The sequence below is a fragment of the Spiroplasma endosymbiont of Panorpa germanica genome (assembly GCF_964019765.1).
In the GTDB taxonomy this organism is placed as follows: domain Bacteria; phylum Bacillota_I; class Bacilli_A; order Mycoplasmatales; family Mycoplasmataceae; genus Spiroplasma_B.
The window spans coordinates 288,357-403,699 of sequence record NZ_OZ026461.1; the positions used below are offsets into that span (position 1 = coordinate 288,357).

The window sequence follows — 115,343 nt, forward strand, 5'->3', positions numbered from 1 at the left end:
GAAATAGATGTTAATGAGACTATCTCTTCGGGATGAAATGACTTAAATACTAATCGTGGAAGTAGATTTGTTGCCAATCTTAGTCAATGAGCAAATAATATTACTGAGTTTATTCAAAGATTTCCTACATTTAGTTACATAGACCAAGCGGCTTTTGGAAATGTATTAGGACAAGACCGATTTGTGCATCCCGCAAATGACCAAAGATTTTCAACTATTGACTTATTGAACAACTTTAGACCTACACCAACTTTAGATATTACTGAAAGAAACGGTCTGGCGTGACAACAAATTGGTGCAAGAGCAATGTTTGAACTATTTGATATGAATTTCAGCATAGGTTGAGATTTGTGATCTGGTAGCCAAGCGGCGTATAGTCGTCCTTGAATTAGATACGAAATAAAAGATATTTGATTCTATCAAGCTAGCTAAAAACTTTAAAAATAAATAAAAACTACTTAATTTAAAAAACAAAATTAAGTAGTTTTTATTTTGGAGTAATAATTGACTTCTTATAAACTATATTATAATAAGATATTTTTCTAAGTTATTAATTAATAATTGGAATATTATTCTAAATATATTAAATAAAATTACAATAATTTGCAAATAAACTAAAATAAAAAAGATAGGAGATAATTATTTTGAAAAAATGAAAAATATATTTAGTGCCACACACGCACTGGGATAAGGAATGGTATTTCACCAAAGAAGTTAGTGATGCTTATTTGGTTGATAATATGAAGCAAATTATTGAAGCCAATGATAAAAACGAAAATGAAGCCCCGTTTGTCTTTGATGCTCAATATTCAGTAGTTGATGATTTTTTAAACTTGTTTCCTCATAAAATAGGAAAAGTTAAAAAAATTATTAAAGATAAAAAGTTGGTTGTGGGTCCTTGATACACCCAAACTGATATGTTTAATGCCACCGGGGAGTCAATTGTTAGAAATCTACTAATTGGAACAAAGTTAAGTCAGAAACTTGGTAACTCAATGAAGGTTGGTTATCTACCTGATACTTTTGGATTTAATTCAAATTTACCTCAAATAATTGCCAAAACTGCAAATAAAGGAATTATTAATTGAAGAGGGGCTGATGATGAATTGTTGCAAAATAACCTTTTCAATATTTGAGAAGCAGATGATGGAACTCGTCTACCAGTTTACTCATTTTATAAACACGGTTATTTCACAGGAGTTGGTGGTTTGTTGCAACAATACAACAAAAAATGGTCTAAAGCTGAAAACTGAAAAGAGTGAGATCCAGTAACTAGAGCTAAAGAACATGCTGCTTACTATATAAAATTTGCTGATTCAGAATTGGATTTTTTAAAGACAAAAGCCAGGTCTTCAAATAATAGAATATTAATGCCCGTTGGATCGGATCAAATGCCAATGGTTTCGGGTTGAACCCAAATTGTGGAGGAAATGAATAAACTAGATCCTATTCACGAATGAATTCTTGGGGACTTTGAAAACTTCATGGATGACTTAATCAGCGATCCTGTAGTAATGAATGATGCTAACGTAATTAAGGGTGAGTTCAGAAATGGAAGATTTGCTCGAGCTCATAAAACTATTACATCATCACGATATGATATAAAACGCTTATCAAAAAAAGTTGAATACCAAATTTATAATGAATTAGAACCGATGTCAGTAATTTTTAGTCGACTTAATGGTGAATATCCATTTGAAATACTACTTGAGGCTAGTAAAAAATTAGTTTCCTCTCATGCTCACGATAGTCTTGGAGGATGTAATACTGATGAAACTAATCGCAGTATTTTAAATCGTTTAGAAGCGGCTAGTGCTATTGTAGAATCTCAAACCACACTAATCAAAAAAAGAATTTGTGATGCTTTGGGATTAGGAAATGGTAATTTGATTATTTTTAACACCGCTCCTTATTCTAGAAAAATTGAGAATACTTTTGAAATTCACACAAAAGAACAATTTTTTGAAATCTTTGAAGAAAATGGACGTCCAGTGGAATTTAGTGTTGTGAGTCAGAAGTTCTTTAACAATGATGAATTCTCAATTCGCGAAGATAGTCATATTTATGGTAATGGGTTTCAAGAAAATCAAGGTCAAGTTGATGACGGACCGATTAATGCGACAAATATTTTGTTAGAAGAAAATATTAAGGGTAAATACACTACAATTATTAAATTTAATCAACAAGTTTCAGGATTAGGGTATAAAATATTAAATGTTTTAGAGTCAAAAACCAATACTTTCAAACTTAAATTTACTAAGCAGGGAAATACAATTGAAAATGATTTATTCAATATTAGTGTCGATGGGGACATGAATTTTAAATTAATTGATAAAGTTAATAATCAAAATATAAATAAAGCGTTTAAACTAGAAGCTAGCTTTGATGCTGGAGATACTTATGATTTTTCTCCTTCACATTTTAATCAAAAACAAATTCAGAAATTGACAGATTTTAAAACTTATACAGAAGATAATGGTCAAATTAAAATTATGACAATTGAAGCTAACTATCAAGTGCCCAAAGTTTTGGATTCATCTGATTTAATTGATCAAACAATTAAAATACAAATCATTTTAGAAAATGATTTAATCAATTTCAAAATAAATATGATAAATCAAGCCGCAGATATTCGTTGAAGATTTATAAGCAATACTGCTGTTTTAGACACTCAGCACTCGTTTGCAGATCAAAGTTTTGCGATGGTAAAAAGATTAATAGATAATCCAGTACACAAAAAATCAATTGAAGAAAATTGAGTAGATGTAGCTGTGGAAATTGAAGCGATGGAATCAATGGTAGCTTTGAAAAACAATGATTTCTCTCACGCTATTTTCACCAAGGGAACTAACGAATACCAAATAATCGGTGATGATAAAAATCAGATTGCTTTAACTCTATTCAGGGCGGTATCTTATATTGGAAGAAGACATTTAATTTATCGAAAAGGTCGAGCTTCAGGGGTAGACGATTACCCACATGCAACTCCAGAAAGTAATTTAAATATTCCATTAGAATTTGAATTTGCTATAAATATCTCAAAAAATTTAGACACGCAAAATAAAAAATCAAAAGAGTGATGTTGACCAGATACTTACTATCAAACTCAAACTTCGAATGTCTTCCATTGAAAAGGGGATACTTTTGTTATGACTCAAAGAAAAATCCCAGCAATCGGGGAAAGAGAATTGTCATTAGTTGACATAAAAGATATTAATAATTTAGTTGTCACAACAGTTAAAAAATCTTGAAATCAAAAATTTGATATTGTCAGACTTTACAATCCTACTAGACAAAGTATTTCAATTGATACTTCCATTTTTAAAGGTGAGGTTGATCTACTTGATAACAAAATAAAAAATTTCAATTCTGAAATTAAACCAAATGAAATAAAAAGCTATATCCTGAAATAAGAAAGGGGATAATTACTTTGAAAAAACTATTAAGTATAATAGCTTCAGCATCATTAACAACCTCATCAGCAATGGCTGTAGTTGCTTGTGGTGGAGTAAATAACAGTACAACCATTTACTATTCATATGTTGATAACAGGACTGATAAAAATACTTTGAAATTATACACAGATGCAGCTGAAGAATATGCCAGAATTTATGGCGATGATTATAAATTTAAAGGTATCAGATATGATGATAACAACCAACTATCAACTGAAATGCAAACCATAGGTAACTCTGGTCGAAATATGCCCGATATATTTATTGCTTCTGTTGATAATGCCACTAAGTTAGCAACTTTAGGATATATATTACCTTTAGATGGGGCAGATGCAATTCCTGAAGCAGGAGAAATTTTAACTAATTTAAACTATACAAGAGAAAAAGCAGACAAAGCCATTGGTAAATGAAATGATCAAAGTGCCACACAAACTGATTTGTGATCGAACTTTATGCCTTTCGCAATTCAATCTTCAAAAATAAAAAGTAATAACCCTAAAGCTAAAGAAAAAAACCCAGCTCAATATGGAATAACAACTTACTTGGGTGTTGGTGGAGGAAGTGCTTTAGTTTCTAATAGCGATGACTCTATGAGTAACTTTAAAAAATTAGGCTTAGTTAATTCAGGTTCTGAATTTAATGATGAAGGTGAAATTAATTGAGTTGATAACGCAAATGTATCAGTTGATAAATTAGCAGAAGTTTCTGCGCAAACTGGAAATAAAATGATAACATCTTTATTTGATAGAGGAATGTGATGAATGTATCCAGTTTATTCAAATATCATGAGTGATCCAATTAATGGAAAAGTTTATAAAGCAGCAGATATTGGAGTAAACTGAATCAACAACGAATCTTTACCATACTATGACAGTAGTGAAGGGAAATACTCAAGTGTTTTTTCTAATAAGTACTTCACAACTAGTGCTAAAGAAGTTCTAGGTAAATGATTTGATTATTATTCACAACAAATTAAGGTGGCTAAAAATACTTTAACAGGAAAAACAGCCAACACTTCATATCTAAATATGAACCACCCAAGCTTAAATGCCGGAGTTCAAAGAAGTATGTTATCTGGGGGAGATGGAATTACCAAAGATGGTGAGGTTTCTGCCTTTGGAATAAACTACGAACCTAGCAGTTACTTTGATATGCTTGGAGGTTTTAAATCGTTTACTAAAATAGATTACATGCCTTTAGAATTTGTAAAACTATTTGATAAAAATAATGAAGCTGAACAATTTCAAAAATATGATGAACAAAATATTGGTAAATGATTGGCTCCTGCTGGAAGTGGGATGACTGTTTTCAATTCAAGATTGGGAGCAAATACAAATCGACTTAAAGCTGCACAAAGATTTGTTGAAATAATGTTTGGTGCTCACGAAGTTGAAAATGAACAAGGTGAAGTTGAAATGGTTCATGCCTCTGATGGGGGACAATGAAATTTTGAAAAATCTTTTACAAAAAGTCTTGAAGTTCCGTCAAAACTTGCTATTATTGATCCGAGACAAACTGAAAACGAAATTTTTGAAAATAAATTAAAAGAAATTGCAGACAATAAATTTGCTCGTGCAGTAGATGAAGTGGCAAACTTTGAAGGAAAAAATAATGAAGCCACTGAAAAAGAAGCAATAATTAGACTTGAAAAATATCAAATACGACTTGCTAGTGTGCTTTATGCTTCTGAGGATACCACATTATCAATGGCGCCAAATGTTTCTTCATATGATTTTGCCACAAATAATGACTGACATGGAAACAATGCAATGCTTCCTAGTTTAAATGAGGCTTTCTCAATGAATGACTTTGAAAAATACTACGGTTCTTTATCAAGTGATAGCACTGATTACAAAAAAACTACTGAGTATATTGAAAAAAAAGAAGCCTTTGCCAAAAATTTAATGAGAATTTTAAGTCAGTTAAATTATGAATTAGGTAAAAAATAAATTAGATAGGGTGATTTTAATGATAGCTCAAGCCGATAAAAGACAGTTAAAAGAAATAAAACGAAGGTCGATTAGCAATTTTGAAAGCTTCAAAAAAAATAGCAAAATCTTATTACCCAAATGACTTTTGATAGTTGCCTTGGTGTCTATATTTGTCAACATAATTTTGCTTAGTGTAATTTTATTCTCAAATATATTCATGCTGGATGGTATTATCAAAAACGATAATTCAACGGTTGAAGAGATCGCCAAAGCTCGTGAGGTCTATGCCTTCTCGATAGTTTCATATTTATTGAACTGTTTAATCGATGTAATATTTATTTTCTATATTTACCGAGCAACTAAAAAAAGTCCAATTGGAGTTATCTTCTGCTTTACATGACTTTCATTATGAATATTATTCACTGTTGGTGTTCTGTTTGTTTTTGAAGGAATATTAGCAATAAGAATTATCAATCTATTGGTTGGTTTAACAGTTGTGGGTCTAATCATCTATATGTTTTACCTACTTAATGTAAATAAAAGAATGTTAATCTATCAAAGAGAAAAAGATAAAAACTCATTATAGAAAGAGGTGCTCAATGACTTCTGCCAAAATAGAACAAATAAAAAAATTTCAAAAGTCAGACTTGCAATCGCTATCTAAAGATGCTAGTATAAAAGCTAACATAAAAGTGATTAAAGATGATTATAATGGTTTTTTAAGAAATCTAAAAGATGAAAAGAAATTTCAACTATCAGAGTTTAGTTGATCTAGAAATCTGCAAAGAAAATTCTATTATTTTTTTGATAATATGTTTCATAAAGAAAATTATGAAAAAAATAAAAGCAAAATGGATTATTACCGTACTCAAAGAGTGGAATTAAAAACCAAATTTGGGTCAAAACCTACAAAGCAAAAAATTAAATTAAAAAATGAAGAATATAAGTTAAATGTAGCTAAAATTAAAAATAAATATCGTGAAGCTAATAAAAAGAGAGTTGAAAATCAATTACTAATAGCATCAAATGGTAACTGATATGAAAACGAATACTCAAATATTCCAATTGAACAAATTAAAGTTTTTAAACAAGAATATAAATTGAAAAAAACTGAATTTAAAAACGATTTAAATAGCGAACAATTTAAATCTCTTTCAAAAATTGATAAAAAAATAAAATTGAATGAGCAAAAAATTGAGCTAAGTGAAATTCAAAAAAAATTCAGCTATGATGGATATTTAAATCAAGCATTTTCAGAAAATAAAATAGATTTTTTGAAAAATTATGAAATCAAATTAGAAAAATACAAAAATGATTTGCAAAAAAGTCAACAACATTATGAGGAATTGAAATCTACAATTGCATTAGAAAGTAAAAATTTGCAAAAAGAAAAACTTTACCTTTTGAGAAAAAAATATTGCGAAGATACTAGAGATAATTTCAAAGGTATGTTGGCAAAAAAAATTAATTACAAAGCTTATGTAACTAAAAAAAATGATTTGAAAAATCAATATGTTTCTGATAAAAAAAGTATCATATTTTCAAATAAAGTTTTATTAGCTAAGTGAGAAATTAAAAAAATTAAAAATGATTTTAAACAAGAGATTGATCATGACAAATTGATACTAATATCAAAAAATGCTGATTCTACAAGTAAAACCCCCGTACAGTCATCAAAATGAAATAAATATTTGGCTGGTTTCCTTGGTTTTATTTTACCAGGTAGTGGACAAATTTATAATGGTCAGTACATTAAAGGATGTTTAATGTTTATTATAACTGCCATTATGGGATTACTAGTAGCCTATGCTTTTGGTTTAGGTAATATCGAAGGTAATGGGATTATCGGTCTAATAACTTTAGGAAATGCTGAATATTTCTGAGCCAATGGAGATGCTCGATACTTCGTTATTGAAGGGGCGCTAGGAGTTCTTTTCCTAAGTTTCGCTATAACTTATATTTTTATTTCAGCTCGCGAAAGTTATTTAGTATCAAGAGCCAAACAAAATGGTGCTCGAGTTAAAACTTGATTGGAAACTAAAAACTACTTTAAAGATGAAGGTTATCCAATTGCAACATCGATTCCTGCATTTCTACTTGTGATGTTTATAATTTTCGTACCAATTATTACAACCATATTATTGGCCTTTACAAATTATGGACCAAACAACATTTCCAACTTTGAATGAGTTGGGTGAGAACAATTTCAAATAGTTTTCAACGGAGATTGAACCGCTACAATGGTTTCAGTTCTAGGTTGAACAGCGATTTGAACAGTTTTTAATGCAACGGCTGCCTTCTTTCTAGCTTTTATTTTAGCAAGTCTAGTTAATAATCAAAGAATTAAAGGAAAAGTTTTATTCCGATTAATTTACATTCTTCCATGAGCAATTCCAGGATTTATTTCTATTCTTTTATTCAAAGTAATGTTCATGCCAGGAAGTATTTTAAGTAATATATTTGGTAATGATGGTTTCCAAACCGATCCTTTCTATGCTAAAGTTTCGTTGCTAATGATTCAAACTTGAATGGGATATTGTGTTAACTTTGTTTTAATAACAGGAATTTTACAGTCAATTCCAAAAGATCTTTATGAAGCTGCAGAAATTGATGGAGCAAGTTCACTTAAAAAAACTTGAAAAGTAACAATCCCTCTAATAATTTTCCAAATGACACCAATCTTAATTGGGCAATTCATTGGAGCTTTCAATAACTTTAGTATTATTTATCTATATTTAGATGGAGGACCATATGATGTTAACTCTACCTTATTTGGTGGAGCTGGAACAACAGATACGGTAGCTTCATTAATATTCAAACTAATTCAAGGTGGAGAAGTTGCCAAAGCTTCAGTACTTAACATTGTGGTTTCTGGAGTAATTGTAGCAATTTCTGTTGGGGTTTTGGTCAAATCTAAATCAGTTAAAGGAGGAACAGTATAATGCAAACTTTAAATCAAAAAAATGTTACTGTACACAGCAAGAAAAAAAAGTCTGAAAAAACTATTCCCGATAACATGATTTTTAAAATGAATCAAGCGTTCAAGGAAATAAAAGGATTAAACTATTTAAATATCACTCCCAATGAAAAAATAAATTTTGATCGAGTAGATATTGCAAATGCAATTAATTGCTTTAAAAAAGAAGACTTAAATTGAAACTACAATACAATTGCTATGTTAATCCTAAAAGATCAAGTTAAAAATTATGACTGAGAAAATGATCTTAATTATCATATATCGTTAAAATTTGCAGCTCTTTCATTTACTTACGAAAAAGATAAGCCAAGTAAAACAACAAGCAAATCATTTGAATTGCTAAAAGGCCTTAGTCTAAAATACGCCTATGAATATAACAAGGAATTTTATACTAGTTTAAAAAATGCCTACGAGTTAAAAGGGGAAAAACAAGAAAATATTTTAATTTCTGAGCAATATGAAATAACTAAAAATTCAGTTAGAAGCTTTTGAGATATTACAAAAAATGTATTTGCTCTCTTTACTGAACAAATCGCAACTATTAGTGAGATTAAAAATAATTTTATTAACTATTCAAAAATAGGAGTTTTAGCTGCTGAATATACTTTATTAAAAATTGAAGCAGAGACTTTTTTGAAAAATAAAAAAAATGAGGGTCTAATCAATACGGAAAATTACAACAATTTTTCTAGCACTATGGTATTAATTTTAGATGATCTTAAAAAAACTTTGTATTTTATGAATGAACACTTGGTTGAAACAATGTTTTCTAACATCACAGAAATGAACGTGAAAGTTTATTTATCAGATTTACCACCGATGTCAGCCATAGAATGAATAGGCCTATTAATAAGATATGCTATTTTAATAATTTGAGCCGCGATAATAATTTATCCGATCGTTGTATTAATTCAACAAGGGTTCAACCTTAACAACCAAAAAGTTATTTTGGATATCCAAAATTTTGATTTTGGTTTCAACAATTATCGTCGATTATTCGAGCAAACTTTATTTTTAAAATGATTATTTAATTCAATAATTATCGGATTCTTTACAATGATTATTACGATTTTTATAATATCATTAACGGCGTATTCTTTTAGTCGCTTTAAATATAAAGGTAAAAGAAGTTTTCTAATAGCTTTACTAGTATCACAAATGGTTCCAGTTTTTACATCACTTCTTGTGTTTTATATATTCACAGAACTATTAAACAACGCCTTTAATATGCCAAGGATTGCCACATTATTACTAATATATGTTGGGGGAGGTGTTGCAAGTAACACAATAATTTTAAAAGGTTACATGGATTCTATTTCTCAAGATATAGATGATGCGGCCAGAATTGATGGATGTAGTCATTTTTGAATATTCTTAAATATTATTTTCCCACTTTGTAAACCAATGTTAGTTCTAATTGCACTAATGTCATTTATTGGACCATTTGGAGATGTAATATTACCATCACTAATTTTAAGAAATCAAGAAGACTATACCGTCGCGGTTGGGTTAAACATGTTTATCAATAGTGAACGATTAATGAATTATGGTGCTTATTTTGCAGGATCAACATTAGTTGCTGTCCCAATTGGGGTATTGTTCTTGGTACTTCAAAAATTTGTGGTTTCAGGAATGACTTCGGGTGGAGTGAAAGGATAAGAAATATGAAAGTAGAATTAAGAAATTTATCAAAAAAATATGAGGGGAATCCGCTCTACACTTTAGAAAATATTAATTTAAATATTGAAGATAAAGATTTTTGTGTAATGCTTGGACCCAGTGGTTGTGGTAAAACTACTTTATTAAGAATGATTGCTGGTTTAAATTCAATCACCAAGGGAGATTTAGTTTTCGATGAAAAAAGAGCTAACGACTTACCACCAAAAGACAGAGACATCGCCATGGTTTTCCAAAGTTATGCTCTATATCCTCATATGAACGTTTATAAAAATATGGGCTTTGGGTTGAAAATGAAAAAAGCTAAGAAAGATTTGATTGATCAAAGAGTAAAGGATGTCGCTGAAATTCTTAACATAACCCACTTGCTTTATAAAAAACCAAGTGAAATTTCGGGAGGACAAAGACAGAGGGTTGCTCTTGGTCGTGCCATCGTTCGTAAACCTAAGCTATTTTTAATGGATGAACCACTTTCGAACTTGGATGCTAAACTGAGAGAAACTATGCGTACTGAAATTGTTAAAATTCATAAGGCACTAGAGTCTACAACTATTTATGTAACCCATGATCAAGTGGAAGCGATGACCATGGCAACTAAAATAGTTTTAATGAATGATCAAAAAATTCAGCAAGTTGGAACACCAACGGATCTTTATGAAAATCCAGAGAATTTATTTGTCGCCAACTTTATTGGTAATCCAACAATTAATCAGTACAAAGGAACTTTAGACAAAGATGGCTGTTTTGTAAATGAATCTAAGAATATCAAAGTGAAATTAACAAAAGAAGAAATTGAAGCTATTAATAATTTGAAAAGTAAATGAATTTACTTTTGTGTTAGAAGTGAATCAATTAAAATAACTAAATCAAAAACTGATACAGAAGTTTTAGTGATTCACGTGGAGTCTTTAGGTAAAGAAAAGGAAATAAAGGGATTTGTTGATGATAACTCAAATATCTCAGTTACCGTTTCAAACACCACCTCAGTAGAGGCAGACCAAAAAATAAATGTTTCATTTGAAAAGTATTTCCTATTTGATGGAGAAACTCAAAAAAGAATTAAGTAAAAAAATCAGTTGTTATTTCATAACAACTGATTTTATCTTCTAATTTCTTTTCTTGAAAAAGATCAGAAAGCATTTTCAAATTACAGCAAACAATATTTTTCAGCACTCCTTTAAAATAGTGGAACTATCTATTTTGACTGAAAGCCAAAAGCAAACTTTTGAATCTTAAAATCATTTCTCATTCTTAAGTATTTTAAACGAAATGTTTACACTTCCATTTTATTATTATTTTTATTAAAGACTATGTTACTGACTAATAATAATTGCATTTGAATTTAATTCCTCAATTGTTATGTTTCTAACAAATATATCGACTTTTTTAGTATTTTTAGTTGCAACATATGTACCTAGACCTTGATTATCACCTTGAAAAATGTATTCTTTTACAATTATATCCTTGAATTTTACATCAAAATTAACCTGTTCAGGAGCTTTGGTGTAGTTTTCCACCCTAATAATCCTATTAAGAACTACTTTTTCCTCAACATCTGCCTTATTTTTATATATAATTTCGTGCCTTTGAAGGCTTTTTGGATTTGAAATTGTGTATTCTAGTTCCGGAACTGGGCCATTATTTTCGGTTTTGTAGTTATAAAACTCCATCTCATTTAAGAATTGCAGTTGCAAAGGGCGATATTTATTGGTATCGTACTTATCACTACCCATTAACTTTAAAAAATCACAAATTATGGGGCTGTAATCATAGTTATTAGATTGTGAATTATCTTTAAAATGGTATATTTGAGCTTTGTTACTCTTTTCTCAGTCTCCTGATATTTTAGTTGATAAATAAGCTAAAGCATCTTCTCCAATTGCAAAACAGCTAATTGTAGTTAAACCCGGGGCAACAGCTAAGCTAAATGCTCCCAAAATTGTAAGTAGTTTTTTCATGTGAATCTCTCCTATAGATATTTTAACATTGTGACGTAGAATAATATTCCAAAAAAATCAAAAAAAAAAATCAAAAAAATATTGATAGTAAAATATTTATGTATCAATAGTATACACGAGAGAGACCAAATGAAAGAAAATTCAAAAGAAAGTCGTTATGCCTGAAAATTAAGCAAATCAGATGAAGCGGAAATTTCTCAAAATCCTAATCTGAATTTCATGATTTATAGGAACTTCTATAAAAATCTATGATCGCTAACATTGCCAATTTATCTTCAAATGATTTCCACTGTTTTAATAGCTATGTTAAACAGCTTGCTTCTTAGATGAATTGACGGAGGTGTTTGAACCGCGGTTGTGAACAAAGCTAATTTTGCTTATAACTGAGTTATTTTTCTGCCAAGTTTTGCCTCAGCTGGGGTTTTTGTAATAATGGGAAATATGTTAGGTCAAGGCCGTGAAACAGATTTACACAAGGCAATTTTTACTGGTTGAATGTTTAATCTACTAATAACTTTTATTGTTATTTTTGGGTTGCTGGGAATGAAAAATTTTACATATAGGTGAGTTAACCTAGAAGAAGAATATTGAAAAACCGCAGACATTATTTACTACATCAATTTAGTTATTCTTTTCTTAACAAGTATTAATGTAGTTTCTCAAAGAGCAGAAATTGCCATTGGAAAAATGAAAACAATTTTTTTAGTATTAGTACTTTCAAACATAGTCAACACAATTATAGTTTGAACAGTTGCATTGACAACTCCGTATGCAGCCATTGGAACTGCGTTTGGTAGTTTCGGGTCAGCCATATTTTTAACTATATTTTTATTAGTATTAAATTTTAAGCATTTTAATATTAAGGCTATTTTTACACAGAATAAAAGTTGCTGGAACAAGTCAATTATCAAACTTATTTTAATAATTGGAGTTCCTACTGCGATTGAAGCTATGATTTTTAATTTTGCTGGGGCTTTTACCACCAAATATGTTACTTTCGCTTCAAGTGAATTTGGGCGTGATGATGCCTTGTTTAATACTCTTATTGCAGCTCAACAAATCACCAATTTTGGATTACTGCTTTCATCATCTTTGGGACAAGTTTCTTCAATTTTTGTAGCTCGGCTAATAGGTTCTAATATTCGGGGCTGGGAAATAAAGGTAGCAAATCGTTTCTGATATCTAACACTAATGATTGCCTTACCTTTTTCACTGATAACATTAATTTTGGCATATCCCTTACTAATGATTTACAATATTCCCGTTGATGTTATATTTTCGGTGGGAATATTTATGTTATTAATTATAGGATTTCAAGATTTTGGTAGAACCATGAATCAAGTTGGTTTATCCTGTCTTAGAGCAGCCAAATATACTGTTGTTCCTGTAATTTGCGCCGCTATAACTCTTTCAATATTCAATATAGGCTTTGTTATTTTAGCAAACAGCTTAATCTTTCCAAATAGTCTTGACTATTCTAATCAAGATTTGATAAATAATAGAGCCATAACTTTGATGTTAACGATTTGTTTGATTCAAGCGATTGAAGAAATAGTTAGAGGTTCGATCTACTGGATACTATGAAATAAAAAAGTTTGAATTAAATCAGCAAGAAGTAATTTAATAAATTAAGGAGACAATATGAAAAAAAATAAAATACACATAGTACCACATGCTCATTGAGATAAAGAATGGTATTTCACAAAGCAGGACTCAGATTTGCTTTTAAAAGGCAATCTTGAAAAACTAAATAATTTGGCTAAAACAAATTCGAACTTCAAAAGTTTCGCTTATGATGGCCAAAGTTCTATTATCGATGATTTTCAAATTCTAGGTGGAGATTGTGAAGAACTTAATAAAAATATAAGAAGTCAAAAAATAATCATTGGTCCGTGATATTCACAACCAGATTTATTTAATACCACATCTGAAGCGATTGTTAGAAATTTGCTTATTGGAACTAATATGGCAGAGACTTTGGGACATTCAATGAAAAATGCATATGTTCCTGATTCTTTTGGTCAAAGCAGTCAAATGCCTCAAATTTATAAGTTAGCAGAATTAGATAATATGATTTATTGAAGAGGTATTACCAAAGAAAAAATGTCTAACTCAGTTTTGCATTATTGAGAAGGTTTGGATGGAACAAAAATTAAAGCCTATAATTTACTAAAAGGTTATTGAATAATGGGAAGTTTCTTTCCTTATTTGGAACTTAATGCAAAAAATGCTGCGAGTTATGCTAAAACTTTTCTAAAAAACTTTGAAGCTACTTTGAATGAATTGAAGAAATTTAATCCAAATTCACCCGAACATTTACTTCTTCCTTTAGGTGGTGATCAAGCCCCGGTTAATGAATATATCGATGTTTTTTTAGAAGAATTAAATAAGATAGATCCCGTTAATGAATGATATTGATCTGAGTATGATGAATATTTTAAAACTATCAAAGACATAGTTGATATCCCCACATACAAGGGAGAACTAAAAAGTCCGCAAAATTCTCGTATTCATAAAACAATTGGTTCACAAAGAATGGATATTAAAATTTTGGCAAAAGAAGTTGATAATCTAATTTACGATCAACTTGAACCGCTAAGTGTTTATTTTAACTCTATTGGTGGAAGTTATCCAAGCGATCTTATTAACAAAACTATTAAACATACTCTAACTTCTCATGCTCACGATAGTCTTGGGGGATGTAACACGGATGAAACTAATCGGGATGTTATATCTAGATTACAATGAGCTAAACAATTTTCGATGTCTCAGATCACTAAAATATTTAAAGCAATTATGAGTGGCAGTGAAAACAATGAAATTCTGGTTTTTAACCCTTATCCAAAAGCTAGGGTATCTGATTTAAAAATGACAGTGTTTACAAAATCACCTTCATTTGAAATCTATGATGAAAAGGAAATGATTGAGAAAATAATTACTGATTCTAATTTTATTAATCCTAACCTGGAAATAAATTTGGGTACAAACGGAGAATCTCAAGATGCCCTTGGTGGTTATTGAAAAACAGAAATTATCTTAAAGGGTTTGAATTTTTCTGGAATGCAGGTAAAGAAATTAATTTTAAAAGAGAATAGTAAAAATATCAAAAAAATAGTTGCAAAAAAAGTAAATCAATGAGAGAATTCAAAATGGAAAATTAATGTTAACAGCGATGGGGTTTTAAATATTTTAGATAAGGAAAGAAATATTGATTTCACAAATCAATTAATCTTTGAAGCTCAAAGAGATATGGGGGACTCTTATGATTTTTCACCAGAAACAATAGACAACATAATAATCAGCAAAATAGAATCCTCTAAGACAGCTATTAAAAATTTTGATAGCCATTGTGAAATCGTGATCGAAAATATTTATTCTATTACAAAAGGAAAAAAACAAAAAATAGTTACCAAAATTTTGGTCAGCGATAAATCGCAAATAAATTTTAAAGTATCAATTGATAATAAAAATCCAAATATAAAATGGAGGGCAAATTTTAATTCTTCAATTCTAAATTCAAAATATTCATACGCTAGTCAAGCATTTGGAACTGAACAAAGACCTGTACAACTAAAGGAGAATGATTTTTGAGAAAAAGAAGGATGAAATGAAAAGCCAGTCGAAATCGAAACTAACGAAAATTTTGTTTATTTGAAAAACGATAAATACAAATTTGGATTAATCACACTTGGAACAAATGAATATCAAATTACTGGAAATAATTTTGAAAATATTTCCTTAACATTATTTAGAAGTGTTTCGTTACTTGGGAGAAATAACTTGCTTTGAAGACCGGGAAGGGCTAGTGGAACTAGTGACTACCTGATTACTACAGAAGAATCAAAACTTTTAAAAGAAATCAACGTAGAATTTGATTTGTTCATTGTTGATAGTGAAAAATCAGCTTGAAATATTGCGCAAAATACTATTTCAAAACCCATTTATTATCAAAAACAAAACCTAAATTTATACTTCAACAGGTTTGAAAGATTTCTTATAGCTGATTTAGAATATGGCTTAAAGTTAGAACTAGAAAATTTATTTACTGTGGAAAATGATAATTTAGTAATCAAAGCAATTAAAAAGCATGAGTCTAAAGACTGTTATATTTTGAGAATTTTCAATTCTTCTGATGCCAACGAAAAAATAAAAGCAACTGGAAAGTTCAAAATTATAGAAGAAGTTAATCTTCTTGAAAGAAAAAATAAAGTAGCAGAATTAAATTTCAAACCATACGAAATTAAAACATTTATTATAGATAGAGGATAAAATTATGAATAAGAAATGAAAAATACACTTTGTGCCTCATACGCACTGAGATAAAGAATGGTATTTTACCAAAGAAGTATCAACAGTATTTTTAATAGACAATATCAAAAAATTAAAAGCAATTTGCGATAATCCTGATAGTTTTAAAAACATAGTCTTTGACAGCCAATTATCAATCGTTGATGACTACTTAAATTATTTCCCCGAGGACGAAAAAATCATAAACAAATTAATTAAGGACAAGAAACTTTTAGTAGGTCCTTGGTTTACACAACCAGATATGTTCAACACAAACGGGGAATCAATTGTTAGAAATTTAGTTATTGGTAAATTGGGGGCAGAAAAAAGAGGTCACAGTATAAAAAATGCTTATACTCCAGATTCTTTTGGATTTAACTCTAATATGCCTCAAATTCTTAAATCAACTGAATGTGATACTCTAATTCAGTGAAGAGGTGTTAATGAAGACCATATTAAAAATTCGGTTTATAGTCAATGGGAGGGAATTGATGGATCTCAAGTTGATTTTTACAATATTTTTAAATATGGATACGGTCTAACTTTCTGAGCTTTTGATTCTGTCTATAAAAAATGAAATAAAAACAACATGGCCGAATTGGCAAAAGAGTACTTGGATAAATTTAGTTCAACGCATGAAGACTTAAACAATTGAAAAAAAGTAAATAAAAATACTGGAAACGTCTTATGTTTCCCATTCGGTTCAGATCAAGCTCCTGTGATTGAATGATTACCTATTTTTATCAAAGAATTGAACAAAATTGATAAAGAGCATGAATGAATTTTGAGTGACTATGACAGTTTTTGTATTGATATCAAAAACTCGACCAAAGATATTGCTAAAAATCAAATTACTGGAGAATTAAAATATGGTCAATATTCAAGAACTCATAGAACAATAGCCTCTTCTAGATATGATATAAAATTACTTTCTAAAAAAGTAGAATACCAACTTTATAATGAAGCAGAACCCATGGGGCTGATTTATAAAAAATTCACCGGTCAATATCCTGAAAGAATTTTTGAAAAAGCAAATAAACTTTTGCTAGAATGTCACGCTCATGATAGTCTTGGGGGTAGTTGTACTGATGAAACCAATCGCGAAATAATGATACGACTAAAACAAGCCCAATCAATGTTAGAATCACAAACGGTACTAATTAAGAGAAGAATTACGGAATATTTAAATTTGCAAAAAAATGATTTAATAATTTTCAATACAATGCCTTTCAAACAAGAGGTCAAAGTTTTAATGCCAATCGTTACTCGAAACAAAAAATTTTACGTTAGCAAAAACGAAGAAAATATAAAATATAAAATTATAGACCAAAAATTTTACAATCGTGACCAATTTATTATTGAAAAAGATTCGCATATAAATAAAACTTCAATTGATGAAAAAGGATTTTATGTTACAAATATTGAGTTCTTAACTAATTCAATTGATGGATTACATTTTGATATATATAAAGTTATTGATAACGAAGAAGACTTATTTAAAAAAATACTAATGAAATCGGAGGTTAAAAACAGCATTAAAAATGAAAATGTAGAAATTGAATTATTAAAAGATGGAAGCATTAAAGTTGTTCAAAATCAAAAAGAGACAATCCTTTCACTTGAAGCAATGTTTGATGCCGGAGATACTTATGACTTCTCACCTTCAAAAAATAACGGATTGAAGATTAATAAAATAATCAGTTTTCAAAGTATTGTTGTTGATGAAAATCAGCAAATGATTATCAATCAAGATTGAGAAGTGTTTAGTAGTCTTGATTCTAAGGAAAAAATTAAACAACCTATCAAAATAAATATTTGATTAAATAAAGATAACTTTGATGTAAAGATCAATTTAAAAAACGTGGCCAAAGATATCAGATGAAGAATTTTATGAGACACTAAAACAAAAAATGAATTCTCATTTGCTGATCAGTCTGGATCACTTATAAAAAGACCTGTAGTTGACAAAATTAATTCAAATCGTTGAGAAAAAGATAAGTGAAAAGATGATCCTGTATGCATTGAAACTTGTGAATCAGTTGTATTTTTAAATCCACAAAATGAATTTAAATTTTCAATATTCACTATTGGTAATAATGAATTTGAGATAATTGGTAAAGATTTTTCAACTATTGCTTTGACTCTATTTAGAGGGGTTTCACTAATTGGTAGACGCGGATTAATGTACCGACCTGGAAGAGCAAGTGGAATTAATGATTATCCTTATGAAACACCAGAAAGTAATTTATTAGAAGAAATGGAATTTAATTTAAACTTTAAAATTTCTCACGATGAAAACATTGGAGTTAGCTCGAAGATGCATTTCTTACCAAGTTCTTCATTTCAAAAACAAAATATTTCAGTTTACTTATTCAAGGGACAAACTTTTTGAATGTCAAAAGTCGATAATATCACTAAAAGTCCAGAGCCATCAAATATTTTTAAATGAAATAAAAATTTCTTTGTTGCTTGTGTAAAGCAAGGTTATAATCAAGAAGATATGGTCTTTAGATTGTACAATCCATCTCATAATCCCGTAAATATTGATGTCTTAGATTCAAATCAAAAAATAATTCAAGCTAATTCATTGGAAAGAAATGAAGAAAAATTTGATAAAATATTAGGTATCAATAAATTCAAAACTATTATTAAAAAAGGAGAAAAATAATGTCTCAGTCAAAAGTCTTTCAAAAAAAATACTTAAATATTAATGTGGAAGCAAATAATGCTGAAGAATTATTGGATAAAATAGCTCAATTATGTTATGACAACGAAATTTGTGACGACAAGAGCAAGGTTGTTGAAAAGTTAATTCAAAGAGAACAATTATCATCAACTGGTTTTGAAAATGGAGTAGCAATTCCTCACACCAGATTTAAAGAGATAAAAAAAAGCGCAGTTTTATTTATAAGATTAAAAAAAGGTATCGAATGACAGGCGATGGATGGTAATCCATCTGATAAATTCTTTTGTATTTTGGTTCCAGAAGATGAAAACGTTGGTGATGAACATTTAAGAATTCTTGGGATATTAGCCAACAAGCTACTTGATCAAGATTTTATAGACAAGATTTCAAATGAAAAAAGTGATTCAAAACTTTTTCAAGAAATAAATACAATTTTTGAAGGTGACAACAATACAAAAAATTCACAAGCGCCCCTTGATGAAGACAAAGATTTTTATGTTGCAGTTTCGGCTTGTACATTTGGTTTAGCTCACACTTATTTAGCTGAGCAAAAATTACTAAAGTATGCTCAAGAAAATAATTTTAATATTAAAATAGAAACTCACGGAGCCCGAGGAGATCAAAATATTATAACAGAAGAAGATCTTCAAAAAGCTAAAGGAGTGTTGATAGCTGTTGATAAGAATTTAGATTTAAGTCATATTAAGCATAACAATATTTATAAGGTTAGAACAATTGATGCAATTAAAAATACAGAAAAATGTTTTGATATTTTAAAGGGAAATATTAAAGTTAAAAAATCTAAACAGGTTTTAGATGATTTCTTTAAAATTAAACTACATCAAAGCGCTTCTTATTCAGTTGGAAAGACATACAATATAATTCGACTATTCGCCTTAATTACTGCTGTATTCTTTTTTGCCAGCCAAATAAAAACTGACAGTATTTTTATAAATCAGTGCTTGGAAGTGCTAAAATTCATGTCAATCCCAGCCATCCCAATTCTTGCAGCTTTGTTAACATTTAGTTTCACAAAATCAGAGGGAAGCGCTAGTGTTGTTGGAGGTTCATTGTTTATCGTAACCATTTATAAAAACTTAAAATATTTTGAAGAGAGTAAGTTTATTTCTATTGGAGTTATGGGGGCCATTATAGTTAGTTTAATTGCCATAATGTATAACAACTATGTTTATAAATTTAATTCAAAAATTTTCTCAAAGAATAAGAAATTAAATGGGGGCTTCAAATGATTTTTACAGATTCTATTAGTTTTTGTAACAGGATTTGCTAGTTTTTACTTATTCAATCCAATTTCATTTGCTAATAATTTCCTTTTTGAAAATATTATTATTCTTGATAGCAATCACTGATGATTTAGAATGATTTTTGCAACTTTATTTTTTGGTTTAATGGTAACCGATATGGGAGGGCCAATTAATAAGTGAACGATCACTTTCTCAGCTTTATTCTTTATAGATTCATTCTCGGTTTCACCACAAAACCCATGAATGACCCCATTAACTGCTCAGGTTATAGCTATTTCTACACCAGGTATTGCTGTTTGAGTCAGAGGGTTACTAATGAAAAACAAATTAAGCGAAGAAGAGATTAAACTTTCAAGTAAAGCAGGAAAACAAGGATTTAATGGAATTTCAGAAGGTGCTTTGTGAACAATTGAGAAATACAAATGAAAAGCTTACGTTGCCAATTATCTTTTAGCAATTTATTGTGGAGCTATAATCGGTGTATTTCATATTAAAACTTTTGGGGGATACAACAATATTTTGGGTGTCTTCTTTGGGTTTTCAACAGATAATTTCTTACAGCTTTGTGGTTTTGATTTACCATCATTCAATATTGGTTTTTTAATTTTAACCTTAACTTCTCCTATTTTTGGAGGTATAATTAATTGTATAATGTTTCAAAAAAACGAAAAAATTAAGGTTAAAAATGCAAAAAGAGTTCAACAAATTTAATTTAACAAATTTAAACGAAAAACAAGTTGATTTTTACAACTTTGTGATTAATAATCTAGATGATATTTTAGAATTAAGTATCAGAGAAATATCAGAAAAGTATGGATGTGGCATTAGCTTCATTTATACCTTTTTGAATAATATTGAGATAAATGGATGAAAAACCTTCATTTTTAGACTAGGAATAATTAGAGGTATTAATAACGCTATTAAAATTAGTGGGAATTCAGAATCTAAAGATGGTGAAGGTAATAAAATATCTAATTTAATTTTTGATAATAATAAAGTTAGTAATTTTAAAAATAAATTAATTTTGGACGATCAAATTAGCAAAATCGAAAATTTATGTGAGGATATTTTAAAAGCAAATAAAATTTTAGGATTTGGACAAGGTCACGGTTTGTTGGCAGTGAATGATTTATTTGGAATGTTTTCAAAAATGGAACTTAAGTGCGCCCAACTGATTAAAAATAAAAGCAATTTTAAAAATATAGTTAGCGAAATCGAAAGCCAAGATTTACTAATTATTTATTCTTTTAAAGGAGTATCAGAATTTACTATTGAATTTTGGAATATCTTGAAAGAAACTAATCCTGAATTAAAAACATGGTTAATAACTTCAAACTTAAACTGCAAAATTCCTGAAGATAAAAATAGAACTATATTTATTCATAACAATCTAATGGATATTGAATTAAAGAATGACATGATACTTTCTAGCCCTTTAAGTTCTTTTATAGTTTTTAACGACTACTTAAAAACATTCTTACTTCATAAAAATAAAAATAAATTTCTTGTGTCTAAGTCACTTATGACTGAGCTAAATTCATGAAAAGATAACAATAATGATTACTATCGAAAAGAAAATAAAAAACAGTAAAAATTTTAAACCTATTGAAAAAGCATTCCAAAATTATCTTTTATAAATTTGAAAAGGGGTGTTTTAATTGAAATTAAAAATAGAGAAATTAAATGATAAACAAAGAGATTTTTTCGATTTCTACAACAATAATTTTGAAAAATACAAAACTATGTCGATAAAAGATATTTCCAAAGAATACGGATGTGGGATAAGTTTCGTTTATAATTTTTTTGAATCGATTGGTGTCAAAGGAATTAAAGAATTCATCTGAAATATCAGTTATGATAAAGGCCAAGCGAGTTTAAACGATTTTAAAGATGGTAGTGAAAACCAAAAATTATTTAAGGAAATTTTTGATACAATTAACTTATCAAATTTGAGGAATTTAGAACTTTGCAACGAGAATAATAAAGATATTGAAGCTTTAATTACAGATATAATTAAAACTAAAAGAAGGTTTTGTTTGGGTTTTGGGTACTCAAAACTGGCAGCATTAGATTTTATAGGGCCATTTCATAAAATTGATAATTCGTTCATACTTGTTAACGATGAGAACTATGAAAATTCCAAAACAATTGAGATAATCAGGAATTAAGATATTTTGATTATTTTTTCAATGCGCGGAAAAAACAAAAGACTAGTAAGTTATTTAAAATATTTGAAAAAAAAGACTCCTGATTTGTGCATTTACCTGGTAACTTCAAAACCAGAATGCTTGGCAGTTCAATTCACTAGTAAAATTATCTTAATTGATAATATTATGAAAAGATCTGATATTTATACAACTGATATTTTTTACTCTCCGCTACAGTCCTTTCTGTTTTTTAATATGATAGTCAAAAATATGCTTTATAAAATTATTAAAAATTTAGCAAATTCTAAAGAAAAATTTGTAAACGAACAGCTAAGTTGAATAGATGAGAAAACTGATACCGAATAAAGGAATTAAATTCCATAAAAATAGCAAATGCTATTTTTTTGCCTTTTAATGGTATATTTTCTATTTAGGGAGGTATAATTATGAAAAAATTATTAGCATTATTAGCGAGTGGTGTTTTAATTTCAACAGCTGCAACTTCGGTGATTGCGTGTTCTTGAAAAACACCACCGATAAAATTTGATGAAATTTCACGAGTCATGAAAGAGATTGAAAGACAAGTCGCTGAAAATCCTAACGAAGAAACCGGCGTTGCCAATCTGAAGGCTGACGGTGAGTTTGGAGAATCCCTATTTGATATGAATTATGTCCAGAAAACAGAAAATAATTCTACAAATATTGATTTGAGAAAAAAATGAAGCGATGGTATTTTAAATCCGATCAATGATACGATCATCTCATATGTTCATGAGGGTAAAAATATTACCACCGGAGAAAAGGATGAAGGATTTCAAGACGACGAGTTAATGCAACTTGCTAGCATGATGAAAACTTATCACATAACCACAAGAGTTTCAGATGTTTATGCAGAAAATGCCTTAATGGATGAGAAAAGAGAAAGCTTTTGATTATCTGATAAGTATCAAAATCCAGTAACGGGATTTCAAAAAACAATTGATGAGGGAATAAATCCTAAGGAAGGTAATCAACCCAAAAATAAAAATAAAAATGATTTGTTAATCAATAATCAGGTTCAAGAAAAAGCGGGTGATTGAGATAAAAATTTCTTAATTTTTGATGATAATGATGTTTTCAATCTTTCAAAATCTATGCGTGCTGATTATTACGTAGTGAGAACTAATGTTTCCTTTGGTATCAATAGAAAAGATGAAAAACTGATTGATAAGAAAGTTTGTTTTTACTTGGACGTTAAATTCAATGCATAAAGGAGGTTAAATAATGGAAACAAAATTAGAGGTCCTCGAACAGACTTTGACTCTTAAAAGAATTGTTGCTGTAACGGCCTGTGCGGCTGGAATTGCCCACACATATATGGCTGCAGATGCTTTGACCAAAGAGGCTAAATCTAGAGGTTTAGAAATAAAAGTTGAAACCCAAGGTACAATTGGGGCAGAAAATGTTTTATCAGATTTAGATATCGCTAATGCTGATCTAGTAATAATTGCAGCAGATGTCAAAATAGATCTTTCAAGATTTAATGGTAAAAAAGTGTATCAAACTGGAGTAAATCCACCAATTAAAAATCCCGGAAAGTTGATTGATGATGCTTGATCTAACGGGGTTGAGTATGGAAAAAAAGGTACCAAAGCAGGCTTTGTTACTTTTGGTAAAACTAAAAGAAAAGGGGTTCTAGCCCACCTGATGACTGGAATTTCTTGAATGTTGCCTTTAACAATCGCTTCAGGTCTTTTGATGGCGATTGCTAATTTATCAGCATTTCAAACTGAATATGTCGACTCACAAGGTTGATATACTGAAAATTGAGTTTTAGGTACTAGAGTATTTCCTCAATTTTTAATGGATGTAGGTAGTTTAGGTTTCAAATTAATGATGCCTATATTTGCGGGATTCGTAGCCTATTCAATAGCTGATCGACCTGGTTTAGCTCCTGCCCTAATCGGGGGTTGAATTATTAATGACAACAAAATGTTGGGTGTTAGTGTTCAAGTTTCGGAAAATTCAGCAATTGAACCCGGAGCAGGATTCATTGGTGCTATTGTTGTAGGATTGTTGACAGGTTATTTTGTTCAGTTACTTAAACTGATAAGATTCCCTAAATTTATCCAACCAATTGTTCCAATCATGATTATCCCGATTATTTCAACCATTGCCATCGCTTCACTTGTAAAATTCGCCATTGGTGTGCCAATTGCAAGTATGGTTCTAGCGATGTTTGAGGGATTAGAAAACCTTAATAATCAATTTGCGGGAACCGGTATTATAATAGCATTGATACTATCGGTAATGATTGCCTTTGACCTAGGTGGTCCCTTCAATAAAACTGCCTTAGTTTTTGGGACAGTAATTTTCTATCAAACTTTAGCTGAGGCATTAGCTAAAGGTGGAACATTCTGAGATGCTAACTTTGTTCCAGGAACTGCAACACAGGCAGCCATTTCTGTACCACCACTAGGAATGTGATTATCAACACTACTATTTAAAGATCGTTTCACTAAAAATGAGCGAATCATGGGAACAGCAGCTTTAGGAAGTGGTGTAATGGGAATTACTGAAGGTGCCATTCCGTTTGCTGCAGCAGATCCATTTAGAGTAATATTTGCCAACGTCTGTGGAGCAGCGGTTGCTGGAGTTGGAGTTACCTTATTTAATGTTAAATTTGCCGCAGGACTAGGTTCTCCATTGGGAGCTTTCCTGGGATACATAAGAATGGATAACGCTCCATTTTATCCAATGGCTTGAATTCTACCGATTATACTAGGAATTTGTGTCACAGCACTTTTAACTGGAGTTATGAAAAAAAGAATAACTGGAGAAGAATATGATCTTTACCTAGAAGAAAGAAAATTAGTTAAAGAAAAAAGAAAAACTCGTAAGAAAAACTTCAAACTTTTATTCACAGAACCAAAATACGCATTTCAAAAATTTGGAAAACATCAAAAACAATGGTGATCAAATTTTAGTAAAAATTCAAAAGAATATTGATCTTGAATTGGTGCGGGAATCAGAGACTATTTTGTAGACTGAGGTCATGCTTTTGCTAACTTCTTTACCAGAGTTAAAAAAGCTTTCACACCAAAAACACAAGAGCAAAAAGACCACATAAAAACTTTGAAAATGGAACACAAACAAAAATTAGAAGATAACAAAATTAAACGAAAAGAAGAAAAAGAAAAAGAACGTCAGATTGAAATTGAAGAGCGCGAAGCTCGTAGAGCTCAAAAAATCTCCAAATCAAAAGATGTTTAAACTTAGAAAGAGAGACTAAAATGGATAGTAATATTTTCAACAAAAATCAAATTTACACTCAAATAGAGGCTACATCAAAAAAAGAGGCTTTTAAATTTATTGCTCAAGCTTTCGTTGATAATAACGCTTCAAGTGATTATAAAGCTTGTTTTAAAGGGTTGCTAGCAAGAGAAAAAGAGGGCAGCACAGGATTTAATGAAGGGATCGCAATTCCACATGCCAAAATCAAAGAGATAACCACCCCAAAAGTTTTTGTCATAAAATTCAAAGAAGGGGTGGAGTGAAAATCGATTGATGATTCAAAGGTCAAGATTGCTATTGCTCTAGCGATTCCATTCTCAAATTCTGAGCAACAACACCTAAAAATTCTAAGCAGTATTGCTAGAAAATTAATTGATGATGATTTCAGACAACAACTAAATAGTGCAACTAGCGCTGAAGAATTATTTAAAATAGTTTCTAGTGTAGAAGTCGTTTAAAAATATTTAAAAAAAGTTCGCCATTGGCGAACTTTTGCTATATATTAATCAAGACTATTTGTTTAGTAGTTCAAACATATTTTTAAGCATAATCCCATTTCCTCTAGTTGGGGTATGACCAGTTGCAGCAACATCTAAGTGAATTAAAGGAACTCCCTCGCTAAATTCAGCTAAGAAAGCTGCAGCATTACTACTACCACCATCAGGAACAGGGGCCATGTTGGTCAAATCAGCAATGGCGCTGCTTCTCATATATTTATAATTTTGGCTGTGAATTGGCATTCTTCAAATTTCTTCATGACCCTTTAATGATGCTTGATAAAATTCTTCATAAAACTTATCATCAGTGGCAAAAGCCCCGGTCATATAAGTTCCCAAACAGAATCGAATTGCCCCAGTTAGGGTTGCCACATCAATCATTTTTTGAGCTTTTAGATCTCTGATAGCATAAGTAATTGCATCTCCTAAAACAAGGCGACCCTCAGCATCAGTATTCAAGATTTCTACTGTTAAACCATTGTAGCTCTTAACAACGGTTTCAACCAGAGTCCCTTTTCCTCCAATACGATTCTCAGTTAAAACAGCCACAGCAGCAACGTTTGCTTTGGCCTTGGCCTTTCCTAATCCCAGAACTGTAGCACAAGTGACAGCAGCTCCGGTCATATCAAACTTCATACCCTTCATACTAGCTGATAGTTTTAAAGAATAACCCCCGGAATCAAAAGTAATCCCTTTACCAATTAAAGCAGTTTTTTCTAATTTAGCATCACTGCAGTATTCAACAATAACAACTTTAGGTTCTTCGTAGCTAGCAGCATTAACCGCTAATAGCATTCCCATTCCCAATTTTTCAATATCTTTTTTATCTAAAACCGTTACCTTAATTTTTTCAATATCTTTGGCTTTTTCCTGGATTTTTTGAGCAAAATATTGTGGTGTACAGATATTTGGGGGAGTATCTTGTAAATCTCTTGCAAAATTAACAAACTCCATTTTAATCTCTTGATTTTTAAAACGATCTTTAAAATCAATTTTTGAAATCAAATTAAAGATTCTTGAAGATTTGCTTGCTTTTGTTTTCAAGGAAAACTGTTCGTGATCTAAGAACATTAATGCTTCACAACAAGCATCAAAAACAGTGTCTTCCTCCTTGAATATTTCAATGAAAGCATCCAAATCAATATCAAAGCTAAATTTAAAATCATTGTATATTTTTTTAATAGCTGAGCTAATTTCCTCGTATAAATCATGGCTCATAGTTTTGTCCACTACCAAATAAATCGCTTCTTCTTGAGAAATAATTGAAGCCTGACCCTTAATTGGAGCGATTAATTTGTTTTTAATATCTTTTAATAGAATAGGTTTAACTATTAAACCTTGGTTTTTGTCATTTAATGTAATCATAATTACCTCCAAGATTATTATATTATTATTTTTTTATTTATTTCAACTTTTAAATTTTATCTATGTTAAAATTTTGTTTCAGAGCGATGTTATGCATTTAGATTATTTGATTACTTAATTTAAAGGAGAACGAAAGCGTGAGAAATAAGCTGATTTTATTAAATCACAACAGGTACGACTATCTTTATATAATGAAAAAAAACGAATCACCAATTTGATATTTTAGAACTATAGAAAGACAAATAACTAAAACCAATGCCAAAGTGATTTTTGATTTAAATTCCCAAAGCGATAAGTTTGATGAACGATTCTGTACTTGTGAAATAAAAAATAGTTTTTTTGATAAAGAGACTTTCGCAAAATTGAATAATGTCTCACAAGATTTACTAGAGGCCATATCTTTAATTTATGATAAAAAAGCAAATCTGAAATAATAATTAAAAGTGCTATAATCTTTTAAAGGAGATTTTATGAAAAGAACAGAAGCAAATAAAGAATATAAATGAGATTTTTCTCATTTATATAAAGATATTTCTGAATGGAAAAAACATTTAAAAGAACTTGAAAAAGATGTGGCAACTTATTCAAAATTTAAAGGGAAGTTAGGTGATGAAAAAACTTTTTTAGATTATGTTGATTTTGACACCAAAAATGACTTAGCAATGATGAAATTGGGTCAATATTTACATTTACAAGATATTGACCAAACAAATACTGAATTCCAAGAATTAGAAGGTCATATGATGAACTATTATCAAAATCTAAGAATAGCTACAAGTTTTATTGCTCCAGAATTAAAAGCTTTAGGGGAAACTAAGGTTTTAAAATGATTGGAAAATAGTGATAAGCATAATCAGTTCGTATACTCATTTCAAAAGTTTTTCAAACAAGCAAAACATGTTTTACCAGAAAAAGACGAAGAGCTATTGAGTAAGGTATCACGTTCACGTGGAGCTGTTGGTTCGCTTTATGATGTCTTGGCTTACGCAGATCGTATTGAGGAAAAATTTGTGTGAGAAGGTAAGGAACAACCTTTAACTCAAACTTTACTGACAAAAATTATGGAAGATTCTGATCCACTAAAGGATCAAAACACCAGAATGGAAGCTAGCAAAATTTTTGGTAAAAATTTTGCAGAGAAAAAACATTCATTTGCAAAGATATATGAAGGAATTCTACAGTCAGGTTATGAAAATGTTAAGATTAGAAACTATGGTTCGTCTTTACAAGCTAGCCTTTCAGGGGATAGCATCCCGACAGAAGTTTATGAATCTCTTGTCAATATTGGGGAAAAATTCATTAAACCTTTCAAAGATTACAATTTGTTAATTAAAAAACATTTTAAATTTAAGAAGTTTTATCCAACCGATCGAATGATCAAGTTAGAAAAGGAATTTAATGCTAACTTTACAGTGGATGATGCAAAATCGTTAATTAAAAAAGCTTTAAAAATTTTGGGGCCAGAATACCTAGAAAAGCTTGAAATAGCTTGATCTGCAGATAGAATTGATTATTTTGAAGACACCAATAAAAGAGATGGAGCTTATTCTTCGGGAGGAGCTGGAGTTGAACCTATTATATTAATGAATTGAGATGATAAACTTTCATCTGTGGCTACTTTGGCTCATGAAATCGGTCACAGTGTTCATACATTGTTTGCCGATGAGGCTCAGAAATATCCCTTGAGTGAATATCCTATTATATTAGCTGAAGTTGCAAGTACTTTAAACGAACATCTTTTGTTTGAGCACCTTTACAACAACGCTAAGAATAAGCACGAAAAAATCTACTTACTTCAACAAAGAATTGGTGATTTAACAGGAACGTTTTTTAGACAAATTCAATTTGCTAAATTTGAACTAGAAAGCCATAAATTAATCGAGAATGGAATTCCAATCACAGCAGAAGTTCTAGCTAAATTGTTTAAAGATTCAGAACAAAGTTTTGGATATGATGTTTTTGATAACAGCGATAAGTTGCCTTATGGATGACCTAGAATTTCACATTTCTTCCACTCGCCATTTTATGTTTATAAGTATGCAATCGATGTAACAGCTAGTTACAAATTGTACCAAGATATCAAAGATGGAAAAATTAGCCAAGCAATAGACTTTTTAAAGGCTGGTGGTCACAAAGACCCATTAGAAATTTTAAAAGACTTTGATATTGATTTCACCAAAGAAATCACCTACCAACCTTTAATAAACGCCATTGAAAATATGGTTGAAGAGTTAAGCAAGTTGCTAAAGTAGGGAGAAATTAATTTGGATGATTTTATAAGATTAATTTTTAGAATACTTTATTATATTTTCCTTTGATGAATATTAGATTGGATTTTTAATCCAGATCGTAAAAATAAAAATCGTTACAACAACTTCAATAGTAACACCGATGATTATGAAGAAAGCTCTCAAGATAACCAATTCGCTCAAATGAATCCCTCTAAATTAGAGGAGAGCTACGGGGTTTTGGGAGTAACTAGCGAAATCAGTGATAAAGAATTAAAAAAAGTTTATCTACAATTAGCCAAAAAATATCACCCAGATAGTGTTGAATCATCAGAAACAGAAGAAACCAAGATGGCTGAAATTAACTCAGCCTATCAATATATCTGCGAAGCTCGTAAAATTCGCAAATAGATAGAAATAAAAAAATTTGACATTTGTCAAATTTTTCTTTGTTTTAAAAGTTATGGTATATAATTTTGAAGCGGTTTTTAAAGACTAGCTATTAATTCCTTAATATGTTCCACGGCTTCCACGTTGCGCATTTCTTTTTTAACGTTCAATTCTTTGTCAAGAATAAAACTCGAACGAATTGCTGCGTCGTCATTATCTTGGTCCAGAACCATTAGTCCTTTATGCAAAATTTCTTCTGTGTCAGAAATGAGCGGAAATGTTAATTTGCAATTATCTACAAAATCTTGTTGATCACTTATCAAGTCTCTTGAAGCTCCAACTACGGCATAACCTTTACTTTCAATTAACTCGAGATTTTTTTCAAATTCTTTAGCTTCAAGCGTACAAAAAGTTGTGTTTGCGTGAGGATAAAAAAATAATACAATTCCTTTTTCTTTAGCCAAATTTTTTAGTGTCTCTTTTGAGCCATTGTTAAGTTTATACATTGTAGTTTTTCAGTCCATAATATATCTCCTTTTGAATCTGTTCTAGATTTCATTGTTGATAAATGCTACGGAATTCTAATTTTACGTTTAATTCTGAACTTAATAAAAAAATTGATTTTTGAATTATCGGTCTTGTATACTCAGGTGTATTTTCAAAGTATACAGCATTGAATACATTAGTTAAAGTTCCGTCAAAGTCATTAATCAAAATGACATTGCTTTCACTATTAACTAACTCCTGGTTTTCATTTCCAGGTAATGTCCGACATATTCCAATAATTTGATAGTTACAAAAATCCTTTTCTTGTAACATATTGTTAAAATTGATTATTTCCTCTAGACATTCGTCCTCTTCGGGAAAAAATCAAAAAATCAACGGATGTGATTCTATCAGTTTATTAAAAGAAATTTTTACTCCGTTTTGATGATAAATTGAATACTCTCGTAACTTTCAACTCATCTTTTCTCCTTTTATCGTGACAAAAGTGCATTTTTTATTAAGTGTGCTATTTTACACTTCTTCACCTGCAAGTAGTTTTTCCAAAAAGAAACCTACTCCACCTTGGTCGTTTGTTTCATGAGTGATGCCACTTGCAACAGCTTTTAAGTCATCGTTACCATTTTTCATAGCAACACCATAGCCAACCAACTGAATCATGTCATAATCATTCATTTGATCTCCAAACGCGATGACATCTCTAATGTCCTTATTATAATATTGAGCCAGTATATTTGAAACATAACCCTTGTTTACTAATTTATTAGTTAAAGTAATCATACTTCGATTTTCGTCATCTAAGTGACCATATACTGTTCCAGTTTGAACCTTAATGGTATTTTTGAATGCTTCTAGTCTTCTTAAAACATCATCTTTTAGTTCTGGATTTTTTAAAGTCAATACGACATTGGTGCTAGGACCCGCTCAGACCTCATATGGGTTGGCGATAAAATATTCATCATCTTCGACGTCATCTAAATGAAAAAAGTTTTCCAAAAAAGAATCTTTTTTCATAACAACCGCTCTGTTATAGTTTTCTATTAGGATATTGTCAACAGCGTCTTTAATGACGGGGTCATTGATTACGCCAATAACTGTTTCATAACTAATAGGAAGCACCATACGCTTAAACATGCGTTTCAACGGGTCGTGAATATGTGCTCCATCAAAATTAGTCAAAAGGGAAGACAAACCTAATTCTCTGTAAAATCTTATACTCGCACGATGTGGTCTACCGGTTACGATGCAAACTCGATGTCCATCTTTTTCGGCCTTCTTTAGAACCTCAATTGTTTTTGGGTGCATACTCATGCCACCTTTAACTAAAGCTGTTCCGTCTAGATCTACTAAAATTAGCCTCTTCTTATCTAAATGTTGTAATTTCATCGTTCTACTCCTTTGAAAGATTTTAACCCACATTTCTCTAAAACACAAAGAATTATTTACTATTTTTTCATTGACTTTAATGTTAAAATGTTCATAATAACATTAAAGAAGGTCAAAAAATGAGTCAAAAAATTTTAAGTGTAAAGGATTTAAAAAAAAGTTATGGTAAAAAGAATGTAATAAAAAATATCACAATTGATATTATGCAAGGTGATAGAATTGCCATTGTGGGTCCTAACGGGTCGGGGAAAACTACATTCTGTGAGTTGATTTCAGGAATCATTCAATCAAATTCTGGAACGATTGAAAAAAATAAGAATTTGGTCATTGGAATGCAATTGCAAGGTACCGAAGCTCCTAAAAAAATTAGAGTTTGGGATTTTATCCGCTATTATATTGATAGTTTTCAAATCAAATTGAATGATGTTGAACTAGATCAAATTTTCAAAAAGTTTGCAGTTAGTGAAATCATGGATAAAGATATTTCAAACCTTTCTGGGGGACAAAAACAAAAAGTTAATATTCTGCTCTCAATAATTAACGACCCAGATCTTTTGATTTTGGATGAACTAGGTAACGGTTTAGATATTGAAATTGTTGACACAATTTACAACAATTTAAATCAATTTTTAAAAGATCCTCTTAAAACTTTAATTTTGGTATCTCATAATATGGAAGAAATTCAGAATTTTTCTAAAAGAATCATCTTTATAAATGAGGGAGAAATTATTTCAATTCACGACACTAAAAATGTTATCAAGGAATATGGAAATGTTAGGGAATTTGTTAGAACTAAGTTTAAAGAATATAAAGTAGATAGCTATGATATAAGCGCACAGAAAGGGGTCGACCAAAATGCAGAATGAGTTAAAGATCGTAAAAGAGGAAAATAGTTTAGATAAAAAGATTCACCACAAACCTGGACCAGCTTACTCTAAATTTCTTATAAGAATTGCTAAACGTCAGAAATATTTTTTGATTTCAGCTTTCATAATCGGTTTGCTTTTTGGAAGTTTGTTTCCATTTTTGTATTTACCATTATTTAAGTATTTTATTGAAGATGAAAAACGTCTAGTTGAGGTTTACCGACTGGTTTTCTTGATGTTAAATATTGTAGCTTCAATTTCGTTAATTGGTACCTTTTTTCAAAAAATATTTTTTGAAAATCGCAATACAGTAGTATTCAAAAGAGTGGCTTTAACTGGAATAAGTAAAAAGAGCTTCTTGATTTTAAGTTCTTTGGTTATTTTCTTATACGCCTTTACTGCATACTTGATTTCAATAATTTCTTTTACAGTTGGAGCTGCTATTTTTATTGACAATGGACTTGCTAAAATTTATTCATCTTGAAATATTTTAAGAGATTTATTAATATATTTATTCTGTACCATTGCATTTATTGGGTTTTTGTTTGTAATTTTCTCGTTAACACATTCGGTAACAATTGCTAAAATTATGACTATCCCATTTGTGTTAATTAATTTATTTGTTTTTAGTATGGTAGTTTTAAATTTAGACATCGAAATGAAAATTATGAACTTAATAATGTGAATATATTTGCTGTTTTTAATCTGTTTAGCAATTATATTTTGATTTATTGCTTATAAAAAATTTAGATTCCATTTCTAGTCATTTAATCGTAGTTTTTTTAGTCTAATACCATTTTAAACATCTTGTGTGATAAAATAAAAATAATTATTTCTAGGAGCAAAAATTATGAAGAAACTAAGTACCAACGCCGTAAGACAAATATGAATTGACTTTTTCAAAAGTAAAGAACATCTCTTTTTACCACCAGTATCTCTTGTGCCAGTACAAGACCCAAGTTTGTTATGAATAAACTCTGGGGTAGCTACATTGAAACCTTACTTTGATGGACGTCTAACACCACCATCTCAAAGATTGACCAATTCGCAAAAATCTATTAGAACTAATGATATCGAAAATGTTGGGGTAACTGCAAGACACCATACAATGTTTGAAATGTTAGGAAATTTTTCAATTGGGGACTACTTCAAAAAAGAAGCAATCGAATTTGCCTGAGAACTATTAACTTCAAAAAAATGATTTGACATTCCGGTAGAAAAACTTTATATTACTGTTTTTGAAGATGACCAAGAAGCTTTTGATATTTGAACTAAAAATATCAAAGTTAGCCCAGATCATATTTTCAAAGGAACTAGAGAAACTAACTTCTGAGATGTTGGTCAAGGTCCATGTGGACCCAATAGTGAAATATTTTTTGATCGCGGTCCAAGCTGAGATCCAGAAAATATTGGTCCAAAATTACTAAAAGATGATATTGAAAATGATAGATATATTGAAATATGAAACATTGTATTTTCACAATTTAACAATGACGGAAATAACAACTATACAGACTTACCTAGAAAAAATATTGATACGGGAGCGGGATTAGAACGTTTAGTATCCATTTTTCAAGATGCTCCAACTAATTTTGAGACAGATTTATTTATGCCAACTATTGAGGCAATTGAAAATATAGCTGATCGTAAAAAAACTTATAATTTCAAAGCGGCAAGTGAAAATAAGGGAGTAATTAACCGCGATAACACTGCATTTAAGGTAATTGCTGACCATATTAGAGCGGTAACATTTGCTATTTCAGATGGAGTATTTCCAGGTAATAAAGATCGTGGGTACATAATTCGTCGATTAATTAGAAGAAGTAGTGTTTATGGAAGAAAATTGGGAATTGACAAACCGTTTTTATACCGACTTGTTGATATTGTTGTGGGTACAATGAAAGAATTTTACCCATATTTAATTGAGAAACGCAACCTTGTTGTGGAGAGCATTAAAACTGAAGAAGAAAAATTCTTAAAAACCTTAACTAAAGGTAGTGAAATGCTTGAAAATGTGATGGCAAAACACAAAATAATTTCAGGAAAAGATGCACTTTTATTGTTTGAATCTTTTGGTTTTCCAATTGAATTAACAATTGAGCTTGCAGGCGAGCAAAACATTAAAGTTGATCAAAAAGAATTTGAAATTCTTTTGGATTCAGCTAAAGAAATTGCTAGAAATTCGCGTAAGGATTTAAAAGCTTGAGACAAGCAAAACGAAATATTTACAAAACTAAAAGTTGAATCAAAATTTGTTGGTTGAGACACTGAGTCAAATATAGCTAAGGTGGTTTACTTATTTCAAAAAGACAAACCCCTAAATGAAGTAACCGGAGACGAAGCTTTTGTAATCCTTGATGAAACTCCTTTTTATGCTGAAAAGGGTGGACAAGCAGCTGACAGAGGAACTTTAACAATTAATGGTCAAGATTTTTTGGTTATTGATGTTCAAGAAGGTCCAGGTCACCAAAATATTCATCGTGTTATTTTAAATAATAAAAAAATTAAAATTGGAGATATTGTAGAAACTAAAGTTGATTCTGAAAAGAGATACTTCACAATGAAAAACCACTCAGGAACTCATATTCTTCATGCTGCTCTAAGAGAAGTTTTAGGAAATGATGTAATGCAGTCAGGTAGTTATAATGATGAAAATGGCTTAAGAATGGATTTCAACTTTAATAGATTAATAACATTAGAAGAAAACCACAAAATTCAAAAAGTGGTTGATCGCGAAATTGGTCTACAAGTACCTCGTGAGGTTTATTTCACAACAATGGATGAAGCTGTTAGCAAGCATAAAGCTTTGGCCTTTTTTACAGAAAAATACGAAGGAATTGTTAGAGTAGTAAAATTTGGTGATTTTTCATCGGAATTGTGTGGTGGAACACACGTTGAAAACACTAAAGTAATCGAAGACTTAGTTATTACTTCAATTGAATCTAAAAGTTCAGGGATTTATCGTATCCACGCACTAACGAGCCACCAAACTGTTAATGATTATGTTAGTGAAATTTTTAACAACGTAATTCAGGAAGCTAAAATTATCATGAGTAAGTATGAGAATAGTTCGAAAACTTTAAAGGATTCTGAGCTAATTAAGTGTTATGATAAATTATTGAAAGTGGAAAATAGTAAATTTAATATTGGTATCTTAAAACAATGTTTAGAGGAACTGAAAAACATCTTTAAGAATTATGATAAAAAAGTTCAAGACTTAGTTATTTCAGAGCAAATCTCAAAATTTAGCGATGTTAAGCCAGTTTTAAATAACGATAAAGTTAACCAAATCGAAATAAAAGCTAAGAACTTGGAAGTTAAGGCCATAAAAGCTTTAATTGACAATCTAATTAATAAACACAAAGATGTTATTGTTATAGTTACAAGTCAAATTAATGGAGAAAACGTTTTAGCGGTTGGAGTTAGTGATTCTTTGAATACTAAATTCCCTGCTATTGATATTTTCAAAAACTATAAAAATCTTAGTCCTAAGGGTGGGGGAAATAAATTTTTTGCCCAAGGTAAGTATTAGAATATCAATTTAAAACGGAGGATCTATGAGAAGTATTACTAAGAAAATTGTAACAACCATGTTCTTGCTGGTACTTTATTTTATTTACTCAGCGTTTTTAAAGGAGTTTCAAGAAAAAAATTCAGTATTGTTTTCACTTTTTGATCCCTTTAAGTTGATAATATTAGCCTTTATTTTCAGCATTATCGTCTCTACTTTCAATTCAATCTTTTTGGGATGAATTAAAAAAATCAATGCCTATCAAAAAAACCGAAATAGTTTTTTACTGATTTACTTTGATGAAACTATTGCTGGATTGAAAAAAACTCAAATTTTATTAAAGTCTAAAAATACTCAAGAGCTGAAAAGTCAATTGTCTCTTGTTAACAAATTAACATATAAACCAATTTTTATGAAAGTCTTAATTGAGGACTTAATTAATGCTATTATTTGTGAGAAGGATTTATCAGATTTTGATGCTCTAATTGAAAACTGTATCGAACAGATTGAAGGCATAAAGGTTAGTGAGCAAAACCACTTAATCACAAATAAAAGAGAAGCATTTTTTGATGTCAGAAAGTCTTACGAGTATAACTCTCAGGGATCAAAGTTTTACATTGATTATTACCAAAAGAAACAAGATATTTTATCTAAAAATAGAAGAAATGAATGAAACTTATTATCTTTACAGATGCTGAGAATTTATCCTATTATTATATATTCTGTGTTAATATCATTATTAGCATGTATATTGATAACGCCGCTGGCCGTATTTGTTATCAAAGGAAATACTTTCATAATAATCGCCGCGACTTTTGTATCTTTTAGTACATGTTTAGCAGTTATTTGACACTCTATTTACTTATTTAAAGATCCAAATAGCAGAGTATTAATTAAGAGAGCTATGTTGTTTTACCTAGTATTAATCATAATGGCCATAAATTTAATATGATGTTTTGTAAATATTCAAAACACATTAACAGTTCAAACAACTGAAAACGGGCAACAAGAGTTATTTAATTTCTTATTTGAGATATTATATTGCGTTCTTTCCACAGCTCTTATGGCGTATGTTTTTACTACTCTAATTGAATTATTCAGGGATGTTTATTTCAACAAAATAATTCTTTGAGAAGGGATTATAGTTCCAAGTATTGTATTCTTTGTTATTTCAATAATAAATATCTTAAATTTATCACTTAAAAATTCTCAGTTCTATTTTAGTATTAATTTATGAATTATGAGCTTATATTGAATCGGAGTCTGAATGATGACCCCAATTTTAAAATTTTAAAATCAGAAAGGTTGATATTAATGCAAAAAGAAAAAAAATCTTTAACAGATGTTAGTAAATATATTGAAACCTCAGAAGAACAGAAAATGTCTTCCCTAGCCTTAATGAAAAGTATTAAGAATAGAAGAATTGGTTTTTTTAAACTTGTAACAATTTACTATGGACGTTATTTTTGAGAATCTTTAACAATAATCTTAGCTTTAATAATTTCTTCAATAGCAATTGTTTCAATGACATTCATTATTTCCAAACTAGTTGCACAGGTAATGTTTGAATTTGGAAGCAATTCATCAAGTGGGGCAAACTTGGTTGAAACCGGATTGCTTTGATATTGATGACTAACGATCGCGTTTATTACTTTGATTATAGCTGCTGTGGCCACTTGGGTTAGAGAAAAAATCGGAGGCATGCTTGGTCGTAAAATCGAAATGGACGTTAGAAACGCGGTCTTATCAAACCTAATTAATATGAATATTGGTTATTATTCAGATAAAAAAATCGGAGAAATCATGACCAAATTAATAAATGATACTCAAATTTTAGGTGATGAAGCCCAACTAACTCCGGCCAACTTAATTAGTATTCCAATTATTTTTATTGGATCAGCATTTTCGCTAATTATTGTGGATTGACCAACTGCGGTAATCGCCTTATTTTGTACTATATTTTTTATGCTAATGGTAATTTTTACTTTTAATGCACAATCAATTGAAACAGAAAAAGTTAGAAAAAAAGTTACTGAAGTAAATGGTGATTCAACAGATAGAATTGGTGCTATTGCCTTAATCAAGGCTTCGGGAACTGAAAGATATGAACAAAAACGTTTAAAAATGATTAATGAGGACTACTACCGCTCTAATAAAAAATTAAACTCAGTTCAAGCTAGCACAATTACTATTATTATTATGAGTGCCTTGTCACTAACTTTGATTGCTATAGCCTCAGCTATTCTAATCTATAAAGATCAACCTGGTGGGGGAGATATAATTATTCGAATCCTACCTTCATTAATTACGGGTATTAATACTTTGGCTTGACCAATTTATACTCTAACAGGATTGATTCCTGGAATGGCTCGTGCCACCGCTTCCACAAGAAGGGTAATTGAATTAATTAAAGTTGATTCAACTTTAGATCCCAACGAGTTTGCTCCAGTTGTTGAAAGTATTACTGGTGATATTCATTTAAAAGATGTTGTTTTTGAATATCCAGAAAAACCAGGGGTTACCATCTTACCAAAAACTAATATTACTTTCCAAAAAGGTAAAAGTTATGCTTTTGTTGGAGAAACTGGTAGTGGTAAATCAACTATTTCAAAATTGCTATTAAGATTTTATGATCCAACAAGTGGAGAAGTTTTGATTAACGATACTGATTTAAAGAAAATGAATCTATCAAGTTATTTAAGTCACGTTGGATATGTTGAACAAGAACCCAAAATCCTTTATGGAGATGTCATGTATAACGTTAGATATGGTAACTTTATGGCCACTGATGAGGAAGTTATAGAAGCTTGTAAAAAAGCTAACTTACACCATTTAGTAGAAACCTGAACTAATGGGTATCAAACAATTCTTGGAGAACGTGGGTTTATAATGTCTGGGGGACAAAAACAACGTCTTGTAATCGCTAGAATTATTTTAAAAGATCCTGAAATTCTAATTCTTGATGAAGCAACCAGCGCTTTAGATAACATTGTAGAAAAAGAAATTCAAAAAGAATTAGAGAAAATAATGATCGGGAAAACAACAATTTCTATCGCACACCGATTAAGCACAATTAAAAATGCTGACCAAATCTTTGTTTTGGGTAGTGGTCAAGGGATTGTTCAAAGCGGTACTTATGATGAACTAATTAGTAAACCAGGCCACTTTAAAAAACTTCATAGTGCAGGTAGTTAAAATATTGTTGTTTTTGCAATTAAATAATGTTAATATAAATTTAAGAGGTATTTTATGGTAATTTGAATCGTTTTAACCGTATTTCTAATATTAATATTTATAGCTTTTATTGGCTATACTTTTATTGCTAAATTCAAAAATTATCAAAAACTTGCTGTTGAACAAATTGTCAATACTTTTATTGAAATAGGGGTTCCTGACTACGAGTTTATTAATCCAGATTTAGAAAAAGAGCTTTTTAAAAAAGTAAGAAAAGAAGTCTCTTCAATCAAGAATAATTATGGATTAGCTAGAAATAATCGCGACTGAGAAGAACAAAGGGTTAAAAAAAATTGTTTCTCGATAGTTTGTGAAATATATGAAAGAGACTCGGGTATTAGTGTTAAATCAGGATTAAACAAAAAACCAATCCCCCCAACTAGAAGTCAAATTATTGGTGATGAAACCATTTCCTTAGAAGAGAGAAATCGTTTAATTAGGGAATTGGAGCGCGAAATCACTAGAAACGAAACATCTTAATTAAACAAAAACGGCGATCACAGGATTGTCGTTTTTTTAAATAAATTAAAATTATTTTCAAAAAAGGTATTGCTTTTATGTGAATATATAGTAACATTAAGGAACCCTAGGCAGTTGTAAGCAAAGGTGATTGCCAAGGGTCTTTACGGTTGTCTTAAGCCTGCTATAACTATATTTAGCCCTGTTATGCAGGCTTAATACTTATCAATATACAAAATCGGGAGCAAAGGCATGTTATGACAAGTTAAATCCAAAATTTCATCTTAGGTTTGAAGTATGCTTATAGTTAAACTCATTAAAAATTACTTCATGTTTGACTTGATTGACAAACTTTTGCCTCTTTTATTAAAGACTTTCTTTATGTAGTAAGTATCATCAAGGCGGTTAATAGTCCTTGAAATTAAACAGCCATTAAATATGGCTGTTTTTTTTGCTAAAAGTCCTATTTTTACACGAATTAGACCCGCAAAAAAATTTATTTTTTTTCTGAAAAAGTATTGATTATCATATTTAAGAGTGTATAATTTGAATTGCATGTATATTTTGTGTGCAAAGAGACAACACACTGATAAAGGTTGTCATTGATAAGGAGGATTGAAATGGCTCAACAACAAAAAATTAGAATCAAATTAAAAGGTTACGACCACGCTATTGTGGATCAATCAATTTCAAAAATTATTGAAGCTGCTGAATCTACTGGAGCTAAAGTTCGTGGACCAATACCACTACCAACAGATAAACAAATCATCACTATTCTTAGAGCTGTTCACAAATATAAAGACAGTCGTGAACAATTCGAGATGAGAACACACAAAAGAATACTAGAAATCTTTAACCCTACCCCAAAAACAATGGACATTCTTACAAGAGTTCAATTGCCAAGTGGTGTGGATATCGAAATCAAATTATAGTTATTTTTAACAAAATATGCATGATTATCATCAAATAGGAGGAAATATCGTATGAAAGGAATCTTAGGACGCAAGTTAGAAATGACTCAAGTCTTTACAGAGAATGGTAAATTATTACCTGTTACTGTAATTGAAGTGCAACCAAATAAGGTTTTACAAGTTAAAACAGTCGAAACTGACGGTTATCAAGCAATTAAGCTTGGTGTACAAGATAAAAGACAAAACCTTGTAAATAAACCAGCAATGGGAAACTTTAAAAAAGCAAATTCAAATCCTAAGCGCTTCGTAAAAGAAATCAGAGATATGAGTGGATATGAAATTGGAAATGAAATTAACATTTCTGACTTATTCGCGGCTGGTCAATTTGTCGACGTAACAGGAATATCAAAAGGAAAAGGTTTTGCCGGAGCAATTAAACGTCATAACTACTCAAGAGGACCAATGGGTCACGGTTCGGGATACCACCGTGGAATTGGTTCAATGGGAGCTATTATAAACAGAATTTTTAAAAGTAAAAAAATGGCAGGTCATATGGGACATGAACAAGTAACAATTCAAAATCTAGAAGTTATCTTTATTGATAGCTCAAGAAATTTATTGTTAGTTAAAGGATCGGTACCTGGACCTAAAAAACAATTTGTTAGAATTCAAGAAAATGTAAAGGGAATAAAATCAAAAGATCCCGTTAAATTATTGATGAGAAGCGAATTGTCTGAAGATGGTGCTAATAAGCCAAAAACTACTTCTGAGAGCGAAATCAAAGAGGTGTTAATTGAAGCACCAGTTGTTGAAGAAGCACCAGTTGTTGAAGAAGCACCAGTTGTTGAAGAAGCACCAGTTGTTGAAGAAGCACCAGTTGTTGAAGAAACAACTGATAGTGAAGTTGAATAGAGGGGGATTACATGAAAGCACAAGTATATGATATTAAAGGCGAAAATGTTAAAGAAATTGTTTTAAATGATAAAATTTGAGCAATAGAACCACATCAACAAGCTATATATGACACAGTTATTTCTCAACAAGCAGCATTAAGACAAGGTACTAAAAAAACTAAAACCAGAGCAGAAGTTCGTGGTGGAGGTAGAAAACCTTGAAAACAAAAAGGTACTGGTAGAGCACGTCAAGGATCAATAAGAGCTCCTCAATGAAGAGGTGGGGGTATTGCCTTTGGACCAACTCCAGATATTAACTACAAAAAATCTGTAAATAAAAAAGTTAGACAACTTGCTTTTAGAAGTGTATTAAGTCTAAAAGCGCAAGAGCAAAATTTAGTAATTATCGACAAATTCAACTTCGAAAAACCATCTACAAAAGAGATGGTTGAAGTAATGACAAATCTTAAAGTTGATAATCAAAAAACTTTAATTGTAACAAGAGAATCAGAAGAATTAGTAATTAAGTCTGCAGGAAATTTACCAGGAGTAAAAACCTTAGACTCACAAAAACTTAATTTATTTGATTTATTAAACGCAAGTAAATTAGTAATCACCGAAGAAGCAGTTCTTCGTGTTGAGGAGGTGTATTCATAATGCATTTAACTAATGTAATTAAAAAACCGGTTTTAACAGAAAAATCATATATTGGTCACGCAAATGGTGTTTACACTTTTGAAGTTGATCGTAGATCTAATAAAACTCAGATTAAAAAAACGTTCGAACAAATCTTTCAAGTAAAAGTTGAATCAGTAAGAACAATGAATTACGATGGAAAAGAAAAACGAATGGGTAAATTTGTTGGAACAACAAATAACAAGAAAAAAGCAATCATCACTTTAAAAGCTGGTGAAAAATTAGACTTATTAAACGACTTATAGAAAAAAGCTTAGGCGAAAATTATTATAAGCGTATAGTTTGGCGATAAGGGGGAAAATTATGCCAATTAAAAAGTATAGACCTATAACTAACGGTCGTCGTAATATGACAACAATAGATTATAGTGTTTTGACAACTTCTAAACCTGAGCCCTCATTATTAGGGAAAATAAATGAGCATGCAGGTAGAAATAATCATGGTCAAATAACCACTCGTCATAAAGGTGGGGGACATAAACGTAAGTACCGTATTATTGATTTTAAAAGAAATAAATTAGATATACCTGGTAAAGTTGCAACCATCGAATATGACCCAAATAGAAATGCATTCATTTCATTGATTAATTATGCAGATGGTGAAAAAAGATACATTCTAAATGTAAAAGATTTAAAAGTGGGAACTGAAATAATCGCTTCAGAGAATGCTGATATTAAATTAGGAAACGCAGCACCATTAAAAAATATTCCAGAGGGTACTTTAGTTCACAATGTTGAATTGCGTCCCGGAAAAGGTGGACAAATGGCCAGAAGTGCTGGATCAAAAGTTCAAATTTTAGGAAAAGATGATGATGGTAAGTATGTTACTTTAAGATTAGCATCTGGTGAAGTACGTAAAGTATTAGCTGAATGTTATGCCACAATTGGAGAAGTTGGTAACGAAGAGTACAACTTGGTAAATTGAGGTAAAGCAGGTAGAAACCGTTGAAGAGGTATTAGACCAACTGTTCGTGGTTCTGTAATGAACCCTAACGATCACCCTCATGGGGGAGGAGAAGGGCGTGCGCCAATTGGACGTAAAGCTCCTTTAACTCCTTGAGGTAAAAAAGCTCTTGGAGTTAAAACTCGTGACAAGAAAAAAGCTTCAACTAAATTAATTGTAAGAAGAAGAACCAAATAGGTTAGGAGGGAATAGTATATGTCAAGATCGCTAAAAAAAGGTCCTTTTGTTGATGACTACTTATTAAAAAAAGTAGAAGCATTAGGCGAAAAAAAAGAAATTATCAAAACATGATCACGTCGTTCAACAATTTTTCCTAACTTTATTGGACATACTTTCGGAGTATACAATGGAAAAGAATTTATTCCAGTATACGTTACCGAAGATATGGTTGGACACAAACTAGGTGAATTTTCTCCAACAAGAAAATTCGGTGGTCATGGAGACGACAAGAAAAAGAAAAAATAGGTAGAGGGAGAACATCATAATGGAAGCAGTAGCTAAATTACAAATGATTCGTATCGCACCTAGAAAAATGAGACTTGTTGTCGATACGATCAGAAATAAGAAAATTGCTGATGCTGTAGCAATTTTAATGAACTTAGATAAAAGAGCAGCAGAACCTGTATTAAAATTATTAAACTCAGCAGTTGCAAATGCTGTAAACAACAACGGAATGGAAGCAGATAAGTTATTTGTTAAAACCGTTTTTGTAAATGAAGGTGCAACTCTAAAAAGATTTAGACCTAGAGCTCACGGTAGAGCTTATGAGATTTTAAAAAGAACAAGCCACGTAACAATTATTGTGAGCGACATTAGATAGGAGGAGTAGAAAAATGGGACAAAAAGTATCACCAAATGCCTTGAGAATAGGTATTATTAGAACTTGAGATAATCGTTGATTTGCCGAAAAACAAGAGTATGTTAAGTGACTACACCAAGATATTAAAATTCGTAAAAATGTCTTGAAAAAATTAAGAAATGCGGCAGTTTCAAAAATTGAAATTGAACGTACTAAAAAAGAAATTAAATTAATTGTTAAAACTGCTCGTCCTGCTATTGTTTTAGGTCAAGAAGGTAAAAACATCGAAAGTATTGTCTTAGAAGTTAAAAAAACAATTAAAGACAGAACTGCTAATGTAAAAATTGAAGTAGTTGAAATTAAAAACCCAGATGTTGACGCAACTCTTGTTGCTCAATGAATTGGTGAACAGATTTCAAATCGTGCTTCTTTTAGAACAGTTCAAAAATTAGCTATCAGAAAAGCTCTAAGAGCTGGTGCAAAGGGAATTAAAACTTCTGTATCAGGTAGACTTGGTGGAGTAGAGATGGCTAGAACTGAGGGTTACCTTGAAGGATCAGTACCTTTAAGTACTCTTAGAAGTGACATCGACTACGCACTATATGAAGCAAAAACAACTTATGGTCAAATCGGAGTAAAAGTTTGAATTAACCATGGTGAAATATTAGTTAAAGAAATTAAAAATAAAGATAAAGTTATTTCAGATAACAATTTTAAAAGGGAGGCGAAGTAATTTATGTTAATGCCAAAAAGAACGAAATATCGTCGTCCCCACAGAGTAAGTTACGAAGGAAAAGCTAAAGGTGCAAGTTTTATTGCATTTGGTGAATATGGATTGATGTCATTAGATGGTGCTTGAATTACAACACGTCAAATCGAAGCAGCTCGTATTGCTATGACTCGTTATATGAAACGTTTTGGAAAAGTTTGAATTAGAATTTTCCCACATATGGCTAAAACTAAAAAACCTTTAGAAGTTCGAATGGGAAGCGGAAAAGGTGCACCCGAAGATTGAGTAGCAGTAGTTAAACAAGGTACTTTTATGTTCGAAATCGCTGGTGTTCCTGAAGAAACAGCTAGAGAAGCTTTGCGTTTAGCAATGCATAAATTACCTGTACGTTGCAAAATAATTAAGAGAGGTGAAGAATAATGTCTAAATCAGTAGAATTAATGACTGAATTGAGAAGCAAGTCTGTTGAAGAACTAATTAAATTAGGTGAAGAACGTCGTGCAGAATTATTCGCTCTTAAATTTCAAGCAGCTGTTGGTAGTTTAGAACAAACTCACAGAATTTCTTATATTAAAAAAGAAATCGCTAGAATTGAAATGCTCTTAACTGAGAAAAAAAATAGTGGTACTAAAATTAACAAGAACGTTAAAATTGATTACTCAAAAGCTGTTGAAGCTGCTGAAAAATCAGGAAAAGAAGTTCGTAAAAAACAAAAAGAAATGATCGAAAAATTACAAGCCGAACAATTTGGAATGGAAAACGACTCTAATGAGGATGCAATTGCAAAATTAATGGAAGAAAACTTGGTTGTTGAAGAAGCACCAGTTGTCGAAGAATTACCAGTTGTTGAAGAAGTAATTGAAGAAGAACCAGTTGTCGAAGAAATTATTGAAGAAATTATTGAAGAAGAACCAGTTGTTGAAGAAATTATTGAAGAAGTAATTGAAGAAGAACCAGTTGTTGAGGAAATTATTGAAGAAGTAATTGAAGAAGAACCAGTTGTTGAAGAAGATGATTCTGAAGAAGAAAGATTAGCTGCAGAAGCTGAAGCTAGAAGATTAGCTGAAAAACAAGCTGCCGCTGAAGAAAAAGCAAAAGCAGAAGCTAGAAGATTAGCAGAAGAACAAGCTGCTGCTGAACAAGCTGCCGCTGAAGCAAAAGCAGAAGCTGAAGCTAGAAGATTAGCTGAAGAACAAGCTGCTGCTGAACAAGCTGCCGCTGAAGCTAGAAGATTAGCTGAAGAACAAGCTGCCGCTGAAAAAGCTGCCGCTGAAGCAAAAGAACTATCTGAAGCTGAAAAAGCTGCCGCTGAAGCAAAAGCCAAAGCCGATGCTGAAAAAGCTGCCGCTGAAGCTGCCGCCAAAGCAAAAGCCGATGCTGAGGCTAAGAGATTAGCTGAAGAACAAGCTGCCGCCGAAAAAGCTGCCGCTGAAGCCAAAGCAAAAGCCGATGCTGAAGCTAAGAGATTAGCAGAAGAACAAGCTGACGCTAAAGCAAAAGCCGATGCTGAAAAAGCTGCTGCTGCCGCTGAAGCCAAAGCAAAAGCCGATGCTGAAGCTAAGAGATTAGCTGAAGAACAAGCTGCCGCTAAAGCAAAAGCCGACGCTGAAGCCAAAGCAGAAGCAGAAGCTAAGAGATTAGCTGAAGAAAAAGCCAAAGCAAAAGCAGAAGCAGCCAAGGCTAAGGAATTAGCCGATGCTGAAGCTAAGAGATTAGCTGAAGATACTAAAAAGTTAGCAGAAGAACAAGCAAAAGCAAAAGCTGAAAAAGCTGCTGCAAAAGCTAAAGCCGATGCTGAAAAAGCCAAAGCAAAAGCAGACGCTGAAAAAGCTGCTGCAAAAGCAAAAGCAGACGCTGAAAAAGCTGCTGCAAAAGCAAAAGCAGACGCTGAAAAAGCTGCTGCAAAAGCAAAAGCTGATGCTGAAAAAGCCAAAGCAAAAGCAGACGCTGAAAAAGCTGCTGCAAAAGCAAAAGCTGACGCTGAAAAAGCCAAAGCTAAACCAAAAGCTACACAAGCTAAACCAAAAGCTACAGAAGTTAAAAAAACAAGTCAAGATGATACTTGATCTATTAAAAAACCTACAGCTACAATTACAAAACCTAAAAAAGTTGAACCTGTTTCAATTAAAAAAGTTGAAATTGGTAAGGCGGAAAATTCAAACGTTGAAGGAATTCAATTAAAATTACAAGCAAAACCTAAAAATTCAAATACTTATGTATTTGGATCAAATGCAGCAGAAGCAAAAAAACAAATCGAAGAAGCCAACAAACGTGCAGCTGAAAAACGTCTTCAAAAACGTCAAGAAGCAGCTAAAAAAGGAGTTAAAAGATAATGGACAGAAATAGTAGAAAAACATACCAAGGTAAAGTTGTTTCAGACAAAATGAATAAGACTATAACTGTTCTTGTCGAAACTTATAAAAACCACCCAGTATATAAAAAACGTGTAAAATATTCTAAAAAATACAAAGCTCATGATGAAAACCAAGTTGCAAAAATTGGTGATAAAGTAGAAATAATGGAAACTAGACCATTGTCTGCTACTAAAAACTTCAGATTAGTTAGAGTTATAGAGAAAGCTGTAGCTTAATAAGTTACAACATTCGAAAGGTTAGTGAAATAAAATGATCCAAAATGAATCAAGATTAAAAATAGCCGATAATTCAGGCGCAAAAGAAGTTTTAGTAATTCGTAATCTAGGTGGAAGTGTTAGAAAATTTACAAATATTGGCGACATAGTTGTTGTTACTGTTAAATCTGCTGCTCCAGGTGGAGCAATTAAAAAAGGACAAGTAGTTAAAGCTGTAATTGTAAGAACAGTTAGAGGATTAAGAAGAGAAGATGGTACTTATATCAAATTTTCTGAAAATGCCGCTGTAATTATTAAAGAGGATAAAACCCCTCGTGGAACGCGTATTTTTGGCCCAATTGCGCGAGAAGTTAAAGAAGCTGGTTTTGCTAAAATAGCATCTTTAGCACCAGAAGTTTTATAGGAGGACTTAGTAGTGAATAAGCAAAAAATCATTAAAGGTGATGTTGTTAAAGTCATCGCCGGAAGTCACAAAGGTAAACAAGGGCCAGTATTAAAATTATCAAAAGATAAGAAAAGAGTTTATGTTGAAGGTGTTTCTGCAATAAAACACTTTAAACCAACTCAAACAGATTCAGAGGGAGGAATTAGAGAAATTCCTGCAGCTGTTGATATATCAAATGTAGCAATCATTGATCCAAAAAACAAAAATTCATTTTCAAAAATTGGATACCAAATTACTGATGATAAAAAAATTAGAATTGCGCGTAAATCAAAAGCGCCGCTTAAATAGAGGGAATTTTTATGGCAGAAAAATATGTGAATCGTTTAGAAAAACAATATAAAGACAAAATTGTTCCTGAGTTATTTAAGGAAAAACAATATAAATCAGTAATGGAAGTACCAAAATTAGAAAAAATTGTAATAAATATGGGAATTGGTGATGCTGTTCATGACGTTAAAAAACTTGATGATGCAGTAAACGAATTAACTCAAATAACAGGATCAAAACCATTAGTAACAAAGGCAAAAAAATCTCTTGCTGTATTTAAATTACGTGAGGGAATGCCAATTGGTACTAAGGTTACTTTAAGAGGAAGAAAAATGTATGATTTCTTAGATAAATTAATCAATGTTGCGCTTCCTCGTGTAAGAGACTTTCGTGGAGTATCTAAAACTAGCTTTGATGGTTTTGGAAACTACACTTTAGGTATTAAAGAACAAATCATTTTCCCTGAAATTGACTACGATAAAGTTAAAAAAGTAAGAGGAATGGATATTACTATGGTAACAACTGCAAAAAACAATACCGACGCATACTCATTATTAGAAAAAATGGGAATGCCTTTCGTTAAGTAGGGGGATGGAGAAATGGCTAAAAAATCATTAAAAGTAAAACAAGCTCGTCCGCAAAAATTTGCCGTTCGTGCTTACACTAGATGTGGAAATTGTGGTAGACCACACTCAGTTCTAAAAAAATTCAATTTATGTCGTTTATGTTTTAGAGATTTGGCTTACAAAGGTCAAATTCCTGGAATTAAGAAAGCATCTTGATAGAGAGTATTTGAAAGGAAAAAAAGAAAAATGACAACAGACGTTATAGCAGATATGCTTACAAGAATTCGTAATGCTAACCAAAGATATCACAAAGATGTGATTATTCCAGGTAGCAAAATGAAATTAGAAATAGCTGACATTTTAAAGCGTGAGGGTTTCATTGATGGTTTCACAGTAGAGGAAGACTTCAAGAAAAACATCACAATCAATTTAAAATACAAAGGTAAATCAAGAGTTATCCAAGGACTAAAAAGAATATCAAAACCAGGACTTAGAGTTTACGCACAAGCTTTAGAAATTCCACAAGTACTAAACGGATTAGGTATTGCAATAATTTCAACTTCAAAAGGAATAATGACAGATAAAGAGGCTCGCCAACAAAAAATTGGTGGAGAAGTCTTGGCATTTGTTTGATAGTAGGGGGTAATAAAATATGTCACGTATAGGAAACAGAGTTTTATCAATCCCTGCTGGAGTTGAAATAAAAGTTGAAGCAGGAAACAATGTTACAGTTAAAGGTCCAAAAGGAGAATTAAAAGCTAATTTTGCACCAGTAATAGAAATAAAAGTAGAAAACAACACAATTAGCACAATTAGAGCTAATGAAATTAAACATACAAAACAATTGCATGGTACTACTAATTCATTACTTCAAGGAATGATTGAAGGAGTTAGCAATGGTTTTGTTAAAGAATTACAAATTGTAGGGGTTGGTTATCGTGCAGCTCTTGCAGGTAATAAAATCAACTTATCACTTGGTTACTCACACCCGATCGAATATGAAATTCCAAAAGGAATTTTAGTTGAAATTGCAAAACCAACTGAAATTAAAATTTCAGGAATTGACAAACAGTTGGTTGGAGAAGTAGCTGCAAATATTAGAGCATATAGAAGACCAGAACCTTACAAAGGTAAAGGTGTTAAATACAAAGACGAATACATTATTAGAAAAGAAGGTAAAGCAGCTGGTAAGTAGGCTGTAGATTAAAAGAATGAAATTTACAAAAACAGAAGCAAGAAAAAGACGACACTTTAGAGTTCGTAAAAAGGTTTCAGGAACTAGTTCTAAACCAAGACTTAATGTATTCAAATCAAATACCAATTTTTATGCTCAAATAATTGATGACGTAGCAGGAGTAACTTTAGTATCGTCTTCATCATTAAAGATGGACTTAAAAAACAAAAATAACATCGAAGCTGCTAAGGCAGTGGGAAAAGACTTAGCTGAAAAAGCTAAGGCTAAAAAAATATCAGAAGTTGTGTTTGACCGTGGAGGATATTTATTCCATGGTAAAGTTAAAGCTTTTGCCGAATCAGCAAAAGAAAATGGAATGAAATTTTAATTAATGGAGGAAATGAAAAATGAGTACAGAAGACAAAAAAGTAATCGAAGTTAATTCTTCAGAAATTGCAAAACCAACTGAAAAAACTTTTACTCCAAGACCAGGTAACCGTCCAGGTAACAAATTTGGTAACGGAGAGAAAAAACCTTTTAACAAAGATGGTAAAAGACCTTTTGATAAAAATAATCGTCGTTTTGAAAAAGAAAAAGACCCTTATGAAGAAAAAGTTGTTAAAATTAACCGTGTTACAAAAGTTACTAAGGGTGGACGTCGTTTTAGATTTGCCGCAGTAGTAGTTATTGGTGACAAAAAAGGTAGAGTTGGTTTAGGAACTGGAAAAGCTAATGAAGTTCCAGATGCAATCAAAAAAGCTGTAAAAGAAGCTAAAAAATCATTAATTAAAGTTTCATTATCAGGAACAACAGTTCCCCATGAAGTTATAGGACATTATGGAGCTGGTAGAGTTTTAATCAAGCCTGCTAAAAAAGGTACCGGAGTAATTGCCGGGGGACCTGCAAGAGCTGTGATTGAATTAGCCGGAGTTCATGATGTTTATGCAAAATCACTTGGATCAAACACACCAATAAATATGATTAGAGCAACAATTGAAGGTTTAAAATCAATGCAAACCCCTGAATCAATCGCAAGATTGCGTTCAAATTCAAAAGTTGAACAAAGACAAGCTCCAATAGTTGAAGCTAACCCAGTTGCTGAAAAAATTGCAACTGCTTAATGAAAGGAAGTTAAATTTATGAAATTACATGAATTAAAATACACTCCAGGTAGTCACAAAGATGCTACTAGAGTAGGACGTGGAATGGCTTCTGGGAAAGGTAAAACTTCAACTAGAGGACACAAAGGTCAAAACTCACGTTCTGGAGGAGGAGTTCGCCCCGGTTTTGAAGGGGGACAAACACCTTTATTCAGAAGATTACCAAAAATTGGATTTACAAGCATGAATCGTAAAGAGTTTGCTATTGTAAATTTAGAACTTATTGAAAAACTAGGTTTAACATCTGTTGATCACAAAACATTGATTGAAAAAAAAGTGATTAAAAATGAAAAAACATTGGTAAAAGTTCTAGGAAATGGTAAAATAACAAAATCAATCAATGTAAAAGTTAACAAAATATCAAAATCAGCCGAAGAAGCTATTAAAGCTAGCGGGGGAACAGTAGAGGTGATTTAGGTGGCTCTTAAGTCTATTAAGAAATCTAAAAGAAAAAATACTACAGTAAAAGACGAATTCGTAAAAGGTAATTTCTTTATAAGAAACAAAGACCTTGTAAAACGAATTGTTTTTACTTTAATAGTACTTGTATTAGTTAGACTTGGAACCTTATTAACTGTACCAGGAGTAACATTATCTCCAAATTTTAAAGAAAGTATTGATAATCAAGAATTTTTTCAATTACTTTCAACTCTTGGAGGAGGAAGTATTGGGAGATTCTCAATTCTTGCTTTAGGAGTTTCCCCATACATTACAGCCTCTATTATTGTGCAATTACTGTCAACTGATGTAATTCCGGTTTTATCTCGCTGAAATAAATCTGGTGAACGAGGAAGAAAAAAACTTGATCGTTTAACAAAATTACTTACTATTCCGTTTGCTTTAATGCAAGGAATTGCTACAATTTTCACTCTTGTTCAGCAGGGATTGATTTCTCCGAAATGATCTAGTAGCGAACTTGGAACAGCACCAGCATGATTTTACTTCATTCTGGTTCCAGCTGTAATGCTTGCCGGAACGTTCTTAATGTTATGAATTGCTGATCAGATTACCACTAGAGGTATAGGTAACGGGGTTTCAATAATAATATTTACAGGTATAACAGCTAGTTTACCTGCAAACTTTATTAACACATTCAAATTCTGAGTAAATGGTAAAGAAGAGGCAACCATTCTTTTTGAGGGAATTTTATATTACTTAATTTATATACTGGCCTTTTTGTTGGTAATATTCTTTGTAGTTTTAATGAATGAAGCAGAAAGAAAAGTACCAATTCAACAAACTGGAGCTGGACTAATTGATTCTGAACAGCATACCCCTTATTTACCGCTAAAAGTAAATAATGCAGGGGTTATCCCCGTGATATTTGCTTCAGCAATTATTTCAACTCCGATGACTGTTTCTCAAATTATCGAAGTTTCGAATCCCAACAGTGGTTTTGTTTATTTTACAAATAATTTCTTGTCGTTTTCAACATGATGAGGAATAGGGATTTATTCAGTACTGACAATTTTATTCACATTTCTATATGCTCAAGTGCAAATTAATCCTGAAAAAATTTCAGAGAACTTTCAAAAATCTGGGACATTTATACCAGGAATTAAACCAGGAAAAGATACAACAAAATACCTTTCTGCAACAATCAATAGGCTAAGTATTTTGGGATCATTCTTCTTGGCCCTAGTAGCAGTGTTACCTTATTTAATTACAAAAGTTACAAATCTTCCAAGTAACTTGGCGATTGGGGGAACCGGTCTAATTATTTTAATTTCTGTATCCCTTCAAACGATTCAACAAATTAAGGGAAGAATTATTCAACAAGCGTTTATTGATAAGAAAAAAGAGAAATTTTCAGAACAAGGCGAAGACGCAAGTATTAATCACATTTGGTAGGAGAAAAAAATGAATATTATTTTATTAGGAGCTCCAGGGAGCGGTAAAGGAACTCAAGCTGAAAAGTTGGTTCAAGATCATAATTTTGAACAACTTTCAACAGGGGACTTATTTAGAAAAAATATCAATGATAAAACCGAAATGGGAGTGGAGGCTAGTAAATTGATCAATGCAGGAAAACTAGTTCCCGATGATATTACAAATAAAATGGTTGATAATCATTTGAAAAATAATCGCAGTGATGGTTTAATTTTTGATGGCTACCCTAGAACAATTAATCAAGCTGAGGTTTTAAATGATTTGTTAAAATCATCTCAATCAAAAATTGATAAAGTCATTTTATTAGAAGTCGACGAAGAAAAACTCTTAGAAAGACTTGTGGGACGATTAATTTGTCCTCAATGTAAGAGAAGTTTTCATGTAAAAAATCGACCTCCAAAAACGCCGGGAATTTGTGATTATGATAAATCAGTTTTAATAACTCGTCCAGATGATAGCCCTGAGAAAATTTCAATAAGATTACAAGCTTATGAAAAAGAAACTAAACCCTTAGTGGAGTTTTATGAAGGTAAAGGTAATTTAATTAAAATCAAGGCAGACAATTTAACCTCTCAACAAGTGAACGAAAGTATTTTAAAGGCGTTGGAGCTATAATGGTTACTATTAAATCCGAATTTGAAATTTCAAAAATGAGAATTGCTGGCCAAGTTTTAGGTCAAGCATTGAAATTGTTAGAGGAAATGATACAACCAGGAGTTAACTGTCTAGATTTAGATAAAGCCTTTATTGAATTTATTACTTCAAAAGGATGTACAAGCAATTTTCTAGGTTATTATGACTATCCAGCTCATATTTGTGTATCTGTTAATGAACAACTAATACACGGTATTCCACAAAACCGCATTTTAAAAGATGGTGATATTGTTTCAATTGATACAGGTTGTGTCTTTGAGGGGTATCATGCTGATGCGGCTTTGACAAAAATTTGCGGAGAACCTAGAAATAACTTAGAATTAAAATTAGTGAACGACACAAGAAAGTCACTAGAATTGGCAATTGAACAGGTGAGAGACGATGTACGCATCGGAACCATTTCTGCTACTGTTCAAAAATTTATTGAGCAAAATGGTTTTCAATTGCCAACAGATTTTGCTGGACATGGAATCGGTACTGCAATGCATGAAGATCCGTTAATTCCTAACACAGGAAAAATGGATACAGGAATGCGTTTAAAAGCAGGAATGACTATTTGTATCGAACCAATGGTGCAAATTTCCACTAGCAAAACAATTACCGCAAAAGATAAATGAACAGTTATTTCTGCGGACAATAGTATGGCTGCACACTTTGAACATACTATCTTGGTAACCGAAGAGGGATGTGAAATCCTTACTTTATTTAAAGATTAGGAGAGATAATTATGGCAAAAGAAGATCTTTTAGAAGTAGAAGGTATTGTGCAAGAAGTGTTGCCAAACGCAACATTTAAGGTGAAACTAGAAAACGAAATTGTTATCGACGCCCACGTGTCGGGTAAAATCCGAATGAATTACATCCGCATTTTACCCGGAGACAAGGTAACAGTTGCAATTTCACCATATGATATGACACGTGGTAGAATTACTTACCGAAACAAAGGTTAGTAATATTTAAACAAAAATTATGGAGGTTATAAGATGAAAGTAAGATCATCAGTCAAGAAAATATGCGATAAATGTCGTGTAATTAGACGAAAAGGCCGTGTAATGATTATTTGTGGCCAACCCAAACATAAACAACGACAAGGTTAATATAAGAAAGAAAGGAAATAAAAAATGGCTCGTATTAGTGGAGTAGAAATTCCAAATGAAAAAAGAGTAGTTATTGCTCTGACTTATATTTATGGAATAGGTTTATCAACATCACAAAAAGTCTTATCTGCTACTGAAATTAGCGAAGACGTTCGTGTTAAGGATTTAACAGAAGAACAAATTAAGAAAATTTCAAGTCAGCTTTCAGAAATTAAAACTGAAGGAGATTTACGTAGAGAAACAGCTTTAAATATCAAAAGATTAATGGAAATCGGAAGTTACAGAGGAATGCGTCACCGTAAAGGTTTACCTGTTAGAGGTCAATCAACAAAACAAAACGCACGTACCAGAAAAGGTCCCAAAAAAACTGTAGCTAACAAGAAAAAATAGGTAGAAGGAGAACGTAATTATGGCAAAACCACAATCAAAAACAACCCGCAAAAAAGTCAAAAAAGACATTGCAAAAGGGATAGCTCACATTCACTCTACTTTTAACAATACAATTGTTACAATTTCAGATGAAAAAGGAAATGTACTTTCTTGATCTAGTGCTGGTGCACTAGGATTTAAAGGTGGTAAAAAATCAACCCCTTATGCTGCTCAAATGATTGCTGAAGCTGCTGGTAAAGGAGCTATGGACAATGGAGTTAACTCTGTTCAAGTAGAAGTTAAAGGTCCTGGTCCAGGTAGAGATGCTGCAGTTAGAAGTTTACAAGCAATTGGGCTAACAATTACATCAATTAAAGATACAACACCAATCCCACATAATGGAGTACGTCCACCAAAACGTCCAAGAGGTTAATATGAAACAATTTACAAAACCAGAATTTAACCTTTTAAAAGAAGAAAAAGGTAAAGCTTATGGTAAATTTATGGTAGAACCACTTGAAAGAGGTTTTGGTATTACACTAGGTAACGCTTTGCGTCGTACCCTTTTGGCTGCGACTCCAGGAGCTAGTGTTTATGCGATAAAAATAGTTGGAGCTGCACATGAATTTACTTCAATTAATGGGATAGTTGAAAATGTAAGTAGAATTATTTTAAATATTAAAAATTTAGTACTAACAATAAATGAAAATATTTTTGAAGACGAAGAAGTTGCGGAATTAAAAATTTCAGCAAATACTGTAGGAGAAGTTCTTGCAAAGGATATAATTTGTCCAGCCGGAGTGGAAATTTTAAATAAAGATTTACATATTGCAACAATCGCTGATGGTGGTAGTTTGGAAATGATTTTATTTGCAAAAAATTCTCGAGGATATCGTTCATTTAAAGAAAATAAAAAAGAGAAATTAGTTGCAGATGCAATCACAATTGACTCGAACTATTCTCCAATCGTTAACGTAAACTACTCAGTTGATGTAACTAAAATCGGACGTTCAATCGATCTTGAAAAATTAGAGATTGAAGTTGAAACAAATGGTTCAATTTCAGCAGCTGATGCAATTGCTGTGGCTTCAAAAGTTATGGTTGAACATTTAGAATTATTTGTTAATTTAAATAGTGAAATTTCAACTTTAGAAGTAATCGGACAAGCAGATGACGACGATGAAAAAGAATTAGATAAAATGATTGAAGATTTAGACTTTACTCAAAGAAGTTTAAATTGTTTAAAAAGAGCTCAAATCAACACTCTAAGAGACTTGGTTTCAAGAACAGAAGATGAAATCCAAGAGATTCGCAATTTAGGACGCAAATCATTTAAAGAAATTAAGGATAAAGTTGCTCAGTTAACTTTAAACTTTAAACAGGATTAGGAGGAAAGATTATATGTCATATATTCAAAAACGTGGTAAAAATACAGCTTGAAGAGTCGCTTTGATGAGAAATCTAACCACTGAACTTATTATTTCAGAAAGATTAGAAATAACAGAAACAAGAGCAAAAGAATTACGTACTCATTTTGATAAGATGGTTACCTTAGGTAAACGTCAAGATCTTCATGCCCGTCGTCAAGCAGCGGCATGATTGAGAGACATTGATGCAAGCGAAAAAGAAACTGCTTTGCAAAAATTATTTAATGACTTAGCAAAACGTTTTAAAACAAGAAATGGTGGATATACTCGTATCTTAAAATTAGATAACAGAAGAGGCGATAACGCACCAATGGTAATAATAGAATTAGTTTAAAAATATTTTTAAAATAACCCAATTAAGGGTTATTTTTTTTGATATAATAATTTTTAGAAATGAGCGATACTATGAATAAAAATACTTTAAAACTTACGTCAAAAATTGTTACAGCGACATCACTGTCAATTTACTTACTTTTAGTTTTAGTCTTTGCCCCAGTTTTAATCAAAAACGATGATCAAGGTTCATTTTATGTCTTTCTTTACGGTTATCTATTTTTAACACTTATACCTTATTCGGTCGTAGGACCATTATTTCTTTGAAATTTTCAAGTCGAAAAGAGAAACTATAATCAGTCACTAATTTTCTCGATTTTAATCATAGCAACCCAAATTCCCTTGATAAGTATGCTAGCATATGGTGTTTCTCAATTTGACAACTGAAAAGTAACTGAATACGCTAATTCAAGTCATTTATTCATTGAGTCAACTTTAATTTTAATCTCATCAATCCTAATCATTATTTCTTTGTTATATCTGATTTTTAATAAAAAACCAGCAGAAATCGATCCTTGAGATAGCATTGTTATTGAGATTGAAAAACGCTCACGTCAAAGCATTAAAGATGCAAGAGAAGATTTGCAGAAATTTAAGGCTGAACTTAAATAAAATTATAATTATTTTCTGGTTTATTAATAATATGCTTGATTATATTAATTTTAAAGGTTAAAATAATATCTAAGCAATTACAACTTATATGATTTATAATTAGTATAAGGTACTAAAATTTTGTTTAAATCCAGAAAGGTGAAAATATGAAAGAAGTTTATTTGAATAAAAATGATTTAAATGATTTTAAACTTAAGTTGAATGAATTTAACGATAAATTAGCTCAAGCTGGTCAAGAATATGTTGAAATTAAATTTAAAGTTGTTAATGGAGAAGCTGATAAAGCAGAAAAACTTCATTACATTGAAGCTCATAAGCAAGCCCAAATCGCATACAGACAAATCGCAACGACACCAATTTTTAGGGACAACTATTTAAGAGCCAAAGAAAAATTTAAAAATCTTTCAAGTGATAGCCAGGAATACCAAGAAGCCAAGGACAACTTCATTGAAGCAAAAGAACTTTTTAAAGCTTCAAAAGTTGCCATTAGAGAAAGGGGGGTATCAGGAGAGTTATCAAAAAAAAGCGAAATCGCTTTGGAATTGAAAAATCTAAACTATCGATACCCAAAATCAGCTCAATTAGTTGTTAGGGATGTAAGTGTTAAAATTAAGCACGGAGAGTACGTAGCAATTATTGGTCATAATGGTTCAGGGAAATCAACTTTAAGTAAATTAATTATTGGTGTTTTAACCCCAATTAGCGGTAGTATGTATATTTTTGATAACCATGTTACTCGCAATAATTTAAATATCATCCGTAGGTTTTTAGGGATTGTTTTCCAAAATCCTGATAACCAATTTATTGGTTCAACAGTTAAAGATGATATTGCCTTTGGTTTGGAAAACCGTCGTATAGATCCAAAATTAATGCAAGAAAAAATTGAAAATGCAGCTAAAAAGGTAAGGATGGAGAAGTTCTTAGATCATGAACCATTAATGCTTTCGGGAGGTCAAAAGCAAAGGGTTGCCATTGCCTCGGCCTTAGCGCTTTCCCCAGATATAATAATTTTTGATGAAGCAACTAGTATGCTAGATCCAAAGGGTAAAAGAGAAGTAAAAGAAATAATGGTTGAGCTTAAAAATACTCGAGAAAAAACTATATTCTCAATTACTCATGATATGGACGAAATTTTAAATGCTGATAAAGTTATGGTTATGAATGCGGGAAGCTTAGTCAGATTCGGAACTCCAAAAGAAATATTAAAGGATCGTGATTTTTTAAGATCGATTCACTTGGACATCCCCTTTATTGCTCAAGTAGAAGAAGCTCTGAATGGAATTGGATTTAAAATAAATGATTCAGAAAATCTAGATGAATTGGTGAAAAAAATATGCAAGAAATAAAACAAGTTAAAAGCAGTAAAGTAGAAAGTAAAATAAATAAAATGAATAAAAAATCTGAAAAAGAAATTCAGATTAAATATAAAAAAGAATTTCAACAATTAAATAAGACAAAAAAAGGGAACTTTAACTTCAAAGAAGACATTGTTTTTGAAAATGTCTCATACACTTACGGTAAAAAAACTCCCTTTGAATTCAGAGCTCTTGACGGAACTAGTATTACAATTAAAAAGGATATTATTACCGCTGTAATTGGTACAACCGGTAGTGGTAAATCAACACTAATACAGTTAACAAATGGGCTATTAGTTTCTGAAACTGGTAGAGTATTGGTTGGAGAGTATCCAATATTAGCAAATAGTAAAAAGATTAAAGAAGTTAAAAAGTTACGAAGAGAAATTGGATTAGTATTTCAGTTTCCTGAGTATCAACTTTTTCAGTCAACTATTGAAAAAGACATCTCTTTTGGACCAATAAATTTAGTTGGTAAATCACAAACTAAAGAAGCTATAAGTGACGTGCCCAGACTACTAGAATTAGTAAGTTTACCAGCAGATTACTTAGAAAGAAGTCCTTTTGATTTATCTGGAGGTCAGAAAAGAAGAGTTGCCATTGCAGGGATTATTGCGATGAATGGAAACACTTTAGTTTTAGATGAACCTACAGGTGGTTTGGACCCCCAAGGGGAAGAGGATTTTATTAAATTATTTGACAAATTAAACAAAGAACAAGGAAAAAGAATTGTCCTAGTTACGCATAATATGGATCACGTTCTGCAAATAGCTGATGAGGTGGTTGTTATGCATTTAGGAAAAGTTATAAAAGTGGGAACACCATTTGAAATCTTTAGGGATCAAAAACTTTTAGAGTTAATAGAAATTGATCCTCCAAAAATTTATCAACTAGTTCATAAACTGGCAGATGCTGGGATTGATTTATCAGATAAACCAATTCGTACAATTGCAGATTTTACAAAGGAACTAAAACTTGTAAAAAATAAGAAATAGATTGGAGAAATAATATATGAGAATGGTCTTCGGTAGATACATGCCCTATAATTCAGTAATTCATCGAATGGATCCCCGTTTAAAGTTGTTTATGATTTTATCAATGATAACAGCGTTATTTTTCCCGGTTGGTTTCACAGGTTTTACCTTTTTAATTGTTTTGATAATGACTATTTTCACAATGTCAAAACTAAAATATTCAATGTTATTAAAGTTATTAAGACCCATAATTTTCATGTTTTTGGTAGTTTTCCTATTTAACATTTTTATAGCAAAACCATCAATGCATCCAGACAATATCTTAACAAACTGAACTCAATTAAGTGCAGGATTTAGTTATGGACTTTTTAAGGATTATGGTTATACTTTGAGAATTTGAAATATTTACTTGAGTGAATATGTAGTTTATTCTTCAATAATGTTATCTTTAAGAATATTTTTAATGATAACTTGTACAACTATTTTAACTGGAACAACCCAACCTTTAGAGTTGACTTTGGCGATTGAAGATTTATTATTTCCATTGCGAATAATTGGGATTCCGGTTTACATTTTTTCAACCATTATCTCAATTGCTTTGAGAATGATACCAACATTAATTGATGAAGCGGGAAGAATTATGAAAGCCCAAGCATCTCGAGGAATTGACATTAAAAATGGTCATTTCAAAGATAAAGTAAAAGGGATGACATCGCTTATCATACCTTTATTGGTTTCATCGTTTCAAAAAGCCGAGGACTTGGCTTTTGCGATGGATTCAAGAGGATATGACCCTCACGCAAAAAGAACTCGTTATCGCCAAGTAAAATTTCAAATAGTTGATATTTTTATCTTTTTGATTTCATTAACAGTGGTTTCGTTTGTTATCGCTTATGCTTTTTCAAGTGTATTAAATCAATTCTATATACCAAGAATCGATGGGATTTTGTACAAAGATTTTAGTCGATGGTAAAAAAGAACTGTTATTTATTGAGTTTAGCCTACAATGGTACTAACTATTCAGGTTGAGTAATTCAAAACAAGCAGATAACAATTCAGGGTTGCTTAAATAAAGCTATCAAAAGTGTGATTAAAAGTAGTGATTTTAGAACGATTGGTGCTAGCAAAACTGATGCAAAAGTACACGCTCTAGATCAAAAAGTTTGATTGCAACTTAATTTCGAACCTAACCTTACAGGTTTTGCAGCCGGAATAAATAAAGCCTTACCCGCAGATATTAGGGTTTTAGACATCAAGCCCGTGGATGAAAAATTTTATGTCCGCAATACCGTTCAAAAAACTTACAAATATCAAATTAATAATGGTGAGTATGATGTATTAAATGAAAATTGATTTTTGTACTATGATTACAAAAAGTTAAATTTAGAAGAACTTAGAAAAAATGCTCAAATTTTTATTGGAAAACATGATTTTTTTGCTTTTTCAGGACTATCCCTTGAAGAAAGGTTGCAAATTAATACAATAAGGTCAATTGATGAAATTAAGGTTGAAGAAGTTTCAAACCACAGTTTTATTATTTATTTTGTCGCTAAGGGTTTTATCAGATACCAGATCAGAACAATTGTCCAAACAATTTTGGCTATTTGTGAAGGTAAGATAAGTGCTCAGAAAGTTATTTCGGCACTAAAAGGTGATATAGATAAAAAAATCCCTTATCGCGCTAAACCCAAAGGTCTGACTCTTGTGAAAATAAACTATTAGTAGACTTCAAATAATAGTTTAAAATTAGTATTTTTTACTTTTAAATTTACTCTATTTACTATATAATATTATTGCTTACTCATTAGCCCCGGACAAGTCTAAGGAGATTTAAGCATGAGACAAACAACACTAATCAAGACAGCAGAAATTGCTAAAAAATGATATATTGTGGACGCTCAAGACGCAATTGTAGGTAGATTAGCTACTCAAGTTGCGATGGTATTGAGAGGGAAACACAAACCCACTTTTACCCCACATATTAACAACGGTGATCACGTTATTATAATTAACGCTGATAAAGTTAGATTTACAGGGAAAAAAGAAACTGATAAAAATTACTACCACCATACAATGCACCCTGGAGGATTACGCAGACGTAACGTTGCGACTCAACGTGAACTACAACCAATTAAGATTTTAGAACACGCAATTCGTTTAATGTTACCAAAAAATGTTCAGGGTTCAAACCAATACCGTGCATTACATGTATATGCTGGAAGTGAACATCCACACCAAGCACAACAACCAGAAGTACTTGTAATTGATTCAAATAGAAATGGAGATAAGAAATAATGGCAGCAAAAAAATCTGATGCAGCAATGTATCGAGGAACCGGAAGAAGAAAATCTTCAGTTGCTCAAGTTATTTTAACTCCAGGTAATGGCGAAATTATTGTAAATGGTAAGAAAGCATTGGACTTTTTCCCTTATGCAACTTTAGTTCAAGATATGGAGCAACCTTTAGAAGCTACAGGAACCAAAAAAGACTTCGACATTAAAATTAAAGTTAATGGTGGAGGATTTACAGGTCAAGCTGGAGCTGCTAGATTAGGTATCGCACGTGCGCTATTAGAAGCCAGTGTTGATTACAAACCTCAATTACGTGGTTTAGGATTACTAACCCGTGATGCGAGAGTTAAATTACGTAAACAATACGGGCTTTATGGTGCTCGCCGTGCCCCACAATACTCAAAACGTTAAGATTCATGAAACACTTTTGAGTGTTTTTTTTTCGCAAAAATGCCTAAAAGAGTATCAATTTTGAGAAAATCAATTATAATAGATTTATAAATATCAGGCGAGAAAATTATTACTACTACCTTATTGTAAACAAGAAAGGAAATGTAATGAAAAAAATTTTAAGTTTACTAGCAGCAGCGAGTTTAATAACTTCATCTGCTGCAACAACTATAGCATGTCATAAGAAAGAAACTAATTCTAAACCAGCCCCTAAAAAAATAAATGAGAAAAATTTAGAACAGGGTTTACTAGCAGCAGCTCAACCATTCATCTTAGCAGATGCTGACGGGTACAATATTAATTATTTAGCGAATACAATTATTGGTAAAACTAAATTGACAGACAGCCAATATTCATTTGATTCAAAAGATAATGACTTGAGTGGTATAAAAACCGTTAGCGATTTCTGAGATAAAAATATCTACGTAAATGGAAGTTTTGCTGATACAGCGAAGTCAACAAATCTAAGTATTTTTAAAAATAGCAAAGAAAATGTTTCAGAAGATACTCAATTCCAATTAGGAGTAGCGTCTATTTTTATAGACTCCGTTGAACAAAATAATTTAGCAGCAGTTTTTGATGTTTTTGGTGAACAGATACCTTCTATTATAACTCCAGAATTGACTGAGCAAATTTTGAAATTGTTAAGTAAAGATAACCTAACAAATTTTGCTGACACATTTGATTTAAGTGCTTTTGATGGACTTAGTTATAAAGATGTAATTGGTTATTCAATAAACATCCTAGCAAATGCCTTGTCTTCTGGACTGGAAATGCGTGAGGGTTTGGTTGTTGCTATTCCAACTAGTGATGAAGGAACAAATGATAAAAATTTAGAAACTGGATTAAAGCTGGTATCAAAAGCCATTCAGAAGTTGACTAAAGGTGAGACAATTGATTTTTCAAACGCTCTTTTCCTTTCAAATATAATCAAATTTCTAATTATAACTAATAACTATATAGAACAATTTGAAACTTATGATAAATACGAGAACCCGACAGCAACTAAACTTTGATCAGCTAAGGAAAACAATCTAAATATAATAAAAAAAGTGTTGGACTCAAAATTTTCTGCTAAAGGTATAGAGTTTAATCCTAGCAGATTTTTGAAAACAATAAATAGATATCTTATTCCCAAAGGAAACGAAAAAGATATTTTCCAATTTCAAAAAATACTGAATATCTTGCTGCTTAATAATAATGGTTTGTTAAAAATTATTAGACAGTTTTTATTAGATACATTGATTAAGAGTGATTTTATTATCGATGTTGCTATAATACCGCTTATTAAAGGAATTTTAGAACAAAAAAGCATAAAGCCAACTCTAGAAGTTCTTTTGCCATTCGTTAGTGGTGATCTGAAAATAGCAATTGAAGAAATCCAAAAGAACGAGGAGTTTACTAAAAACCCATTGCTTTCAATTTATAGTGGTAATGGAATGAAGTTTATTTCTAAATTAATTCCAGCTCTAGAAAGTGTTGTTGGTGAAGGCAGTTTAAGTGATTTATTAAATAATTTAAAAATAGGTGAAGTACTTTCATTAAAAGAATTTTTAGAATCTGCTATTGGTGGAAATAGTCCTGAGCTGCCTCAGGGGATCCTAATTGAAGATGTCCTTAATTTGATTAATTCTTTAGGTAAAAGTGACGCACCTGGAAATAATAACAAGACAGTGTTAGAAAAAGCTTTAAAGAACCCCGAAAAGCTTTTAAGTATTCTTGGATTTGATAAAAATACCAAAACCTTCAAAATTGATTCACCTCTTTCTCATCTTGACAAAATTTTGAGTAACAAAGATTTATTGAAATTCTTAAGTAAATTAGTAGGAATTGTTAAAGATAGTTTAGAAAGATTTTCAAATAATTTTAATAATGAGCTTATCAATAAGCTAAAAAAAGATAAATGAACGTTATTAGAATCAAAGCCAATTTATGATTCTAATAAAAAACTCACCGACTTTAATTTAATTATAAAATATGAAAATAAGGAATACACATTAAATGCAAAAGTAGCAGACGGAACAACAAGTCTGATGGGTGAAAAATTTTATATTAATTATATAAATAGAAAATAGGTAACGTTACTAAACCATAAATACACCAATAATCCCTTTTAAAATTTTTAAAAGGGATTATTTATTTAGCAATCTTTTGATTAACATTAACGTTCTAGTTTTAGGTTAATTTAACTTTAAATGTTATAATTAGATAAAAAGAAAGGGAATAAATATGTCGCAAGAAATTACACATGATAACAAAGAATTATTTTTCGACTTTTTTCTCTTTAAAAATAAGTATAAGGATAACCTTGAAGAACTTGATGAATTTATCTCAAGTTTTAAGATAGATAACATAAATAAATTATCAGACCTGGAAGGTTTCTTTAAGGGTACAATGTTAAAACAAGTATTTCTATGTTTGGTTGATAATAAAACCAACACGGTAGGTTTGAAAAATTCTAAAAATGGTCAGAAGGAAGTATTTAATTTTCTTTTTAGATTTGAATTTTCTGATATTTATCAATCAAGACTTCCTCTAGGATGCTGTGTGGCTTTTGGTGCGGATATTGACCCAAAGAGAGCTGTTGTAAATGTCAAAAATATCTTTATTACTAAACTTACTAGCAAACCTCAATATTTTGAGTCAGTCATCAAGGATTGTCGTTCGCGTGTAATTTATTCAAATACTGAAATTAGTAATGAGGAGCTTTTGGAAAGAAATGTACTAAACTCTGAAACAGTTTCAAAAATCAATAAACTTTTAACTAACTTTGAAAATGAAGCTTTGGAGTGAGAAAATTACTTAGATTATTTGAACGATTCTCTTGAAATTAAACGTCGTTTAGCAATCCCCTTTTTAAATAGTGAAATTAGTGAGTTTATAAAAATAGATAAAAAAATGGCAAGCTCTTTGAGCGAAGAGGCAATTGATCACTTCGTATCTTCTAATTACAAATATTTTGATAAAAAATATGAATCTACTTTTAATATGAAAAATATTAACTATGAAATTGTCAATATAGTAACATTTGAAATAATAAGTGACCTAGAATCCAAAAAGTTTAACCGAATAAAGAAAATGGATGACCTCTTTTTATTACCGATATCTTCTAATAAAAATATTCAAAACTTTTCTCAATTAAAAAATAACATTGATTCAATTTTGAATTTTAAAAGTTTAGGGGAGAATGCAATAAGAGTGGATTCAAAAATTCGATTAGATATTTTAGTTGGTAATCGTGAAGTTGGTAGCTTATTTAATTATTGAAAAACTAACGGCACAACTATTTTAGGTCATTTTCCTGACCAATTAAAGGAAATTAATGGTTTAGAAACAATAGAAAATAACAAAATTTTGTCAGTTAGCTATGAAATAACGAATTTTGATATTGAAGATTTAAATAAAAATGACTTACTTCATAGTTTAAAAAATGGATACCTATCATATCTGGGTATTGGTGACGAAACAATTATCAAGAGAAGTAGAGGCATCATAAAAAAAATTAGAAATGGATGAGTTAAAAACCCTTATCTAGCTAATTATTTATTCAATACCGAATCAATTGAGGTAAATAACTCTGAGCAAGAATATAATTTAGAAAATGTTAACTTTTATAATGAACTAAATCATAAACAAAAAGTTGCAGTTGTTAAAGCTCTAAACTCAAAGGATATTTTTTTATTACAAGGACCTCCGGGGACTGGAAAAACTCAGGTTATTTCTGAAATTGTTTATCAATTAGCTAACAGAAATAATAAGGTATTGATTTCTTCTCAAAATCATGAGGCTATTAATAATGTTATCGATCGTCTGCCTTTAGAACCCGATCTTTATAAAATGAGATTAAGCAACGTTTCTTTTTTAGAAAATAAAAATGTTAACAATTTTGCCCCCGAAAGATTATTGTTGAACTATTATAATTCAGTTGGAAAGATTGTCTATGATAAAGTTTTTCAAAACGGAGAAGATCTAAAATCAGCAAAAGAAGAGTTGTTGCAAATTGAAAAAATGCTGGCTGATTTCGATTCAGTAAAAATAAAGAATGATGAGCTTTCAAAAATTTCAGCCAAGATAGAATCTATAAAGAGTGAAATATCTTTAATCCAGGAAAAATTCAATTCTGAAAATATTGAATACGAAGATTTAGAAGAGGATATTTTTCAAATAGAAAATCTTTCAAAAAATATAGAAACAAAAAACTTTGATGGAGTAGTTCCAAATAATAGAATTATTATTGAGGTTTATGAAAAAGTTTTAAAGAAAAATATGGATCTGTTATTTCAAAAAATATCAAAAGAACCTTCAGAGAATGTTTATAAAAATATTGGTTATATCTGAAATCGTTTTGTTTTAAACAACAAATCATATATCGACTTACTGGATTTAAAAAATAAATTGTCTAGTTTAAGTGCTACAAGTGAATATGAAAATGTAATCAAATTAAAAAACGAAATTAACGATTTAGAATTGGAAATTGAAAAAGATAAATATATCAGCAATTTAAATGTTATTTTAAATAATTTTAATCGTGAACTTAATAAAAAAATTAAAAGTTTTTCTAAAAAAAATAATTCTAATTCAGATCAAACAAAAATTAACTCTTTAAATCATGAATTAAATAATTTATTAGTCAGTCACTCTAAAATTAAAAAAAGTATTTCTGAGGTAATGGGAGCAGTTCAATCAAAAGTTGAGATTTTTAATAGTCTTTACGGTAAAAATTTAAATGTCCTAAGAGATGATTATAAAAAAATAATAACTGATAAACTGCAAGAACTTGATAAAAAAGTAGATATTTTTGAAAATAATAAACAAAAATTGAAACCTATTTACGAAAAAACATTGAGATTCCTTGGGAATCATTATGAATTGTACTATGATTCGAATAAAAATAATGATTCAATAAAATTTAATTTCCAGACGCTAAATGAAACGAAAAAATTTCTACCAATATTAATAAAAAATTTAACAAATATTTATGCTATGACTCTGAATTCACCAAGTCAATTTTACTTTGAAAAAAATAAAATTGCTAAAAGTGTTGATTTAGAAAAAATTGACTTAAATAATTTGAATATTGATACAGTAATTATCGATGAAGCAAGTAAGGCTACAATGTTAGAAATAATAATGCCCTTGGTTTTTGGTCATAGTTTAATTTTGGTTGGTGATTATCGTCAGTTACCCCCTTTAATAAAAATAACCCAAGCAGAAGTTGATTTTATAAATGCAGAAACTAACAAGAATTATGACTTTGAAAAAATTTATAAATTACTTGATGATTCTATTTTTAAAAAATTAATCACAAGAGCCAACCCAACAATTAAAGAGACTTTGCAAGTTCAATATAGAAGTAGCCGACAAATTATGGAAGTTGTTAACAATTTTTACGATGGTTATTTAAAAATTGAAGATGAAACCGATTTGAAAAAATTCCATAACCTAAAAGTAACCTCATCAATTGGTAATAGTATTATTTCCCCAGAAATTTCAACTTACTGAGTTGATTCAAGCCGCAGGGCTGATGGAGAATTATCTTTAGAACAAACCGAAGATTTTTCTACAAGTTTTTATAATGATTTAGAAATTGATTTAACAATTGAAATGATAAAAAAAATCGATAAGAGTGTGGGGGAGAGAAAGTCAAATTTTTCTGAAAAACCTTCGCTTGGAATAATCTGCATGTACGGACTCCATGTTAATAAAATGAAAAGATCTTATAAAAAAATTAGTTCTTCAATTAATAATTTGAAGGTAATAATAAGCACTGTAGATGATTTTCAAGGTAAGGAATGTGATTTTGTTATTGTTAATTTAGTCAGAAATCCTGCTAAAATTTCAAGTATAGGACAAAAATTTATTAAGCGATACGAGAGAATCAATGTAGCTTTTTCTAGAGCAAGAAAGTTATTAATTATAATTGGTTCATCAAGAACAACGAATGGTGTATCAGTAAAGATACCTGATATGGAAAATCCATTAAAAATTAAGTCATTAAATGTGTATGATGATATATTGTCTTACATTAACTTCCACAAAGGTTATAAAACGGCTAAAGATATTTATGAATAGGAGATAAAGTTATGATTTTTGAAAATATTAAATTGAAGTACTATAAAATTTCAAATCCGCTACAGATTGAATATTTTCAAACTCGTAAGCCGAATCTTTTTGAATTTTTAATACTGCAAATAATTATTGATCATCCCGATAGAAGTGATACTATGCAAGAGATTTTGAAAAAAGATTTTAATATTTCTGAAATTACTATTTTTCAGAAAACTTTTATTGAACTTAAAAAAAATAAATTAATTAAGGAGAAAGTTTTAAATTCAATTGATTATATAGTTTCACGAGGAGATTCAAATTTTAATTCGCCTATTGAAAAATTTGACGTTGAAGAAGAAATTAAAAAAGTTTTTAAAACTGAAAATTATGTTATTTCTCAAGAAACAAAAAACAAAAGAGTTTTTGTTGAGTATGATTTTATAAACGAAGAATTCAAAATTAAGGATACAAATTCTGAAAAAAATTTTACTAGTACCTACAATTATGAAATGAAAAATGATTTCAGCAAAAATCTTGATAAAAAAGATTTCGAAAATATATTAGATAAATATCTCCATGAAAATAATGATTGATTTTCATCAGAGGATATTTTAAAAGATGTTTTCTTTAACAATGATAATACAAAACAGCTTAATAATTTACTATTCTCAAGTAAAATAAACTCGGTTGTTTGTGAAAAGCAAATAAGTCTTGAAATAAAAAATAACGGAGCTGTCAACATTATCTCTGAAAATCAAAAGATTTTGAAATATTTTCAAGATAACGAATCTGCTAGAAGTGATTTATTCAAAAGCATCATTGAACAGTATAATCATAAGATACTAGAAATTTTTGAACCAAAACGTGGGGTAATCGACCAAACTATTTTTGATGAGAAAATTTTTAGTCATGATAATCTACCTGATTATGAAAGAAGTGAACTTCTTTTATTGAATAATGACGATTATTTTGCAGAAGATAAAGTTTTGAATTTCAAAAAGCTAACTAAAAATACCAAATATATAATTATCTATAACTCAAAAGCAAATACATCATTGCAAGAATTTAAAGATGGCAAACAGATTTTTTATCTAAATCAGGTTAGCGATGACACACTGATTAATTCAACAGTTTCATTCTTAAATTTCAATACTGGTTTTACAAATTTTGCTTTAGTAAAAACACCGCTAACAAATTTGAATTTTGAAATACCTATTTTCAAAAAAATAAATAATACCAACGATCAGCAAAGAAAAGTTTTGGAAAGTGTTTGTCTTGGATTAACAAATACATTTAAAAGAGCTATGAATACTAAGGAGTATTCCAAAGCGGTTTATCTTTTTGAAATGATTAGAACTTTAAATCATGTTGAAAACGCTTTTGAGGTCATTGAAGAAAAACTGATTAGTGATATATCAGAAGGAGAAGTTTTTGAAAATTTCGGGTCTTTATTAAAATTATCAACTACTGAGGCTATTTTTAAAAAATACGAAACTATAATGATTAAAATATTATCCGACATTGGTAATTCAAAAAATCATTCTTCATTACCTGCTATTTTGGGTAAATACAGCATCTTTAATAAGGAAGTTTTTAAAAAGATTTTATTTGATGTAAAATCAGATTTCAATCTTGAACAGATAATAAAGATGGATGAAGTTTTGAAAAAAATGGATATTGATATTTGGAAATTCAATATTTTTAATTGTTTAAAGGTGTTAGCTGAACGTTTTGTTAATAATCCCAAATTTGACTCTTTAAATTTAAGCAATTCAAGTAATTCATTAATTTTAAAAAATCATATTGAATTATTTAATAACTACATTATAATGACGTCGTATTTTAATAAGAAACAATACGACGAAGCAGCTCAAATTTTTGCTAGTCTTTTTGAAAATCTAATTAATGTGCTCAATAATTTAAAAAATATTAAAAATGATTTTGAAACTTATTATAGATATCTTGGGGATAAAATGGCATCGTATTATTCTGAATATAATACCTATCTAGAAGGCAAAATTGCCCTTAACATAAAAACGCCAATTTGAAATATAAGATCTGAAAATATCAAAAAATACCAAAAATTAAATGGAGAATTAAATAAAAATATGCCAAAAATTCTATTTAATTACCCATTAGAATTTAAAATTGCATATGTAAACAAGGAAGAAAACTCAAGTAAAAATGATTGATTCTTCGCTAAGATCAATGTTAAACAATTGATTTTAGATATTTATGCGAGATAGAATAGAGGATTAAAATGAGCAAATCAGCCAAGGAAGTACTATTAGACTATAAAAGAAAAGTAAAACACATTTCTGATGATATAAATTTTTTGATTAATACAATAAAAATGATTATAGCATCTTGTGAAAAAATTGATAACTCCGATATTTACCATGAAGAGCTTAACATGTTATTGAAAAGATTGAACGAAAAACAATTCGAATTAAATACAAATGCGCTTGATAAAAAAATTTCAAAAGATGTTCACACAGCTACAGAAACTCTGAAAGAAATTAATTCCTATTTAAATCGCCAAGTAGATGATGTGGCACTAATAAAGCAGGCGGCATTAGAAATTAAAGCTAAGGTTATTAAATCAGAAATTGAACAAACTCAAATAAATTTAAAAAACAATACTTATAATTCATTTCGCGAGGCTGTGGATAAAGTTTTAGATAGTATCAACGATGCTGAAAGTTACAATTTTTTGAAAAAATATGTTGAGGAAAACCAAAATACTTTGATTAATGTAGGCCTTAATTCAATACAAGCTCATTTACTTCAACAAGCGGCTGATTTTGTTGTCAAACCTCAAAGCATCTTGAGCAGGGTTGTTAATTTTCAACTTGAACAGTTTAAAGATGATCCCGATTTAATGGATATAATCAAGGCGAATAGCAAAGAGGTTGAACTTTCGATTAATGAGAATAGTACTTCAGAAAAAATAAAAGCCTTTTTAAATGAAACAGAGCATCAAATAGCTTCTGAAGTTATCCGAAAAGAGGTTATAATTAAAATAATCCAGGCAATAAGAAATGTTGGTTTTGTTGTTAACAAAAGTGATGTGGTCAGAGCTAAAATGGGAAATAAAGTTATGATTTTAGCTCAAAAACCAACTGGAGAAACAGCGCAATTTGCAGTCGACCTAGATGGTAGCTACATTTATAACTTTGAAGGATATGAAGGCAAAGAGCACGATTATGATACTGATGATTTTATTCAAAAATTAAGAGATTTTGGCCTTGCTACTAGCGAGGAATTTCAAACAGTCTATCGTAAACCTAATTTCGTCGCAAAAAAAGAGAGCGCGATACAAAATGTTAATAATAAGAAAAAAACAAAATAAGGAGTTTTATGAGTACAAGAAATCAATTTATACAATTACAAAATATATTAGGGATTAAAAAAGTTATTATTGTTGAAGGTAATGTGGATGACATTTATTTGGATAATAACGAATATGTTAACATTCACAAAAAAATCAAATCAATATTGGATGCAAAAAAAGTTAATAGTCAAATATTTTGAGACAAAATTGATGGCTTAAAGGGACATGGGATTCAGGATTTAATTCTAATGCCAGAAACCCAAAAAGTTGAAGGTGAGTCATACGATGAAATTGATGAACTATTTTCAAGTAACCCTGAAAATGACCAAAAAGACCCTAATTTTAAAAAACCAGAAAACTTCTTTGCTCTAGTAAGAAGAAATCTAAATCGCAATGATGACAAAAAAGTTGTTTTCATTTTAGATTATTCTGATTTCATATTTAATGATACACAACTTTTAGAAGAAGATAGAAATAATTTGATAAGTTTAAGCAAAACTTTGAAAGAAAATCAATTTAAAATATCTAAAGTATCTAAAACTGATTCATCAATAATTTTGATAACAAAACAACTTTCTCAGTTGCCTCCAAGAATATACCTTAATAATCCTGAGGTTACAACACTGACATTACCAAAACCAAATCGTGAAGAGCGCAAGACTTTCATTGCCTCGCTAAAAAATCAAATTCAAGTTACAGATGCAGATGACAAAAATTTTGTAGAAAATTTGACCGATACTTTTGAGGGATGAACCTTAAAAGAAATTTCACAGTTCACAAAATTCACTAATAACAATGAAATGTCTACTTTTGAAAAATCATTAAATAACTACAAATATGGGGATAAAGACTCTCCTTGGGAAGACTTGAATTATGAAAAGTTATCAAACTTAAAAAGAGAATTAAAATCGAGAGTTATTGGTCAAGATTCAGCGATTGATAAAGTGGCAACAGTTATTTACAAGGCGTATACCGGGCTATCTGGGGTGGCTTATTCTTCAAAAAAAACCAAACCAAAGGGAACTTTGTTCTTTGTTGGTCCCACAGGAGTTGGGAAAACTGAGTTAGCCAAAGCAATTGCTAAATTTGTGTTTAATGATGAGGCTAATCTAATTAGATTTGATATGTCTGAATATTCTCAATCTAATAGTGATCAAAAATTGATTGGAGCCCCACCAGGTTATATAGGATTTGAAGGTGGAGGACAACTAACCAATGCTGTAAAGCAAAAACCTTTTTCAGTTATTTTATTTGATGAAATTGAAAAAGCTGATTCAAGCATTTTTGATAAGTTCTTACAAATTTTAGAAGATGGTCGTTTAACAGACAATACCGGACAAACCGTAAGTTTTACTGATTCAATCATCATATTTACCTCAAATATTGGGTCAGCTCATGTTAGCGCCTCTTCAAAGCCTGAAGTTACTTCAGAAAAATTCTTAAAATTTGTGGAGGACTTCTTTACTCAAGAACTTGGTCGTCCTGAACTTTTAGGTAGATTTGGAAATAACATAATTCCGTTCAATTTTATAACTGATTATGATACCAAAGCTAAAATTATTAAGCAAAAACTAAAACCAATTCAATTGGCTGTATATGAAAAATTTCATATTCAAGTTCATGTCGAAATAACTGAAAAATTGATTGAAATAATTTTAAAAGAAGCCAATGAACAACGTGGAGGTCGAGACATCCTGAATGCTCTTGAAAAACAGTTTGTCGATCCGCTTTCTCTGTTTATTTTTGAAAATCAAGTTAGTCTTAAACCGGGAACAAAAATTGAAGCAGTTGTCGATCGCGAAGAAATAAAATTTTTGGTGAAAATTGGCTAATTTAAATATTAACAATTTTGTCTCTCAAACCGTGATTGAAGGGCCGGGCAAAAGGTTTGCGGTCTGATTTCAGGGATGTTCAATTGGATGTAGAAATTGTAGTAACCAAGAAATGCTAAGCTTTGAAAAGAAAATGTTTCTTCCAGTATCTCTTTTGGTTGAAAAAATCAAGGAATCTAAAGAAAAATTTAACATTCAGGGTTTAACTATTCTGGGGGGGGAACCTTTTTTGCAACCAGATGGGCTTTTAGAATTGGTTGAACAAACAAAACAACTAGGATTAAATATTATCATATTTTCAGGATTTTTATATGAAAATTTAGAAAAACAATTTTTTGAAATTTTGGCCAATGTGGATATTCTTATTGATGGACCATTTATTTCTTCAAAACTGGATAAAAAAAGACGTTTAATCGGAAGCACCAACCAAAGAGTTATTAAAATAAGTGATCATTTTGAAAATGATGATTATTTTGAAAAATCAGTTTGAGAAGTTGATATTCACATTAATAATTCTATCGCCACAATCAATGGGGATGGTTCTATTTTGGATAACGATGAAGGTCTAAATATATTTAATATTGAGAAAAAAAATTAGATTGAAATAAATACCACTTTTTTGAAAAAAGAGTGGTATTTTTTAAATTAAGAAATATAATATTTTTAGATTTTAGATTACAAACTTTATTAAAATAATTAAATAGAGGAGAAGGTGTCACCATAAAACACAAGATAAAGATTTTATCCCCGATTGATGGATTTATTATAAACAAATCATTTGAACTAATTATGAATTTTGAAAGGAAGACAGCAATTATTAGAATTCGTCCCGATTCAGAAACTATTTATCCTCCAATTCAGGAAGCTAAATTAACCTACCACTCTAAAAATCATAAAATATCTTTTACGGCTCTTAGAAGTTTGGCTGAAATAAACCTATTAACACAGCAATCTGAGGAATCGTTTTTTATTACAGAGAAATACGATGATATTATTACTAATTTTCAACATATTGCCAAAATAGATTTGCAAAAATTTAATGACAATAGCTCCTCAATTGATTTGGAATTTATAATCAATCCAAAATGGGATTTAACTCTTAAAAAATCAAATCGAATTGTTGCTCATGGAGATTTGATAGCTGAGTGAACCTATGAATCTCCCACAAAAAAAGAGCGTTCTGATTCTCAGAGGTACAATTTTGATTAAAAAGTAAAAAAATAATTAAAAATTGTTGAAAAATTTTTTTATTTAACATATAATTGTAAATGGTTTTCGGAGTATAGCTCAGCTGGTTAGAGCGCACGCCTGATAAGCGTGAGGTCGATGGTTCAAGTCCATTTATTCCGACCATTTATAGAATTTGTATCGCCAATTTGGTGATATTTTTTATTTTAAAAGGAGGGGCAAAAATGCATGAAAATTTAAAATCTATTAAAAAGCAGAAATTTTTTGCCTCGAAGGCTTGATATGGAGCCGCCTTTGCGATTATAATTTGAGCCATATTTCAAGAAATTATTATGGCATCAACTGATATTGTTGATAATATTTTTGTAAACTTCATTAAAGATCTTCCGGGATTATCACAGTTGAATGAAAAAATTGATAGTTCGGGTTGAGATTTATTAACAAGAGAACAACTAAAGGCCGCCCGTTTAAATGACTATTTTGGGGATGGAATGAGTTATACAGCCGGTCAGTTATCAGTTAATGGGGTTGCTGCTAGTAATCAAATCTATATTCTGATGTACACAATTTTATCAGGATTTTGTTATGGAGCCGGTATTTACTCGGCGCAATATTTTGGATCGGGAAACTATGAAAAGTTGCGTCAAATAACAACTTTAAAATTTTATGTGGCTTTAATTGTAACTGTGTTTTTTGCCTTTCTAGGAATACCAGGAATTACTTCTCATTTAATATGATTTACAACCGGAGTTCCTGTAGCTGAACAACCCGATAGTTTTTTATCAGTTTCAAGTTCAACAGAAGAGATTCATAGTTGATTCAATTATTTTCAATTTGAAGCTGCTAAAATTTCAACCGAGCAAGGGGAGAAATATTACCGCATAGTTTCAATGAGTTACGTGCTTTTATCAATAAACCAAACAGTTATTACTTCACTTAGAGAAACTCGTAGACCATTTTATTCATTTTGAATGTCGATAATATCTTTGGTAACAAACTGTATTTTAAATGTATTTTTAACAGCCCCAAGTTTCTTAGGTGATTTTAAAGGTCTAGGAGTTGGGGGTTGTGCTTGAGCAACTTTTTCTTCAAGAGTTATTCAAACAATTTTCGTTGTCTCGCTTTGTTCAATTAAAAGGTTTGAGTTCATTCCCAATCGAACAAGTTTTGTGGTCCAAAGTGCTATTTTGAAAAATTCATTAAGCAAAGCTATGCCGATTGTTATGAACGAATTATTTGCCGCAACAAGTTTGATACTACAAATAAAACTTCGTGCTAGTTATTCAGTTGAAGCCCTGACAGCTAATGCCATTTATAGCACTATTGTTATGTCGTTCTTCTGACCGCTTTATCACGGAATGAACGCAGGAATTTCTGCCTTCGTTGGAAATGAATTGGGTGCAAACCGCTTGAATGAAGCCCAATATAATGCAAAGCATCTAATGCTAATTTCTGTTGGTATCGGTTTGGCTTTTGGTGGAATTTTAGCTATAACTTCACCTTGAATTCCGGGTCTGATTTTTACCTCTTCAAATCGCGAAGCACAAAGAATTGCTCATTATATGTTGTTGTTCTATGGAATATTTTATCCACTAGTAACCATCTCCAATGCTTGTTATTCGACTCTGAGAACGGGTGGGGCTGTATGAACAGCCTTTATCATGGATGGTTTATTCACTTGAGTAATTCAAATTCCTCTTTTAGCAACATTAATAACTTTGAATTCAAAATCAATAATCATTTTAGATATTATCTGAATTCAATTAGCTTTAATGTCAACAGAGATAATCAAAGTGTTTTGAGCCTACTATAATTATTCAAAAAAACGCTGAGTAAAAAACCTGACAATCGAAACTACTAAAATTAATTTGGCAGAACAATCAAAAGTCGCTGAAGAAATCGAATCTAAAAAATATCCCACTTAATTAAGTTAAAAATCTTATTATCCGTTGTGATTTTAAGATTTTTTTTATGTTAAAATAAATTAAATTAGAAATGAGAGTAATTATGGATTTTTCACATAAAGCAATAGAAAAAAAATGACAAAAATTTTGAGAAGAAAATCAAACATTCAAAACCACTAACAAAAATGACAAGAAAGCCTATATTTTGGATATGTTCCCGTACCCATCAGGGGCAGGTTTACACGTTGGTCACCCACGAGGTTATACTGCAACTGATATAATTGCACGAGTTCGCCGCATGCAAGGATATGATGTTCTCCACCCAATTGGATGAGATGCTTTTGGACTACCAGCAGAACAATACGCTCTAAAAACTGGAAATGACCCAAGAGAGTTTACTAGCAAAAATATTCAAGTGTTTAAAAAACAACTCCAAACTTTGGGTTTTAGTTTTGACTACAATAAGGAGATTAACACATCTGATCCAAATTACTATAAAATTACTCAATGAATTTTTCAAAAATTATATGAAAATGGTTTAGCTGAAACTAGAGAAGCTGATGTAAATTGATGTGAAGAGCTAGGAACTGTTTTAGCTAATGAAGAAGTTCTAAACCAAAACGGAAAAATGGTTTCAGAAGTTGGTGGTTTTGAGGTTATTAAAAAACCGATGAAACAATGAGTTTTGAAAATCACTAAATATGCTGACAGACTTTTAGCAGGACTAGAAAATTTGGACTGACCAAACTCTGTCAAAGAATTGCAAAAAAACTGAATCGGTAAATCTCAAGGACTAGAAATTAACTTTGAAGTTGTGGAATCAAAAAAAGTTATTAATGTTTTCACAACAAGAGCTGATACAATTTTTGGCGTAACTTATTTAGTTTTAGCCCCTGAACATTTAGAAGTGCTAAACTTAACTACAAATGACCAAAAAAAATCAGTAGAGAAATACATTCTAGAAACTAAGTCAAAAACTGATATTGATCGTCAAGATGATTCTAAGCCAAAAACAGGGGTCTTTACAGGGTCTTATGCTAAAAATCCAGTTAATGGTGAAAAGTTACCAATTTATATTGCAGACTATGTTTTAAAAGATTATGGATCAGGAGCTGTTATGGCAGTTCCAGCTCACGATCCTCGTGACTGAGAATTTGCTCAAAAATATAAACTGTCGATCAAGTTTGTTCAAAAGTCAAAAACAACTGATAAACCTTTTGTTGGTGAAACTCAAATAATTAATTCTGAATTTTTAAATGAATTAACCCCAAAAGAAGCTTTGAAAAAAATAACTAAGTTTTTGGAAGATAAAAAAATAGCAAATAAAAAAATTAATTACAAACTAAGAGATTGATTATTTTCTCGTCAAAGATTTTATGGAGAACCATTTCCACTTTTATTTTTAGAAGATGGTTCAATTGCTTTGATACCAGAAAACGAACTACCAGTTTTATTGCCAAAAATCGACTATATTAAACCAAGTGGAACCGGTGAGTCTCCGTTAGCAAATGCCAAAGAATGAGTAAATACAACTTATCAAGGCCAAAAGGCTAGACGTGAAACAAACACAATGCCTCAATGAGCTGGAAGTTGTTGATATTACTTAGCTTACATTTTAACAACTAGTCCAAATAATTTTGTAGACATTAAAAGCGAAGAAGCCTTTAGTCTATTTAAAAAATGATTACCAGTAGACTTATATATTGGTGGACAAGAACACGCTGTCCTTCATTTACTTTACGCTAGATTTTGACATCAAGTTTTATTTGATTTAAAAATAGTGCCAACTCCTGAACCATTCCAAAAATTATTAAATCAAGGAATGATACTTGGTGAGAATGGTGAGAAAATGTCCAAGTCAAAAGGTAACGTAATTAATCCTGATGAAATTGTTGATTCTCATGGTGCTGATACTTTAAGAATTTATGAAATGTTCATGGGACCAATTGATGCAGCTTTACCTTGAAGCTTTAAAGGATTGGATGGTTCAAGAAAATGACTAGATCGAGTTTATCGTCTGATTACTAATAAAAAAATCACAACTAAAAATAACCAAAATTTAGATTTCATTTATAATGAAACAGTTGCAAAAGTAACTCAAATGATTGAGGACTTAAAGTATAACACAGCAATCTCACAAATGATGGTTTTTGTGAATGCAGCCAATAAAGAAGACGAGATTTATAAACCTTATGCTGAGGGATTTATTAAAATGCTTTGTGTATTTGCGCCCCATCTTGGTGAGGAACTTTGGGAGGTTTTAGGAAACAAAGGATCGATTGCTTATCAACAATGACCTCAAAGTGATGCTGATAAAATGCAAAAAAACAATACAACTGTTGCCGTTCAAATTAACGGAAAATTAAGAGCAACTATTTTGGTTAACGTTGGAACTCAAAAAGATCAATTATTAGAGTTAGCCAAAAATGAAGGCAATATCAAAAATTATTTGCATGGTAAACAAATTATTAAAGAGATTGTTGTAGTTGATAAAATTGTTAACTTAGTAATTAAATAAAACCATTGATATGAATCAAAAAAACCCAACAACGAGTAGGTCAATTAAAATTGCCAAATCACTTTGTTGGGTTTTTATATTTAGTATTTGTAAACCATTTCGATGTGGTCAATACCATCTTCGTCAAAAACTTCTCCGGTAGTAAGTGCAAAACCATGATTAGCATACATTTTTTGAATATATGCTTGTGCGTGAATTATGATTTCATCTCCACCAAGTTCTTTGATTTTTTTAATCATTTCTTGAACTAAAGGAGCGCTCAATTTTTTACCACGATGTTTAATATCAATAGCTAAGCGTCCTAAACCATAGGTGTTACCTTCTCTTTGAAAAATGCGACCCACTCCAATTAAATCATCATTTTCAAAGCCCAGTAAGTGTCAGGCTGTATCATCAATTTCATCAATTTCTAGACTTTCATCAACTTCTTGTTCGGTGCAAAAAACTTGAATTCTTAGTTTCATGGCCTGCTCTCAATTTTTACTGTCTTGTTCTTTTTTAAATCAAATAAATTTCATAAATACCTCTTTCAAAAATATTATATCATTTTAAAGAATGTATTTTATATGTCCTTTCATATTGATATAATATAATTTGATAAAAGAGGAACTTATGAAATTAAAATTAATAACCTTTGGCAAGATGGATAAGAGTTACTTAAAAGAGGCTAATCAAGACTATTTAAGTCGAATTAAGAAGTTTGCTGATTTTGAAGTAATTGAACTCAATGAACAAAGTTCGTTGTCGTTGTTAAAAGCACAAAAAATCCAAGAAGAGGCGGTTTTGACTATTTTAGAAAAAATTAGCACAACTTTTGAGGTTTTTTTGCTAGACATTAATGGGGTAAATTACAACTCTGTGGACTTCGCTAAAATCATCGATGATAACAAGAATTTCAAGTCAGGTAAGTTGGCTTTCATTGTGGGTCCCAGCGAAGGATTTTCTGATAATTTCAAAACCCAATTTCACAAGATCAGTTTTGGCAAAGCAACTTTTCCACACCAACTTTTTAGAGTAATGCTTTTAGAGCAAATTTATCGTAGCTTTAAAATAATAAATAATGAAAAATACCATAAATAACACTTGTCAAGTAAAATAACTTGACAAGTCTTTTTGAATAAGATAATATTATCAAGTATTTAAATAAGGAGGTAAAAATGGTTAAGTTAAGATTAAAAAGAGCTGGTAAAAAAAGAGCTGCTTTTTACAGAATTGTAGCTTCAGATGCACGAGTTAAACGTGATGGTGAATACATTGAATTAGTTGGAACTTATAACCCAATCAATGGTGAAGTAACAGTTAGAAAAGAAATCGCTTTAAAATGACTAAATGATGGAGCGCAACCAACAGATACAGTAAGAAATATTTTCTCTAAACAAGGTATTATGACTGAATTTCACAATACTAAATTAGAAAATAAAAAAACTCTTGAAAAATCTAAAAAGTAAAGTCTTGAAATCGGGTATAAGTAAGTGTTATTAAGTGATTTAAAACTACTTTTAAAAGCCATTTTTCTGGATGAAAATAATTTCGAAGTTAGAGATTTATCTAAATCACAAGCTGAACAGAAATATCTCATAGTAGTTGATCAAGATATTATTGACAGTTCTTTTAAAGGAGCTAGTGAAATATTTAGTTCAATTCGTGAAATAATGAATTTTAAGTCGAAACTAATTTGCGAAGATAATAATCTAGAAATTTTGTTTGAGGTATATAATGGATATTAAAAATGAACTAGTTAAAGTCGGCATAATTTCAACAAGTCACGGTATAAAAGGGGAATTGAAGTTTAAAATTATTGATAAATTTATTGATAATAATCAATGAGATAACGCAGTAATTTTTATAGAAATTTCTAATTCTCAAACCTTACCAGGAGTTATTGAAAAAAGTTTTTATAAAAATCAACATTTGATAATAAAACTGAAAGGCTTTGACTCTATTAATGAAATCCAGGATTTTTTAGGAAAGAACGTTTGATTTAAATGAGACGAATCACTTGTTTCAAAAGTTAAAACCAATTTGGGATTCAAAGTAGAATTTGAGAATAATCAAATTGGGGAAATTATTGAAGAGTTGAATAATGGAGCTCAAAAAATTTTGAGAGTTAAATATTTTAGTGATCAAAAGGATTTGTTAGTACCATTGGTTGATAGATATTTAGTGGAAATAAATGAAGAATTAGAATCAGTTATTATGAAAAACCTAAAGGAATTGATGTAATGAAGTTTTCGATATTAACATTGTTTCCCGATATTATTGATAACTACTTAAAACAATCTATCATGAAGCGTGCGCTAGAAAAAAATCAGGTTGAAGTTGAAATTGTGGATATCCGTGATTTTGCCAACTCACCACAAAAACAAGTCGATGACTATCAATATGGTGGGGGCAAAGGCATGGTTTTAATGATTGAACCACTGGTTAAAGCGATTCGCAGTGTAGAAACTAAAAATTGTTTAAAGATTTTATTAACACCTCAAGGAGAAACTTGAAATCAAAAAAAAGCTCGTCAGATTTCTGAAAAACAAGATCATATTATCTTAATAGCTGGTCATTATGAAGGTTTTGATGAAAGAATTTTGCACTACATTGATGTTGAAATTTCTATTGGAGATTTTATTATTACCGGGGGAGAATTAGCAGCTTTAGTATTAGTTGATTCTCTTGTGCGAATAACCCCGGGGGTAATTGAGGCTGCCAGTCACGAACTGGAAAGCTTTGAAAATGACTTGCTGGATTTTCCGGTTTACACAAAACCCTTGAATTTTGAAAATCACTTGGTTCCCGAAGTATTAACCTCAGGACATCACAAAAATATTCAAAATTATCGTGAAGAACAAGCTTTGCTCAAAACTTTAAATAAAAGACCCGATATTATTATTGAAAAAAATTTATCAAATTATCAAAAATTAATTTATCAAGAAAAAAAATTGAAAGGAGACAAATAATGAACGCATTGTCTAAATTAACATCTGACTTTATGAGTGTCCAATTACGTGATGACTTACCAAAATTTTCATCAGGGGACACAATTAAGGTTAACGTTAAAATTAAAGAAGGGGAAAAATTCCGTATTCAAGCCTTTGAAGGATTGGTAATCAAAACTCAAGGAAGTGGAATTTCATTCTCAGTTATTGTAAGAAAAATTTCAAATGGAGTTGCTGTGGAAAGAACTTTCCCACTACATTCACCAATTATTGATTCAATTGAAGTATTAAAAAGAGGTCGAGTTCGTCGTGCCAGAATTTACTACATCAGAAAATTATCAGGAAAAGCTGCCCGTATTAAAGAAATCGTGACTGCTAAACCAGTTAAAAATAAACCTGTAGAAAAAAAAGATAAGTAATATAATTGAGCCATTTTAGATGTAAAAACTAAAATGGTTTTTTTATGAAAATTTATCATAATTATAATAAAGAGGTCGATTTGCTATTATTATTTTTTGGATTTTAACTTAAAACATTAAAAATAATATAAAATATACTTGTAAAGAGGTGAATTGATGGATTTAGAAAAGGCCAGTTTTAATTGATTCCCAGGTCATATGAATAAGGCTATAAAAGAAATTCAGAAACAAATTCCAGTTGTGGATTTGATTATTGAAATTGTGGATGCCCGGGCTCCTTATTCTTCTCAGAACCCAATTTTTAAAAAAATTCTTGCCAATAAAAGCAAATTGTTAGTCTTTACTAAATGTGATTTGGCTGATGGGAACGTTGTTAAAGAATGGAAAAATTACTTTGAATCAAAGGGTAACTTTGTTTACTTGATTCAGAATAAAACAGTCCCAATAGTTAGTGAAATAATTAAGCAAATTAATAAAATAACCTTAGATAAGCAAAATCGCGATAAAAATCGCGGTATTGTAAATCCTCAAATTAATGCTTTAGTAATTGGGGTGCCAAATGTTGGTAAATCAACAGTTATTTCTCGATTAGCTAAGGGTAAAGAGCTTAAAATTGGTAATAAACCAGGAGTTACAAGAGGAATGCAAAGAATTAATCTTGATAAAAATATCACTCTGATTGATACACCAGGAATTTTGCCAGCTAAGTTTAGCAATGAAAAAGAGGCCATTAATTTAGCTGCTATTAACGCCATTAAAAGAGAGGTTATTCCCAAGGAACGTTTTGTTTGTCTTTTACTACAAAATCTTTACAATAACTATCAAAAAAATTTAGAAGATTTTTTTAAAGAAGATCTCAATTTCGATAAACCACTTTCACTAGATGACAGTGTGGCCATGTTAGAAAATTATGCTAAGAAAAATCAGTGAATAGTTGTGGAGGGGGTTTGGGACGTTGAAAGAGTAATGGAATTATTTATTAGCGATTTGTTTAAAAATAAGCTAGAAAATATATCTTTTGAGAATCCAAGTTTTTTAATAAATGAAGAAGTTAAATGATAGTTTAATAAAGTTTGATCAAAAAATTAAAATCCAAAATAATGTTAAAATTATTTCTGGAACTGATGAAGCAGGACGCGGGGCGATGGCGGGGCCTGTGGTTGTTGCTTCTGTAATCTTAAAAGATGATTATGAAAATTTGAAAATAAAAGATTCCAAGCTCTTGTCTAAAGCGCAAAGAGACAAACTCTTTGTTGAAATTATTCAAAATTCAGTTTGCTATGAAATTTGTGTGCTAGATAACCAAAGCGTAGATCTTCTCAATCCTAAACAAGCAAGTCGTCAAGGAATGATTGAAACAATTAAAAATCTAAAAATTAAACCTGAACTAGCACTAGTGGATGCTGAAAAAATTTTAATTAATGATTTTGAAATCCTGCCCCTGATCAAAGGAGATTTTCTTAGTCAATCAATTGCAGCAGCTAGCATCCTAGCCAAAGTTAGTCGTGATAGAATTATGATGGACTACCACCAACAGTATCCTTTATTTGAGTTTGATAAGCATAAAGGGTATTGTACAATTAGACACCAAGAGTTGGTTAAAAAACATGGAGTATTACCAATCCATCGAAAAACATACAAACCAATTAAACAAATATTGAAAGAGGTAAGTTATATGAAATTTAACAAAGAAAACGAGATTTATAAATCTTGAGTAGAGAATAACTTCTTAGACCCAAAAATAAAAGTTGATTTATTGGCAGCAAGTGATGAAGAACTTTCGGCTGCTTTTGAATTAGAATTGGAATTTGGAACTGCGGGAATTAGAGGAATTTTAGGAGCAGGACCTGGTCGTTTCAACCAGTACACTGTTAAGAAAGTAACTATAAGTTATGCAAAGTTACTAATAAAAAAATATCCCAATGATTTAAATCGTGGAGTTGTAATTGGTCATGATAATCGTTATCAATCAGCAGAGTTTTCAAATTTAGTAGCTGAAATTTTAACAAGTTTTGGAATTAAGGCTTACTTGTTTGAAAACAATTCAATGAAACCAACTCCAGTTGTAAGTTTTGCTACCAAGCATTTAAATTGTATTGGAGGAATTGTAATTACTGCAAGTCATAATCCAGCTCAATATAATGGTTATAAAATTTATGATGAATTTGGTTGTCAATTAATGCCTGTGGACACAGATATCATTGCCAATGAAATGGAGGCTATTGAAAACATTATTGGTTGAACATACAAACCAAATAATAATCTCTTAGAAACTGTCGGGGAATCAACAATTGGAGCTTATGTAGAAATGGTTGCTAATTTGCAATTCTATAAAAGATCGCCAAGAGATAATTTTAAAATAGTTTATTCAAATGTTAATGGAACTGGAATTGAATTTGCCCCTCCAATTTTGAAAAAATATGGTTATGATGTAATTCAAGTCAAAGAACACGCTTTTGAAGACCCTTCATTTAAAAATGTTGGTAATCCAAATCCAGAATTTGAACCAGCTTGAGAATTTCCTATTAAGTATGCTGTTGAAAACAAAGCGGACCTAATCGTTATAAATGATCCCGATGCTGATCGAATCGGAATTGCTATTCCAGACCCAAAAAAACCTTCAGAATACATTCGCCTAAGTGGTAATGAAACAGGAGCGCTTTTAATTAATTGAAAATTGAGCCAGCAGAAATTGAGTCAATCAATTCCTGAAAACCCGGCTTTATATTCAAGTTTTGTAACCAGTGATTTAGGTGACCGTATTGCTAATGAAGAGTATGGTGTGAAAATTATTAAAACCTTAACTGGATTTAAATGAATGGGATCGGAAATCTTAAAAGAGCCAGAACGAGGATTAAATTTTGTTTTTGCTTATGAGGAATCTTTTGGATATGTTTTAGATGCATCAACCCGTGATAAAGACGGAATTCAAGCAGCCATTATGTTGAGTGAAGCTACTTGATATTATAAAACACAAAATAAAACTCTATTAGATGTTCTAGAAGAAATTTATAAAAAATTTGGTTATTACTACACAGACACAATTAACTTAAATTTCAAACCTGAGGAAATGAAATCAAAAGTAGATCCAATTATGAAGAAATTAAGAAACGAACCTTTCTCATCGCTTGGTGGACTAAAAGTTGAAAATATTGAAGATTATATCGATGGTCTTTACAATATGCCAGGACAAGACCTTTTAAAATTCTATTTTGAGGATAATTCGTGATTGGCTGTTCGTCCTAGTGGAACAGAGCCAAAAATTAAAATTTACTATGTTGTTGTTGATAAAAATATGAGTAAGGCGGAAGCTAAATTCAAAAAATTAAACAGTGAGCTAAATAAATTTTTGAATCTTAAGAATTAATAACAACCTTTAGGACTATTTTTAAAATAGTCTTTTTTATTTAAAAATTATCTGCTTTTGAGCTATTTTTTGCGAAATAGATTAGGAGGAAGATAAAATGAATAATGTAATCGTAATTGGTCAAATGGAGGGTGAACCCCAAGTGGTTTATACTTCAGGTGATGGCCTTAAAAAACTATATAAATTTGTATTAAGAACACCCAAACCTTTTAAAAATAAAGCCGGTGAGATAACTGAGGATTTTATAAATATCAAGGCTTGATCTAATACTATTTTAGATGAATACAGTCTCCATGACCAAGCTTACTTGGGTATTGAGGGACATATAAGATCTTTTGCTAACGGTGAGTTGTCAAATTTTGCTAACGAAATAGTCGCTAGCAAAATCATTTACCTAAACTAGTGAATGATGTAATTTTATATTTCGCCTTAAAGTATTATGGTAATTGAAAATTGATTTATAAAGCTATCAAAAACAACGAAAAAATATTAAATGGGGACTTGGAATTAATCGATAAAGAAATTAAAGCAAAATCATTATCGATCAATAATCCGCTATATCCTGACGTTTTAAGAGAAGTCAATAATCCACCATTTGTCATTTTTCACTATGGAAATATTGATTTAATAAATCAGTATTATCGCTGCGTTGGAATGGTTATTGGGGCCAAATTAAGCAAATATCAAAGCAAAGCTCTCAAAGACTTTGTCAAATTTTTTCACAAAAATAGCCCTATAATGGTAATAAAAATAGACAATCATATTAACGATTCATTGAAGGTGGTTTTTAATCCTAGTAAAAAAATAATTCTAGTAGTCAAAGAGCCGCTATTATGTTTTTTAAAAAGTAATGCTGATTTAATTAAAGATTATGAGTTTTCCAATAATTTACTTGTTATTTCAGAATTTTATGAAAAAACAGAGGCCAGCTATTTAGGGCCTATGTATGAGCGAATTTTTACAGGCATCAGTAAAACTGCCTTAGTTATTTGTGATAGTAGTGAACATCATTTCAAGCAAACAATCACTCTTTTAAATGATTCGGGCAAATCGATATTTGTCCTGCCTGAAGAGATTTACAAGAAATCCAATAATAACAGCCTGATTAAAGAAGGGGCTTTGATTGTTCAAAGTGGAGCTGACATTTTAAATATTTTATAAATACCATTAATTTGGTATTTTTATTGCTGTATAAATATTTTATAAATATCAAATTTTCTTTAATTAAAATTATAAAAGTAGTATTATATTATAAGAGTAAAATTTAATAAATAGGACGAAAGGAATTATCATGGAACAAACTACTATAACAAAAGAACAAGCAGCCATAAATGAAGCTAACGAAAAAGCAGAAGAAGCTTTTGCTAAAAAAGATAAAAAATCATTTTTTGGTCTTTTGTCAGGATACTTTAAACAGTATTGAATAATAACTATTTCAGTTATTTTGGTTACTTTGCTCTCATCTATTGCCACTGTTTTAGGGCCTAAAATTACAGAAAGATTAATGGGAACTTTAATGGCGGGTCAATTGGAAAAAGCCTTTACTGGAGATATCTCATCAGCGGGTGGCTTAACCGAATTTAATGACTTTATTCACAAAACTTATTCATTCATTTCTGCAAAATTTGTGGGAGATGACTTAGTTTATTTCTCAAATTTATTTGGGATGGAACTAACTTGAACTGGGTGAATTTATGTGCAACTAGTTTTATTTGGATTTATTGCGGTATTTACATTTATTTCAAACTTCTTAGCGGGTTTAATGGGTAAAAGAATTGAAATTAATTTAAGAAATAAATCTCTTGAAAAATTAGTAAAACAAGATATGAGTTATTACTCAGATAAAAAAATTGGAGAAATTTTGACCAAAATAGTTTCTGATACACAAATAATCGGTGAACAAGCGCAACAAGTTCCAGTAACGATGTTGTCAGCTATTTTCACTTTCTTCGGATCGTTAATTGTTATGTCAACTATCAACGGATTCTTAACCTTAGTAGTAGTTGGAGCAATGCTAATTATTTTAGTAACTATTTTTGGTTCATTTACAATCGTTAAAAAAATGATGTTCCGCGTAAGAAGTTCGATTACAAGAATTAATGGAGATGTAACTGACAGAATTAATACAGTTCGTTTAATTAAAGCTTCGGGAACAGAAGAATACGAAACCGAAAGATTTAAAGAAGTTCATAAAGACTACTATAATAAGTCAAAAAAATTAGTAAATATGCAAGCTATTATGATAACAATTATGATTGCCGGGATTTCTTCGATTCAAATTGTTATAATAATTGCAGCGGCTTTAAGATATCATGATAATGTAGCAATCTTATCAGTAGCTTTAACTTCATTTATTTCTGGTGTCGGAACAATGATTGGGCCACTAATGCAAATGGTAAGGGTAGCTGTTGGACTAGCTTCAGCATCAACTTCTTCACAAAGAATTTATGCTATTATTAACTCTAAATCAATTATAGATCCTCACTATGATTCAAACGAAGGGATTCACATTGAACATATTGATGGGGACATTGTCTTTAAAGATGTCGTCTTTGCTTATCCAGAAAAACCAGAACAAGTAATCTTGCCAAAATTCAATATCACTTTTGAAAAAGGTAAAAGTTATGCTTTTGTTGGAGAAACCGGAGTTGGTAAATCAACAATTTCTAAACTGCTATTAAGATTCTATGATCCTTCGGAAGGACAAGTTTTAATTAACTCAAAACATGATTTAAAAGATATTCAACTCTCAAGTTACTTGGATAAAGTTGGTTATGTTGAACAAGAACCTCAAATTTTATTTGGTGATGTTTTAGACAATATTCGTTATGGTCGTTTTGATGCTACTGATGAACAAGTTTATGAAGCAGCTAAAAAAGCTGAACTTCACGAATTGGTTAGCACTTGGCCAGATGGTTATAGTACAATACTTGGAGAACGCGGATTTATGTTGTCAGGAGGTCAAAAACAACGTCTAGTAATCGCTAGAATGTTCTTGAAAGATCCAGAACTATTAATTCTTGATGAAGCAACCAGTGCTTTAGACAACATTGTTGAAAAAGAAATTCAAGCTAATCTAGAAGAACTAATGAAAGGCCGTACGACTATTTCAATTGCCCACAGACTAAGCACAATTAAAAATTCTGATAAAATAATTGTTTTAGCAAAAGGAATTGGAGCTGCTCAAAGCGGAACCTTTGATGAACTAAAAAACAAACCTGGTCATTTCCAGGAACTGTATAAAGCCGGATTAATGGATTAGAGGAGAAAATATGAAAAAATTTGGTAGTATATTAATTATAGTATGGTCTGTAATTGCTTTTATTTTAGGAGTTACTAACTTCTTTGTAACAAAAAATGGTGGTACTGTGGCCGTGCTTGGTGGGGTTGTCTACCTAGCGTTATTGGGAGCAGTTGTTGTCAATGGAGTAATTGGAATGTTTAAATCTCAAAAATACTTGGGTTGAATAACAGTTTCAGTTGCTTCAATAATCTTGTTCCTATTAGTTTTAACAAGTGCAGGAGTAGCGAATGACACATTCTTCTTATTTTGAGGAAAAGGAATGGGAAGTGGAGTTTTTGCAGGTTTTGCGGGGGCATCACTAGTTTTAACTGCAATATGTTATTCAATAGGATTAACATTAATAACAATTACTACTTTACAAAAATAAAATCTTTTAAATTTCACAATTGCTAGAAACTAAAATAAAAGTCAACAAGTTATTTTATTAAATTACACAATTGAAATTTAAATAAAAAATTATACTCTGTACGAATTTTGTATGGAGTTTTTTTGTTTTAGGTTCTTCAGAAAAAAATCATTGTTAACAAGTTTTGTTATTAAATTGCAAAAAAGTGATATACTAATTTAATGAAAAGAATTGTTAATATTATTGGCGCGGGTTTAGCTGGATGTGAAGCTGCGTACCAGTTATCAAAAAAAGGTATTTTAGTGAATCTTTATGAGGTAAAAAGATTGAGGCGTAATTCAGTGCAGAATTTGGATTCATTTGCAGAATTGGTTTGTTCAAATTCATTGCGCAGTGATGATATAAAAAATGCTGTGGGAACTTTGAAGGAAGAAATGCGAAACTTAGACTCATTAATTATTAGAGCAGCAGAAGCCAACAAACTACCAGCGGGAGGTTCGTTAGCGGTTGATCGAGACAATTTTTCAAATTTTATCACCAAACAAATTGAAGAGGATCCAAATATCACAATCATTAATGAAGAAGTAACAAAAATTGATACAAGTCTGCCAACAATTATTGCTAGTGGACCATTGACGACTTCGAGCTTACAAGATGAAATTCAAAAAATTATTGGTAAGGATTATTTTTACTTTTATGATGCAGTTGCCCCGATTGTAAAAAAGGAATCGATTAATATGAAAATTGCTTTTAAAAAAAATCGCTATGAAAAGGGTGAAACCCAAGACTACATTAATTGTCCAATGAATGAAGAACAATACAATTTGTTTTATCAAGAATTAATTAACGCCCAAGTTGCAGAATCTCATCTAGAAAATGACAAGAAACTTAAATATTTCGAGGGCTGTATGCCAATTGAAGCAATGGCTAAAAGAGGATATAAAACCATGCTTTTTGGTCCGTTAAAACCAGCAGGACTAAGAAATTTTGATGGCACAAATAATTTCGGGGTGGTCCAACTGCGTCAAGATAATGCCAAAGATGATTTATATAACTTAGTTGGATTTCAAACTAATTTAAAGTGACCAGAACAAAAACGAGTTTTTCAATTAATACCAGGACTTGAGAAAGCGGAATTTGTCAGATACGGAGTTATGCATTTGAATAACTTTATCAATGCTCCCAAAATTATAAACCATCATTTGCAAATGAAAATTTGTGAAAACATTTTCTTTGCTGGTCAAATAACTGGAGTAGAAGGTTATGTAGAATCAGCTGCTACGGGAATTATTGCTGCCAGAAATATGACTAACTTTTTAACTGACAGACCAATGGTTAAAATGCCAAATACCACCGTCATTGGAGGTTTGATTAACTATATAATTACAACAAGCTCACAAAATTTCCAGCCAATGAAAGCAAATTGGAGTGTCGTAGCGAGTTTACCATTAAATTTAGCTAAATCTCGAAAAGAGGACAAAAAACAATCATATTCTCAAAGAGCAATTCAGGATATAAAAAAAATCCTCAATAATTTTTAGTAAAGCTGACAATATATTTAATAAATTTAAAGTAAAATTGAATAAATTTTACTTTTTTTAATATTGTTGATAAAAAATATGCTATTATTTATATGGAATTGCCCACGTAGCTCAGTAGGATAGAGCATGCGCCTTCTAAGCGTAGGGTCAGAAGTTCGAATCTTCTCGTGGGCGCCAATAAAAAAGCTAAGGACACATTGAATGATGTGTCTTTTTTTTATATAATTTAACCAGAAATGAGGTACATGATGAATAATGATTTTTACCCTCAAACCATCTTAGAAATTAAAGAGTTATTAGATGCTAAAAAATATCAAGAGGCTCAATCAATTATAGATCAAGAGTTAGGAATGCCTTATTTGCCAATCGAATTTGAAGAACAATTATTGCAACTACGCTTGGAACTTCTACGAAATGGTAGGGAGCAAAATCAGAAGTCTTGAAATCTTGATTCAATTAAAATAATGCTGGCCAGTGCTGATGCAAATATTCAATTAAACGCCATTGAAGCTCTTAAAGGTTTTAATGTAAGAAATTTACTTTTGGAGTTGAAAAATATGCTAAGTAGTGATATTGTTTGTGATGAGAATAAAGTTTGCATTTTATTTATACTAGCCGAACAACAAGTGGATGAAGATTTCAAGGTTTTCAAAAAAAACGGTTGACACAATTTTAATCCGACAAAAATGGACTTAAGAGAATATCTTAAAAAACTTGAAATAATTAAGCACAGATTAGAAGAACTCGTATATAATGATAATCCCAGTCTTTTTGGGGTTTGTGAATTTATTTTAAATAGTTACTTTTATGCGGCGTTCCCCAATTTTGATGAGCAAGATATTGATGTTATTGTCGGTGCAATTTGATATAAAGCTTCGGTGGCACAAGGGATGGAAATCGGGTATAATAATATTAAAGAAATTATGAAAATAGAGGAAAAAAAATTTATTAAAGCAGTTGACTTAATCAATTCTTACAATATAATTTAGAGGACGAAAATATGGAAAAACAATTTTTATCAAGTGATTTTAAAATCTTTGAAGACGCCAGAGATGTGATGAAGGAACTATTTAGTATTTCGTGTTCGCTTTGTGGAGATGATGATATTAAATATGTAGCTGTTAATGCTCCAGAAAGTATCGGAAATATTGCAAATCAAATATTAGAGGATAATCCCAAAATTTTAGATAAGCAATTAGATGAGTTGTTAGACGAACCCATTTCAATTTGACAGCAATTTGATGATGAAAATGCTGATAATCTAATACCAACTTTTGCTTGTGAAATTTGTTATGAACAATTATTAAACGGAGAAATTAAATTATAGAAGAAAGTAGGGTTTAAAATGAAATTTGTTGATGTAGCCCTTTTTGAAGTTAAAGCCGGAAAGGGTGGTGATGGAGCTGTTAGTTTTCGTCACGAACTCTTTGTAGCCAATGGAGGACCCAATGGTGGTGATGGCGGTGATGGTGGTGATGTTGTCTTCATCGGTGATGAAGGTAAGTCTTCACTTTTAGACTTAAAATTACAAAAAAACTATTTTGCCTTTGATGGTGAAAAAGGTGACATAAAAAATATGCACGGGAAAGATGGTAAAGATATAATTGTTAAAGTTCCTGTGGGAACAGTTTTAATTAATCAAGAAAACCAAGATATTCTAGCTGATTTTACCAAGGAAGGTCAGGTTGTGATTTTAGCCCAAGGTGGTAAAGGTGGAAAAGGAAATGCTAGATTTGCCAACTCTCGTAACAAAGCTCCAACAATTTTTGAAGCTGGAGAATTGGGAGAAAAATTTTCAATCCGTGCCGAATTAAAAGTTTTAGCTGATGTTGGTTTTGTGGGATTACCAAATGCAGGAAAATCCACTCTACTAAGAGCTATTTCAAATTCAAAAGCAGAAGTTGCGGATTACCCTTTTACAACGATTAATCCTCAGCTGGGAGTAAGTCGTGACAACAATGGTAGAACATTTACAGTAGCAGACTTACCAGGATTGATCGAAGGAGCTAGTCTAGGTAAAGGTTTAGGACATGAATTTTTACGTCATATTGAAAGATGTCGTATTATATGTCATGTAATTGATATGTCAGGAAATTACGGAACCGAAGATGTGATCAAAAATTATGAACTAATTCGTAACGAACTAGTCACTTACAATTTAAATCTAGATAAACGTCGAGAAATTATTGTGGCTAATAAAATGGATTTAGATGAAGCTCAAATAAACATAATCGATTTTAAAGAACACTTTAAAGATTATGAAATAATAGAGATTTCAGGAACTAAAAAAACTAATATTCCCACACTTTTAACAGCGATCGCAGATGCTTTAGAAAATACAAAAGATATTCCACTTTGAGAAATTAAGGGAAATGAAATTAAAGAAGGGGTTAAAGTTTATACTTTTGAATCACCAACCAAAGATATTCAAGTTCTTAATTTGGGTAACGGTCGTTGAGAAGTTAAGGGAGAATCGGTCTTTAAAGTTTATCAAAAAACCCCAATTGCCACTCATGATAATCTCTTGCTTTTTAATGAAAAAATGAGGAGATTAGGAATTTATGATACTCTTAGAGAAAAAGGCGCTGCCAAGGGTGATTTTGTTAAAATTTATGATATTGAATTAGAATGAATGGATTAGAGGTAAAAAATGGATTTAAAAAAATATAAAGACGAACTAGTTAATTTTATTAGAGAAGAAACCAAAAAAGCTAACGCCAAAGGAGTGATTGTTGGGGTTAGTGGAGGAATTGATTCTGCTGTTATGAGCCTTCTGGCCAAAGAAGCTTTTCCTGATGATTATCTTACAGTTTGAATGCCAATCCAATCATCTCAAGAAGATTTGGACTGTGTAAATGAATTAATCCAAAAACATCATTTGAATAATGTTAAAGTTGATTTGCTAAGTGTTTTTCAAAGTATTAAAACAGAATTGCAAAAAACTAATTTACCAGTTAGTGATTTGGCGTTGGCAAACACAAAAGCTCGATTACGAATGAGTAGTTTATATGGTTTAGGTCAATCTAAAAATTATTTGGTTCTGGGAACTGATAACGCTGTTGAATGACATATTGGATATTTCACTAAGTTTGGTGATGGGGGATGTGATTTACTACCCCTGGTTCATTTGCTAAAAGGAGAAGTTAGTGATTTGGGAAAAATTTTAGAAGTGCCAACTTCAATTATAAAACGCCCACCAACAGCTTCCCTTTGAGAGGGACAAACCGACGAAAAAGAGATTGGATTTTCATACAATGAAATTGATGATTATTTATGCGGAAAAAAATCAAACCCGGAATTAAAAAACCGAGTTGATAGTTTGCATAAAATTAGTGAACATAAAAGACGTGGGGCCAACCAACCAAAACCATTTAAGCGAGGCTAAAAGTGATTGAACAATCTAAAATCGCTCATCTAAGCGAGTTTTTAAATAACTTAGAAGACAGAGATATGGATTTTATTTTCGATGAAATAACTTCAGCTATTAATTTGATCTTGGCCTATGAATTTTTTATCGATAAAGCTTTGAAATTCTTACAAATCCATGATGATAAACCAGAAAAATTAACACTAGTAAAGGATGACCTATTAGGTCTTCCAATTACAGCCATGCAAATTTACAAATTTGTTTTCAATAATTTAGAGAAACCTACCAATGTCTTGGACTTTTCTAATAAAGCTATTAATTCATTATGATTTAATCCCAATTACCCCACCATCGTGATTGACTACTTGAACAAAAATCATATTTTAGAAGATGACTTGTCCCAATTACTAATTATTAGTCAAAAAGACGAATTTATTAGTTATTTTGTTAACAAGATAGATATAGATGGTTGAAAAAGGGAAATGATTGATATTGTCGTTGAAAACATAGATTAGCGACCTTTTTTGCTAAAAAAATGATATAATGAAATAAATTGAAGGTAGGGCTATCGGATATTTATCAAATTGGAGAAAAAAAGATGAAGATATGGACTTTTTATGCTAGTTTAGAAATTCTTGATTTTTCTGTTCCGGTTTGAGCAATTTTATTAATTTTCATAGTTTTTGCTGTGATTTTTTTATCTCTCTACGTTTCGATTTTTATCAAGTCAAGAAGTAAATATTTAAAAGATAAGAATCAGTCAGAAAAAATTAGTGAAAAAGATCTTTATAAATTTGAGGACTTGCAATTAGAATTTGAGAAGGAAATTTTGAAAATCAAAAAATTGGAAAAAACTAAGAACAAAAAATAATCAAATAGAATAGAAATGGGGCGGCATTATGGGATACAACAATGATTTTAAGAACAATGGTTATAATAATCAGAATAATAACTTTGACCCAAATTATGGGAATCAAAACCGCAATGTCATTCAACCCCGTCGATACGATCAAAGATCTGCAAATAGTTTTAACGACGATTTGCCATTTATTGACGACACCTCTGAATACCAAAAATCTGTTATTAAAAATAATCAGTCATCTGCGCAAATAGAATATCAAAAAAAATTACAAAGATATTCTCAATACCGCTTAGAGAACGAAAATAATTATCAAAATAATTGAAATCAAGGCAATTACAATTACCCACAAAATTATTATCAAGAAACAATGGACTTTGAAAAGCCAATAAGTTATGGAAACTATGACTTTAATCCGTATGAACCGATAAATAATAATTTAAATTACTATAATCAATCAGGTTATTATCAATCCCTAGCCCCAGTTCAAGTACCAAGACAAACAAATTATTCACAAGAAGCTTTAAACCATCAAAATAATGGTTCTTGTGATGTGCCTGGTTGTGAATTTAATCAAAGCGAATCTTTTAGTAAGCCTAATTCATCTCAACCAAATCCAGCTCCACTTGGAAACAATCAAAATTACAATCCAGGTGGGAATATGCCAAATTTTGCCCCTGATTATAGTTGAAATAATCAATTTGATAAAAAAGAGAAACTGGAATACTCAAAGCAGTACTCTAAATCTCAAATTATTCCCAAGCAAATTTTGAAAGAAATTTTCCTAGAGAAAACTCGCGTTGCCTTGCTAATTATTTTTGGATTAGTTGGTTTAATAACAACATCAATCTTTACTGCGGCTTATTTTGAAGCCAAAAGAATGGGCTTGAGTCTTTCAGATCCAAATCAAAAAATTTGAGGCATTCCAACGGTTAATATTCCTTATCCATTTTGAATGATAAGCATAATGATCATTTCTTTATCTTTATTTTTAATCGGACTTGCGGACTTATTATTTTTAAATGCAAACGTTAAAAAATATGAAAAAGATTTAAGATTGGGATATGAAAATGTACCTTATTTTATTACCAAAAATTATCGAGCAATTGTTGCTAGAGCGGTTTACTTAAACTGAATTGCTTTTACAAGTTATGTTTTAATGTCAATTGTTCTAGGAATACTTTATGGAATGCAGACAGCATTCGAATCGGGAAAAACTGATATTTACTTGTTTTTCTGAAAAGTGGGTAACTTTAAGAACTTTACTTCAGAAATCACTGTCACAATTACTTGCTTGCTGACAGTTCTAGGAATTCATATTGCAAATATTGTTTTCACAAAAATTAGAAAAAACAATTTAATTTCGTATTATGGTTATGAAATTTTACCCCCAGATGAAATAAGAGCTATTAAAAGAGGGGCAAATAAACGCTGCATGATTATATTTTTTGTTACATTATTTACTATTTTATTTGTTATTGTAATACCAATTATTATTATCAAAAAGAAAAAAGGGGTTCCATTCCGTTGACCATGACAAATGTTAAATTAGTTAAAACAGAAGTAAAAAGCTTATATGTTCACATTCCTTTTTGTGATAATATTTGCTTTTTTTGTGATTTTGTTAAGGTCAAAAAGACCTCAGATAGACAAGTAGAAAATTACTTGGACAAGTTAGAAATTGAAGTTAATAGTCAAAGTGATTATTTACAAAATTTAGAAACAATTTATATTGGCGGGGGAACGCCTAGTTGTTTAAATGAACTTTGTACTATAAAAATGCTAGAAATTCTTAAACCCTTTGTAAATAAAAATTTGGAATACACAATCGAAATCAACCCAGAAAAAGTGACTAAAGAAAAACTGCAAATTTATAAGGATTTTGGAATTAACAGATTGAGTATTGGGGTTCAAAGTTTTAGTAATTTGCTTTTGAAGAAAATTGGAAGAATTCATGATAATTTACAACCAATTAATGTAATAAAAATGGCTCGAGAAATTGGTTTTGATAATATTTCAATTGATTTGATTTACAATTTGTTTGATCAATCAAAAGAAGATATTTTAATTGATATTCAAAAAATCAGCGAAATTAAACCCGACCACATTTCTTGGTACTCATTAATTTTGAAAGAAAATTCGATTTGAGGAAAATTAAAGAAAAAAATTCCTGATAATGATGAATATTTTGACGAGATAATTAATAAGCAACTAGAAGTTTTGGGTTATAAAAGATATGAGGTTTCAAATTATTCCCTAAATGGCTTAGTTTCAAAGCACAATTTAGCTTATTGAGAAAATAAGCATTTTATTGGTGTTGGTTTAGGAGCAGCTGGTTTTATTGGTAAAGACGGTAAATTATTTTTAACTAAAAACGAAGGTAATGTAGAAAATTGAGAATGCGTTTTGCAAGAAATTTCGCAGAAAGAGTATTATTTTCAGATCATTATGATGGGACTGAGGTTAATTGATGGCATAGATTTTAATCAGGTAAAACACAGCAAAGAGGCCCTGAGTTATTTTCGAGAAGAACTTCAAATTCATTTTAATAATCAATTGTTAGAAGAGACTGAAACAGGCTTTAAATGCACCCCGAGGGGTTATGAGATTATGGATAACATCCTTCTAGACATTATTTAAAAAATAAAAAATTTGGCACTCTACTATTGACATTGCTAAATTTTTATTTTATTATCTCAATAGTTAACAAACCAAAGGCTATATTGCTAACTTTTAAGGAGGGATAATATGGAATTTAACCAAAAGATAGATCCTGCAAATGATCCAGATATTTTATCAAAATATACAAGGGATTTGACTCAAAACGCTAAGGATGGAAAAATTGATCCAATTATTGGTCGTGATGATGAAATAATGCGTGTGATTAGAATTCTTTCTCGAAAAACAAAGAATAATCCAGCTTTAATAGGGGAACCTGGAACGGGTAAAACTGCTGTTATCGAAGGTTTGGCTCAAAGAATTATTAAAAATGATGTGCCAGCAATTTTAAAAAATAAAAGGATTTTAGAATTGGACATGGGAAGCTTGATGGCCGGAGCTATGTATATGGGAGATTATGAGTCTAGAGTTAAAGGGATTATTAATGCTATTAAAAAATCTGAGGGTGAGATAATTCTTTTTATTGATGAAATGCATTTGATTGTAGGAGCGGGTAAAACTAGTCAATCTTCGGGTATGGACGTTTCCAATCTTTTAAAACCTTCACTTGCTCGTGGAGAATTAAAAGCAATTGGGGCTACCACTTTAAAAGAATATCGTGAGTATATTGAAAAAGATCCAGCTTTGGAAAGAAGATTTCAAACTGTTTTAGTTAGTGAACCAAGTGTGGATGAAACAATTTCTATTCTAAGAGGTTTAAAAGAACGCTTTGAAACATTTCATGGAGTAAGAATTCATGATAATGCACTTGTGGCTGCTGCTAATTTATCAACACGATATATTGCCGATAGATTTTTACCAGATAAAGCAATTGATTTAATTGATGAAGCCTGCGCAACTACAAAAACTGAATTAACTTCAGTTCCATCTGAATTAGATACAATAAACCGAAAAGTTATGCAACTAGAAATTGAGAGAGCTGCTCTTTCAAAGGAAACAGATGATAAGTCAAAAGAACGTCTAAAAGAGGCAGAAAAAGAATTACAAAAATTAAAAATTAATCAAGGTGAATTGAATAAGCGTTGAGAAAAAGAACGTAAGTCTATTGATCGAATTACAGAAATGAGATCAAAACTAGAACAACTAAAATCTGAACTGGAGTTGGTTCAGTCTCAAGGTAATTGAAACCGTGCTGGGGAAATTCAGTATTCTTTAATACCAACCCTAGAAAAAAAATTAGAAATAACTGATAGCGATATAAGCGAACATTTAATTAATGAGGATGTTACAGAAATCGAAGTAGCAGATATCGTAGCCCGTTGAACCGGAATTCCTGTTGAAAAATTGGTTGAAAATGAAAAATCAAAATTAATGAGTTTAGAAACCATGTTAAAACGTCGAGTTAAGGGACAAAACGAAGCCATTCAAAATGTTGCCGACGCAATCTTGAGAAGTCGTGCTGGTATAAAAGACCCGAACAGACCAATTGGTAGTTTCTTATTCTTAGGTCCCACAGGAGTTGGTAAAACCGAGGTAGCAAGAAGTTTGTCAGAAGTGCTTTTTAATTCAGATAAAAAAATGATAAGAATTGATATGTCAGAATTTATGGAGAAACAATCAGTTTCAAAACTAATTGGTGCTCCTCCAGGATATGTTGGCTATCAAGAAGGTGGAAAACTAACTGAATCGGTTCGTAGAAATCCTTATAGCATTGTTTTATTTGATGAAATTGAAAAAGCTCACCCCGATGTGTTAAACATTTTGCTTCAAATTTTGGATGATGGTCATTTAACTGATTCTTTAGGTAAATTTATCAACTTTAAGAACACAATTATCATCATGACTTCAAATATTGGTTCAGAAACTCTTTTAAATAGCGAATCAGAACTAATTGATCAAACAACTATAGAAAAAGAACTTGCCAATTACTTTAGACCAGAATTTTTAAATAGAATTGATAATATTGTCATCTTTAAACCTCTTTCAAAAATGGTTGTCTCAGAAATAATTGAAAATTTAATTGATGAATTAAAAGAACGATTATTGAATGAAAAAGAAATTTATATAAACTTTTCTGAGGCTTCAAAAAATAAAATATTAGAAGAGGGTTATGATAAGCAATATGGTGCTAGACCAATAAAAAGATACATAAGCAATAAAATTGAAACAATTCTTGCTAAGGCAATTGTGTCTGGTGATATTGAAGAGAAAAGAAATTATGTAATTGATGTGCAAAAAGGCGAATTTGTGATTGATTCTACAAAAAAACTAAATTAGCACTTGAAAAGTTAGAGTGCTATATATAAAATCATAAAGAGATTTTTAAGGAGTTGCCAAGATGCTGACGAAAAGACAAGAGAAGATTTTAAAAATAATAATTGAGGAATATATCCGTTCGGCTCAACCTGTTGGTTCTAAAAAAATTCATGATTTAATCGATATTGAAATATCTTCAGCCACAATCAGAAGTGAAGGTGTTGTACTAGAAGAAAAAGGTTTTTTGGAAAAAGAACATACATCTTCAGGAAGGATTCCCTCAACTACCGGATATCGATATTTTGTTGATAACTTGATGTCAAGAGAAAACGTCGATGATATTAAAGCAAGACTTAACAAAATTTTTGAAAAAAGAAATGCAAGCATTGCTGAAGTCTTAGATGAAAGTTCAAAGATACTAAGTGAAATGACAAGTCTGGCTACTGTCATAACTTCCACCCCAAATAATGGGGAGGCTGTATTAAGAAAGGCTGAGTTAATTCCAATTTCTCCAGATAGTGCGGTCGTTATATTCGCTCTTTCAAATGGGGTTGTGGAAAATAAAGTTTTTGACTTAAAGAATGTATCTTTAAGCGATCTACAAACTTCAATTAATCTATTCAACGATAGAATTTTGGAGACAAAAATAAAAGATCTTGATGTTAAAATTGAGGCGATTAAACCCATTTTACAGCAACAAGTAAAAAAATATGAATTTGTATTACAGACTTTTTTGAATGTGATTATTCATAACACAAATACAGTGACCAAAACACAAGGGGTTCAATATATGTTAGAAAATCCAGAATTTTCTGATCCAAATAAAATCAAGAGTGTTTTGAAATTGATTGAAAGCATTTCTCCCTTTGAATGATATAAAAGTCAATCATTAGATGAGGGAAGTGCTCAGGCCAAAATAGGTTTTGAAATTGGAAGTGATGCAAATGATTTGGCATTAATAGGTACAAATTTTGAAACTGGTGACGGTCAAACCAGTGCGATAACATTAGTTGGTCCCAAAAGAATTCAATATGATAAGGCTAAGGAATTATTAGATTGAATTGGGGTCAAAATAAAAGAACAATTTTTCAAAAATTAAAGGAGGAATATTTGTGCCAGAAACCAGTGTTAAAGATATTAAAAAATTAATTGAGGATTTAAAAAATAAATTTTCTGTTGATAATTCTAGCGAAACTATTGACGATAATTTAAGTAAAAAAGAATCCAAAAATATCAAAAAAAGTAAAGGTGAAATCCAAAAGGCAAACGATTCAATCGATCAACTAGAAAATTATTTAGAGGAATTGCTTTTTGAGAATAACCGACTAAAAGAGGAAAAGTTATTAGCAATTGCTGATAATCAAAATACTGTTAGAAGGTATCAACAAGAAACATTAAATGTTAAAAAATATGGGGGTCAGCGTTTAGCTGAAGAAATAATTCCCGCAATAGATTTGTTCAGAGGAGTTTTAAATCAACCAAACGAAAATCCAGAAGTGAAAAATTATTTGATTGGTTTTGAATTCATAATCAAACAAATTGATGAGGCCCTAGCAAATGCGGGTATCAAAATTATTGAAACAAAAGTTGGAGATAAATTTGATCATAACATCCACGAAGCAAATGAACAAGTCGAAACAGAAGCGGTTGCCAGTGGATTGATCGCGCAAGTTATTCAAAACGGATATAAATTACATGATCGTGTTATAAAATATGCGGTTGTTAAGGTAGCAAAATAGATTGTAGATTTAAGAGAGGAAAAAAATTATGTCAAAGGAAAAAATTATAGGAATTGATTTAGGTACAACAAACTCTGTTGTGGCGATCATGGATGGAGGACAACCAATGGTTCTTGAGAACCCTGAAGGTCAAAGAACAACTCCATCGGTTGTAGCTTTTAAAAATTCAGAAATTATTGTTGGGGGAGCTGCAAAAAGACAAGCGGTCACTAACCCGAATATTGCAATTTCAATTAAAAGACAAATTGGAACAAGTAATAAAGTAAATTTAGAAGGAAAAGATTATACTCCAGAACAAATTTCAGCAGAAATTTTAAGATATATGAAAAAATATGCAGAAGCAAAACTGGGACAAAAAATTACTAAAGCTGTTGTTACTGTACCAGCTTACTTCAACGATGCTCAAAGAAAGGCAACAAAAGATGCTGGTAAAATTGCTGGTTTAGAAGTTGAAAGAATTATAAACGAACCAACAGCAGCAGCGCTAGCTTATGGTCTTGACAAACAAGATAAAGAACAAAAAGTTCTTGTTTACGATTTAGGAGGAGGAACATTCGACGTTTCTATTCTTGAATTAGCTGATGGAACATATGAAGTTCTTTCAACAAGTGGGGATAACAAACTTGGAGGAGATGATTTTGATGAAAAAATCATGAACTGAATTGGTGACAAAATTAAAGCTGAACATAAAATAGATTTATCAAAAGATAAAATGGCTTTACAAAGATTTAAAGATGAAGCAGAAAAAGCTAAAATCAACTTATCAAGTCAATTAGAAGCTGATATTAATTTACCATTTATTGCTATGGATAGTTCAGGACCAGTTTCTTTCTCAGCAAAACTTTCAAGAGCTGAGTTTGAAAAAATGACAAAAGATTTAGTAGAGAGAACTCTTAAACCGGTTCGCGATGCTTTATCAGAAGCAAAATTAAAACCTTCAGAAATTGATCAAATTCTTCTGGTTGGTGGTTCAACTAGAATTCCGGCTGTTCAAGAATTAGTTAGAAAAGAATTAGGAAAAGATGTTAACAGAACAATTAACCCAGATGAAGTTGTTGCAATGGGAGCGGCTATCCAAGGGGGAGTATTGGCTGGTGATGTAACTGACGTTCTGCTATTGGATGTAACACCATTATCATTGGGAATTGAAACTATGGGAGGAGTATTTACTAAACTTATTGATAGAAATACAACAATTCCAACTGAGAAATCACAAGTTTTCTCAACAGCAGTTGATAATCAACCAGCAGTTGATATTCATGTTTTACAAGGTGAAAGACCAATGGCATCTGATAATAAAACATTAGGTCAATTCCAATTAACAGGTATCAAATCAGCGCCAAGAGGTGTGCCACAAATTGAAGTTACTTTCAAAATTGATGTTAACGGAATAGTATCTGTACATGCCAAAGACAAAGAAACAAACGAAGAAAAATCAATTACAATTTCAAATTCTGGAAGTTTAAGTGATGATGAAATTAAAAAAATGATTGAAGAAGCAGAAGCAAATGCTGAAAATGATGAAAAGAAACGCAAGTTTATTGAATTAAAAAATCAAGCAGAAGGTTACTTGAACATGATTGAACAAGCAAGCGCTGAAGCTGGAGATAAAGTTCCTGCGGAGCAAAAAGAATTGACAGAAAAATTGGCAAAAGAAATTCGCGAGTTAATTACAAAAGAAGATGTAGCTGGTTTGGAACAAAAAATGAGTGAACTAGAAATGGCGATGCAAGCAGCATCACAACAAATGCAACAACAAGCTGCAAATCAAGGTCAAGCTGAAGAAATTAAAGATGAAACCAAAGAAAAAGATGACAAGAAAGATGATAAAAAAGGTAAAAAATAATTGCCTTAATGTTACAACTAACTTTTGTTAGTTGTTTTGTGTTAGAAAGAGGAAGTTATGGCAAATAAGGATAAACGCGATTATTATGAGGTTCTTGGAGTTGGCAAAAACGCTGACGAGAAGGAAATTAAAACCGCATATCGCAAGTTAGCTAAGAAATACCATCCAGATGTTAATAAAGAACCTGATGCAGTTGAAAAATTTAAAGAGGCAACTGAAGCAGCTGAGATATTAATGGATCCAAACAAAAGATCTCGTTACGACCAATTTGGTCATGATGGTCTTGATGCAGCTTCTGGTTCTGGATTCTCCGGTTTTGGGGGATTTTCTGATTTCTTCTCCAACATGGGTTCTGGAGGTAATGGTGATTTCTTTGAAGATATTTTCTCTGGTTTCTTTGGAGGGGGTCGCAGCCGTTCAGGAGGATTTCAAAAAAGTGGTCCAGAAAGAGGTAAAGATTTAATTGCCGAAATACAATTAACATTTAAAGAACTTATTTTTGGGTCAACCAAAAATATTGAAGCTAATTTATTAACAAAATGTGATGAATGTGATGGCGTTGGAGCCAAAAATAAAGAAGACATTATAAAGTGTGAATTCTGTTCTGGGGCTGGATTTGTGAATGTAACCCAGGATTTAGGAATCGCCAAATTCCAGACTCAACAAACTTGTCCAAAGTGTGCTGGGACTGGTAAAACATTTAAAAATAAATGTAAAGTTTGTAAAGGTGAGGGTTGTTACCATAAGAAAACAACTATTGAGGTTACTATTCCTAAAGGAATTTTCCCAGGACAACAACTGGTGATGAGAAACGTTGGAAACTATTCAAAATCAGGAGGGGAAAAAGGACATTTATATATAAATGTTCACCTAATAAGATCGAAAATATTTGAATTAACTGAAGAGGGCAACATTAAAATGAACTTGAACGTTAGTTATTTAGATGTTATTTTACAAAATAAAATTCAAGTTGAAACTTTTGATGGTCCCGTGCAGATTAAAATTCCTGTCAAAGCCCAAAATGGAACAACTATTATTATTGAAAATAAGGGACTTTATCGTTCTCAGAATTCTTCACATCGTGGAAAACTAATTTGTGTTCTAAATATAGTTCTACCCGATAAAATAAGTGATAGTGAAAGAAAATTATTTGATCAATTATATGATAAAACCGACTTTAAAGTCGAAAATGATATAAACGATTAAACAAAATCCTGATTTAATTTAATCAGGATTTTGTTTTTTTTGGAATAAAAAATATTTTATCACTACCCATTCTTATTACAAAAAAGCTTGAAAATATTGTATAATTAAATATAAAGTAGGTGTTTTATGAAAAAAGATGTTAAAGTTTTAAAAATCAATCGTCCAAGCGATGGTGATTCTTTCAATAAAAAATATTTTAATCCACTCGAATCAGTTTGATACGAGGATGAATTTACAGAAGAATTTAATGAGGGGATAGCTGACTTAGATCAGACTATCGCCAATATCAGTTTAAATAAAACTTTCAAAAAGCCTCAAAACGCAAATGCTCATTTTTTTAATAATAACATTACAAAAATCAACGAAAACATTTTTACCAAAGATGATACAATAAAAGACCCCGAAGCTATCAAACATCAAAATAATAATTCTTTGGAATCTGATAAATATTTTGATCATGTTCACAATACTAGTTTGAATGTTTTAGGACCCGATGATGTTTTAAACGCTAAAACTGATTTACCCAAATCAATAATTGAACTTCGCGAGAAGGCTTTTTTAAATGAAATGAGACAAAAACGCAATCAACAAAATTTGACTCAAGAAAATATAAATCAATTTAGCAAAATAAGTAGTATTCAAGAAGTCGAATTTAAGAAACCCTTCACAAATGTGATAGAAGAATTTGAAGTTGAACAAAAACCTCTAGGCCGCGATGAATTTGCTACTAATTTTAATGGACCAGAATTTAATGCTGCCCAAAATCAGGCGACAAAAAGTGAGCAACTAGTTGAAAAAACAATTTTAGATAGTTCAAGCTTTCAAAATCCTTCAAATCTCAAGGACAACCAAAACTTAATTAATCAGCAAAGTATAGTTTTAAATAATAATCCAAGCTCTGACTCAGTTATTAAGAAATCGGTAGTGGAAGAAACTGTAATTCACCAACAAGATAACTCAAACATCGTTTCAAGAGAAGTTTTAGCTGACAAACATACTGATGTTTCTCATTCTGTTAAAGAAAAAATTAAAATTCAAAAACAACCATTAAGAAATCAAGAACAGGAATTTTACCCTAATATCTTTGTGGATAATTCAAAAACCCAAAAGAGCGTAAACAAGCACTTTAAAGAAGAAATTATTGAACCGATTTTCCATGATTTTGAAAGAGTTGATAAAGAACATAGAGTTGTTTTCAAAAACGATGCTGAGACTTTATTCAATAATAAAGAAATTGATAGCATTTTCGAGCAAAGCGGTAGAGCTAATAAAGTAGTTAACAATAATTTTTTTAACGGAGATTTAACACAAAACCAGGAAGGTGAATACAATCCTTATGTTTTACCAAGGACAATTGCTAGAAAAAATTATGACATTGAACTTGATGGTATTTTTGTAAAACCTCAAAAAAAAGTTGTTAAAATTGAATCAAGTAATCAAGTTATAATTCCAACTCGAAAAAACATTCAATCTGAAGAGTACCAAAAGATGCAAATCCGTTACAATGCTCACAATTCTGATAGAGAACCAGCTAAAAAAATTTTAAATAATATTTTAATTAATAAAATAACAAATAATGAAAAAACTCAGCAATTAAAAATAAAGCAACCCATTATTAATAACTTTGAGCAAACAGCATTATTTCAAAATGATGATTTTAATAGCGCTGTAATTTCAAGAAAAGGTTTGCCAACTGACGAGTTAAATTTTATTAATCCAGAGTCAAATTCAACTACTGAAATTTTGAAATCATTGGGAACTGGAATACAAAAAAATATCTTAATCAACGATGAATATACCTCAGATGATTTTGATGATTTTGAAAACTGATTTGGCAAAACTAGAAGTGCTAAAAAAATTAAGAAAATAGCTCAAAAAGAACATAAATTATTACAAAAATTTAAAAAATAAAATTTAGAAAGAAGAGTTTCAAATGAAAGAAAAAACCAAAGTCATTTTGGGATTATCAGGGGGTGTTGACTCCTCAGTAGCAGCCATAATTTTAAAAAAACAGGGCTACGATGTTGAAGCTCTTTTTATGCGAAATTGAGATTCCGAACTTAATAATGATTTTTTAGGTAATAACAACATTGGTGATGTTTGCGAACAGGAGAAGGATTATTTAGATGCCAAATCTGTTGCTGATAAAATTGGAATTAAATTGCATCGCGTTGATTTTGTAAAGGAATATTGAGATCATGTTTTTCAATATTTTTTAACCGAGTATGAAAAAGGGAGGACCCCAAACCCAGACATTCTATGCAACAAATATATAAAATTTGACAAGTTCTTAAATTACGCAATTGATAACCTGAAAGCGGATTTTATTTCGATGGGGCATTATGCAGGAGTTGAATTTAATGAAACGACAAAGCAATTTAATTTAGTAACTTCAAAGGATGAAGATAAGGATCAAACTTATTTTTTAAGCCAACTTAACCAATATCAAATTTCAAAATGCTTATTTCCGTTGCAAAATTATACCAAAGCAGAAATTAGACAGATTGCTTTAGAAAATAATTTAATTACGGCCACAAAAAAAGACTCTACTGGGATTTGTTTTATTGGAGAAAGAAATTTTACCCAATTTTTACAAAATTATATTCCAAACCAACCAGGAAAAATTGTAGACATCAACAGCAATGAAGTTCTAGGAGATCATATTGGGGCGATGTATTACACAATTGGACAAAGAAAAGGTTTAAATTTGGGTGGTTTTGAAGAACCATATTATGTAGCTAAGAAAGATATTGAAAATAAGATAATATATGTGGCAAAGTCAAGTGATGAATCATACTTAAATTCAACATCTTGTATTGTTAATGACTTGAATTGGAACTGCGATCTTAAAAAGATTTTTAGTAATTCTGATTCTTTTGAGTGTGAAGCTAAGTTTAGATATCGTCAAAAAAGCATTCCTGTAATTGTTAATAAAGTAGGTGATTCTACTGTAGAAGTTAAATTTTTAAAAGTTGTTAAAGCAGTGACTGAGGGACAGCAAGCTGTTTTTTACAAGAACAATATTTGTCTTGGTGGGGGAACTGTCGATAAAGTTTTATTTAAAGAGGGTTTACTTTTAGACAAAAAATAGTTTATTATATTAGAGAGTAGAAAAGGATTTGAAAATATGTTTGGAATAATAGTGATTATCCTTTTAGTAGTAGTAATAATATTTTTAATTGTTACGTCAATAACTGGAAAGAAAGCTAAAAAAAATGAAATTAAGCAAAGAAAAAAGGTAGTTAGAGATGAAATCAAAAACTACATTTTTCAAGAGGAAAAACGTAAAAATATTCGAATCAACTTTGAGCAAGTTTTTGCTCGTAAAGGTCCAGAATACAAATATCGCGATGTTTTTGATGTTATTGTTGATATTGTGGAGCCTAAAACTAATCAAGTTACAGAGGTGAAAGCCTACGAAATTGAAGGATTTCCAGTTAGAATTGACAAAAAAAATACCAGAATTGAATGAACGGTTAATCGTGAAATCGACATTGAAGAAACACGTCGTAGAATTGCTATTGCTGAAAAACAAATAAAATTATCAAAAGAAGAGAAAAAGGCTTTAAAAGTTGAGGAAGCCTCAGTTCTAAAGGAAAGACGTGAACAAGAGCGTTTGCAATATAAAGAAATTAAGCAGAAGCAAAAAGAAGAGAAAAAAACCGCAGCACCAATTGCTGATGAAAATATAAAAAAAACTACTGTAAAATTTGTACCAAAAAGAAGCAAGTAAAACTATTCATTTGTCTTTAGATAAATGAATTTTTGTTTTAAAAGGAGGTTTACTATTGAAAAATATATATAATTCAAAACTAAGCAAAGAAGATTTCAAAAGAGGTTTAACCACTTGTTATAAGGAAATGTGAGTCATGCATTCACAAGAAAACTTTAGTCAAGCTATTGAATGAATAAATGCAAAAAAAGTCCAGTTCAATTTGAAGGCAGAAGTTTCCAACGATAGTGATTTTGATTCAACTGGATCTTCAATTGACTTATTTGAAACCTACTTTAAAATATTTGAGAGTGAAATTGATAAAAATAAATCAGATGACGAGGATTTAAAGAATTTGTGAAAAAAACAGTGGCTTGATTTGAATGATGATAACACTCTTCAAGTTGATGGTTTTGATTTGACCAAATTTGAAGGAGAATCAATTATTGATGGAAATTTAGTTGGTGAGGCTGCAAAACAATATTTTGAATCATTAAATATATCGAATAACTTAAATAGAAAAATTAAGTTGAGAACATTTGACCTAAGCGGACTACCATTTATAAATGCCGTCCAGAAAACTAAGGAGTTAATTGATTCCGGGGAATATGAATTTTTATTTGAACCTGCATTTCAATATGATAATTTTAATTTGAGAACCCGATGTGACGTTTTAAAAATTGACAACGATAAAAACTGGTTTGAAATTATTGAAGTGAAAGCTACAAGTAAAGTCAAAGAGGAACATTTTTATGACTTACTTTACCAATATCATATTTTGCAAAAAAATGGTTATCAAGTAATTGATGTTGCGATTGGACATATTAGAGGGAATTATATTAGAGGTTTAGAATTTAATGAAATTGATTTCACTTTAAGTGAAAAATGCGATAATCTTTTACAAGAAACACCTTTAATAAGTTTTGAAGAATGCATCACAGAGTTAGAAGCAGAAATTAAACCAGAAGATTACGGAGAGCCTGTTGATTTAGATTATAACGGTTTTTTTATCATTGATAAATTGAGTTATGGTGTTGCTAAAAAAAGACCAACCTTAATTGAATTAATCAGAACATTTGAATCAAAGTTTGATACAGGAGCGATAATAAAGGATTTAACAAAACTATTAGTATTTGATAATCCAAAAACTCTAGAACTATTACTTTCCAATAATTGTATTTCAGTGATTAAGAAAAATGCATCAAAAAATGAGTTTTTTAAACTGAGTGAAAATGAGGAAGGTAAAGATAAAATTTACTGTCATCATGTTATGAATTATTTTGATAAAGATAAGGAAAATATTTTTAACTTTACCAATTTGAAAAAGGTCGCCAAAGCTAAAATTTATTATGAAAGTCAAAAAATTTATTTAACTGATTTTGAAAGTTTAAATGATCCAAGCATTCCGGTAAAATCCAAAGATGATTCAACTTTTTTTAGAGAAGAAAATTTTCGTCACTTTGAAGTTTATAAAAAGTTTATAGCTAATCCGGCAGCATTTGAGGAAAAGGATATAATATTTTTAGATAAAATAGAAGAGCTAAAAAATATTTTATGCAAATATGAGCAGTTTCCGATTTATATGTATGATTTTGAAACAGTAAAATGGGCTATTCCGAAATACAATCAATCAAAATCTTACCAACAGATTCCATTTCAATACTCAATAGATGTTTTAAAAGACAATAAGTATAACTATGATGAACCAGAAACAATGGTGCATTATGATTTCTTGGCTAATAGTTCTAATGACCCAAGAACAGATTTTATTGCTAATTTTTTAAAGGATATATTTAGTCAGGGTAAAGGAATTTATGTTGCCTATAATGATTCTTTTGAAAAAATGGTGCTTAAACAATTAGCACTCTTATTCCCTAAGTATAGAAAATCACTTTTGTATATTTTGCAAAATACAATTGATTTGATGGACTTTTTCAAAGGGAATTCTAAGAAAAATATACCTTGGTTTTTAATTTATCACCCTTCATTTCACGGAAGCTTTTCTATTAAGAAAACCCAACCCGCATTAGATAATAATTTTAACTACAATGATTTGTCTATTAATAAAGGTGATAAAGCCAGTCAAACTTTTAGAGAATTTAGCGATGGAAACATTAGTAAGAAAATATGAGAAACCCGAATCAGACCAGATATGATAAAATATTGTAATCGCGATACCTTGGCGATGGTCGTTGTTCTTCAAAGAATTAAAGAAATTGTGGAAAAAATAAAGGAGCAAAGTTAAATGAAAAAAAAGTTAATATTTTTTGGAACCCCAGAAATCGCTGTTGAAATAATTAAAGGTATTAATAAACATGAATTTGAATTATTGGCAGTTGTTACCCAAACTGATAAAAAAGTTGGAAGAAAGCAAGTTTTAACTTTTTCTGCAGTTAAAAATTATGCAATAGAAAATGAGATAAAGATTTTTCAGCCAAACAAGGTTAAAGATATTTTAGAAGGTTTGAAACAATTAAATCCTGATTTAATTTTGACCTGTGCTTATGGAAAATTGTTGCCTCAATCAGTAATTGATTTGGTAAATGGAAAAGCTATTAATGTTCATGCGAGCTTATTACCCAAATATCGCGGTAGTGCTCCAATTCAGTTTTCATTAATTAATGGAGACGAATTTACAGGTATTAGTTTAATGCAAATGGTTCAGGAGATGGATGCAGGAGATTTTTATGTTCAAGATAAAATACAAATAACAAACAATGATGACTTTGGATCTCTATATCGAAAACTTGCTAAATTGGGAAGGGACATGATTTTTAAATATTTAAATGATATTTACCTAGATAAAATTAAACCAATAAAACAAGAACCCAATTTTGTAAGTTTTGCACCAAAGATTTTAAGTTCTATGGAAAAGATTAATTTTAATGAATCGAATATAAAAATAGTAAATTTAATAAGAGCGCTAAGTCCGTTTCCAGGAGCCTATGCCATAATAAATGGAAGTAGATATAAGATTTTTAAAGCAAGAAAACTAAGAGAAGATGAGTTTTTCCCAATGACACTAAATTTTAAAAGAACCGGAGAAATAATTTTTATGGACAAAGAAGGATTTGTTGTTTATTCATGAAGATCAATGTTTAAAGTTTTAGAAATTCAAAAAGAAGGAAAAAATAAAGTAAGTGCGGGAAGTTATTTCAATAATAGTAATGCAGATATTAAAATAGGAGCAATATTCAACGAAGATGAAACAAAATTTGATTATTAAGATTTCTGTCTCTGCTTTAATTTCGGCGCTGCTAATCTGTGTTTCTATGGTAACGAGCTTAATTAAAATTGGCGATTCAATTGTGATTCAATTCAGTGATGGGATATTTATGAGCCTTGTTGCTATTATTCCAGGGACATTGATGATTATGCCAGCTTTAGTCTATCCGCTTTTTGTCGATCTTTTTTCTGGATTGCTAATTTTCATTCCAATATCAATTGTAATTAGATTGTTAATGTTTTTAATAATAAAAACATCTCGTAAAATCTTCTCATGTTATTTAGGATTTTTTCTAGCAAGTATAGCAACTTTAATTTATGTGCCATTTAATTTATTATTGTTTCATTCAAAACCCTTAGCTTTAACTGAGTTAGTAGTGGACTCTATTCAAATTTTGGCCTCAATAACAATTGCAAGTATTCTTTATTATTCATTAGGTAAATCTAGTAAATTTATGGAAATTCTTTCATTTGAGAAATATAAATTTCAAAATAGTAGGTGATTATTTTCTGATTTTGATGGAACGATTTCTTTCAATGAAAACTCGAAGTTTGACAAAAAAAGTATTGAGTTCATAAACGAAATTATGGATAACCATACCAATAATTTCGTAATTACAACGGGGAGATTGTATGAGTTTATTTCCCAAAAAAATAGTGAGTTAAATGTTCCACCAAAATATACAATTTGTGGTAATGGTTCATTAGTATATTCTCAAAAAGGAGAAATAATTTATTTTAAAGAGATTATTAAATCAGATCGCAAAAAGTTGGTAGAATTTTTAAAAAGATATCAAAATCTTCCAATTGATGTGGCAATAAATGGTTTTAAGACAGCCTTCCACCATGCTTACAATCCTAATTTGGACAATAAAAGAACTCAAAATAAAATTGAGTTTGAAGATTACTATGAAATGGTTGAACCAAAAATATATAAACAAAAAAATGTCACAGTATTTTACCTTTATACTGAAAAAGACCACCAGAAGTATATTGAAGAAATAAACCAAAATTTTGCTAACCTAAGAGCCTTTCAAACCAGTCCCTATATTGTAGAAATAGTTAACAAGGATGTTTCAAAATGAAGTGCAATTCAATATTTGGTCAAAAAAAGTCACTTAAACCCCAACCTAATTTTCGCTTGCGGGGATGGGGCAAACGATAAAGAAATGCTTGAGAATTGTCTTAATTCCGCTAAAATGCTAAAAAGTTCCCCAACATTAGCAGCAATTGATATCCCAGTAATAAATAACATTTCAGAAATTATGGATTTAACATCAATTTTTGATAAAAATTAGATATAATAATAAAAATAGTATTAAAGGAGAATAAAATGCAAGTAAATGATTTAAGACCAGGAACAACTTTTGCATATGAGGGAAATATCTTCATCGTAATTGAACAAGCTTTCACTAAAACAGGAAGAGCACAAGGTCACGTTAAAGTAAAAGTTAAAAACCTTAGAACTGGAGCTCGCACCGAATTAACTTTCACGGGTGGAGATAAAGTCGAAAAAGCGATGATTGAAAAAAAAGATATGCAATTTCTTTACAATGATGGAACCAATTGCGTCTTTATGAATACTGAAACATATGATCAAGTTGAGATTGATTCAAAAAAATTGGAATGGGAACTTAAGTTCTTAACTGATGGAAGTATGATTAAATTGACTGAATATGATGGAGAGGTTTTGGGAGTGTCTTTAGAGGATAAAGTTGAATTAGAAATAACTCAAGCAGAACCAGCTGTAAAAGGAGATACTTCTTCGGGAGCTCAAAAAAAAGCAGTTGTTTCAACTGGACACGAAATTCTTGTGCCACTTTTCATCAAAGAAGGTGAAAAAGTCTTAGTAAATACTAATGACGGTAAATATGCAGGTCGTTCAAATTAAGTATTAATTTTAAATAAAGGGGGGTTCTTTTGTGTATATTCCAATTGAGAGAAATAATCGAGGCATTTTAATGATCGATAAGGAAGTAATTAATAATCTGATATTGTTTGGTATCGTCACTCAAATAGATAAAGATATTACTTGCAAAGTTAAAACTTGAATTCATCAGGAAAACGGTTTTTTTGCTTTAATTGAATTTTATATTGATAGTAGTAAAGAATTTGAAATAAGTGAAAGAGAATTATCGATTACTATTAATGAGGCTATCGAACAAACTCTTAATACTAAACCAAAAAACATCTCTTTCGCTTATATTCATAAGTAGAATATTTAAAAAAAATAAAAAGTAAATTATTGCTTTTTATTTTTTTATGTAGTATCATATATTGCCTACCATTTGGGTATCAAATAGTGTATAATAATTAAGACTTGAATAAAAAAATATGGAGGTAAAATCATGCCAAAAGGACAAAAAGTGGAAAGAGAACTTCAAAATATTGAAGAGAAAAAAAAGTTTAGTCAAGAATCCCTTAATTGAATATATGAGGAAAATTTAGAGAATGATGCTAATTTTCAAAAGTTAATAAAACTTTATGAAAGGATAATTCTTTTAGAAGAAAGCGATCCTAGAAAAAATAATTTAATTGAAATGTGAGAATCTGAGATTAATAAGTTATATAAAAAGGAAATATCTAATAAAGAGGCTATAAAAAATACTAAAAAAGATGACAATTCTAAGCAAAATAAAAGTAACATTGATGGGTGAAAAGACCGTTTAAATATACAAACAAGATCTAGTTCTCCAGATAGCTTACGAGAACAATTGATGAAGAAGCTTAATTCAAGTGAGTTGTTAGCTGGTAGAGATACAAGAGAAGATATTCTAATAAGAGCAGGATTACCTGATAATCGCAAAGAACTTCGTATGGATTATGTAGCTAAAGGTAAAAATTCAATTGAAACCGGAATTAGTGAAATTGATAACATTTTAGATGATATAGATCAAACAAACGAAGTAAAAGTGCCAGATAGTATTTTAAAAAATGACATCATTGAAACAAGGGATTATTCTTCGGCTGTAGGATTTACATTTGATATGGATGAAAATAGCGCTAACCCTAATAGTTCTTTCAATTTTGATGGAGAATCAA

General features: G+C 30.6%; 110 protein-coding genes, 2 tRNA genes and 2 pseudogenes (2 of these 114 cut by a window edge). 108 read left to right on the forward strand and 6 right to left on the reverse strand.

What is annotated here, in order from left to right; genetic code table 4:
• The 7 genes from AACK87_RS01320 to AACK87_RS01350 form a co-directional block, all read left to right on the forward strand.
• On the forward strand, positions 1 to 432 hold the 3' portion of the coding sequence (locus AACK87_RS01320) for a hypothetical protein (protein WP_338972784.1). It extends 153 nt beyond the left edge of the window; only the last 432 of its 585 coding nucleotides appear in the window; its start codon lies off the left edge, out of view; the stop codon is at positions 430 to 432.
• Positions 433 to 644: 212 nt separating this feature from the next.
• The gene (locus AACK87_RS01325) at positions 645 to 3,413 is read left to right on the forward strand and encodes a glycosyl hydrolase-related protein (RefSeq protein ID WP_338972785.1); all 2,769 of its coding nucleotides are present in this window, start codon (positions 645 to 647) and stop codon (positions 3,411 to 3,413) included.
• Positions 3,414 to 3,430: 17 nt separating this feature from the next.
• A complete protein-coding gene (locus tag AACK87_RS01330) occupies positions 3,431 to 5,404 on the forward strand; it encodes a lipoprotein (RefSeq protein ID WP_338972786.1) in 1,974 nt (657 codons plus the stop codon).
• 19 nt (positions 5,405 to 5,423) lie between these two features.
• A complete protein-coding gene (locus AACK87_RS01335; RefSeq protein WP_338972787.1) occupies positions 5,424 to 5,972 on the forward strand; it encodes a hypothetical protein in 549 nt (182 codons plus the stop codon).
• A gap of 13 nt (positions 5,973 to 5,985) precedes the next feature.
• Positions 5,986 to 8,328: a sugar ABC transporter permease gene (locus AACK87_RS01340; RefSeq protein WP_338972788.1), complete on the forward strand. Its 2,343-nt coding sequence runs from the start codon at positions 5,986 to 5,988 to the stop codon at positions 8,326 to 8,328.
• Entirely contained in the window at positions 8,328 to 10,022 is a 1,695-nt protein-coding gene (locus AACK87_RS01345) for a sugar ABC transporter permease (protein ID WP_338972789.1), read from the forward strand. The genes AACK87_RS01340 and AACK87_RS01345 overlap by 1 nt, the downstream gene beginning before the upstream one ends.
• 5 nt (positions 10,023 to 10,027) lie before the next feature.
• Positions 10,028 to 11,107 carry an ABC transporter ATP-binding protein gene (locus AACK87_RS01350; protein WP_338972790.1) on the forward strand — a complete coding sequence of 360 codons (1,080 nt, stop codon included), beginning with the start codon at positions 10,028 to 10,030 and terminating at the stop codon, positions 11,105 to 11,107.
• A 246-nt stretch (positions 11,108 to 11,353) separates the two neighbouring features.
• On the opposite strand, the gene AACK87_RS01355 is transcribed toward AACK87_RS01350, so the two are convergent.
• Positions 11,354 to 11,998, reverse strand: a complete 645-nt coding sequence (locus AACK87_RS01355) for a lipoprotein (protein WP_338972791.1) — start codon at positions 11,996 to 11,998, stop codon at positions 11,354 to 11,356.
• A gap of 129 nt (positions 11,999 to 12,127) precedes the next feature.
• Between AACK87_RS01355 and AACK87_RS01360 the strand changes: the two genes are divergently transcribed.
• From AACK87_RS01360 to AACK87_RS01405, 10 genes are all read left to right on the forward strand, one after another.
• Positions 12,128 to 13,630 carry an MATE family efflux transporter gene (locus AACK87_RS01360; protein WP_338972792.1) on the forward strand — a complete coding sequence of 501 codons (1,503 nt, stop codon included), beginning with the start codon at positions 12,128 to 12,130 and terminating at the stop codon, positions 13,628 to 13,630.
• Positions 13,631 to 13,639: 9 nt separating this feature from the next.
• Positions 13,640 to 16,267 (forward strand): glycosyl hydrolase-related protein, encoded by a 2,628-nt coding sequence (locus tag AACK87_RS01365; protein ID WP_338972793.1) that lies wholly within the window; start codon positions 13,640 to 13,642, stop codon positions 16,265 to 16,267.
• A gap of 4 nt (positions 16,268 to 16,271) precedes the next feature.
• Positions 16,272 to 18,953 carry a hypothetical protein gene (locus AACK87_RS01370; protein WP_338972794.1) on the forward strand — a complete coding sequence of 894 codons (2,682 nt, stop codon included), beginning with the start codon at positions 16,272 to 16,274 and terminating at the stop codon, positions 18,951 to 18,953.
• Positions 18,953 to 20,947, forward strand: coding sequence for a fructose PTS transporter subunit IIA (locus AACK87_RS01375; RefSeq protein WP_338972795.1), 1,995 nt, complete (start codon positions 18,953 to 18,955; stop codon positions 20,945 to 20,947). Before AACK87_RS01370 ends, AACK87_RS01375 begins: the two co-directional genes overlap by 1 nt.
• A complete protein-coding gene (locus tag AACK87_RS01380; RefSeq protein ID WP_338972796.1) occupies positions 20,922 to 21,827 on the forward strand; it encodes a hypothetical protein in 906 nt (301 codons plus the stop codon). Before AACK87_RS01375 ends, AACK87_RS01380 begins: the two co-directional genes overlap by 26 nt.
• Before the next feature lie 67 nt (positions 21,828 to 21,894).
• Positions 21,895 to 22,404 (forward strand): hypothetical protein, encoded by a 510-nt coding sequence (locus AACK87_RS01385; RefSeq protein WP_338972797.1) that lies wholly within the window; start codon positions 21,895 to 21,897, stop codon positions 22,402 to 22,404.
• A 21-nt stretch (positions 22,405 to 22,425) separates the two neighbouring features.
• Positions 22,426 to 22,749 (forward strand): hypothetical protein, encoded by a 324-nt coding sequence (locus AACK87_RS01390; protein ID WP_338972798.1) that lies wholly within the window; start codon positions 22,426 to 22,428, stop codon positions 22,747 to 22,749.
• An 80-nt stretch (positions 22,750 to 22,829) separates the two neighbouring features.
• A complete protein-coding gene (locus AACK87_RS01395; protein ID WP_338972799.1) occupies positions 22,830 to 23,633 on the forward strand; it encodes a lipoprotein in 804 nt (267 codons plus the stop codon).
• Between the two features lie 13 nt (positions 23,634 to 23,646).
• Complete coding sequence (locus AACK87_RS01400) at positions 23,647 to 25,635, forward strand: fructose-specific PTS transporter subunit EIIC (protein ID WP_338972800.1); 1,989 nt, start codon at positions 23,647 to 23,649, stop codon at positions 25,633 to 25,635.
• A 20-nt stretch (positions 25,636 to 25,655) separates the two neighbouring features.
• A complete protein-coding gene (locus AACK87_RS01405) occupies positions 25,656 to 26,114 on the forward strand; it encodes a PTS sugar transporter subunit IIA (RefSeq protein ID WP_338972801.1) in 459 nt (152 codons plus the stop codon).
• Positions 26,115 to 26,168: 54 nt separating this feature from the next.
• Here AACK87_RS01405 and AACK87_RS01410 read toward each other — a convergent pair whose 3' ends face one another.
• Positions 26,169 to 27,518, reverse strand: a complete 1,350-nt coding sequence (locus tag AACK87_RS01410) for a M17 family metallopeptidase (RefSeq protein ID WP_338972802.1) — start codon at positions 27,516 to 27,518, stop codon at positions 26,169 to 26,171.
• Between the two features lie 191 nt (positions 27,519 to 27,709).
• On the opposite strand from AACK87_RS01410, the gene AACK87_RS01415 reads away from it, so the two are divergent.
• From AACK87_RS01415 to AACK87_RS01425, 3 genes are read left to right on the forward strand one after another with little or no spacing between them, the layout of a single operon-like run.
• Positions 27,710 to 27,952 (forward strand): type II toxin-antitoxin system RnlB family antitoxin, encoded by a 243-nt coding sequence (locus AACK87_RS01415; protein WP_338972803.1) that lies wholly within the window; start codon positions 27,710 to 27,712, stop codon positions 27,950 to 27,952.
• Between the two features lie 36 nt (positions 27,953 to 27,988).
• Positions 27,989 to 29,770, forward strand: coding sequence for an oligoendopeptidase F (gene pepF / locus AACK87_RS01420; RefSeq protein ID WP_338972804.1), 1,782 nt, complete (start codon positions 27,989 to 27,991; stop codon positions 29,768 to 29,770).
• Positions 29,771 to 29,782: 12 nt separating this feature from the next.
• Positions 29,783 to 30,157 carry a J domain-containing protein gene (locus AACK87_RS01425; RefSeq protein WP_338972805.1) on the forward strand — a complete coding sequence of 125 codons (375 nt, stop codon included), beginning with the start codon at positions 29,783 to 29,785 and terminating at the stop codon, positions 30,155 to 30,157.
• A gap of 77 nt (positions 30,158 to 30,234) precedes the next feature.
• On the opposite strand, the gene AACK87_RS01430 is transcribed toward AACK87_RS01425, so the two are convergent.
• The 3 genes from AACK87_RS01430 to AACK87_RS01440 are packed head-to-tail and all read right to left on the reverse strand — an operon-like array spanning position 30,235 to position 32,026.
• Positions 30,235 to 30,660, reverse strand: coding sequence for a peroxiredoxin (locus AACK87_RS01430; RefSeq protein ID WP_338972806.1), 426 nt, complete (start codon positions 30,658 to 30,660; stop codon positions 30,235 to 30,237).
• Positions 30,635 to 31,102 (reverse strand): hypothetical protein, encoded by a 468-nt coding sequence (locus AACK87_RS01435; protein WP_338972807.1) that lies wholly within the window; start codon positions 31,100 to 31,102, stop codon positions 30,635 to 30,637. The genes AACK87_RS01430 and AACK87_RS01435 overlap by 26 nt, the downstream gene beginning before the upstream one ends.
• A 51-nt stretch (positions 31,103 to 31,153) precedes the next feature.
• Positions 31,154 to 32,026, reverse strand: coding sequence for an HAD-IIB family hydrolase (locus AACK87_RS01440; protein WP_338972808.1), 873 nt, complete (start codon positions 32,024 to 32,026; stop codon positions 31,154 to 31,156).
• 119 nt (positions 32,027 to 32,145) lie between these two features.
• Between AACK87_RS01440 and AACK87_RS01445 the strand changes: the two genes are divergently transcribed.
• The 52 genes and pseudogenes from AACK87_RS01445 to leuS all read left to right on the forward strand — a co-directional run bounded on the left by AACK87_RS01445 (position 32,146) and on the right by leuS (position 79,565).
• Complete coding sequence (locus tag AACK87_RS01445; RefSeq protein ID WP_338972809.1) at positions 32,146 to 32,919, forward strand: ABC transporter ATP-binding protein; 774 nt, start codon at positions 32,146 to 32,148, stop codon at positions 32,917 to 32,919.
• On the forward strand, positions 32,882 to 33,655 hold the full coding sequence (locus tag AACK87_RS01450; RefSeq protein WP_338972810.1) for a hypothetical protein: 774 nt from the start codon (positions 32,882 to 32,884) through the stop codon (positions 33,653 to 33,655). The genes AACK87_RS01445 and AACK87_RS01450 overlap by 38 nt, the downstream gene beginning before the upstream one ends.
• An 87-nt stretch (positions 33,656 to 33,742) precedes the next feature.
• A complete protein-coding gene (alaS, locus tag AACK87_RS01455) occupies positions 33,743 to 36,424 on the forward strand; it encodes an alanine--tRNA ligase (protein ID WP_338972811.1) in 2,682 nt (893 codons plus the stop codon).
• Between the two features lie 25 nt (positions 36,425 to 36,449).
• Positions 36,450 to 37,697 carry a hypothetical protein gene (locus AACK87_RS01460; RefSeq protein ID WP_338972812.1) on the forward strand — a complete coding sequence of 416 codons (1,248 nt, stop codon included), beginning with the start codon at positions 36,450 to 36,452 and terminating at the stop codon, positions 37,695 to 37,697.
• 20 nt (positions 37,698 to 37,717) lie between these two features.
• The gene (locus AACK87_RS01465; protein ID WP_338972813.1) at positions 37,718 to 39,598 is read left to right on the forward strand and encodes an ABC transporter ATP-binding protein; all 1,881 of its coding nucleotides are present in this window, start codon (positions 37,718 to 37,720) and stop codon (positions 39,596 to 39,598) included.
• A gap of 54 nt (positions 39,599 to 39,652) precedes the next feature.
• Positions 39,653 to 40,117 carry a hypothetical protein gene (locus AACK87_RS01470; RefSeq protein WP_338972814.1) on the forward strand — a complete coding sequence of 155 codons (465 nt, stop codon included), beginning with the start codon at positions 39,653 to 39,655 and terminating at the stop codon, positions 40,115 to 40,117.
• A 599-nt stretch (positions 40,118 to 40,716) separates the two neighbouring features.
• A complete protein-coding gene (rpsJ, locus tag AACK87_RS01475) occupies positions 40,717 to 41,028 on the forward strand; it encodes a 30S ribosomal protein S10 (RefSeq protein ID WP_115557923.1) in 312 nt (103 codons plus the stop codon).
• Positions 41,029 to 41,079: 51 nt separating this feature from the next.
• Positions 41,080 to 41,733, forward strand: a pseudogene (gene rplC / locus AACK87_RS01480) (50S ribosomal protein L3); the annotation flags it as partial.
• A 197-nt stretch (positions 41,734 to 41,930) separates the two neighbouring features.
• The gene (gene rplD / locus AACK87_RS01485) at positions 41,931 to 42,557 is read left to right on the forward strand and encodes a 50S ribosomal protein L4 (protein ID WP_338972815.1); all 627 of its coding nucleotides are present in this window, start codon (positions 41,931 to 41,933) and stop codon (positions 42,555 to 42,557) included.
• On the forward strand, positions 42,557 to 42,841 hold the full coding sequence (gene rplW / locus AACK87_RS01490) for a 50S ribosomal protein L23 (protein WP_338972816.1): 285 nt from the start codon (positions 42,557 to 42,559) through the stop codon (positions 42,839 to 42,841). Before rplD ends, rplW begins: the two co-directional genes overlap by 1 nt.
• 58 nt (positions 42,842 to 42,899) lie before the next feature.
• Positions 42,900 to 43,736 (forward strand): 50S ribosomal protein L2, encoded by an 837-nt coding sequence (gene rplB, locus AACK87_RS01495; RefSeq protein WP_338972817.1) that lies wholly within the window; start codon positions 42,900 to 42,902, stop codon positions 43,734 to 43,736.
• A gap of 18 nt (positions 43,737 to 43,754) precedes the next feature.
• On the forward strand, positions 43,755 to 44,024 hold the full coding sequence (gene rpsS, locus AACK87_RS01500; protein WP_115557928.1) for a 30S ribosomal protein S19: 270 nt from the start codon (positions 43,755 to 43,757) through the stop codon (positions 44,022 to 44,024).
• 19 nt (positions 44,025 to 44,043) lie between these two features.
• Positions 44,044 to 44,379, forward strand: coding sequence for a 50S ribosomal protein L22 (gene rplV, locus AACK87_RS01505; protein ID WP_115557929.1), 336 nt, complete (start codon positions 44,044 to 44,046; stop codon positions 44,377 to 44,379).
• A gap of 13 nt (positions 44,380 to 44,392) precedes the next feature.
• Positions 44,393 to 45,091 (forward strand): 30S ribosomal protein S3, encoded by a 699-nt coding sequence (gene rpsC, locus AACK87_RS01510; RefSeq protein ID WP_338972818.1) that lies wholly within the window; start codon positions 44,393 to 44,395, stop codon positions 45,089 to 45,091.
• Positions 45,092 to 45,094: 3 nt separating this feature from the next.
• Positions 45,095 to 45,508 (forward strand): 50S ribosomal protein L16, encoded by a 414-nt coding sequence (gene rplP / locus AACK87_RS01515; protein WP_025251290.1) that lies wholly within the window; start codon positions 45,095 to 45,097, stop codon positions 45,506 to 45,508.
• Positions 45,508 to 45,885: pseudogene (gene rpmC, locus AACK87_RS04790) on the forward strand (50S ribosomal protein L29); the annotation flags it as partial. The gene rplP and the pseudogene rpmC, both read left to right, overlap by 1 nt.
• Positions 45,886 to 47,417: 1,532 nt before the next feature.
• Positions 47,418 to 47,678, forward strand: coding sequence for a 30S ribosomal protein S17 (gene rpsQ / locus AACK87_RS01525; protein WP_338973131.1), 261 nt, complete (start codon positions 47,418 to 47,420; stop codon positions 47,676 to 47,678).
• 34 nt (positions 47,679 to 47,712) lie between these two features.
• Positions 47,713 to 48,081 (forward strand): 50S ribosomal protein L14, encoded by a 369-nt coding sequence (gene rplN / locus AACK87_RS01530; protein WP_338972820.1) that lies wholly within the window; start codon positions 47,713 to 47,715, stop codon positions 48,079 to 48,081.
• A gap of 12 nt (positions 48,082 to 48,093) precedes the next feature.
• Positions 48,094 to 48,411 carry a 50S ribosomal protein L24 gene (rplX, locus tag AACK87_RS01535; RefSeq protein ID WP_338972821.1) on the forward strand — a complete coding sequence of 106 codons (318 nt, stop codon included), beginning with the start codon at positions 48,094 to 48,096 and terminating at the stop codon, positions 48,409 to 48,411.
• Between the two features lie 11 nt (positions 48,412 to 48,422).
• Positions 48,423 to 48,977, forward strand: coding sequence for a 50S ribosomal protein L5 (gene rplE, locus AACK87_RS01540; RefSeq protein ID WP_338972822.1), 555 nt, complete (start codon positions 48,423 to 48,425; stop codon positions 48,975 to 48,977).
• Positions 48,978 to 48,989: 12 nt separating this feature from the next.
• On the forward strand, positions 48,990 to 49,175 hold the full coding sequence (locus AACK87_RS01545) for a type Z 30S ribosomal protein S14 (RefSeq protein WP_115557936.1): 186 nt from the start codon (positions 48,990 to 48,992) through the stop codon (positions 49,173 to 49,175).
• Positions 49,176 to 49,202: 27 nt separating this feature from the next.
• Complete coding sequence (gene rpsH / locus AACK87_RS01550) at positions 49,203 to 49,592, forward strand: 30S ribosomal protein S8 (protein WP_338972823.1); 390 nt, start codon at positions 49,203 to 49,205, stop codon at positions 49,590 to 49,592.
• Between the two features lie 16 nt (positions 49,593 to 49,608).
• On the forward strand, positions 49,609 to 50,151 hold the full coding sequence (gene rplF / locus AACK87_RS01555; protein ID WP_338972824.1) for a 50S ribosomal protein L6: 543 nt from the start codon (positions 49,609 to 49,611) through the stop codon (positions 50,149 to 50,151).
• Positions 50,152 to 50,167: 16 nt separating this feature from the next.
• The gene (rplR, locus tag AACK87_RS01560) at positions 50,168 to 50,518 is read left to right on the forward strand and encodes a 50S ribosomal protein L18 (RefSeq protein WP_338972825.1); all 351 of its coding nucleotides are present in this window, start codon (positions 50,168 to 50,170) and stop codon (positions 50,516 to 50,518) included.
• A gap of 19 nt (positions 50,519 to 50,537) precedes the next feature.
• The gene (gene rpsE / locus AACK87_RS01565) at positions 50,538 to 51,251 is read left to right on the forward strand and encodes a 30S ribosomal protein S5 (protein ID WP_422397189.1); all 714 of its coding nucleotides are present in this window, start codon (positions 50,538 to 50,540) and stop codon (positions 51,249 to 51,251) included.
• An 18-nt stretch (positions 51,252 to 51,269) separates the two neighbouring features.
• Entirely contained in the window at positions 51,270 to 51,707 is a 438-nt protein-coding gene (gene rplO / locus AACK87_RS01570; protein WP_338972826.1) for a 50S ribosomal protein L15, read from the forward strand.
• Entirely contained in the window at positions 51,708 to 53,141 is a 1,434-nt protein-coding gene (gene secY, locus AACK87_RS01575) for a preprotein translocase subunit SecY (protein WP_338972827.1), read from the forward strand.
• Positions 53,142 to 53,150: 9 nt separating this feature from the next.
• Positions 53,151 to 53,795, forward strand: a complete 645-nt coding sequence (locus AACK87_RS01580) for an adenylate kinase (protein ID WP_338972828.1) — start codon at positions 53,151 to 53,153, stop codon at positions 53,793 to 53,795.
• The gene (gene map / locus AACK87_RS01585) at positions 53,795 to 54,550 is read left to right on the forward strand and encodes a type I methionyl aminopeptidase (protein ID WP_338972829.1); all 756 of its coding nucleotides are present in this window, start codon (positions 53,795 to 53,797) and stop codon (positions 54,548 to 54,550) included. The genes AACK87_RS01580 and map overlap by 1 nt, the downstream gene beginning before the upstream one ends.
• 11 nt (positions 54,551 to 54,561) lie before the next feature.
• A complete protein-coding gene (infA, locus tag AACK87_RS01590) occupies positions 54,562 to 54,783 on the forward strand; it encodes a translation initiation factor IF-1 (RefSeq protein ID WP_115557944.1) in 222 nt (73 codons plus the stop codon).
• A 33-nt stretch (positions 54,784 to 54,816) separates the two neighbouring features.
• The gene (rpmJ, locus tag AACK87_RS01595) at positions 54,817 to 54,930 is read left to right on the forward strand and encodes a 50S ribosomal protein L36 (RefSeq protein ID WP_115557945.1); all 114 of its coding nucleotides are present in this window, start codon (positions 54,817 to 54,819) and stop codon (positions 54,928 to 54,930) included.
• 24 nt (positions 54,931 to 54,954) lie between these two features.
• Complete coding sequence (rpsM, locus tag AACK87_RS01600; protein WP_338972830.1) at positions 54,955 to 55,320, forward strand: 30S ribosomal protein S13; 366 nt, start codon at positions 54,955 to 54,957, stop codon at positions 55,318 to 55,320.
• Positions 55,321 to 55,339: 19 nt separating this feature from the next.
• Positions 55,340 to 55,732: a 30S ribosomal protein S11 gene (gene rpsK / locus AACK87_RS01605; RefSeq protein ID WP_115557947.1), complete on the forward strand. Its 393-nt coding sequence runs from the start codon at positions 55,340 to 55,342 to the stop codon at positions 55,730 to 55,732.
• A 1-nt stretch (position 55,733) separates the two neighbouring features.
• Complete coding sequence (locus AACK87_RS01610; RefSeq protein WP_338972831.1) at positions 55,734 to 56,687, forward strand: DNA-directed RNA polymerase subunit alpha; 954 nt, start codon at positions 55,734 to 55,736, stop codon at positions 56,685 to 56,687.
• Positions 56,688 to 56,700: 13 nt separating this feature from the next.
• A complete protein-coding gene (gene rplQ, locus AACK87_RS01615; protein WP_338972832.1) occupies positions 56,701 to 57,060 on the forward strand; it encodes a 50S ribosomal protein L17 in 360 nt (119 codons plus the stop codon).
• Between the two features lie 59 nt (positions 57,061 to 57,119).
• Entirely contained in the window at positions 57,120 to 57,671 is a 552-nt protein-coding gene (locus AACK87_RS01620; protein ID WP_338972833.1) for a hypothetical protein, read from the forward strand.
• Between the two features lie 146 nt (positions 57,672 to 57,817).
• Positions 57,818 to 59,017: an energy-coupling factor transporter ATPase gene (locus AACK87_RS01625; protein ID WP_338972834.1), complete on the forward strand. Its 1,200-nt coding sequence runs from the start codon at positions 57,818 to 57,820 to the stop codon at positions 59,015 to 59,017.
• A gap of 41 nt (positions 59,018 to 59,058) precedes the next feature.
• Complete coding sequence (locus tag AACK87_RS01630; RefSeq protein WP_422397197.1) at positions 59,059 to 60,021, forward strand: energy-coupling factor transporter ATPase; 963 nt, start codon at positions 59,059 to 59,061, stop codon at positions 60,019 to 60,021.
• Between the two features lie 16 nt (positions 60,022 to 60,037).
• Positions 60,038 to 60,973 (forward strand): energy-coupling factor transporter transmembrane component T family protein, encoded by a 936-nt coding sequence (locus tag AACK87_RS01635; protein ID WP_422397190.1) that lies wholly within the window; start codon positions 60,038 to 60,040, stop codon positions 60,971 to 60,973.
• 17 nt (positions 60,974 to 60,990) lie between these two features.
• Complete coding sequence (gene truA, locus AACK87_RS01640; RefSeq protein WP_338972836.1) at positions 60,991 to 61,722, forward strand: tRNA pseudouridine(38-40) synthase TruA; 732 nt, start codon at positions 60,991 to 60,993, stop codon at positions 61,720 to 61,722.
• Between the two features lie 114 nt (positions 61,723 to 61,836).
• Entirely contained in the window at positions 61,837 to 62,295 is a 459-nt protein-coding gene (rplM, locus tag AACK87_RS01645) for a 50S ribosomal protein L13 (RefSeq protein ID WP_338972837.1), read from the forward strand.
• Positions 62,295 to 62,702, forward strand: a complete 408-nt coding sequence (gene rpsI / locus AACK87_RS01650) for a 30S ribosomal protein S9 (protein WP_338972838.1) — start codon at positions 62,295 to 62,297, stop codon at positions 62,700 to 62,702. The genes rplM and rpsI overlap by 1 nt, the downstream gene beginning before the upstream one ends.
• Positions 62,703 to 62,848: 146 nt before the next feature.
• Positions 62,849 to 64,816, forward strand: a complete 1,968-nt coding sequence (locus AACK87_RS01655) for an MOLPALP family lipoprotein (protein ID WP_338972839.1) — start codon at positions 62,849 to 62,851, stop codon at positions 64,814 to 64,816.
• Between the two features lie 154 nt (positions 64,817 to 64,970).
• The gene (locus AACK87_RS01660; protein ID WP_338972841.1) at positions 64,971 to 68,813 is read left to right on the forward strand and encodes an AAA domain-containing protein; all 3,843 of its coding nucleotides are present in this window, start codon (positions 64,971 to 64,973) and stop codon (positions 68,811 to 68,813) included.
• 11 nt (positions 68,814 to 68,824) lie between these two features.
• On the forward strand, positions 68,825 to 71,035 hold the full coding sequence (locus AACK87_RS01665) for a hypothetical protein (RefSeq protein ID WP_338972843.1): 2,211 nt from the start codon (positions 68,825 to 68,827) through the stop codon (positions 71,033 to 71,035).
• 14 nt (positions 71,036 to 71,049) lie between these two features.
• Positions 71,050 to 72,141 (forward strand): hypothetical protein, encoded by a 1,092-nt coding sequence (locus AACK87_RS01670; protein WP_338972845.1) that lies wholly within the window; start codon positions 71,050 to 71,052, stop codon positions 72,139 to 72,141.
• 8 nt (positions 72,142 to 72,149) lie between these two features.
• Positions 72,150 to 73,955: an AAA family ATPase gene (locus AACK87_RS01675; protein ID WP_338972847.1), complete on the forward strand. Its 1,806-nt coding sequence runs from the start codon at positions 72,150 to 72,152 to the stop codon at positions 73,953 to 73,955.
• Entirely contained in the window at positions 73,948 to 74,553 is a 606-nt protein-coding gene (locus AACK87_RS01680) for a 4Fe-4S single cluster domain-containing protein (RefSeq protein WP_338972848.1), read from the forward strand. The genes AACK87_RS01675 and AACK87_RS01680 overlap by 8 nt, the downstream gene beginning before the upstream one ends.
• A gap of 191 nt (positions 74,554 to 74,744) precedes the next feature.
• Complete coding sequence (locus tag AACK87_RS01685; RefSeq protein ID WP_338972850.1) at positions 74,745 to 75,164, forward strand: hypothetical protein; 420 nt, start codon at positions 74,745 to 74,747, stop codon at positions 75,162 to 75,164.
• Between the two features lie 67 nt (positions 75,165 to 75,231).
• Positions 75,232 to 75,308, forward strand: a tRNA-Ile gene (locus tag AACK87_RS01690).
• A 59-nt stretch (positions 75,309 to 75,367) separates the two neighbouring features.
• Entirely contained in the window at positions 75,368 to 77,068 is a 1,701-nt protein-coding gene (locus AACK87_RS01695) for an MATE family efflux transporter (RefSeq protein ID WP_338972852.1), read from the forward strand.
• 82 nt (positions 77,069 to 77,150) lie between these two features.
• Positions 77,151 to 79,565 carry a leucine--tRNA ligase gene (leuS, locus tag AACK87_RS01700; RefSeq protein ID WP_338972854.1) on the forward strand — a complete coding sequence of 805 codons (2,415 nt, stop codon included), beginning with the start codon at positions 77,151 to 77,153 and terminating at the stop codon, positions 79,563 to 79,565.
• Between the two features lie 80 nt (positions 79,566 to 79,645).
• On the opposite strand, the gene AACK87_RS01705 is transcribed toward leuS, so the two are convergent.
• Positions 79,646 to 80,083, reverse strand: coding sequence for a GNAT family N-acetyltransferase (locus AACK87_RS01705; RefSeq protein WP_338972856.1), 438 nt, complete (start codon positions 80,081 to 80,083; stop codon positions 79,646 to 79,648).
• Between the two features lie 94 nt (positions 80,084 to 80,177).
• Between AACK87_RS01705 and AACK87_RS01710 the strand changes: the two genes are divergently transcribed.
• The 36 genes from AACK87_RS01710 to AACK87_RS01885 all read left to right on the forward strand — a co-directional run.
• Positions 80,178 to 80,645, forward strand: coding sequence for a 23S rRNA (pseudouridine(1915)-N(3))-methyltransferase RlmH (locus AACK87_RS01710; RefSeq protein ID WP_338972858.1), 468 nt, complete (start codon positions 80,178 to 80,180; stop codon positions 80,643 to 80,645).
• 77 nt (positions 80,646 to 80,722) lie between these two features.
• Positions 80,723 to 81,013, forward strand: a complete 291-nt coding sequence (gene rpsP, locus AACK87_RS01715) for a 30S ribosomal protein S16 (RefSeq protein ID WP_338972860.1) — start codon at positions 80,723 to 80,725, stop codon at positions 81,011 to 81,013.
• A 24-nt stretch (positions 81,014 to 81,037) separates the two neighbouring features.
• The gene (locus tag AACK87_RS01720; RefSeq protein ID WP_338972862.1) at positions 81,038 to 81,292 is read left to right on the forward strand and encodes a hypothetical protein; all 255 of its coding nucleotides are present in this window, start codon (positions 81,038 to 81,040) and stop codon (positions 81,290 to 81,292) included.
• Positions 81,282 to 81,788, forward strand: coding sequence for a hypothetical protein (locus tag AACK87_RS01725; protein ID WP_338972864.1), 507 nt, complete (start codon positions 81,282 to 81,284; stop codon positions 81,786 to 81,788). Before AACK87_RS01720 ends, AACK87_RS01725 begins: the two co-directional genes overlap by 11 nt.
• Entirely contained in the window at positions 81,788 to 82,516 is a 729-nt protein-coding gene (gene trmD / locus AACK87_RS01730; protein ID WP_338972865.1) for a tRNA (guanosine(37)-N1)-methyltransferase TrmD, read from the forward strand. The genes AACK87_RS01725 and trmD overlap by 1 nt, the downstream gene beginning before the upstream one ends.
• Entirely contained in the window at positions 82,516 to 82,914 is a 399-nt protein-coding gene (gene rplS, locus AACK87_RS01735) for a 50S ribosomal protein L19 (RefSeq protein ID WP_422397191.1), read from the forward strand. The genes trmD and rplS overlap by 1 nt, the downstream gene beginning before the upstream one ends.
• A gap of 156 nt (positions 82,915 to 83,070) precedes the next feature.
• Positions 83,071 to 83,976 carry a ribosome biogenesis GTPase YlqF gene (gene ylqF / locus AACK87_RS01740; RefSeq protein WP_338972868.1) on the forward strand — a complete coding sequence of 302 codons (906 nt, stop codon included), beginning with the start codon at positions 83,071 to 83,073 and terminating at the stop codon, positions 83,974 to 83,976.
• On the forward strand, positions 83,957 to 86,281 hold the full coding sequence (locus AACK87_RS01745; protein WP_338972870.1) for a ribonuclease HII: 2,325 nt from the start codon (positions 83,957 to 83,959) through the stop codon (positions 86,279 to 86,281). The genes ylqF and AACK87_RS01745 overlap by 20 nt, the downstream gene beginning before the upstream one ends.
• Positions 86,282 to 86,378: 97 nt before the next feature.
• On the forward strand, positions 86,379 to 86,684 hold the full coding sequence (locus AACK87_RS01750; protein ID WP_338972872.1) for a single-stranded DNA-binding protein: 306 nt from the start codon (positions 86,379 to 86,381) through the stop codon (positions 86,682 to 86,684).
• The gene (locus tag AACK87_RS01755) at positions 86,684 to 87,442 is read left to right on the forward strand and encodes a DNA-processing protein DprA (RefSeq protein ID WP_338972874.1); all 759 of its coding nucleotides are present in this window, start codon (positions 86,684 to 86,686) and stop codon (positions 87,440 to 87,442) included. The genes AACK87_RS01750 and AACK87_RS01755 overlap by 1 nt, the downstream gene beginning before the upstream one ends.
• A gap of 130 nt (positions 87,443 to 87,572) precedes the next feature.
• Positions 87,573 to 89,543 (forward strand): ABC transporter ATP-binding protein, encoded by a 1,971-nt coding sequence (locus AACK87_RS01760; RefSeq protein ID WP_338972876.1) that lies wholly within the window; start codon positions 87,573 to 87,575, stop codon positions 89,541 to 89,543.
• A gap of 10 nt (positions 89,544 to 89,553) precedes the next feature.
• Complete coding sequence (locus tag AACK87_RS01765) at positions 89,554 to 89,952, forward strand: hypothetical protein (RefSeq protein ID WP_338972878.1); 399 nt, start codon at positions 89,554 to 89,556, stop codon at positions 89,950 to 89,952.
• Between the two features lie 200 nt (positions 89,953 to 90,152).
• Positions 90,153 to 91,472 (forward strand): methylenetetrahydrofolate--tRNA-(uracil(54)-C(5))-methyltransferase (FADH(2)-oxidizing) TrmFO, encoded by a 1,320-nt coding sequence (gene trmFO / locus AACK87_RS01770; RefSeq protein ID WP_338972880.1) that lies wholly within the window; start codon positions 90,153 to 90,155, stop codon positions 91,470 to 91,472.
• Positions 91,473 to 91,572: 100 nt separating this feature from the next.
• Positions 91,573 to 91,649, forward strand: a tRNA-Arg gene (locus tag AACK87_RS01775).
• 71 nt (positions 91,650 to 91,720) lie between these two features.
• Entirely contained in the window at positions 91,721 to 92,461 is a 741-nt protein-coding gene (locus tag AACK87_RS01780; RefSeq protein ID WP_338972882.1) for a DUF3196 family protein, read from the forward strand.
• An 11-nt stretch (positions 92,462 to 92,472) separates the two neighbouring features.
• Complete coding sequence (locus AACK87_RS01785) at positions 92,473 to 92,799, forward strand: hypothetical protein (RefSeq protein ID WP_338972884.1); 327 nt, start codon at positions 92,473 to 92,475, stop codon at positions 92,797 to 92,799.
• A gap of 18 nt (positions 92,800 to 92,817) precedes the next feature.
• Positions 92,818 to 94,113 carry a GTPase ObgE gene (obgE, locus tag AACK87_RS01790; protein WP_338972886.1) on the forward strand — a complete coding sequence of 432 codons (1,296 nt, stop codon included), beginning with the start codon at positions 92,818 to 92,820 and terminating at the stop codon, positions 94,111 to 94,113.
• A 9-nt stretch (positions 94,114 to 94,122) separates the two neighbouring features.
• Positions 94,123 to 94,857: an NAD(+) synthase gene (gene nadE, locus AACK87_RS01795; RefSeq protein ID WP_338972887.1), complete on the forward strand. Its 735-nt coding sequence runs from the start codon at positions 94,123 to 94,125 to the stop codon at positions 94,855 to 94,857.
• Positions 94,858 to 94,859: 2 nt separating this feature from the next.
• Positions 94,860 to 95,354, forward strand: a complete 495-nt coding sequence (locus tag AACK87_RS01800) for a hypothetical protein (RefSeq protein WP_338972889.1) — start codon at positions 94,860 to 94,862, stop codon at positions 95,352 to 95,354.
• 83 nt (positions 95,355 to 95,437) lie between these two features.
• Positions 95,438 to 95,710 (forward strand): TIGR04561 family membrane protein, encoded by a 273-nt coding sequence (locus tag AACK87_RS01805; RefSeq protein WP_338972891.1) that lies wholly within the window; start codon positions 95,438 to 95,440, stop codon positions 95,708 to 95,710.
• Between the two features lie 28 nt (positions 95,711 to 95,738).
• Entirely contained in the window at positions 95,739 to 97,250 is a 1,512-nt protein-coding gene (locus AACK87_RS01810) for an MSC_0882 family membrane protein (RefSeq protein WP_338972893.1), read from the forward strand.
• Complete coding sequence (gene hemW, locus AACK87_RS01815) at positions 97,232 to 98,338, forward strand: radical SAM family heme chaperone HemW (RefSeq protein ID WP_338972895.1); 1,107 nt, start codon at positions 97,232 to 97,234, stop codon at positions 98,336 to 98,338. The genes AACK87_RS01810 and hemW overlap by 19 nt, the downstream gene beginning before the upstream one ends.
• A 108-nt stretch (positions 98,339 to 98,446) precedes the next feature.
• A complete protein-coding gene (locus AACK87_RS01820; protein WP_338972897.1) occupies positions 98,447 to 100,594 on the forward strand; it encodes an ATP-dependent Clp protease ATP-binding subunit in 2,148 nt (715 codons plus the stop codon).
• A 61-nt stretch (positions 100,595 to 100,655) separates the two neighbouring features.
• Entirely contained in the window at positions 100,656 to 101,672 is a 1,017-nt protein-coding gene (gene hrcA / locus AACK87_RS01825) for a heat-inducible transcriptional repressor HrcA (protein WP_338972899.1), read from the forward strand.
• Between the two features lie 13 nt (positions 101,673 to 101,685).
• Positions 101,686 to 102,312: a nucleotide exchange factor GrpE gene (locus tag AACK87_RS01830; RefSeq protein WP_338972901.1), complete on the forward strand. Its 627-nt coding sequence runs from the start codon at positions 101,686 to 101,688 to the stop codon at positions 102,310 to 102,312.
• 28 nt (positions 102,313 to 102,340) lie between these two features.
• A complete protein-coding gene (gene dnaK / locus AACK87_RS01835; RefSeq protein WP_338972903.1) occupies positions 102,341 to 104,158 on the forward strand; it encodes a molecular chaperone DnaK in 1,818 nt (605 codons plus the stop codon).
• A 57-nt stretch (positions 104,159 to 104,215) separates the two neighbouring features.
• The gene (dnaJ, locus tag AACK87_RS01840) at positions 104,216 to 105,364 is read left to right on the forward strand and encodes a molecular chaperone DnaJ (protein WP_338972905.1); all 1,149 of its coding nucleotides are present in this window, start codon (positions 104,216 to 104,218) and stop codon (positions 105,362 to 105,364) included.
• A gap of 126 nt (positions 105,365 to 105,490) precedes the next feature.
• The gene (locus AACK87_RS01845; protein ID WP_338972907.1) at positions 105,491 to 107,275 is read left to right on the forward strand and encodes a hypothetical protein; all 1,785 of its coding nucleotides are present in this window, start codon (positions 105,491 to 105,493) and stop codon (positions 107,273 to 107,275) included.
• 22 nt (positions 107,276 to 107,297) lie between these two features.
• Positions 107,298 to 108,455 carry a tRNA 2-thiouridine(34) synthase MnmA gene (gene mnmA, locus AACK87_RS01850; protein ID WP_338972909.1) on the forward strand — a complete coding sequence of 386 codons (1,158 nt, stop codon included), beginning with the start codon at positions 107,298 to 107,300 and terminating at the stop codon, positions 108,453 to 108,455.
• A 36-nt stretch (positions 108,456 to 108,491) separates the two neighbouring features.
• On the forward strand, positions 108,492 to 109,097 hold the full coding sequence (locus AACK87_RS01855; RefSeq protein ID WP_338972911.1) for a hypothetical protein: 606 nt from the start codon (positions 108,492 to 108,494) through the stop codon (positions 109,095 to 109,097).
• Between the two features lie 55 nt (positions 109,098 to 109,152).
• Positions 109,153 to 111,321, forward strand: a complete 2,169-nt coding sequence (locus tag AACK87_RS01860; protein WP_338972912.1) for a DUF2779 domain-containing protein — start codon at positions 109,153 to 109,155, stop codon at positions 111,319 to 111,321.
• Positions 111,322 to 112,302: a methionyl-tRNA formyltransferase gene (gene fmt / locus AACK87_RS01865; protein WP_338972913.1), complete on the forward strand. Its 981-nt coding sequence runs from the start codon at positions 111,322 to 111,324 to the stop codon at positions 112,300 to 112,302.
• A complete protein-coding gene (locus tag AACK87_RS01870) occupies positions 112,280 to 113,599 on the forward strand; it encodes an HAD-IIB family hydrolase (protein WP_338972915.1) in 1,320 nt (439 codons plus the stop codon). Before fmt ends, AACK87_RS01870 begins: the two co-directional genes overlap by 23 nt.
• Positions 113,600 to 113,634: 35 nt before the next feature.
• Positions 113,635 to 114,192, forward strand: coding sequence for an elongation factor P (gene efp / locus AACK87_RS01875; protein ID WP_338972917.1), 558 nt, complete (start codon positions 113,635 to 113,637; stop codon positions 114,190 to 114,192).
• 31 nt (positions 114,193 to 114,223) lie between these two features.
• The gene (locus AACK87_RS01880; RefSeq protein WP_338972919.1) at positions 114,224 to 114,517 is read left to right on the forward strand and encodes a hypothetical protein; all 294 of its coding nucleotides are present in this window, start codon (positions 114,224 to 114,226) and stop codon (positions 114,515 to 114,517) included.
• Positions 114,518 to 114,649: 132 nt separating this feature from the next.
• Positions 114,650 to 115,343: the 5' portion of a hypothetical protein gene (locus AACK87_RS01885; RefSeq protein WP_338972921.1), read on the forward strand. Its footprint extends 1,076 nt past the window's final position; only the first 694 of its 1,770 coding nucleotides appear in the window; it begins with the start codon at positions 114,650 to 114,652; its stop codon lies off the right edge, out of view.